The sequence below is a fragment of the Aurantiacibacter xanthus genome, from assembly GCF_003584015.1.
GTDB classification, from domain to species: Bacteria; Pseudomonadota; Alphaproteobacteria; order Sphingomonadales; family Sphingomonadaceae; genus Alteraurantiacibacter; species Alteraurantiacibacter xanthus.
Genome location: NZ_QXFM01000073.1, coordinates 1 through 83,504, shown reverse-complemented (window position 1 = coordinate 83,504; position 83,504 = coordinate 1). Strand labels below are relative to the sequence as shown.

Below are 83,504 nucleotides of genomic sequence, written 5' to 3'. Positions count from 1 at the left end.
TAGCACTACTTTGGCAGAAATCTGATTTTTGGGATTCCCAAGGTGGGATTCCAGTGATTCATAGGGAGCCAGCTTTTCGAAGGGGCTGGCGATGGATACGGATTGGCGTGGCGAACTGGACGAGTGGTTGGCACCGTTTGTAGCGGCGTTGCGACACAAGACGCGTGGCCGGATGTGTCCGGCGTATATCGCGGGACTGATCGGCCCGGGGGATCGCAAAAGCATACAGCCGATGGCCGCCCGGACAGATGATGTCAGCTACGATCGGCTGCATCATTTCATCGCCAGCGGCGTGTGGGACGAAGCACCGCTGGAGGCAGCTCTGCTCGCCGAGGCCGACCGGCAGGTAGGCGGCGAGAAGGCCTGGCTGATCATCGACGACACGGCGCTGCCCAAGAAGGGGCGCCATTCCGTCGGCGTGGCGCCGCAATATGCGTCGGCACTGGGCAAGAATGCCAACTGCCAGACGCTGGTGTCGGTGACGCTGGCATCTGGCGAAGTCCCCATCATGGTCGGCCTGCGCCTGTTCCTGCCCGAGAGCTGGACCGGAGACGTGGCCCGCCTGGAACGGACTGGAGTTCCTCTCGATTGCTGCCCCTACAGGACCAAGCCCGAGATCGCGCTCGCTGAGATCGATCGGGTCGGCGCTGCGGGTGTTCGTTTCGGCTGTGTCCTGGCGGATGCGGGCTATGGCATGTCCGCACCGTTCCGACAGGGGCTGAGTGAGCGCGGGCTTGCATGGGCGGTGGGCATACCTTTCAGACAGAAGGTCTACCCCGCCGATGTTGGGATGATCTTCCCGATCGCTGGAAGAGGTCGCCCTCGCAAGAACGCCATCCCCGACGCAAAATCGATATCCGCCAAGGCAATGCTGGAGATGGCAAGGTGGCGCAAGGTGAGTTGGCGGCGCGGGACCAAAGGGCCACTCTCGGCGCGGTTCGCTGCCGTTCGCGTGCGTGTCGCCGATGGTCCGCCCCAGCGCATCCGGGACATGGGTGCGCAACATCTGCCCGGCGAGGAGGTGTGGTTGGTCGGGGAGCATCGCTCGACTGGCGAGCGCAAATACTACCTCTCCAACCTGCCTGCCAGCACGCCAATCAGGCAGCTTGCCGGCGCCATCAAGGCCCGCTGGGTCTGTGAGCAGGGGCATCAGCAACTCAAGGAAGAACTCGGCCTCGATCACTTCGAGGGTAGATCATGGAAGGGGCTGCACCGACACGCGCTGATGTCCATGATCGCCCTGGCCTTCTTGCAGACCCAGCGCCTCAAGCAGGCCAAGGGGGAAAAAAAGGACTGCCGGTCCGCCTCCACAGCCGAGCTTACCAGCGATCAGACAGGCCATCATTGACCGCTTCTCCAAGCCACCGGATCGGCCATGCCCGCACTGCGGTCGCTGCATATCTGACCCGACACCAGAAAATCTGCCAAAGTAGTGCTAGCTGGCGGCTCCGTAGCTATCATCACAAATGCCCTGGTCGCCGGGGTTGGCTCGCGGACCGCCAGAGACAGTTCGAAAGCGGCTTCCGGCGCGGCTATTGCGCGATATGTAATGCGATCCGGCCGAAAGTCCGCCATGCTCTCGGGGACTATGGACACGCCTGCGCCCACCGCGACAAGCGACAGGACAGCATGCATGCCATGCGCCTCCTGCATGATCCTCGGCGCAAAACCGGCGTCAGCGCACAAGCGGATCACCTGAAGATGAAAGCCACGCCCCTCGATCATCGGCCATAGAATGAATGCCTCATCCGCAAGGTCTGCAAGCGTCAGCCTGTCTTGCCTCGACAGAGGATGGTCAATCGGCAGGGCCATGCAAAGCCGGTCGTGATCGAAGCCGTGCAGTTCGATCCCCTCCGCATCGGTCAGCGGGGGAATGATGATCGCGGCATCCAGGGTACCGTTCAGAAGACCGACGATCTGGGTTGCCGTGGTCGCCTCTCGCAATTCCAGGCGCACATCAGGCCGCGCCTGACGAAACGCTCTTACCGTATCGGGCAATCGTCCATAGAGCGCGCTGCCGACATAGCCCAGCCGGACAAGGCCGGTGAGGCCGGCTGCGGTCTCCTGCGCCATGCGGATCGCGTAATGCGCCTGACGAAGCGTCTCACGCGCTTCACGGAGAAAGGCATGACCTGCGGCGGTCAGGCCCAGAATCCGGTTGCCGCCACGCTCGATCAGACCGACGCCCAGATCCTCTTCCAACCGTTTGATCGCAACCGTCAACGGCGGCTGGGACATGCCGAGGCGGTGAGCCGCCCGATGAAAATGCCGCTCCTCCGCGACGGCGACGAACTGCTCCATCTTGCGCAGGTCGATCATACCGCGGCCCGACGCAAGCGGCGCTCGTGATATATTATACATATCGTAATCCTATTTATTCACTATTGGACGTATCGTAGCGCTTTGGCCATCCTCCGCGCAACGAAGGAGGCCATGATGAGCCAAGTGGATTTTCGCGGACGCACTGTCCTCATAACCGGAGCGGGCCGGGGCTTGGGCCTCGCCTATGCGAGAGCGGTCGGAAAGCTCGGCGCGACTGTTCTGCTGCACGATGTCGGCGCGGATACGGATGGAACCGGCACCGAGCCGGCGATTGCGGAAAACGCCGCCGCAAGCCTTTCCTTGGAAGGGATCACCGCGCACCCCTTCCACACCCCCATAAACACGCGCGATGATTGCCATACGCTGGTGCGCAATTGCCTGACCGTAAGCGGATGCCTTGATGCGGTGATCCATAATGCCGGCTGGGTGGGCTACGAGCGGATCGAGGATATTCAGGATGCCTCCTTCGACCACATGATGACGGTCACGGCGAAGGCGCCGTTATGGATCGCTCAAGCCGCATGGCCCGGCATGCGTGAGGCTGGCTACGGCCGGATCGTGCTGACGACTTCCTGCCGCGCTCTTTATCCGCAATATGTCCAGAAGGGTCTTGCTTCCTACGCCGCCGCCAAGATGGCCGCCGTCGGCATCATGAACGTGCTGGCGGACGAAGGGGCTGCGCATGGCATTATCGTCAATGCGGTTTCTCCGGTTGCGAAGACCCGGATGTGGGGCGTGGAGGGCGAACCGGACGAACTGAAGCCCGAAGCCGTCGCGCCGGGTGTAGCCTTCCTTGCCTCCGCCGCATGTTCAGAAGGAGGCTGGATACTGCGGGCCGCGAACGGGCAGTTCCATGCAACTCGCTTGGTTGAGGCCGAGGGGATGGATTATCCGCGCGACCTGCGCGCGGTCCATGCCGGCACTCCAGCCGAAGTGGCTACGGCATGGGATCAGATTGCCGTCCTTGCGCAGGAGCCGCGATCATGACCGCCGCCCCCGATTTCAAGATTGCAGTCAGAACGAACGCGATCATTGGCGAAAGTCCCATCTGGAGCGCGCGGCGCAACCGGTTGCTGTGGGTCGACATAATGGGCAGGCAGGTCCACAGCTACGACCCGGCAACCGGGCATGATGACATCATCGACGTTCCGGGCGATGTCGGCCTGCTGGCAGAGAGCGCCACGGGCCAGATCGTTCTGGGCCTGGGCTGCGAGCTGGCAAGCCTTGGAGCGGATGGCCGCATCGAACGCTTCGCACGCGCCCCAAATGCCGATCAGGCATTCCGGTTCAACGACGGGAAATATGATCGCCAGGGTCGCCTGTGGACCGGGCTAATGAACAAGGAAGGACAGAAGGGCGTCGGTATCCTTTACCGGTTCGATCCGGATGGAACGTGGCATATAGCCGATACCGGCTTCGATCTGCCCAATGGCCTGGAATGGAGCCGGGATGGCCAGACACTCTATTACACGGACTCGCACAAGGGGGAGATCTACGCCTACGACTTCGATCCGGCCACAGGCGAAATCAGCAACCGCCGCCTGTTCTTCGGCATGGACCCCAAGGAGGGAAAGCCCGATGGCTTGACGATGGACAGTACCGGCCATCTTCTCAGTGTTCTGTTCGACGGATCGGCCATCGCCCGCATTGCTCCTGACGGCTCTCTTGAGCGTCTGATCCCTCTCCCTGTGCCGCGCCCGACGAGTTGCTCTTTTGGCGGAGATGGCCGGACTTTGTTCGTAACCACGGCCCGGATCGGTCTGACAGACGAACGCATTGCCTGCGCTCCGGCCTCAGGGGCGCTTCTGGAAGTCGACTATGAGGAGGCGGTATGATGAAGGACGACCATCTGTCTCGCCACGATGAAAGTAGCGAAACCCGATGCAAATGTCAGCTTGGCCACGACAGTTGCCGAAAAGCCTTCAGCAGCAGAATGGACGCAAGCCCATTCTTCAGTTTCGGAGGGCTATAGCGTATCTGTAGTTCTCTGAGCCGTCGGATTCGGCTCACAATAACCAGCCGAGCGGAACGAAGAGCTGGGTCTGTCGGGTGCGAAAAATGGCAACCGCCGGGACTTTGGACTCGGCAGCGCGAAGACGATATCACTGAAGCTGGCGCGAGAGCGCGCGCATGAAATCCGCACCCGGGTCGAGATGGGCCTCGATCCTGTCTTCGAGCGGCGCAAGGCTGCCGGCATTCCGACTTTTCGCGAGGCGGCGGCCAAGGTGCTCGCGCAGCACCGCAAGACCTGGCGCAATGCGAAGCACGAGCATCAGTGGCTGCGGACGCTTGAGACGTATGTCTTCCCGCACATCGGCAATCAGCAGGTGAACGACATCACCGGGCCGATGATGCGCAATGTCCTTGCCCAGATCTGGCTCAGCAAGCCCGAGAGCTGCTGTTCTACCTCAACCGCGCCCCAAGCACCCATCCGCGCAGCGGTTCGTGCTCCGACCAGCTTAAGCCGTTCCGTCACAGGCAAGTGAACGACCGATTGCAGTTAAACCGGACACGACGTGTTCCACCCGACCTCTAAACACTCATCTTGGCTCGTTTGATCGAGGCATCAGATCTACCATTCAATCGCCGCCGACGGTGCAAGGCCGACAAGATATCCGATCACCAGCACGCCGACGAAAGTCAGGAGCGCCAAGGCGGGATAGGCCCATGGCCCCATCCCCTGAAGCCAGACCCGGCCCAGGCCCGAAGAGCTATCCTGTCGGCCTGCGCAAGCTTCCCGATGCAGGCGCAGGCTGGACACTATGATGCCCGCGACAGAAAGACCGGTCAGCATCAGCCCGAAACAGAACCAGAGCAGCTTCGTACTCAACCCGCCCCATGTGCCGAAATGCAGCGGATCCGCCATTTCGGAAATGCGTTGATGGACCGAAAGGTCTTCGCCGCGGATCGAATCCAGCACGCGATTGCTGGCCGGATCGATCCACACGGTGTTAGCCCGGTCGCGAACCAGAATAGCGTCGGCCTGCCCCATGATCGCGACGGGCGCCCCGGCGCGGCCCGGCAGCCGGATCTCACGAATCTCGAGCAACGGATTATGCGCTTTGGCCGCCGCAACCTGCGCATCAAGCTGGGAAAAACCCTGCATCTGCGCAACGGCCTTGCCTGTGTAAGAAGCGGCGGGAGCATCAGCGCCCAAGGATTCGATGAGATACCAAAAGCCGGTCATCGCGATCAGCGCTACGAACCATAGCGACCACAATCCAAGCAGGCGGTGAACATCGCCGAGCAACTGTCGGTTGTTCCCTCGCCTGCGTTTGGGCCATCTAAAGAAGCCCCGCCAGAAGCGCCGGTAGGAGACCAGCCCTGTCACCACCAAGACCGTCAGCAAAAGCGAAAATGCGCTGACCAGCCTGATCCCGATGAAATTGGGAAGCAGAAGGCGGCGGTGAATCTCGCAGAGCATGACCTGGATGTTCGTCCACGGGCCTATGCCTTGCACCCGCGCGTTATAGGGGTTCAACCATATGCGCATGAGCTCGCCATCGGGCTGCTCCACCCATGCTTCGGCCGCGAACCGGCTATTGGGCGGAGCTACGATTGAACGGATCGTGCTCTCTGGCAGGGCAGATTGCGCGGACATGGCGAGTTGGCCCCATGATGCGTGTGGGGTCGATGCTGGCGCCACACGCATTGCGGGCGTGGCCAGCCAGTCCAGTTCCGTGGAGATGGTGGCGAAGGTTCCGGTTGCCAGAATGGCGGCCAGAAGCAGGCTGAGCTTGAGGCCCGCCCACGCATGAATACGCCACCAGATTGATCGCCCCTTCGCCTTGCTCATGGTTGGTTAGAAATACCTGCGCACTTCAACGAAGGCGGTTCTTGGTCGCCCAGGGAAAGCACCGTTGGCAAGTCCAAAACCGGACACGGCATAGTATTTGTCGAAGATATTCTCCACCCGCAGCATGATGTCGACAAACGCCAACTTCTTGGTGATCGAACCATCAAACACGGTGAAAGGCTTCACCCGTTCGCCATCGAAGCCCAGCTGTTCCGATACATATTGCCCACCAAAGGCGAAGGATGTGTCGATCGCGCGGACATTATAGCGGGTCCAGAAACCGGCCTGATGGCGGGGCGCATTGACAAAGCGATTGCCCACCGCATTGCTGATCGATTGGCCCGGTGCCGTGCCGGTGATTTTGGTATCGTTGTAGCCGTAGTTCGCCAGTGCAACCCAGTCCGGGGTTATGTCCGCCGATATGCTGAACTCGAAGCCCTTGCTGGTCACTTCGCCAAGCGGAGCGAGCTGATCCTCACCGCTCACCTGGGGCAGCGATGTGTCGACCTGGAGCACGTTCTCGCGCACGATCTGGTAGACAGCAAAGTCGGTCTGGATCTTGCCGTCCAGCAAGGCGGTCTTCACGCCACCCTCAATTTGGGCACCGGTAACAGGGGCGAAAGGTCCGCCAACAATGGCGCGCTGATTGCCCGCACTCTGCGGTTCGAACGTATCGGACCAATTCACATAGACGGAGATGTCGGGACGCGGTTTGTATATCGCCCCGGCCCGCCATGTGGTGGCGTCCCCGCTTGCGGCTTCATTGCCCGGATAATTGCTATCCTTGAACCAGTCGTGGCGGACGCCGCCGACCAGGATGAACCGGTCCGCAATGACAATCTGGTCTTGCGCATAGAGGCCGTAACGGGTCCCACGCACACTGCTCAGATCATAGGATAGCGATGCCCGGCCATAATCCGCGGGCCCGGTCAGGCCATAGACGGGGTTCCGCAGCGACAAGCCCGGCACCGGGCCGCCAAGCTCCTCCGGATTGATTCGCAAGTCCTCGTAATCCGTGGTTTGCCGATTCCAGTCACCGCCGATCAGGATAGTATGCGCCATGCCCGCCAGTTCAGCCCGCCCGACCAGATTGCCGGCGAAGGAAAGACCCGTGATATCCATCGTATTATCGCGATACTGGCGGATCACCTTGTCGACGACATTATCCCCGTCGCTGTCATAGGGTGCGCCGGTCTGATGATAATTCTGATGCTCGTTGTATTGGAACCACCGGCTGGACACATTGGCCGAGATGGCATCGCTCAACTCTGTTTCCAACTGCGCCTGATAGACCTGGGCATTCAGCTTGACGAAATCAGTCGGCTCGTTGTGATTCCAGTTGATACTGGCAAGAAAATTGCCGGCCATGTCTGTGGGTATGCCCCGCAGCAACGCGCCTGGCAGGTCCTGATCATAGTAGGTCGCCTGCGCTGTCAGCTTGCTGCGTTCCCCCAGTTTGAACGTCAGCCCCCCATCCGCGACGAACGTCTTGCTTTCGGCGTGGTCCCGGAACTCATCGTAATGTTCGTAAAACAGGCTAGCCCGACCAGCGATGCCGCCATCGCTGGTCAGAGACCCTGTTATATCCCCGGATGCGCCGTAGCGATCATAGTTGCCGACGATGCCCCGGAGGTTGGCAGAGAATGTCTCGCTCGGTTTCTTGGTCACATAGTTGATCGTTCCGCCCGGTGCACCGGGGCCATAAAGCATCCCTGCCGGACCCTTCAGAAACTCGACACGCTCGACATTGAACAGTTGGGGCGCAGAAAAGCCGGAGAAGACGTCTCCCCTCAATCCGTCGTAATAGGCCCCGCCAATCTGGCGGAAGCCACGGAAGGTCACGCCTGCATAGGAAAAGTTACTCACACCTGCGACGTTGCGATAGAGCTCGGTGATCTGCCGCGCGCCCTGATCCTCGATCAGTTCCGCGTTCACGATGGTCACTGTCTGCGGGATGTTGAGAGGGTCGGCGGGTACTTTGCCGATCATTGTTTCCCGCACGCGATAATAGTTCTGCGCCCTACCAAGAACGACGATATCCGCGTCTGTCGTGTCAGCCTCTGCGCCTACGGAAGCGTCCTGTGCGCTCTCAGCGTAAACGACTGACGGCATCGTCATCAGGACGCCGCCTGCCAATAACTTCGATAAATGGCCACGAACCGCGCGTTCAATCCCACCCCATTGTCGCCGCATTCCATACTCCTTCACCGACGCGCCCCATTATGCTATTGCAAACATTTCGCAATAGCATAATTAACGAGATTGGTAATGCAACATGAAAGAAAGATGGCGCTCGCTTTTTCACGGTAAGCCCGTGAATCCCAAAAAATCTTCGCCCACCTTGTGGAAGGCCGACGATCCTCCTGACGTAAGTATCGGTGACGAAGGCGGCGTAGGTGAAGTCCGACAGCCACTGCATGTTCGGCGCTGGCGCATAGAACGGGCGGTTGACGTGATCGAGCGGACACGGTGCGGCCTTGTCGCTGATCGTCGTGCGTACTGGCTTGCCCCGGATCACCCCAAGCAACCCCACCTCGCGCATCAGCCGCGCGACCGTACAATGCGCAACCTCGGTCGGGACACCAGCACGCTTGCCGCTGTCGACCTCGGTTTTCTTTACTCACTCATACAATGTCTGCGGTGCGCAGCCAATCTTCTCCGCGATCGACACCACCGTGGCCCAGCGGGAAGGATAATCGCGCTCGTGATCGCTCACCATCCGCACAGCACGATCGCGGACCTCCGGTGCAAACTTGTTCGTTGTCGCGCCCATACTGGCCCCACCTTCTCAGGAGTTCGAGCCTCCGGCAAACCCGGCGCGGTTCATTCCTTTCCCGCAAAGGATCACGGGGCAAATTGGCCGATTCCACAAGCTTATCGAGTTCACTCGTCGTTACGGCATGGATCTCATCAAACGGTCGAAGAAACGGTGAAGGGATCATCACTGAAAAGAGCGGTTCTTCGCCGCACGCCTGTGGATCGCAGCTGGTGATTCTACCGCCCGGTCAGTGCCGCGCGACCACTTTGAGAGCCGGACGCGCGACCGATGACACGACCTCTTCGTCCGGTATGTCGACCTCGCACCGGTCGCGGCCAGCCGCCTTGGCGCGGTACAACGCGCGGTCGGCGCGGCGCAGAAGCTCGCTTGTCGTTTCACCTTTCTCCATCGTCGCCATGCCAATGCTCACGGTGATGGCATCAGTGTCCTTGTAAGCGAGCTGAGCAATTGCCAGGCGTATGCTCTCGACCACGAGAAGGGCCATACACCGCTCCAGCCGCAACAGCAGGACGAATTCCTCGCCGCCCAGACGCGCTGCACGGCCCGCAGAGGGCCGGTGGCGCTCGATACAGGCGGCGACTTCGCGTAGCACCTCGTCGCCGACGGCGTGGCCGAACCGGTCGTTGAAACGCTTGAAATGATCGACGTCGATGATCGCGACACTGAGCGGAAGCTGCATGTCGTCATCCTGTGCCGCGTCCAGCCACCGATCGAACGCCCGGCGATTGGGCAGGCCGGTGAGCGGATCCGACAATGCCTCGGTCTGGGTGGCCCTGACGACAGAATGCAGGAAACTGGCGACGACCAGCAGGCCGGCGGCAATCATCAACAGACCGCTGCTGGTCTGCGAGATGACGGCATAGATCGTGCCTGCAAAGTCCTCTTCGGTCGCGCCCGTTCCGAGCGTGATGGCAAAGGCCGCCTTCGCCCAGAAATGCAGGGCCGTTACGATGAACACCGCTACAAGACATCGATTGAGCAGTGATGGCGGCGCATGCCGTCGCAACGCCGCGGCACACAGTGCCGAACCAAGTGCAAACCAGCTCTGAAAGGATAGCTGGTACCAGATGGCATCGCGCGGCGCATCGATCGTCGCGATACGCCAGATGCAACCGCTGACCAGAATCGCGATCGCGATCGCCCACATCGGTCGACGCCGATGATAATGCGACAAGGCCAGCGCCATCGTGACCAACGCGGCCAGAAAGCCGATGAAGCCGACGGCTTGCATGACCGCGACGTTTCCGCCAAGCCAGATGCCAAGGTTCGCCAGCGGATCAAGCACGCCAAACGTATAGGAGAGTGCGAACCAGCGAGCGCGCCGGACCATCGGATAGGTTTGCGCGATGACCAGGAAGGCCCCGATGAACATCACGGCGACCAGCATATTGGTCAGGATAGGCAGAATGGCCTGAGGCATATGTGCGATGATGGTCCCGTCGGAAGAGGCCGCTTTGGGCGCGGCTGGCTCCGGAACCATCTTGCGCAGAGATACTTACGTTCGCGTAAACCTCTGCCTCTCAAGATACACTGCTCTGCGAACGGATTTCCAATTCAATCGCGCTGCGTTTCGATCATGCCTGAATGCCGGTCACCGCCGCGAGGTTTGGCAACGGCCTGACCATGTACAAAGGCAGGGTGCCGCCCTCGGATCGCGCGCGATAGGCTAACCCGAAATGAGCCGCCGCAACGCGGCAGCTCATCCCTCCATCAATCGTGGCGACAGCCCGGCCCTGCAGGTCTGCTCGCCCTGCGAACTGCGCGTAAAGACAGCCTCAGAATTCCGCAGAAACCTGCAGATACCAGTTCTGCGGCCGAGCGTAGATCTTCTCCGCATAGCCGAGAGTGCCGAGCGAAGCATTGCCCTGGATCATGTACTCCTTGTCGAACAGGTTGATGACGCCGGCCTGCAACCCAAAGCGATCGTTGATCTTCAGCCGTACAGATGCGTTGGCCACGAAGTAGCCCTCCTGCTCGATTTCCGGCACGCTGCCGGTGATGAACACCACGTCAGATGTGTACGACCCGTCAAACTGCGGCGTGAGCACGAAACCATTTCCGATCTCGATGTCGTAACCGATGGCGACGTTGCCCTGGAAGGACGGGGTCAGCGGCAATTCGTCTCCCGGCTGGACCGTCGCCGTCGCACCGGGCACCTCGGTAATCGACAGTATCTCGTCATCGAGAATGCTGATGCCAGCGTCGATGAACACGCCGCTTTCGAACGGGCGATAGCTTGCCTCGGCCTCGAACCCGCGAATGCGCGCCTCACCGGCATTGAACAGCAGCGGTACGACGCCCTGTCGGAAAACCAGCTGAATGTTGCCGTAGTCCGCCTGGAATGCGGCCATGTTGAGACGGAAGTCGCCCACCTCGATCTTGGCCCCGATTTCATAGCTGTCGACCGTTTCTTCATCGAACGGCACGGGCTCGAAGCCCGGCGGCGGCGCGTTGTAGCGCGTGTTGAACCCGCCCGACTTGAAACTGCGCGCGTAGGAAAGATAGGTGTTGAGCCAGGGTGCGACCTTGTAGGCCAGACTGGCCGAGCCAGTGAGGGCGTTGAATGTCTCCTGATTGGGCGTGGGGTAGATGAACAATGGCCCACCGTCGGGGATCGCCGTGTCAGGCAACGGGTCGGGATCGGGCAGCGTCGCCGGGAACAGGTTAAGCACCGTGCCCCGGAAGGTCTTGCGGTCTTCCGTGTAGCGCAGGCCGCCGCTCAACTCGAGAGCATCCGTAATCTCGTAGGATGCTTCCCCGAACACCGCCCATGAACGCGTTTCGAGGTCGGATAGTTGCAGGTCGCGCGATCCCGGCCCGCCGTTGAGGAGGGAAGTGATGACCGGCTCAGTCGGTGGGAACGACAACGGGACCGTGGCGCGTTCAAACGTATCCTCGTCGAAATAGTAGGCCCCGAGAATGGCATTGAGCGGTCCGCCGTCGTACTGCACCTGCAGTTCCTGGCTGAACTGTTTGGAATCTCCGGCCACGTCGGTGGTGATCAGCAAGAGCGGCGTGTTGTCCGCATCACGGATGCCGCGCGACTGGGTTGAACGATAGGCCGTAATACTCTTGAGGAGCACACTGTCCGAGACGTTGAGCGTGGCGGTGCCGGAAACACCCCAGACCTCGGACGTACTCAGAACGTCAGCCGTGCCGCCGTTGATGAAATTGCCGCGGTTCTGGAAGTCGTTGGCACAGCGTGCATCGTCGATCAGGGGAACGTTCGGCGCCCCGAAACGCGGATCGCCGGGTTGCAGCGGCGCAAACGGGATCGTGGCACCCGGACAACCCGCAGCAACGCTGACGATGGCCGCAACCGGCGCTTTCTCGTTGATGCCAGCGAATACGAACGGCGCGCCGTTTTCATCCCGCTTGGTGTAGTCTGCCCTTAACTGCAGCTCGAAGTCCGGCGTAGGCTCGAAGCGGAGCGCCCCGTTGACGGTCACGCTGTCTTCGTTGCCGAGATCAAGCCCATCGAATGCGCGGATCACGTACCCGTCGCGTTGGCGGAACCCGCCGGAGACGCGTGCAGCAACAGTGTCGGAAATCGGCAGGTTGAAGGCCGCAAAGCCTTCCGCCAGGTTATATTCTCCGATCCGGAACCTGCCGCGAGCCGACAGTTCGTTGAACCTGGGTTCGCGCGTCTTGACGAGGATCGCACCGCCGATCGTATTGCGACCGAAGAGTGTGCCTTGCGGGCCGCGCAGCACTTCGACACTTTCGATATCGCCGAAGTCAATCGTACCGCCAACAGCGCGGCCGACATAGACTTCGTCGATGTAGATACCGACGCCGGGATCAACCGCTGCCGTGGGATCGAGCTGACCGACACCGCGAATGAAAACCACCGAGGAAGCACTGTTGCCCGACAGCTGGCCCGCAGGCTTGAATTGCAGGCTGGGCGTAATGCGTTCGAGATCGGACGTCTGCTGAATCTGGCGATCCTGCAACGTTTCGGCGGAGAAGGCCGAGATCGCGACCGGCGCTTCCTGCAACGATTCCTCGCGTCGGCGAGCGGTCACAACGATCATGGCCTCGGGCGCCGGAGCCGCACCCGCCCGCGCTTCACCTTCGCTTTCCACACCCTGAGCCATCGCCGGTCCCGCAAAGCCAGCAGCAGCAGCCGACAGAGCCAGCATGGCTGCGCCAGACAGGAAATCTATCTTTGTCCAGGTACCCATCATCGTGATCCTCTGCAGCGGTTGAATCTCTCGCTCAAATCGCGATGTCGTTGACTGCAAGAAAGTATGCTTATCGTCAATAACTACTTTTTTGGGTATCGATGGCGGGCGTACTGGCAAAATCGCCAAAACTGCGTGAAGGAAAGCAACTGAAAATGGAGGAGCGGCCTTTGGCGACACGGTCTGATACCAAAATTACACTTTTCGATCGCACCTTCGACTACGGGCAGCTCCCCGAGTTGATGGGCTTTCACCTGCGCCGGGCAAGCATTGTCGATTTCAGCACCTTTTCAGAAGAGATCGGGGACCGCGCGATCACCCCGTTGCGCTATTCGGCACTCGAAGTGATCGGAGCAAACCCTGGTCTGCGGCAGACGCAGCTCGCCGCCATCCTGGGGCTGAGCAAACCCGCCGCCACCTTGGCCATCGATTTCTGGGAGGCGCGAGATTGCCTTGCCCGTCGCCGGATACCCGAAGATGGCCGGGCGCGAGGCATCCACCTGACGCCGGAGGGGCAACGAACACTGGGTGAACTGCGCAGGCAGGTTGCGCTCCATGATCAAGCGCTGACCGCATCACTTTCGGAACCCGAGCTTCGTGCGCTCCACAGTGCGCTCAGGAAAATCATCGAGAGTGGCGGCGGCGCCATGTGACGGGCATGTAAGCCCGAACGGAAGAGCTTGATCGAAGACTCTGCGCGCATCGACACGCGCCGGCATAGCGGCCGTTCATTCCGCTTTTGCAATTCTGGCGCGTGAAAGCAGACGAACAGCAAATGGCCCAGCTTCCGCCGCCAATCCCAGGTTTCCGCACGGAGATACTGACAACTCCAGGGGAGGGGCATGCCCCTCCCCTCGATACGGCTAAAAGCGCTTGGTCGCTGTCACTGACCATTCACGCGGGCGGCCAGGCTGGCCAGCCACCGATCCCTGCCCGAGGGACTGATCGAACGAAGTCACCAGATGATACTTGTCGAAAATATTGGTGACCGCGAGGGAAATGTCCAGATCGCCTTCCCCGTTGCGCCAGGTGAGGCGAGCCGTGGCAAGGGTATAAGAAGGGATGAAGTTGCTCGGGGCGTTGTTGGCGGCCGTGTAAAGGCCTGATTGATAGGTCACGTCAAACCGCGGCGTGAGCGATGAACCACCCGGCAGCATCGCCTCGTACTGTGCGCCGATGCTCCATTTCCATTCGCTGGTGAAGGGCGCAACATCACCCAGCTTGACACCCTGCGGCCCACTCGCCGCAGCCGCAATGCTGGTATACTCGAAATCAATATAACTCAGCGATCCATCGATCAGCATGCCGGCAAGCGGGCGGATCGTGGTTTCCGCCTCGAAACCTTTAACATCGGCATCGCCCGCATTGGCGGTCATCGAACAAGGTGCCACCGCATTGCCGGGCGTGAAGGCCGGGCAGGAAGTCAACACCATTTGAATGTCACGGTAGCGATTGTAATAGGCTGAAAGATTGAGCCGGACCGCACGGTCGAGAAAGTCGCTCTTCAGGCCGATTTCATAGGCATTGATGCTTTCCGAACTGAACGGCTGTACCTGGCTTGCGAAATAAGGTCGGGGATTGATCCCGCCCCCCTTGTAACCCGTCGAGAATTGAACATAGGTCATCAGGCTGGGCGTCCATTCGTATTGAAGGTTGGCCCGGTAATCCCAGCGATTTTCGCTATACTCGCCCGTCAGGCCATCGAGCGGACCCACCACCGGCTGACCAACCGAACCATCGGCAAAACGGCGCGAGAAGGTGTAATCCTTGTTCTCATGCGTGCGGCGCACACCGGCATTGACCGTGAGACCATACAGCACTTCCCAGGATGCATGGGCGAAGAATGCCAGCGATTCGGCGGGTACGTCATCGCCAAGACTGGCAAATTGCAGCCTAGCGTAGCGGATGTCCTGCACGTTCGCGAAGCTGGTCTTCATGTGGCTGTAGTAGCCGCCAACGGTATAGTCGATCGCATCGTTGGCCAGAGTACCACTAAGGCGCAGTTCCTGACTGAAAAAGTCGGTGGAAATGTCAGTCGAAGAGCCGTTCACCGGCAAAGGCGAAAGATCGGCATCCGCACCGTAAGAACTGTCGAACGACCGATAACCGGTGATCGATTTCAGCTGGAGATTGTCAGTCAGCGCAAGATCGATCGTGCCAGACAGGCCATAGCCCTCGTATTTGGTGGTCACCGGTTGCTGCGTGGCATAGGCAATCCCGTTGACCGCATCTGCGGGCATCAAGTCCGTAGCATAGTTGCAATAAGGCCCGCAGATGAACCGGGAATCGAAGGGTACATTGTAGTAGTCCCCGCGCAGGGCTCCGGGCGCTGCATTGTCCGCGGATACAAGCACCGATCCAGCCTGGGCCCGGTTGTCTGACACATAATCGGCCGAAAGATTGATATCGAGCGTGTCGCTCGGATTGTAGCGCAACTGGCCGCGCGCGGCCTGATAGTTCACGTCGCCCATCGTTCCGGTCTGGCAATCGCCGCTCGGTCTGATGGCGGGAATGCCGCCTTGTGCGGGATTGTTCGCAGTGCCTACAGGGTTCACGCACCCGTAATCATAGACTTTGACATAGCCGTCCTGCCGCTTGGCGGCGGCGGAAATACGGGCGCTGATGGCATTGGTCAGCGCGAAGTCGGCCGAGCCGCGCAAGTCGAGGCGGTTTCGGCTGCCATAGGTGGCCTGAACCATGCCCGATCCATCGCCCTGCGGCTTCTTCGAATAGAGCTTGATTGCACCGCCAATCGAGTTGCGCCCCGCCAGCGTCCCTTGTGGGCCGCGCAGGATCTCGACCCGATCGAGATCGAGCAGATCGAACACGCCGCCGGTCAGGGACGGGTAATAGACATCGTCGACGTAGAGACCGACACCCGGCTCCACGGCTGGGCTGGGATCGTATTGCCCAACCCCCCGGATCGAGGCAGCCATTGAGGGGCCGAAATTGGCATTGTTAGGCTGCAGGTTGAGCCCCGGCGCCTGACCTGCAACCTGCGAAATGTCGGTCTGGCTGCGGGCGTCGAGCATATCCGCAGAGACCGCGGTAATGGCAATTGGCGTGTCTTGCAGGTTTTGCGCACGGAACTGGGCGGTGACGATAATCTCGTCAGGATTGGCCGGTCCCGTGCCAGCAGCATCTTGCGCGAAAGATGGCGGCGCAATGGCAATCGCTGCCACCGCCGCACAGGACATAAGACTCGTCTTGAAAAGGCTCACTCTTGCTCTCCTCTCATCTCTGGCTGACACCAAGGCATCTTCGCACCGTCGGGCAGAAGCAGATTGTTTTTCGGATCGGCGGATTGCTCACACTCGGTAAGCACGCCGGTGAGAGGCCTGTAAGGAGAGCTGCGCCATGTCTCTTGCATGACAGCGCCTGTTTCGGACTCATTGCGCCTCTGACGTTTGTCTCGCGCAGTCGGCGCGCTCGGCCAGCGCGCCGCGCTATTGCCGCCAGCGCGCTGCCCACAGCATATGCAGGCCGCTCCAGATATAGAACGCGCCGAAACAGGCGATGGCATAGCGGATGCCCGTGGCGGCAGCGCTCGCACAAGCAGACCCGGGAACCTGGCCCGCAGAACCCGCACAGGCCACGCCAAAGTCATTGCCCGTATAGACCCAGGCCGACACCAGATCGCTGACAAAGCCCGCTATCGGCGGGCCAAGCCCCTGCCCGGTCAGATGCATGATAAGCAGGAAGATGGCCGATCCGGTCGCACGGCTGCGGGAATCCAGCAGACCATGCAACGCCGCAATCGCTGGCCCCATGGCCGTGTAAAAGAACAGCGAACCTAGCAACATGAGGCTGAAAGCGAGCGGCAGGCTGTCTTGCATCAGACCGGCTATGAAGATCGGCGCGCCGACAATCGCGCCCAATCCGGGAACGGCGACCAGCCAACGCGGATCACGCCGCGCGAGCCATTCGCTGCCATATCCCCCGGCAATGGTGCCCACGGCCGAGGCCACCCCGGTCAGCAGGCCAAACAGCGTGCCCGCCTCACCGATATCGAGCCCATAATTGCGGGTGAAGAACGAGGGAAGGAACGTGTTCATCCCGAACGCGCCCAAGCTGATGATCGACACACCGAGCAAGATGTGCCGCATGCAGCGATCACCCACCATCACCCCGAAAACGGTCTGGATGCCCGGCGCAGTGCCATTGTCGGGCTTTGCGGCACCGTCGATCTTGCCCCGCCCCGGCTCACGAAGAAGCATCATCGAGATGAAGGAGACGAGCAGCCCCATCCCACCGATGACATAGAAGGTCGCCCGCCAGCCATAGGCGGCCGCCACTGTGCCCCCGACCATCGAGCCGACGAAGGCGGCAACCGGCACGCCAAGCATGAACAGCGACATCGCCGAGGCGCGCTTTTCCGGGCCATACATGTCCGAGATCATCGAGTGCGGCGGTGCCTCGGTACCAGCACCGCCGGCGGCCATTCCCAGACGCGCGAGCACCATGTGAAAAAAGCTCGTCGCAAAGCCGAAAAGACCGGCAAAGACAGACGCTATCAGCAGCGAGACGGAGGCGATCCATTTGCGCGGATAGCGCTCGGCCAGCCGGGCCAGAGGCAAGGCAGCCACGGTATTCACCACCGCAAAGGCCGTGCCGCCGAGCAAACCGATCTGGAAATCGGAAATACCGAAATCGGCCTTGATGTCCTGTGCCACCAGCGCGATGACGATCCGGTCGATGAACCCAAAACCGTATATCACGGTTAGCAGGAACAGAGTTGTTCGGCGTGCTGCAGGGGTCATCGCGGCGATCTCACATGAACTCAATCGCCGCCGATCTAGGGCAGACCGCTCCGTCGCTGCTTGGACAGGAGCGCCTTTATTTGGTTGCCAGCGCCACCGGCCTCGCTTCACACGCAGGCGCGGACAGCCGGACAAGATCGAAAGAGATCTGTCCGGTCAGTGCACCAGGTTGCGATTGCGGTAATCGCGCGGCGATGCGCCAAAACGCATCTTGAATGCGCGGCTGAAATGCTGGGAGTCGCTGAAGCCCCAGTCATGCGCGATTTCCGTGATCGAACAGCGTGACTGGGCAGGGTCGAGCAAGGCCTTCCGGCAATGATCGAGCCGTCGGTTCCAGATCAGACGATTGAGAGTTGTCGCTTCATCGGCAAACAACTTGTGCAAGGTACGCTTCGAATAGCCCAGAGCCTCTGAAATCCAGGCAATCGAAAGATCGGGATCGGCGAGGTTCCGCTCGATGAAATCGAGCACGACAAGGCGCCGCGCGCGATGTGTTCTGGCTCCCGAGATCTGCGGATCGGCCTGCCAGACCATATTGAGCATCTGCACCAGCACGTCGCCAAGCCGGGCGCGGTCACGCCGCCCCATAACGGTGGCCGCGCTGATCGCAGCAGCAGCGCTTTCATGCAGAACGTTGCCAGCGCCGTTAAGAAAGCACTCGGCCATGGTGAACTGACGGGCCGAGCCGCTCCATGCTTCGAGGCGTCTTTTGGGAATGGCGAGGGCAAGCTGCCGCGTGGCTTCCTGCGCTTCGGTCCGGAACGGTAAGGTCTTGTCGAGTGCGCACCATTGTCCGGCAGACAGCGACACCGAGCGGCCATTCTGTTCGATCAGGCACTCGCCTTCTTCGAGAAACACAAATTTGATGAGACCGGCATCCGGCTCGTGCAAGGAGGTGCGTTCGTTTTCGAGGCGATGCTTGCCCATCGCAACCGAGCACAGGCGCAACTCTCCCAGATCGCAACCGCGGATCGACGCTTCACGATCGTCCCCCAGTTCGGCCGAGGGCGCGCGCGTGATCATCTGCCACTGGGCCGACCGCTCCTGCCGGGTCGTGGCCCTGGTCGAAAAGCTGAGATAATCCACTCCACCTCTCCCAATTACCCCATTACTTTTTGTTTTCTTTATTTTATTTGACGGCTTGCGAAATCTGCAACCCTCACCGCGGAAGACCGCCGATGCGTGACAGATAGCGTTCCTTGCCGATCTGTCCACTTTAGCCCCTGCGGCTATCCTGCTCTGTCGCACTTAATCAATGCACGTCGAAGCAAGTTTTGCGCTTCCGGCCAGGTTAGCAATGACGGCAAGCATCATCCGGATGAGGTCCGGAGAACCAACAGATTCAGAATACGAAAAGAGGACTATGAACGCTACAATCATGCGCCGTGCCCCCGCACTGTATATCGGCGGCGAGTGGCTGGAGGCACAAAGCGGCGAGGTCATCGATGTCGTGGACCCGGCTACGGAAGAGCGTGTGGGCGAAGTCGCGGCCGCCTCAAGCGGTGATATCGACCGGGCCGTTGCGGCGGCATCGGCCGCGCTGAAGGCGGCTCCGCGCCAGGGCTGGACCCCGGCGAGGAGGCAGGATGCTCTGCTGGCACTGGCGGACAGGATCGACCAGCATGCCGAGGAGCTGACTGAGCTGGAAATGCTCGATACCGGCAAGCCGATCACCAATGTGCGCAATCTCGACGTGCGCCAGTCGGCGGCGGGTTTGCGCTACTTTGCCGGCTGGGCCACCAAGCTTGCCGGCGAAACGATGGAACTGTCGGTCCCCGGCGACTGGTATGCCGCCACCCTGCGCGAACCGGTCGGCGTAGTGGGGCAGATTATCCCCTGGAACTACCCGCTGATGGGGGCAGCGATGAAGATCGGACCGGCGCTGGCAGCCGGGTGCGCGGTGGTGCTCAAGCCAGCGGAGCAAACTTCGGTGTCAGCCTTGCGCCTTGCCGAACTGATCGACGAATGCGGCTTTCCCGCAGGGATGATCAACATCGTTCCGGGGCTTGGTGCCGAAGCGGGCGCGGCTCTCGTCGCGCACCGCGATGTAGCGAAGATATCTTTCACCGGCTCCACTGCCACCGGCCGGACCGTGCTGCGCGATGCAGCGGCCCATGTGAAGCGCGTAACCGTCGAACTTGGCGGCAAATCGCCGGTGATTGTGCTGCCCGACGCCGATCTCGATGCAGCTGCGCGCGGCATTGCCATGGGGATTTTCTTCAATTCCGGCCAGACCTGCTCGGCCGGTTCGCGGCTGCTGGTGCACAGCGCCGTGATCGACGAGGTGACCGCGAAGGTCGCAGACCTCGCGCGCGGCCTTGCCATGGGGCAACCGAGCGATCCGGCAACCACGCTCGGCCCGGTCATCAGCGAGGCGCAGCGCGACAAGATCTTCGGCTACATCGATCAGGCCCGTGCCGATGGCGCCCGCTGCGCCATCGGCGGCGAGCGCCCGGGCGGCAAGGGCTACTTCGTGCCGCCAACCGTGCTGACCGGCCTCGACCCGAGTGCGCAGGCGGTGCGCGAGGAGATTTTCGGGCCGGTGCTGGTCACCATGCCCTTCGACACGCTCGATCTCGACGAAATCGCCGATCTCGCCAACGACAGCGACTATGGGCTCGCCGCCTATGTCTGGACCCGCAATGTCAGCGATGCGCTGGGCCTGACCAAGCGCCTGCGGGCGGGCACCGTCAGGGTGAATACGGCGGGCGGGAACGACTTTGTCCTGCCCTCGGGCGGCGTGGGTCAGTCGGGCAGCGGGCGCGAGAATGGCCGGGCCGGTATCGAAGCCTATACCGAGCTCAAAGCCGTGACCGTGGCGATCTAGGACAAGGGCACCATCATGCAACACGATCACGAAGACATGCCCTCGCCCGGTCTGGAGCTCGCTTTTCACCTCGAGCAACAGTTTGGCGAGCCGATGGAACTGGGGCGGCTGGCAACCGGCGGGCTGCGTTCGATGCGCACTGTAACGGGAGGCACCATCTCCGGCGCGCGCCTCAACGGGCGCGTCGTTTCCGGCAGCGAGACCTGCCTCACCCGCATGGATCAGGTGACCACGATCGAGACGGTCTATGTGATCCGCAGCGATGACGGTGCGATCATCCGCATCATCGGCACCGGCAATGCCTGCGCAAAGAACGCCTTCGACGGCATTCGCCTCACTCTCGTGTTCGAAGCGGATGAGGCCAGCCCTCATGCCTGGCTTGCGACCCGAGCCTTTGTCGCCGAGCGCGAGCGTGGCTCTGATGTCTTGTCCATTGCCCAGATCGTTTGAGGGCCTTTAGTTATGAAACTCGAATTTGCTCTGGAAATCCGTGTCTCGCTCGGTGCGCGCATGCATATGCATATCGCCGAGGACTATACCCGCGGTGCGGTGCTTATCGAAGGCGGCACCTTTGCCGGGATCGATGGCCTGTCGGGCATCATCGTGCCCAAGAGCGGTGGCGATTTCCCGCTGGTGCGCGCCGATGGCGGGGGCCGGTTCGAATCGCAATATCTGCTGCAGACCGATGACGGCACTACAATCCTCAAGCGCAGCGCAGGCGTGCGCCATGCCCCGCCCGAAGTGGTGCGGCAATTGCTGGCAGGAGAACAGGTCGATCCGCACAGCTACTACATGCGCATGACGCCCCGCTTCGAAGCGCCCGAGGGCCCCTATGACTGGCTCAACCGGACGATCTTCGTCGGGGTCGGGCGACGCAATCCCACCGGGTCCGTCTTCCGCTACTGGAAAGTCGTATGAGCATGGATAGCGAACATTTCGATTTTATCGTGGTCGGCGCGGGTTCGGCGGGCTGTGTGCTGGCCAACCGGCTGAGCGAAGACGGCACGTCGCGCGTGCTGCTGCTAGAAGCGGGCGGCGATGGCGAGCGGGTCGACGTGGCGATGCCGCTGGCCGTTTCGAAGCTGTGGCCAAATCCCGAGATAACCTGGGGCTTCCTGTCCGAGCCTGAGCCGGAGCTTAATGGGCGGCAGTTGCAGGTTGCGCGTGGCAAGATGCTTGGCGGAACCTCCTCGCTCAACGGCATGATGGCCATTCGCGGCCAGCCCAGCGACTATGACCGGTGGCGCGATCAGGGGCTGCCAGGCTGGGGCTACGACGATGTGTTGCCGTTTTTCCGCAAGCTGGAAAGCCACTGGCGCGGCGAGAGCGCGCTGCATGGAGGCAATGGGCCGGTCTCGGTACAACCGCACCCGGCGCCCAGCCCACTGTTTGCCAGAGCCACGGCGGCAGCCCGGTCGATGGGCTTTCCCATCACTGACGACTTCAATGGCGAGCAGCCCGATGGCTTCGGCATGCCCGATTTCACGATCACCCGCCGTGGTCGCCGGGCAAGCGCAGCGCTCGCCTATCTGAAGCCGGCCATGAATCGCACCAACCTGACGGTGAGAATCCGGGCTGAAGTGCAGAAAGTCCTTATCGAAGGGGGAGAGGCCAAAGGCGTCGTCTATCGGCACGATGGGCAGGAGCGGCGCTGCTATGCCGATGGTGAGGTGATCCTGTCGAGCGGAGCGATCAATTCACCCCAGTTGCTGATGCTGTCAGGGGTCGGCGCGGGGCGGGATTTGCAGGCGCTCGGCATCGAAACGCTGGTGGACAGTCCGCAGGTCGGCGCCAATCTACAAGACCATCCCGGTGCGGCGATGGAATTCGCCCTCGACCGGCGCTGGGCCTTCGAGGAAGAGGTCCGGGCTGACCGTCTCGCGCGTTCGCTGCTGAACTGGAGCGTGCGCGGAAAGGGCATTGTCGGCGCTCCGCCGCTGGCCATTTCCGCCAATGTCGCCAGCCATGCGGGCAACCCGGAAGTGAACCTGCACTTCCTGCTGGTGCCGCTGGCGATGGAAACGCAGGTGTGGTTTCCGGGCGTGAAGAAGCGTTTTGGCGCGCGGCTCGGCGCGATGTGGTCGCTGAATTATCCGCGCAGCCGGGGGAAGCTGAGCCTCAAGACGCCGCATGCCGCCGACCACCCGGCCATCGCGTTCAACCTGCTGTCCGATCCGCATGACCGGGCCGAGATGATCCACGGGTATCGCACCTTGCGCGAGCTGGTCCGCCAGCCGGCTCTGGCCGAGGTCACCGGCGCGATGACGCGGCCTGAGGAGCCCGAAAGCGACGAGGCCATTCTCGACCACGTGCGCAACACCGGGGCCACCGCCTATCACCCATCGGGCACCTGCCGGATGGGGAGCGACAGCCAGGCGGTTGTGGATGGTGCGCTGAAGGTCCGGGGCGTGCGCGGCCTCAGAGTCATCGATGCCTCGGTCTTTCCGCTGCTTCCCGGCGGAAATACGAACTTGCCCGTCATGATGGTGGCGGAAAAGGCGGCGGACCTCATTCGCAAGAGAACGTGACGACAACGCGGGGATCGCACCGATATCGCTGGCCAACCGCAAAAAGGCGGAGTCAGCCAGAACAATGCAGTCGACAGAACACAGGAGGATGTAATGGGTAGATCTGGCAAATATGGCAAGAAAGGCCTAAGAGGAACGGCGATGACCGCAATCGCGGTTGCCGCGGCGGCACTGGCCAGTCCAGCATCCTATGCTCAGAACCAGTCTGCGCAGGAGCCGCCTGTCGCCGAGAACGGACAGTGGCAACACTATCCGGCACGCCCGGAAGCACCGGAAGGTGCGCCCAACATCCTGGTGGTGATGACCGACGACGTGGGCTATTCGGCGGCAGCATCCTTTGGCGGACCGGTGGCCATGCCGAACTTTGACCGGCTGGCGCGAGAAGGTCTCCAGTACACCCAGTTGCACACCACGGCGATGTGCTCGCCCAGCCGCGCAGCGCTGCTCACCGGGCGCAACCATCACGCGGTCGGGAACGGCTCAATCAGCAATGTCTCGATCGATGCCCCCGGCTATACCTCGGTCATTCCGAAGAGCGCAGCCACGCTGGGGCGGGTCTTGCGCGACAATGGCTATGACACCGGCTTCTTCGGCAAGAACCACAACACACCCGACTGGGACCTGGGGCCGATGGGGTCGTTCGAAAACTGGCCGATCGGGTGGGGCTTCAACTACTTCTATGGCTTCAACGCCGCCGGGACCGACCAGTTCAATCCGCCGCTGCTCGAAAACATCAATTTCGTGCGGCGCGATCCCAACGATGAGGACTATATCTTCGACCGCGATCTGGTCGATCACATGCTCGGCTGGCTCAGTGCCCAGCACGGGACCGCGCCCGACAAGCCGTTCTTCATGTACTACGCGCCCGGCACGGTGCACGGCCCGCAGCAGGCCCCGCGCGAATGGATCGACAAGTTTGCAGGCCAGTTCGACATGGGCTGGGATGAACTGCAACGGCAGATATTCGCCCGGCAAAAGGAAATGGGGCTGATCCCGCAGACGGCGCAAATGCCCGAAATGACCGAGGACGTTCCGCGCTGGAACACACTCACCAGCGACCAGAAGCGCCTTTACGCGCGGATGATGGAAGTGGCCGCCGGCCAGCTCGCCTTCATGGACTATCAGTTCGGACGCGTGCTCGACCGGCTGAAGGAAATCGGCGAACTCGATAACACTCTGATTATCTATGTGCAGGGCGACAACGGCGCGGCGCTGCACGATCTGCATGGCAGCACCAACACCTATTCCCAGTTTGCCGGTGTTGTCATGACGGAAGAGGAGATGCTCGCCCAGTTCGATGAGCTGGGCGGGGAAGACACGTTCGGCGACTATCCAGTGGGCTGGGGCCTGGCGCTCAACACCCCGTTCCCGTGGGGCAAGACAGTGGCCTCGAAGCTCGGCGGTCAGCTTGATGGCATGGTGGTTTCCTGGCCCGACCGGATCACGGATGGCGGCACGCTGCGCACCCAGTTCACCCATGTTATCGACATCGCGCCCACCATCTACGAAGCCATCGGCATCACCCCGCCGGAAGAGGTGGACGGTGTTGCCCAACAGCCGATTGACGGCATTTCGTTCGCCTATACCTTTGACGATGCAGATGCTCCGGCCCGGCATCGCGAGCAGTATTTCGAGATGCTCGGCAGCCGTGCCTACTACAAGGACGGCTGGCTCGCTTCGACAAGCGTCAACTGGAAGCCGTGGGAGGCCAACAAGACCGACCCGTACCAGACACCCTGGGAGCTTTATAACCTCAATGAGGACTACACCCAGGTGCGCGACGTTTCGAGCCAGTATCCGGAAAAGCTCGAAGAGTTGCAGCTCGACTTCGACAGTGCCGCGGAGCGGTACAACATCTACCCGCTGTCGGCGGACTTCTTCGGACGCATCGATCCCAAGTACCGTCCCACAGGGGTGCAGCAGGGCGCGTCGCACACCTATTACCCAAGCGACTTCCGCTACCCCGCACGAGCATTCCCCATCATGACCAACACCTGGCAGGCCGATGCCGAAATCACGGTCGGCGGCCAAGGTGACAGCGGGCCGATTGCGGTTCAGGGGGGCAAGTTCTCCGGCTGGGCGTTGTCGCTTGAGGACGGCTTCCCGCAGTTCATCTACAACCCCAGCGGCCGCGCCCAGGAACGGCGTATCCTGCGTAGCCCGGTTGCCCTACCTGCCGGGACGCACCGCATCGCGGTCGGCTTTACCCCGCAGGCCCAAGGCGTGTTGCTGTCGATGACGGTCGATGGTGAACAGGTCGATGAAGTGGTCATCGATCGGGTGGTCGGCAGTCTGGCCGGCGAAGCGCTGATCGGTCGCCCGCAGGTTGACGACCGCAACGGCCCCCGGCGCTGCGACTGCACGGTCGGCCCCGTGACCTTCACCAACTGATTGCAACAAGTCGCGATAACAGAAACGGAGCCCCAGCATCTGGCGGCTCCGTTTCATTTCCGTCCCGATGACAGGTCGGCGAGGCAGTTACCTATGCCGGGATAAGGTCGCTCTCGATGTCCAGCTCTCGCGCCAGGCCGGTGTGCAGATCATAGACCAGACCATGCAGCGCAATGTCTTCGCCGCGCTCGAAGGCGGCACGCAGGATGCGCATCCGGGCAAGCTGCCGCACCTGATGCCGGACATTGAGCTCCACCAGACGATCCAGCCGCTCCTCCTGATCGGAGATGGCAGCCAACTCCTCCGCGTGCCGCAGGCTGACTTCGCGCACCGAACCGAGCCAGCGGTCGATTGCGCCAGTGGTCTCGCCCGAAACCGACGCTTCCACCACGCCGCAGCCGCGGTGGCCGCAGATCACGATGTGGCTGACCTTCAGTTCCTCGACCGCGAACTGCAGCACCGATCCGAAGTTGTCGTCATCCTCGCTCACCACGTTGGCGACGTTGCGGTGGATGAACAGCTCGCCCGGCCGGGTCTGGGTGATCTGCTCGGGGCTGACGCGGCTGTCCGAACACCCGATCCACAGGATATCGGGGTTCTGCCCCCGCATCTGCTGGCCGAAGAAATCCGGTTTGCGCTCGCGCATTTCGTGCGACCAGGCCTTGTTGGCGAGCAGGAGTTCGCGAAACTTCTTCATGAGTAGGCAACCTTTCTCAGCGGCGCGCGCAGCCCGCTGCCTTCCAGATGTTCGAGATCGTGGCGAACGCTCACCTCGATGTCCTTGAACTCGGCATTCCTGACGAAGGCGTTGATGATCTCGATATTGTCGGGATCGACGAATTCGGAGCGGTCGAGGTCGATCACCACCTGCGAGCCGGAGGGGATCGACTGCAGCGACTGCTGCAACTCGTACTTGTGAATGAAGTAGAGGTTGCGGCGGCTCTTCACGAGGTAGAACGCGCCTTCGTTGGCCACGGTGATGGCCTTGCGGAAGTTGCGCGCCACCACGAAGACGAAACCGATGGCGAGACCGATCACGATGCCCATCAACAGGTCCGTCAGCAGGATTGCCGCCACCGTGGCGAAGAACGGCACGAACTGGTGCCAGCCCTGCTTCCAGCGCCGCACGAACATCTGCGGGGTGGTGAGCTTGTATCCGGTGTGGATCAGGATCGCGGCCAGAGCGGCAAGCGGGATCAGGTTCAGCAGGGTCGGGATCAGGACGACACTGGCCAGCAGCCAGAAGCCGTGCAGGATCGCCGACATCTTGGTCACGGCACCGGCCGAGACGTTGGCGCTCGAACGCACGATCACCGAGGTCAGCGGCAGGCCGCCGATCAGGCCCGAGACGAAGTTGCCGCCACCCTGCGCCAGCAGTTCGTGGTTCTTGTCAGAGGTGCGGCGGCGCGGGTCGATCTCGTCCACGGCCTTCACGCACAGCAGCGATTCAAGGCTCGCCACGATGGCCAGCGTCACCGCCACGATCCACACGTCGGGCAGACCGATCAGCGAGAAGTCCGGAGTGGAAAAGTTGGAGAAGAAGCCATCCAGCGTTTCGGCCACGGGCACCTGCACGAGGTGCGTGGTATCGATGGCGAGCGAGGGCGCGAACAGCTTGAAGCCTTCGTTGGCAAGCACGCCGAACAGCACCACCACCAGCGGTCCGGGCAGCAGACGGATGGGCCCCTCCTTGGGCCGCTTCACATCCCACCAGAACAGAAACGCGATCGAGACCGCCGCAATCACCATCGGGCCGAACAGCAGGTAGTCCCAGAACGAATAGAACAGCGTGGTGATCGTGTTCAGACCATCGGGCTGCAGGAAGCTGAGGCTGCCCTCGAAATCGCCGTCATAGCCAAGCGCATGCGGGATCTGCTTGAGGATGAGGATCAGGCCGATCGCCGCCAGCATGCCGGTGATGACCGAACTGGGCACGAATTCGGACAGCGTGCCCGAGCGGGTGAAATAGAGCGCAATCTGCATCAGGCCGGCCAGCATGGTCGCCAGCAGAAAGGCCTCCCAGCTGGGCAAGGTGGCCAGCGCGCCGAGCACGATCACGGTAAGGCCGGCGGCCGGACCGCTGACCGAGAGCTGCGACTTCGACAGCACGCCAACGACGACGCCACCGACGATGCCGGAAATCAGGCCCGAAAACAGCGGCGCGCCCGAAGCGAGCGCGATGCCAAGGCAGAGTGGCAGCGCAACCAGCGCCACGACAACCGAGGCGGGAACATCGCGCCCGAGATTGGCAAAGAGAGATTCGTTGTCAGTCATAAGCCACCTTCCATGGGTGGCGGCTCCTGCAGCGGGGCAATCGAGGAATCCCGGCAGGAGCCGCCTGACTTGTGAGTGGGAGGGGAAATGGAGGGCCCAGGGGTGGGGCTCAGCCCACTCGCAAGGTTTCGCGGCCGAAATCGGCCACCGCGTAGGCACCATCGGCGCCCAGCGGAATGTACGTGCCCGAAGCGCCATCGAGCGCGCGGATGACACCGGTTTCGATATCGAACACCCAGCCGTGCAGACGCAGCTTGCCCGCCGCCAGACCCGAGGCCACGCAAGGGTGCGAGCGCAGGTGCGTCAGCTGGATCTTGACGTTCTCCTCGATCAGGCTTTCCAGCCGCTCGCCGGCTTCCATCGCGCCGCAGCAGGCCTCGACCGTCGCGTTGGCGGCTTCGGCATGGCTCAGCCATTCCTTGACGCTGGGCATCTTGTCGAGCGCGCCGGGAGCGGCGGAGAAGGCCTTCATCGCGCCGCAATCGGCATGGCCGCAGATCACGATATCGGTGACGCCCAGCGCAACCACGGCATATTCGATCGTGCTGGTGACACCGCCATTGGTGCGCTGCCACGGCGGCACGATGTTGCCCGCATTGCGGATCACGAACAGTTCGCCCGGCTCCGACTGGGTAATCAGTTCGGGCACCACGCGGCTGTCCGAGCAGCTGATCATCAGAGTAGTGGGGCTCTGGCCTTCGCGGGCCAGTTCGCGGAAGCGCTCACTCTTGGTGGGGAAAACGTTTCCGATAAAGCGGTCAACGCCGTCGATCAGAGTGTTCATGACATGCTCCTTCGCAAATCCAGTCAATTGGAATGCAGGAGCTAGCGAGCCAATGTTTCCCCGCAGGCCGAGAAATGTAACAAAGTGTTTCTAGGCACTCGGCTCGTCGCAAACCGGCAGTTCGATGGTGGCGGCAAGGCCATTCGGCTCGCGGTTGCGGAGCACCAGCCGGCCACCGTGCAGCTCGGCAACGCGCGCCGTAATGGCAAGGCCGAGACCGATCCCGCCATTGGCTTCGCCGCGCGCCTTGTCCATCCGCTCGAACGGACGCATCAGTCGCTGGAATTCCTCCTCGGGTATGCCAGGACCGTTATCGGCGACCGTGATGCGGATCATGTCGTCATCCGCCCGCAAGACGATCCCCCGGCTGGTGCCATGGTCGACGGCGTTATCGACCAGATTCTCGATCGCCCGGCGCAAGCCGACGTGGTGAACCTGCGCGATCAATCGGTCCGGCCCGGAGTAGCCGACCGGATTGCCCAGATCCTCGAACCCGTCGCAGATCGTCCGGCACAGGCTGGCAAGGTCGGTTCGGGTCCGCGGGGCCGGATCATCGGTGTCGAAATATTCGAGCAGCTCCTGCAGCATGTGCCCCATGATCTCGACATCGTGCTCGGCCGCCTCGCGCTCGACCCTGTCCTCGATGCGCGCGATCCGCAGCCGGATCCGCGCCAGCGGGGTGCGCATATCGTGCCCCACCGCTGCGAGGGCGCGCGTGCGTTGTAGCAGCACGTCATCGACCCGGTCCTGCATCGCATTGAGAGCCTCCGACACCCGCCGCAGTTCGCGCGGGCCGGTTTTCTCGTCGAAGTGAATGCGGGCGTCGGTGCCGATCAGGCTGGCGCTTTCGGCCAGCCGCACGAGAGGCCGGTTAAGCGTGCGCACCAGCACCGCCGCCGTGCCGAAGATCACGATCGCAACCAGCCCGACCCGCAGCAAGGTAAAGGCCGCCCAGCGCCAGTTCGTCACCGGCTCCCGCGTCCGAAAGGCGAGCCAGCTGCCATCGCCGATCTCGACCGATCCGGTGAGATAGCTGTCGAGACTCAGCTCCTTGCGGTCTTCGAGAGCGATCCACAGCCCGGCCTCCTGCAAGGACGGTTCCCAGGCGAAGATATCCGCTTCGAGGTACCGGAGCATCTCCGATTGGCGTCCCGCCGCGCGCGATACCGGCTCATCGACCAGCCTGAATTCAAGATGCTGCGTCGACAGCGCCTGCGCCAGTTCGCGTCGCTGGCCGGAGGGGACACTTTCGATCAGACGTTCGGCCACGGTTACCTGCTCGGCAATCCGCCGCCCGATGTCTTCGCGCTGAATTTTGGATTCGTCGCCACTGATCAGCAGCCCGGCCACGAGAAACTGTGCGGTCATCACCAGCACCAGAACCAGCACGAGCCGGCTGGTCAGCCCCTGCGGCCATACCGACCAGCCAAGGCTCACCGCGTGACTTCGGGCACAAAGACATATCCGAGGCCGCGCACGGTGCGGATCATGTCCGCGCCATTGGATGCGCTGCCGAGCTTCTGGCGCAGACGGCTGATCAGCACATCGACGCTGCGATCCCCCTGCCCCGATTGCCGACCGCGCGAGTTTTCGAGCAACAAGGCCCGGCTGACCACGCGCTGCGGCATGCTGGCGAGGGTCACCAGCAGATCGAATTCGGCTTCCGAAACCGAGATACGCTCTCCCTCAGGCGCGAACAGTTCGCGCCGCCGCGGATCGAGCCGCCAGCCATCGAAATAGAGCATGGCCCCGGCCGGTTCGCTGTCTTGCCCGGCATGGCCATCGGCCCGGCGCAGCACGGCGCGTATTCTGGCGATGAGTTCATCGGGATCGACCGGTTTGACCAGATAGTCGTCGGCGCCGATTTCCAGCCCCACGATGCGATCGGTCTGCGATGCGCGCGCGCTGATGAAGATAATCGGGATCTTGCTGGTCTGGCGGATCTTGCGGCACACATCGATCCCGTTCGAGCCGGGCAGCATGATGTCGAGAATGATGAGGTCGAGATGAGTGAGATCGGCAAGGCTTGAAGCGGCAAACTCGGCAGCGCTGCAAAAGCTTGCCACTTCAAAGCCATTTTCCCGGATGCACCTGGCCAGCAGCATCCGAAGTGGACCATCGTCCTCGATTAACGCCAGTCTTTGGCCGCGGGCGGGAAGTTCCATGAGAGCGCGCCATAAAGGAAGCGCCCGCCGGTTGATAGTCCGAGTTCGCGCCCTGTCGCATTGGCTGGCGCTCTTGCCGAGGAACGGCCTGCGACCATGCCCGCGCCGATAGCGCTCATGCGTCCGGTGCAAACCAGCGGAATCGCGTTGCCGCCAACCGAGCCTTGTCCGAACGATGATGCCATAAATGACCCATTCAATGGTAAGGATTATTCAGTAATATCGGTACTGATTTTCACGTCGGATTATGCCACTAGTCCGGCGAATCTCTTTGCAGACGGGGGCGTCGAATGAAGTCGGGAATTCTCACCAGGACGGCGATGGCCGCCATCCTGTGCGCGGGGCTTGCCGCGCCGGCTGCGGCACAAAGCACGATCAACTCGACCGGCGAGCTGCGCTCAGGCGATGAAGAGCTGCCCTCGGGCGAATTCTACGACCTCTTCTCTTTCGACGGACGCGCGGGCGAAGAGATCGATGTCACGCTGACCAGCAACGACTTCGACCCCTATCTGATGCTCCGCAGCGAGGGCGATTTCTCGGTCGAGAACGACGACGCCGATGAAGGCAATGGCACCCATTCGCGCATCATCACCACGCTGCCCGAAGATGGCCGCTATCGCTTCGTCATCACCAGCTATGCCGCAGGAGAAACCGGCGCCTACCGGTTGCAGGGCACGCGAAGCGGCAGCTCCGCAGGCCGCAGCACAGGTGGCAACAGCGGACTGGCCGACAGCACTGCGGGCACGCTTTCGACGAGCGATGCCACCCTCGACGATGGCTCCTACTACGACAGCTATACGTTCGACGGGCGCAGCGGGCAGCATGTCACCATCCTGATGAACTCGACCGATTTCGACACCTACCTGCGCGTCGAAAGTCCGAGCGGGGAAATGTTCAGCGACGATGACGGCCAGGAGGGCTCGACCAATTCGCGCCTCGACCTCGACCTCACCGAGAACGGCCAGTACCGGATCACCGCCAACAGCCTCGCCCAGGGGGAGACGGGCAGCTACCTGCTGAGCATAAACGGCGCGCGGTTCGGTGCCGGTGGCACCTCGGGCGGCAGGGCTTCGGGCTCGGGCAGTTCGGGCGGAACAAGCGGCTCGACCACTGCGCTCACGCCTGGCACCCCCACACGCGGCCAGCTCGCAGCAGGCGACGCGAGGCTCGATTCCGGCGAGTATTACGATACCTACACGCTGCGCGGCAATCCCGGCGCGCGGATGGCCGTGACCATGCAAAGCCCGGACTTCGACGCCTATCTCGCCGCGGTGGGTAGTGACAATTACTCGGTCGAGAACGACGACGATCCGAGCGGGGGCGGCACCAACAGCCGGCTCGACGTGACAATCCCTTCCGACGGCACGCTTACCATCGCCGCCACCAGCTATGCCGCGGCGGAAACCGGCAGCTACACGATCCGCGCCGACCTGTCGGGCGCCTCCGCGCGCGCGGCCAGCGGCGAGCGGCTCGAACTGGGGCGCAGCGTCACCGGCACGCTCACCTCATCCGACCCGCGCGGTGAGCACTCGGTCGAGGACATCTACCTGATCGAGGCCGATGCCGGGCAGAGCCTGCGCCTTGCCCTCGCTTCCGACGAGTTCGACACCCTGCTGCGCGTGGAAGGACCGGGCGGCTTCTCGGTCGAAAACGACGACGACCCTGCGGGCAGCACGCTCAACAGTCTGGTCGAGACGACGCTGCCGCAGGCGGGCACCTACCGGGTGGTGGTGGCCAGCTATTCCGAAAGCGGGCTCGGCAGCTACCGGCTCGACAGCAGCGGCGCGGCCAGCTCAGCGAGCGGCGGCTTCACCCGGCTTACGCTTGGCCGCACGGTCAACGGTTCGCTCGCCAGCGGTGACGAGACGATCTCCTCGGGCGAATATGTCGACGCCTACACCTTCGACGGCCAGCGCGGCCAGCGCGTGACCTTCGACATGACCTCCTCCGAGTTCGACACCTACCTCTCGCTGCTGATGCCCGGTGGCGGCAGCGAGGCAAACGATGACCGCGCCGGCGGCGATGGCGAGACCAACTCGCGCCTCACCGTCACCCTGCCCGAAACCGGCGCCTACACGCTGGTGGCGACCAGCTATCAGGGCGGCGAGACCGGCCGTTATACCATCAGCTCCACCGTCAGCGCGGGCGGCGGCGCTGCGCCGGTGGTGGCCGGACGCAGCGGGGGCCGCATCTTCGCACTGAGCGTGGGCGTGGCCGATTACGGCGGGCGTGCCAGCAACCTCTCGATGACCGATCAGGACGCCACCAAGCTCACCCAGACGCTGCAACACACCGGCATGCTCGCCCCGCAAAGCGCCACGCTGATCAACCGGCAGGCGACGCGGGCGAACTTCATCGAAGCGATCGCCGATATCGCCGGGACGATCGGGCCGGACGATCTGTTCCTGCTGTTCTACTCGGGCCATGGCTCCAAGCAGCCGGTGGAGAGCTTCATGGAGCGCGACGGCACCAGCGAAACCATCGAACTGTTCGATGCCGCCGTGACCGACTACGAACTGGGGCAAATGCTCGAACCGATTCACGCGCGCACGCTGCTGGTGCTCGATTCGTGCTTCTCGGGCGGGTTCGACGATGTGGTCAACCGCCAGACCGGGCGGATGGGCGTGTTCAGCTCCGACAGCGACCTCACCAGTCTGGTGGCGCAGAAGTTCGCGGCGGGCGGCTATATCTCGCACATTCTCCAGCAGGCGATGGAAGGCAGCGCCGATGCCAACGGCGATGGCGCGATCACGGCGGGCGAACTGTCGGAGTTCATGCGCACCACCTTCTATCGCATCGCGCTCGACGAGCCGTTGCAGACCGACGCCTATGGTGCGAGCGGCTCACGTTCGCAGGGCTATCAGCACATCGTCGTCAATCGTGGCGGCGACGGTATGCCCTATGACGAGGTGCTGGTGACGCTCGCCTCACGGTAGTTTTCCCTGATCGCGACCGCGCCAAACGCGGCGTGCAGTTTTGTCATAGCACGGTCATTTCCAGCTTGCAGGAGTTCCCCATCCAATTGGGGAATGACTGGATGGAACACGTCACCATCTTCGCCACCAGCGAGGAAGCGGCCGGCTATGACCGGTTCGATCACGGCGATGCACAATTCGTGTTCGAGCGACTGGCAGCCGCCGGGCCGAACAAGCTTGTCGAAGGCAGCGTCTGGGCCTTTGTCGACTGGGTGCTCGACGATTTGTCGGGCCTCGAAATGTGCCGCCGCCTGCGCGCCGATCCGCGCACCCGCGATGCCCATATCACGATGGTGCTCGATGAGGACGACCCCGAAGACCGCCGCCGGGCGATCAAGGCCGGGGCTGACGACTATGCGATCGGCCCGCTCGACCGCAAGGCGATGCTCGACCGGGTGCTGGCGCTCTATGCCACCGAAGGGCGGCAGAGCGTGCCGCAGGTGCTCGATCTGGGCGCGCTGCAAATCAACGTCGCGGGCGAGCAGGCGCGCTGGAAGGGCCAGCAGATCACGCTGCGCCCGAACGAGTTCCGCGTGCTGCGCTTTCTGGCCGAAAACCCCAACCGGGTGCTGAGCCGGCAGGAGCTGGTCGATGCGCTCGGCAAGGCTGGCGATCCGGGCTACCTGCGCACGGTCGACGTGTGGATCAAGCGGCTGCGCTTCGGGCTGCGCAGCGCAGGCGCAGGGCACCTGCTGCGCACCGTCCATTCCAAAGGCTACGTGCTCGACCTGCCCTGACGCGGGGGCAAGCACCAGCGCTCTCCCCCCCTTCCCAACACCATAACGAAAAAGGCCTCCCGTTCGCACGGGAGGCCTTCTTTGTCGTCGCCAGTGTGGCGGGCGGTTAGAAGGTCACCGACAGACCGGCCGAGAACGACTGGCCAACGTCATAGGTGTTGACGTTGATGTAGTCGGTGCCGTTGTCCTGGAACTCCTGATGGCGCGTGCCGAGCAGGTTGCGCGCTTCCAGCTTGAGTTCAGCATCGGTGCCGCCGATCCGGAAACCTTCACGCCAGACGAAGTCGATCCGCACACCCGGCTTCTCGACGATGTCGGGCTGGCCCACGAGGCCGCGGCTGACCACGCGGTTGCTGGCATAGGACACCAGAATGGTCTGCTGCGACAGGCGGTCGAGATCCTCAAGCCCGAACTGCAGGTTGACCAGATGGTCCGACTGCCCGGTGAGCGGCGCGCCGTCGCGGAAGTAGATCGAAGCCGGGCTGCCGAGCGCGCCGAACACGTTCACCAGATCGTCGTCCGACACCTTCAGTTCGGACTTGGTGTAGGTGTAGTTGGCGAGCACCACGGCCTGACGGCTGGAGAACAGGCCGCCCATGCTTTCGAGATCGAAGTATTTGGTAACGTCGAACTCGGCACCGTACAGCGAGGCTTCGGGCGCATTGGCGAACGAGGTCAGCAGGTCGGTGCTGCCGACCACGAAGGTCTCGATCGGCTTGTCGATCTTCTTGTAGAACCCGGCCAGCGAGATGCGCTGTCCACGCGCGAAGTACCACTCGAAGCGGGCCTCGGCGTTGTACAGCTCGCTGTCCTGCAGATAGGGGTTGCCGCGGAAGGCACGGTTGCTGTCGGGATCGTAGAAGGGCTGCGCGATCAGTTCGCGGAACTGCGGGCGGGCGATGGTCTTCGAACCGTTGAGGCGGATCTGCATCCCGTCGTCGAGGTCGAAGGTGACCGTAAGCGCCGGCAGGAAGTAGTCGTTGCTGAGATTGGTCGGATCGACCGTCGAATTGGCGACCGCCGGAGAGACCGACAGGTCGGCCTTCTCGTAGCGCACGCCCGCGTCGATGGTGATCATGTCGTTCAGCAGCAGATCGGCCTTGGCATAGCCTGCCCAGTTTTCGAGCCCGGCATTGAAGGCGTTGGTGCCCGGATCGGAGTCGATCAGGGTGATACCCAGCGCGTTGACCATTTCGGGCGAGAAATAGAGGTCGGGCCGCAGGGTCGCCAGTGCGAAAGCGAAATCCGGATTGCTCACGGTCACGCCGTCCTTGGTGATCGTGCCGGTCGCGGGAATCGAAAACAGGAACTCGCGGCGCAGGCTGAAGCGCTTCGAATCCGACCAGGCACCGCCCACCGTCAGGTTGAAGGTGTCGGTGATCGGATAGGTGAGGTCGAGACCCGCCGAGTAGAGATCCTCATTCAGCTTCGAGTAGGTGTACGACGGACGGTCACCGCTGTTCGAGAACATGGTGTAGATCGTCTCGCCCTGCAGCAGCGTCTCCCGGTAAGGGAACATCAGTTCGCCCGGCGCGTCGCGCTTGGTGTTGGCATAGCTGCCACGCAGGTCGAGGCTGAGATCGCCGAACTTGAATTCGCCCACCAGCTGGGTGTCGATCAGCTGACGCGCGTAGAAGCCGGTGCGCTGGTTGACGAAACGGGTGTCGCCGTTCTGCGCGGGCTTCGTGCCTTCCGACAAACTGGCGCGCTTGAGCGTGTCGTGGATGTAGACGTTGGTCCAGCGGATCACGTGCTCGCCCAGTTCCAGACCGAACCCGAGCATGCCGTTGACCAGCACGTTCTGGTTGGTCGCGACCTGGCGGAAGTCGTTTTCGATCGAGTTCAGGCTGCCCGAAGAGGCCGACTGCTGGATGGTGTCGCGGGTCGACCAGTTGTTCGAATAGCTGGCCGCGGCGACGATGCCGAGCTGACCATCGGGCATCTGGATCGCAGTCCCGCCGCTCAGCGACAGGCCGAGGTTGGGTTGCACATCGCCGATCTGCTGGATCACCGCCTGCTGCGATGTCACCAGTTGGGCCGCGATCGGCGTCGTCTCTGCACCGACCGGCAACGTCGCAGGGGTCGAGACATATTGCAGCGCGTTACCGCCGGGCTGGCGCGCGCCGTTGTCGTAGCCGAGCCAGTCGCGCGAGCTGCCGTAGTAGCTCAGGCCGTTCTGGAACGTCGTCTCGACATCGCCGCCGATGCTGCCGCCGATGGTGAGGAAAGGCTCGTCGGGCGTGGTGCGGGTGGTGAGGTTGATCACACCGCCGCCGAACTCGCCGGGGAAGTTGACCGAGTAGCTCTTCTGCACCAGCGAGGAGGAGACCACGCTGGTCGGGAACAGGTCGAGCGGGACCACGCGCTTGAGCGGCTCCGGGCTCGGCAATGGCGAGCCGTTGAGCAGCGCCAGCGAGTAGCGATCGCCAAGGCCGCGCACATAGACGAAGCCGTTGCCGACCACGCTCAGGCCAGTCACGCGCGACAGGGCGCCGGCGATGTCACCTTCGCCGGTACGGGCGATGTCTTCGGTGGACAGGACGCTCGTCACCTGGGCCGAGGTCTGGGCCGGATCGCGGTTCACGCGGCCGGTCACGACGATGACCGAGCTGCCGCCCGGAACCGAAACGTCGACCGGGTCGCTCTCGTCGGTGGTGGAGGTGCCCGGCACGGGGCTTTCCTGCGCAGAGGCGAGCGATGGAAGGGTCAGAGCTGTGGTGACGATGAGCGCACCGACCAGCCGCGAAGAGATGGACATCCGAGGTCTCCTGAAATCAATAGTGCATTGGATGCATGAACGGGGGCAGCCGGCAGAGCGGCTGCCCCCGCAGTATTCACGTCAGGCAGCCGCTCAGGTCGTCGGCAGCGAGGTGCAAGCCGTCGAGGAAGCCCCGAAGTTCGCGATGCTGCTGTTGCAGGTCCAGCCCTTGTACCAGTCGGCATTGCCGGTCCAGGCCGCACCGATGTGGTTGGGGCTGAGCTCCACGAAGAAGGACGACAGGCCCGTTGCGCTGGTGACTGCGACGCCATCTTCGTTAGAACCGTTGAAGAAGGTGCCGGTCAGCGTGTTGGTGAAGTCTTCCTTGTTCGAAGCATCGCCGGTGATGAAGCCGCGCACCTGAGCGGCGGTGAAGGCATCGCCCGAACCGTCGCCGATGTACTTGGCATCGCCGGTGCCCGAGCACTGCAGGGCAACCGAGCGCGCGGTCAGCGTGGCACGGTTGGCAGCGGTGGTGTTCGCCGTCATGCGGATGCACTCGTTCTGCGGTGCGATGATCGCACCGTTGTAGAGCGTCACATCCGCGTTGCCGCGGAACAGCACTGCGGCCTTGTCGTTGCCTTCGTTGTTCGAACTGGTCTGCGGCTGATACGCGAGGAAGTTCACGACCTGGAGGTTGGTGCGCGGAGTGTTACCTTCGTTGCCGTTGGAGTCGATTTCCATCAGCGCATCGCCTTGGCCCGGGACCGGCAGCAGCAGCGCGTACTGCACGTTCAGACGGGCTCCGGTGTCGACGTCGAGGCTATCGTCATCAGCGCCGGTGGCGATGTAGTAGCTCATGTTGACCTTGCCGCCGAAGAATTCGGCACCATCGTCCGACGAACGGTGCGACTGAATGTGGCTGAGCGTGGTGCCGGTGCCGACGCCCGAGGGGGTCAGCGCCTGCAGTTCCTTATTGGTGGAAAGCGCGAAGCCCGAATAGCGGAGCTGCACATATTCCATGCTGCCAGCATTGTAGGTGTCGTCATTGCCGCCGAACTGCGCTGGGTCTGTCGAGCCTTCCGTGCTGCGCTGGCATGCACCAGCGCCGGTTCCGCCGACCGTACCGAGTTCGCAATCGGTAATGGTCGCACGGCCGAGCAGCACAACACCACCCCACTGACTGCCGCCCGTGTTTTCGTTGTTCACACCAGCTACGTTTTCGAAGCTGGTGAAGATGATCGGCTTGCTCGGCGTACCCACGGCGTGGATCTTGTTACCGCGGTTTACGGCGAGCCAGGACGCACCCTTCTCACCATAGAGAATCACGCCGGGTTCGATCGTGAGCGTGACGTTGGTATCGGCGTTCAGCGGAGTGCTACATCCGACAGTCGTCGAGGTGTAATTGGTCGGAGCGACCGGGCCACCGTCGCAGCCGACATTTACGCGACCGTTCATGCGATAGAGCACGCCCGAGAGCTTCGGCAGGGTCACCGACTTGGTGATCAGGCCCGGCAGGGTGCAGACACGGTAGGAGCCGGTCGGGCCGGATACGGTACCGTCGTTGGTTAGGGCAACCGAACCGTCGGCAGTCAGGGTCGGGCAATCGCCTGCGGCAACGACGGGCGAGGAGCTCGGGGTCGGCGTCGGGTTGGTCACCGAGTTGTCGGTATAGTCGATATTGACGGAGCCGGTGCCCGGCGAAGCAATTTGTTCAGGACCGCAAGCGGCCAGAGCCAGCACGCTGGTGCCGATGATGAGCGAGCGAGAAAGGTTAGTCACAGCGAACGGTCCCCTCAAAAAACCGAGAATCAGGAGTGCGAATTAAGTCGCGGCTCGCTCGCTAGGAGCGTCGCGTGACAGTTTGTTTGCAAAGGGCTCGATTAAATTGTGATCGTCAGACGACAGCCAGGTGACAGGCCCGTCATGCAGCCGGCGAACCGCAGAAATGCGCCAGAAATGCCGCCGCAAAACCGAAGGTTTCATATTTGTGACAAAATGACAGTTTCATTGCATTTCTGCCGGGCGAATCGCATTCTTCGGTCATTCACAGTTTGGGAGATTGAGAATGATCGTATTGCAAGCAGCCGTCGCGCTGATGATGGCACAGGCCGCCCCCGCCGCCATGATGGCCGGTATGAACACCGACCAACACCGCGACGCCGCCTACGAGGAGCTGACGCAGGGCGAGACCGATGCCGCCATCGCCCGCCTCGAAGCGAACCTCGCGCAGAACCCGGAAGACCCGGCTCTACTGATCAACCTCGGCTCGGCCTGGGCCGTGCGCGGCGACAAGGACAAGGCCGCCGGCTACTATCGCGCCGCCGCCCGCTCCGATGTGCGTTACCAGCTCGAACTGGCCGACGGCGAGTGGATCGATTCGCGCGCTGCCGCACGCCTCGCGCTGCGTACGCTCGAACAGTCCGCCGTGGCGATGAACTAAGCCGCTATTGTATAATACCGTATCGACGCCCGCCCTGGCGGAGTTGTCGGCCGGACTTCAAAAGCCCCGCCGTGCCATGGTGCCCGGCGGGGCTTTTCGATGCATTTACCGCAGGGGCCTTTACTGTGTCACGCGGTTGTCATCTATTGTAAGCATTGGGGGCGCTTCGGAGGGTACGGATGATTCTGCGCGCGCTGACTTTGTCGGCAACTGCCTTGGTGATCGCGGTCGGTGCAGCGCCGGCCCATGCCGACGTCCTCGAAGTGGGCGCAGCGGGCGAAGCGCGTTGGGTTGCCGGGCCTGCCATGGCCGTGGCCGCTTCGCAGGATCTATCCGCGAGCTACGCGATGGTTCCCGCCCCCGTGCAGGTTCCTGCAGAGATTTCCGCCCTCGTGCCCGAAAGCGCGGTCGCAGACCCGGCGCTGCACGACGATGACGTGCCGCTGGCCTATGCCGCCAAGGTCGCCGAACTGGCCGCCCGTTTCGACCTTTCCCCAGCCCTCATCGAGGCGCTGGTGTGGCAGGAGAGCCGCTGGCGCGCCAATGCCCGCAGCCCCGTCGGCGCGCAGGGCCTTGCCCAGTTGATGCCCGGCACCGCGCGCTATCTCGGCGTCGATGCGGGCGATCCCTTTGCCAACCTCGAAGGCGGCGCGCGCTATCTGCGCGAACAGCTCGACCGCTTCGACGGCAATCTCGAAAAGGCGCTCGCCGCTTACAATGCCGGACCGGGGCGTGTGATGCGCGCGGGCGGCATTCCGCGCATTCGCGAAACGCAGCAATATGTGGCCGCCATCATGGGCCGCCTCGCCAACCATTCCCGGAGTTCTGAGTAACCATGTCGTTCATTGCCCGTATCGCCGCGCTTGCCACCCTGCTTGTTCCTTCGGCTGCCTTTGCGCAGGACCCGGCCGGCTCCTCGCCGATCAACAACGCGTTTTCTTGGATGCAGCAGACCATGCTCGGCACGGTCGCGACCACGGTGGCGGTGATGGCCGTGGCGGCAGTCGGCTTCATGATGCTGACGGGCCGGATGAACTGGCGCTTCGGCGCGACCGTGATCATCGGCGTGTTCATCATCTTCGGCGCGGGCTCGATCGTGGCCGGTATTCAGGGCGCGGCAGGCTGATGCAGCTCGCCCGCTCCCGCGTTCACCGCGCGCTGACCCGGCCGCAGATGTTTGCGGGCGTGACGCTGAACTTCTTCGTGATCAACGCGCTGGTTACCACCGAGGCGTTCCTGATCCTCAAGAGCTTCTGGATCCTGCCGATCCCGCTGATCATGCACGCAATCGGCTATTTCGCGTGCCTGCGCGAGCCGCGCATTTTCGACCTCTGGCTGACCAAGGTTTCGAAGTGTCCGCGGGTCAAGAACTACAAGCGCTGGGGCTGCAATTCCTACGCAGCCTGAGCGCGCCTTAGCCCGCCAGCAAGTGGCGGCATGGAGCGACGACGAATGAGCAAATGGCTGGGAGCCGCGGCATGGAGCGCGAAGGAAGCGCAGGCGGGAGACCGCCTGCCCTATGCGCGCCTCGTCGACGCGGGCACACTGCTGCTGCGCGACGGTTCGCTGATGGCCGCGCTGCAGGTGCCCGGCCTGCTGTTCGAGACCGAGGACACAGACGCGCTTAACGCCCATTCCGCCACGCGCGAGGTGATGCTGCGCTCGAACCTCGATGCGCGGTTTGTGCTCTATCACCACGTGATCCGCCGGAGGGTGAGCGTGGAGCTGGAGGCGCGGTTCCCCGATCCGCTCTCGGCGCATATCGACAAGGCGTGGCGCGAGAAGCTGTCGTCCGGCTCGCTGTTCGTGAACGACCAGTTCATCACCCTCGTGCGTCGTCCCGCGCGCGGCAAGGCGGGTCTCGCCGAGCGGGTCAGCAAAATGCTCAAGGGCCGTAAGGGCGAAGCCGAGGCGGTCGATCCGAAAGACCTGCGCAGCTTGCGCGCGGCGGTGCAGGCGCTGGCCGCCTCGCTGGGTGATTACGGCGCGCAGCCGCTCGGCGACTATGTCGGCCACAGCGGGGCCACCAACAACGAACTGCTCGAACTTCTCTCAGCGCTTTACAATGGCGAGATGCGCCCGGTGCGCCGCCCCGAGGACGACACCGATGTGGGCAATATGCTGCCCTATCGCCGCGCCTCCTTCGGGCTCGACGCGATGGAACTGCGCGGCGCGCAGGGGGCCGATTTCTCGTCGATCCTCAGCCTCAAGGACTATCCCGAGGCGACCAGCCCCGGCCTGCTCGACGCCATGTTGCGACTGCCGTTCGAGATGGTCGTGACCGAAAGCTTCGCCCCGCAGGAGCGGCAGACCGCGCGCGAGAAGATCGACCTTGCGATCCGCCGTCTGCGCTCGGCGGACGAGGAGGCGCAGGCAGAACGCCTGGACATGATGGCCGCGCGCGACGAACTGGGCGCAGGCTCGGTCGGGTTCGGCGATCATCACCTCACCGTGCTGGTGCGCGAACGCGACCTCGCCCGGCTCGACGACGCCAGTGCCTCGGTCGCCGCCGCGCTGGCCGACACTGGCGCGATTGCCGTGCGCGAGGATACCAATCTCGAACCCGCCTTCTGGGGCCAGTTCCCCGGCAACGAAGGATACCTCGTGCGCCGCGCGCTGATCTCCACCGCCAATATGGCGGGCTTCGGCTCGTTCCACGGCTTCGCGCTCGGGCAGGCCGAGGGCAACCACTGGGGCGAGGCGGTCACGCTGCTGCAAACCACCAGCGCCACGCCGTTCTTCTTCAACTTCCATCACGGCGACCTCGGCAATTTCTCGGTCATCGGGCCGTCGGGTTCGGGCAAGACCGTGGTGATGAACTTCCTCGCTGCACAGGCGCAGAAGTTCGCCCCGCGCACGATCCTGTTCGACAAGGATCGCGGTGCCGAGCTGTTCATTCGCGGCATCGGCGGCTCTTACGAGCGCATCCACGCGGGCGAACCCACGGGCTTCAATCCGCTGGCCATGCCCGACACGCCGGCAAACCGCGCCTTCCTGCGCGACTGGCTTGCAGTGCTGCTCAAGGCCGACGGGCCGGAGGAAAACGGCCTGATCGCCGCCGCCGTCGATGCCGCCTATGGCAATGCCCCGAGCCTACGCCGTCTGCGCTATTTCCGCGAGCTGCTGAGCGGCAGCCGCCGTCCGCAGCCGGGCGATCTGGCCGACCGCCTCTCGGCCTGGATCGAGGACGGCGAATTCGCCTGGCTGTTCGACAACGCCGCCGACAAGCTCGACCTTTCCACGCGGGTGATGGGCTTCGACATGACCGCGCTGCTCGACAACCCGCGCCTGCGCACGCCCACGATGATGTACCTGTTCCAGCGCATCGACGAGCGGCTCGACGGCAAGCCAACGATGATCCTGATCGACGAGGGCTGGAAGGCGCTCGACGACGAGATCTTCGCCGCGCGCATCCGCGACTGGCTGAAGACGCTGCGCAAACGCAACGCGCTGGTCGGTTTCGCCACGCAGTCGGCGCGCGATGCGCTCGACAGCAAGATCAGCACCGCGCTGGTCGAGCAGACCGCGACCATGGTGTTCATGCCCAACAGCCGCGCGCGGCCCGAGGACTATTGCGAGGGCTTCGGCCTCACCGAGCACGAGCTGGCGCTGATCCGCAGCCTGCCCGCGCACTCGCGCTGCTTCCTCGTGCGCCAGCCCGATGCCAGCGTGGTGGTGCGGCTCGATCTGTCGGGTGCGCCCGAGGTCATCGCCATGCTGTCGGGCCGCGAAAGCACCGTGCGGCGGCTCGATCTGCTGCGCGAGGCGGTCGGCAACGATCCGGCGCAGTGGTATCCGGCGCTCACCAACCGCCCGTGGCCCGGCTCGGCTGACTACCGCGCCGAGGCGAGCGAGGCCGAAAGCCTGAGCTGGGAAGCCGCCGAATGAGCGCCGCCTTCGCCATCTCCGCCGCCAGCGTGAGCACCGAATGCATGCGCGCCATGGACGGCGTGGGTGCAGGCATCGGCGCGAGCCTGCGGGGCGTCGACTGCGCGGCATCGAGCATGGCGCAGGCCGCCTTCAACCGCCTGTTCAGCGCCGAGGGCACGCTCGGCCCGGTGCTGACGGCGATGCTGACGATCTGGATCGCCTTCCTCGGCTTCGCGCTGATTACCGGGCGCACGCGGCTTGGCCTGTCCTCGCTGACCCCGCGCATGGTGACGCTGGTGCTGGTGATCACCTTCGCCACCAGCTGGGTCGCGTTCCAGAGCGTGTTCTGGAACCTCGCGGTCGGCGCGCCCGACGAGATCGCCACGCTGCTGATGGGCACCCACGGCTCGGCCAGCACCATCTTCGCCGACAAGCTCGACTCGGTCATGCTCGCGCTGATGGACATCTCGGGCGGCGATGCGATGGCGAACGACACCTCGATCTTCTCGCCGCCGGGGCTGTTGTGGAGCGGCGGCACCATGCTGCTGCTCGGCACGGTGGGCGTGCTCGCCACCTGCAAGATCGCGCTGGCGATCCTGATGGGGCTGGGGCCGATCTTCATCGTGATGGCGCTGTTCACCGGCACGCGCGGGCTGTTCGTGGGCTGGCTCAAGGGCGTGGTGCTGATGGCGCTGGCCCCGCTGTTCGCCGTGCTCGGCGGCTCGCTGATGCTGGAGCTGGCGGTGCCGGTGCTCTCCGCGTTGCAACAGACACCGGGCAAGATCGACGTGCGTCCGGCCATGGCCTTCTTCATGATCGGCGCGGTGCATCTGGCGCTGATGGCGATGATCCTCAAGGTCACCTCGACCATGGTGGCAGGCTGGACCGTGTTCGGCTTCGCCACCAGCGACAAGGCCGACGAAGGTGCGCGCGGCACATCCGCCCCCGCGCAAAGCCCGCTTAACCCGGCGCTCGCCACCTCTGCCGCCGACCGGGCTGCGGCCACTGCCGCCACCACCGCGCAGGCGCGCGATATCCGGGTCAGCACAGCCGCGGCCATGCCGCTTGCCGCCAACGACACCGGCACCAGTTCCACCCATACCCGCGAGACCCGCGTGGTGACGCAAGGCGCGCAGGTCTCGCCTTTTGCCGCGGGTCAGTCAGGCACGAGCAACCGTGCGCGCGGTATCGGCAGCCGCTTCAAGTCTGCCCCCATTCGCTCAACGGAGAATAAGTGATGATGCCCCGCGCGACGATCGCCGCGGCCCTGTTGGCCTCCAGTCTCGTCGCCCTGCCCGCGCAGGCCGATCCGCGCCTCGTGGAGCGCTTTTACAACGAGAGCGAAGTCGTCACGATCAATGGTCGCGTAAACGTGCAGTCGACCATCCAGTTCGGTGATGACGAGGCGATCGAGAACGTCGCCATCGGCAATTCGCAGAGCTGGCAGGTCACCCCCAACCGGCGCGCGAACCTGCTGTTCGTCAAACCGCTCGAACCGCGCGCGGCGACCAACATGACGGTGGTCACCAACAAGCGCACCTATCTATTCGACCTCGTGGCGAGCCCCACCACGCGCACGCCGGTCTATGTCCTCAAGTTTACCTACCCGGTGGAGGAAACACCTGAGCAGACGCAGCTGGCCGACGGCGCGCCGCGCGACCCGTCGCGGATGCCCAATGCGCTCGAAGTCGCCGCCGCGCATGACCAGCTCGCCGTGGTCGACCCCGCCGCGCTCAATTTCGACTGGACCAGCGACGGGGTCGAGCGATTGTTGCCCGAACAGGTTTACGACGACGGCACGGCGACCTTCCTCGCCTGGCCCTCGGGCGCACCGATGCCTGCGATCCTCGTGAAAGACCGCGATGGCATGGAAGGCCCGGTGAACTTCGCCGTGCGCGGCGATACGGTGGTGCTCGACGGGGTGCCGCGCGAGATCATCCTGCGTTCGGGTGACGATGTGGCCACCTTGATCAACACGGGCAGCAATGCCCCGGCGCCCGGCGCCTGATACCTTTGCAGCGGAGCGACGTTCAATGAAACTTGCCATGCGCCTTCCCGAAAAGACCAAGGGTGTCGCCAACGACGCCGACCCGCGCGAGACCGCGTCCGCCGAGGTGATCGACCTCGCCAGCCGCACCGCCTATCCCGCCGTGGCGGCGCGCAATGGCGGCTCCGACGCGCTCGGCCTGATCGCCGGGATCGGCTTTGTCGCGCTGATCGGCGGGGCCACGCTGTGGGGCCTCAACGCCAGCCGCATGGATGACAGCGCGCAGGCCCCGCAGGATGTCGCGCCCGCGCCGCAACCTGCACAACCGCCGGTCGTGCTTCAGCCCGAGCCTGCCGAGGCCGCGATGGTCGCGCCCGCTCCGCAGGCGGACCCGGCCCCCGCTCCGGTGATGTCGCAGCAGGTGCAGCAAGAGCCTGCGGTCAACCGCTACAACTCGCCCGCCATGGTGTTCGACAGCAGCCCGGCGGCCAATGCGGCGGTGAGCGCCGGTGCAATCACCACCGCTTCGCCCGATGGTTCGGTGGTGCCGGGTGCGGGCGGCGGCGCGGCGAACGACTTTGCCTCCCGCATCGGCGGCGTGGGGGGCGGCCCGGCCACCGCGCGGCAGGATATCAACCCCGCCACCACCGTGGCGCAGGGCACGATGATCCCGGCGATCCTGGAAACCGCCATCAACACCGATGTGCCCGGCTATGTCCGCGCCGTGGTGAGCCAGGACGTGAAGAGCTACGACGGCAGCCGCGTGCTGGTCCCGCGCTCGAGCCGCCTCGTCGGTCAGTACCAGTCGGGCCTGCAAGCCGGGCAGACCCGCGCCTATGTGGTCTGGACCCGGCTGATCCGCCCCGACGGCGTGTCGGTCGCGCTGCAATCGCCGAGCACCACCTTCGACGGCACCACTGGCCTCGAAGGCAAGGTCAACTCGCACTTCTTCAGCCGGTTCGGCTCGGCCATGCTGCTTTCCGTGATCGGCGGGCTGACCACCATCGCCAGCGGCGGCACCTCGGTGATCCTTGGCGGCGGGCAGAGCGCGGCTTCCACCGCCTTGCAGCAGGACGGCCAGCGCCCGCCCACCGTGCGCGTGCGCATGGGCGAGCCGGTGCGCGTCTACACCGCACGCGATCTCGACTTCGGTCAGGTGAACTAAGCCGCGATGAGCGCCGAAATCCACCAGCTCGGCGGCGAGCCTCTGCCCTCGCTGGCAGGCCCTGCGCCCGAGGCCCCGGTGATCCCCGGCGGCTCGGTCTATCTCGACGCCTATCTCGCGCCGCTGCGCCAGTGGCTTGACCGCGACACCGTGACCGAGATCCTCGTCAACCGTCCCGGCGAGGTCTGGATCGAGGACGCAGCGCATCCCGGCATGCAGCGCATCGAAGTACCCGAAGTGACCGACAAGCTGGTGCAGCGCCTCGCCGAGCAGGTCGCCCGCATCAGCCATCAGGGCATCAACCGCGAGCACCCGCTGCTCGGCGCGACGCTGCCCGCCGAGGGCTATGGCGGTGCGCGCGTGCAGTTCTGCGGCCCTCCCGCCACGCGCAAGCACTGGGCGCTGTCGATCCGCCGTCACCGCCAGCTCGATCTCCCGCTCGACGCCTACGACCACGGCCCGCTGCGCGCTCCCGCCGAAGAGGACATGCCCGATCCGGCCGAGGAGCCGATTGCCTTCCTGCGCGCCGCGATCAAGGCGCGCAAAACCATCCTCGTCTCGGGCGGCACCTCGACCGGCAAGACCACCTTCCTCAACGCCATGCTCGGCGAAATCCCGCGCGAGGAGCGCGTCGTGCTGGTGGAAGACACCCCCGAACTGAAGTTCCCCGGCGCCAATGCCGTCGGGCTGGTGGCGGTGAAGGGCGAGCTGGGCGAAGCGAAAGTCACCGCCAACGAGCTGCTGCAATCGGCCCTGCGCCTCAGGCCCGACCGGATCGTGCTGGGCGAATTGCGCGGGGCGGAGAGCGTCTCGTTCCTGCGCGCAATCAACACCGGGCACCCCGGCTCGTTCTCGACCATCCACGCGAACTCCCTGCGCGGCGCGCTCGAACAGCTTTCGCTGATGGTGATGCAGACCGGCATCGGCCTCACCCGTTCGGACACCCTCGCCTATGCCGCGGGCGTGATCGACGTGATCGTCCAGCTGGGCCGCTCGGAGGGCAAGCGCGGCATCACGGCCATCGCGAGGGCCGCCGATATCGCGTGATTTTCCCTATTTCGTGACATGGGCCTGTGCACTGTTTTCAGGCATGATAGCTTTGCCTAAGACCCCGCCAACCTGTCCGGCCACCCCTCAGGCCTTGCATGAGAGCGAGCACAGATGAGCACCGCGCCTACCAGTCCCGACGCCGCCCCCGACCCCTCGTTGCTCACCGCAGAGGAGCGCTATTTCAACCGCGAGCTGTCGTGGCTCGAATTCAACGAGCGGGTGCTGGCCGAGGCGACCAACCCGGCCTATCCGCTGCTCGAACGGCTGCGCTTCCTCTCGATCTGCGGCAGCAACCTCGACGAGTTCACGATGATCCGCCTCGCCGGCCTTGTGGGGCAGGTGCGCACGGGCATTTCGGAAACCTCGATCGACGGGCGGACCGCCAGCCAGCAGCTTGCCGCCATCACCGAAAAGATGCGCGCCATCGAAGGCCGCCAGCAGGTCGCGCTGCGGGAACTGCGTCCGCTGCTCGCCGCGCAGGGCATCCACATCCGCGGCGGCGACCTCGCCAGCGACAAGGCCGAGCAATGGCTCGAACGCTATTTCATCGAGCACATCATCCCCGTGCTTACCCCGCAGGCGATTGACCCGGCGCACCCGTTCCCCTTCGTTTCAAACCTCGGCATCGGCGCACTGTTCAACCTCGAACGCACCATCGACGGCAGCCAGCTGATCGAGATGGTGCTGATCCCCGCCGCGCTGCCGCGCTTCGTCCGCGTGGACGACGAGGCGGCGGATGGCGAAGCGGTCTACGTCGCCATCGAGCGTCTGGTGCTGCGCTTTGCCCACCTCCTGTTCCCCGGCTTCACCATCAAGGGCCAAGGCGCGTTTCGCCTGCTGCGCGACAGCGACATCGAGATCGAGGAAGAGGCCGAAGACCTAGTGCGCTACTACCGCAGCGCGATCCAGCGGCGGCGGCGCGGGCAGGTCATTGCCATCGAGCTGGACGAGAACTTCGACCGCGAGGCCGAGGAGATGCTGCGCGACAAGCTCGGCCTCAAGCAGGCCTTCGTCACCAAGACCCTCGGGATGCTCGGCATTTCGGGGCTGTCGAACGTGGTGGGCGAGGACCGGCCCGACCTCAAGTTCACCCCCTATTCGCCGCGCTATCCCGAACGCGTGATGGAGCACGACGGCGACGTCTTCACCGCCATCGGCGAGAAGGACATCATCATCCACCACCCCTACGAGAGCTTCGAGGTGGTGGTCGATTTCCTGCGGCAGGCGGCGCGCGACCCCAAGGTCATCTCGATCAAACAGGCGCTTTACCGCGCAGGCCAGCAGTCGCCCGTGATCAACGCGCTGATCGAGGCGGCGGAGAACGGCAAGTCGGTCACCGCCGTGGTCGAGTTGAAGGCACGCTTCGACGAGGAGCAGAACCTCAAGTGGGCGAACGAGCTGGAACGCGCGGGCGTGCAGGTGATCTACGGCTTCGTCGACTGGAAGACCCACGCCAAGATCTCGATGGTCGTGCGCGCGGAAGACAACGGCTACCGCACCTACTGCCACTTCGGCACCGGCAACTATCACCCGATCACGACCAAGATCTACACCGACCTCTCCTACTTCACCGCCGACCCGGCGCTGGGGCGCGATGCGGCCAAGCTGTTCAACTTCATCACCGGCTATGTCGAGCCGCAGGCGATGGAGAAGCTGGCAATCTCGCCGCTGAACCTGCGCGAGAAGCTCAACCAGTGCATCGACCGCGAGATCGAATTTGCCCAGGCTGGCAAGCCCGCCACGATCTGGGCCAAGATGAACTCGATCACCGAGCAGGGCATCATCGACCGGCTTTACGAGGCGAGCCAGGCGGGCGTGCAGATCGTGCTGGTGGTGCGCGGCATCTGCTGCCTGCGTCCCGGCGTTCCGGGCCTGTCGGACAATATCACGGTCAAGTCGATCATCGGCCGGTTCCTCGAACACAGCCGCATCTGGGCCTTCGGCAACGGCGAGCCGCTGCCCTCGAACAAGGCGCTGGTGTACATCTCCAGCGCCGATGCGATGGACCGCAACCTCAACCGCCGGGTCGAAACGCTGGTGCCGATTGCGAACCCCACGGTGCACGATCAGGTGCTCGATCAGGTGCTGCTCGCCAACCTGCTCGACACCGAACAAAGCTGGCTGCTCGATGGCGAAACCGGGGAATACGAGCGCGTGCAGATTGACGCGGACACCGAGGATACCGACGGAAACGGTGTGCCCGGCTTCAACTGCCACGCCTATTTCATGACCAACCCCTCGCTGTCGGGCCGTGGGGGAGCATTGAAGGAAAGCCTCGTGCCCAAGCTGACCCTGCGCAAGGGAGCCTTATGATTTCTGCTACGAAGCGCGGCTCGGGTGCCACCGCACCGGGGCCGGAACGCGCCGTGATCGATATCGGCTCGAACACGGTGCGACTGGTGATTTACGGCGGACCGCGACGGGCGCCGATGATCTGGCTGAACGAGAAGGTGACCGCCCGGCTCGGCCGCGATCTCGCCGAAACGGGCCGCATGCCCGATAAGGCGGTCGACCTTGCGCTAGGCGGGCTGGCCCGCTTTGCCGCCATCCTCGAAGACATCGGCGTGACCAAGGTCGATGCCGTGGCCACCGCCGCCGTGCGCGATGCGGCGAACGGGCCGGAATTCGTAGAACAGGTGCGTGCGCTGGGGCTCGATGTGCGGGTAATTTCGGGCGAGGAAGAGGCCCGCACCGCCGCCATGGGCGTGATCGGAGCCTTCCCGCAGGCCAGGGGCGTGGTCGCCGATCTGGGCGGCGGCAGCCTTGAACTGATCGCCATTGCCGATGGCGAGTGTTCGCACGGCGTCTCGCTGCCGCTGGGGACGCTGCGCCTGCCAGCCCTGCGCGAGCAAGGCGGGGCGGCCTTCCGCAAGGCCGTGGAAGAGGAACTGGCCAAGGCCCATTGGGCCGAAGAGCACAGGGGCCCGCTCTATCTCGTCGGCGGCACCTGGCGCGCGCTCGCCAAATTCGCGATGAACGCGCAGGACTATCCGCTGTCCGACCCCCACGCCTATACGCTCTCGCCGGAAGAGGCCGAGCATTTCGCCAAGCAGGCCGCGCAGATGAGCGCCGAAGAGCTGGCCGCCATTCCCGGCGTGTCGTCGTCGCGCGCGGCAGGGCTGGCCGATGCCTGCGCCATGCTGCGCTCGCTGACCGCGCAATTGAAGCCGCAGGCGCTGGTGTTCTCGTCCTGGGGCCTGCGCGAGGGCCTGGTCTACAACCAGCTCGACGAACTCGAACGCGCGAAAGACCCGCTGCTGTCGGGGGTGGAACACTTCACCCGCCCGCGCGGCGTCACCGCCACGCAGGCAACACTGATCGCGGGCTGGACCGCCGCCGTGGCTCGCGGCGGCGTCAACGACGACGAACGCCTGCGCATGGCGGCCACCATGCTGGCGCTGGCCGCCGCGCAGATCGAGCCGAACATGCGGCTCGCCCACTGCACCGACTGGGCCTTGCACAAGCGCTGGCTCGGGCTCGACCATCGCGGGCGGGCGCTGATCGCCTCCGCGCTGCGCGGAGCCTGCGGCAAGCCCGAGCCGACCGCGCTGCTGAAGGAGCTGGCCAGCAGCGAAGACCTGCGCCGCGCCGCCGGGTGGGGCCTCGCGATCCGGCTGTGCCGCCGCCTGGGCGCTGGCTCGCGGCTGTCGCTGCTTACCAGCAAGCTCACCCGCGAAAACGATGCGCTGACGCTGTGGATCGACCCGGCGCGCGAGCAGCTGCGCTCGGGCACCGTCGAGAGCGACCTCAAGGCGCTGGCGCGCTGGCTCGATCTCGAATGGCACATGGAATAGCCGTTCTTGACACTTTAGTGACAATCGGACGGCTAGGCTTGCCCTGATCGCTGCGCCCGGTGCACGGTGCGCGCAAGAGATTGGAGGCGAGCCCGACCATGGTCGCGAAGCAAGCACTGGCCGCGCAGGAAGCGGCAAACGAAAACGGCACTGTCGATCAGGATGCGCTTGGATTGACGGCGCTGGCCGAAGGCGTGCTGGCGCGCGACTTCCGCCCGCGGGTATCAACCGTACGGCGGCTGGCCGAGGCGGTTCTGGCGCTGCACGGCGATGTCGCCGAACTGAAGAAGGCCGGCAGCAAGTCAGCCAAGGCGAGCAGCAGCAAGTCGCCCAAGAAGGGCGGCAAGAAGAAGAAGCGCAAACTGGCCAAGATCCCCGGCCAGAAGAAGTAGCCGCTCACTGGACTCTGATGACATTACCCTGATCCACCTTGCTCCCCTCCCCTTGGGGAGGGGCTGGGGGTGGGGGCTCGACGCTGGCTGGGTGCCCTCATCCCAACCCTTCCCCGCAGGGGAAGGGCTTTGCGAGTGGATGCTATGTCATCCCGCTCTAGAACGGATCGCCGGTCTGCTCGTCGAACGGGCGCGTGTCAGCCGGCGGGCTGCGATAGGGCGGGCGCTGGCGCATGGAGAGGTCGCCCTTCCACGGCACCTGATCGACCTCGGTCCAGGCGTTGACGTGCAGGCGATAGAACTTCCAGCGCCCATTGCGCTTCACCAGCCGGTCGTCGCGCGTGCCGATGCCGAACACGAAGTTGGTGCGATAGTCGGCGTTCCACTGGATGATCTGGAAGAAGCACCGCACCCGCGCGCCTTCGGGCTTCGGGTCCATGATGAAGTGGTTCATCAGGTGCTGGCGCCCGAACCACCAGTGCTGGCGGTCGTTCCACAGGCTGCGCAGGTTGGCGCGGATCGCCTCGTGGCCCTGCACCTTGCCCTGCCACAGGTGGTCGAACTCGGCATCCTCGGCGAAGGTGGCGATGGCCTGTTCCTCGTCGGCCAGGTCGATCCCCCAGGCATAGCGGGCGAACAGTTCCTCGATCTCGGCGCGGTCGGCCACCGGCATGATTTCCGGCACCCCATCGGGCCAGCAGGTCTCGGTCATTCGTTCGTCTCCCGTCATTCAATGCTTGAAAAATGCTTCTGCAGGGTAATTGTAGCGGGAACAGCGAAAAGCCCAAGTGGGAGACGATACGGTGCCGGAAATATTCCATCTCTACGACAGCTTCGGACTTCAGAAGCGGCCGACCATGCGGTTCGAAGCCGACGTGTTCGAATGCGAGGTCGAGGGGGAAATCCCGGCGGAGCTGGAGGGCAGCTATGTCCGCACCGGGGGCGACCGGCAGTATCCGAGCCTGGAGGACGACATCATCCTCAACGGCGACGGGCTGGTGTCGAGCTTCCGGTTCGAGAACGGCCACGTCAGCTTCCGCAGCCGCTATGTCCAGACCGAGCGGTTGCAGGCCGAGCGCGCGGCGCGGCGGCGGCTCTATGGTCACTATCGCAACCCCCACACCGACGATCCGACCGTCTCGAACCTCCCCCAGCGCGACAACACCGGCAACACCTATGCCTTCGCGCACCATGGCGAGCTGTTCATGCTGCGCGAGGATTCGCGGCCCTACCGGGTCGATCCCGAAACGCTCGAAACGCTTGGCGAGGGCCAGTGGGGCGACCTCAGGAGCACGGCGCTCACAGCGCACCCGAAGATCGATCCGGTCACGGGCGAATGGTGGAGCTACGGCGTCTTCGCCGGCGGCGAGCCGACCACCGATGCCTCGCTCCATGTGTTCGACAAGCACGGTAAGCTGGTGCGCGAGCAGTGGTTCCACACCCCCTTCCCCGGCCTCAGCCACGACTGGGGCGTGACCCGCGAACACCTCGTGTTCCCGATCATGCCGCTCACCGCCAGCGAGGCGCGGCTGCGCGAAGGCGGGCAGTACTACCAGTACGACCCCGATCTCCCTTCGGCCTGGGGGATCATGCCGCGCAATGGCGATCCTGCGACAGACATGCGTTGGTTCCACGTGCCAGGCCTCGTGCTCGGCCACATCATGAATGCCTATACCGATGGCGACAAGGTGGTGGTCGACACCCCCTGTTCGCCGGGCAACTGCTTCAGCTTCTTCAAGGACAAGCACGGCAACCAGCCGACCATGCCGGAGACCATCACCCAGCTCACCCGCATCACCTTCGATCTTTCCAAGTCCGCTGACGAAGCGGTGACGCTGGAGCCGGTGACCGGGGCGCTCGGCGACATGCCCCGGATCGACGACCGCTTTGCCATGAGCAAGTATCGGACCGGCTATTTCTCTCTGCGCGCCTTCCCCGAGATGGGTGTGGGCCAGATCGACTGGGACACCGGCGACCTCACAGTCCACTCGCTCACCGGCGCTGCCGCGCAGGAGCCGCTGTTCGTGCCCCGCAGCGCCGACAGCGCGGAAGGCGACGGCTTCATCCTCACCGTGGTCGACCGCTTCGAGGAACGCCGTGCCGAGCTGTTGATCCTCGACGCACGCGATGTCAGCCGTCCGCCGCTGGCCACCGTGAAGCTGCCGTTCGGGCTGCCGATGGCCTTCCACGGGAGCTGGATTCCGGCTTGAGCCGAAGGCCAATACCGCAACTCCCGCTCACCCCTTGAGGCGAGCGGGATCGCGATCGGCGTCAGTTCGGGCCGGGGGCGCCCGCGTCGGCCTCATCGACCTCGACCGTCGGTACTTCGACGGTCTTTTCTTCCATCTTCACGTCCACATCGGGCGTATCGACGTCGTATTCAGGCAGGCTGCCTTCCTTCACGTCGACATCCACCTCGGGCATGTCGCCTTCCTTGGTCTGTTCAACGTCGCAGGCGGCAAGGCCCATGGCCGCGGTGCCCACCAGGGCGAAGCTCATCAGTTTACGCATCGATCACTCCTTTGTTATCGTGCATTAACAAGGCCAAGCCCCGAATGGTTCCCAAAGCCGTGTCAGCCCGTCACCCGCGCCACGAACGCCGCCAGCATCCGCTCGACCTCGGTCTGGTCGCTGCCGACCGATAGCGCCGGGCTGAGGTGGTTGTGCCCGGCGAGGTAGTGAATCTCGGGATAGCGCCCGCGCGCTCCATACCATTGCTCGACCAACTGGGCGGCCTGCTGCTGGAAGTCGTCGGGATCGAACTCGGCGACCGAGAATTGCACCGGCACCGGCGTCTTGAGCAGGCCCGGCATGCACGACGCCGCCCCCCATTGCCGCCGGTCGGTGCCGTAGTAGGCCTCGGCCGAGGCGTTGGGCGCGCAGGTGTGGGTGTCGTAGATGCCGCTCATCAGGCAGGCCCCGGCGATTCCCTCGGCACGGTCGGCGCGGTGCGCGAGATAGCCCGCCACGTGAACCGCCCCGGCAGACTGGCCCGAGAGCACGATCTTCGCCGGATCGCCGCCGTGCTCTGCCACGTTCGCGCGCAGCCAGTCGACTGCCATGGCCATGTCGTCGGGACCGGAGGGGAAGCGATGCTCGGGCGCGAGGCGGTAGGTCAGCGTGACGCCGATCATACCGTGCCGCGCGGCGAAGTCGCCCATGTTCGAGTAGAACGGCGAACCTTCGGTGTGCTTGTCACCCATCAGGAAGCCGCCGCCGTGGACGAACACGAAGACCGGTGCGCCCTCGGCGGCGCTCTCCCGGAACAGGTCCAGCCGGTGGCGCGGATCGGGGCCATAGGCGATGTCGCGCTGGACCTGCGTGTCAGGCGACAGCCCCCGGTTCATGCCCTTGAGCAGTTCAAGCGAACCGCCCAGCATCTCGGGCGAGAGGTCGTTGCCGAGCGCGGCCAGCCTGGCGCGGATTGCGGGGGTCATGCGGCATTCTCCATCAACAGGACCGGCTTGATCACCGTGCCCGCATGGGCATCGGCGAAGGCGCGGTCAATCTCGGCGAAGGGGTAGAAGGTGATCATCCGGTCGAACGGCAGGCGGCCCTGCTGCCAGTAGTCGGCCAGCAAGGGCAAGAAGGTCTGCGGGTTGGCATCGCCGCCGAGCACACCGCGCAGCTGTTTGCCGCCCGCCAGCATGCCGAACATGCCGGGATCGAAGCCCCCGAGCGGCGCGGCAACGAAGCCAGCCGTGCCGTTCATCGCCAGCACCTCCAGCGCGAGCCGGTGGATCGCCACGGCGTTGGTGGTGTTGAAGGTGAAGTCCATGCCCCGCCCGGTGATCGCGCGCAGCCTGGCGGCAAGGTCAGGTTCGTCGCCGCGCAGGGTGTCGGTCGCGCCGAACGCGCGCGCCAGTTCGAGCCGCTCGTCGGAGAGGTCGACCGCCACGATCCGCCGTGCGCCTACCAGCTTTGCCGCCATCACGGCGGAGAGGCCCACCGCCCCGGTGCCGAGCACGGCGATGCTATCGCCAAAGCCCACCTTCAGCGCCTCGATCACCCCGCCCGCGCCGGTCACAACCCCGCAGCCGAGCGGGCCGAGCATCTCCAGCGGCAAGTCCTTGGGCATCTTCACCGCTGTTCGTTGCGGTACGATCGCGTGGCTGGCGAAGCTCGATTGACCGAAGAAGTGCGAGTGGATCGCCCCCTCGTCGCCGCATAGGGCCGTGCTGCCGTCGAGCCGCTTGCCGCCGAAGCACAGCGGCATGGCGAGATCGCAATAGGTCGGCCTGCCCGCGAGGCAACTCGGGCACTTGCCGCAGGAGCTGCCCGAGAGGACCACGTGGTCGCCCACCGCGAAGCCGCTCACGCCCTCGCCCAGTTCCTCGACCACGCCCGCGCCCTCGTGGCCGAGCACGATCGGCTGCGGCGAGTGCCTGCCGGGATGCTCGTGCAGGTCGGTGTGGCAGATGCCGGTCGCGACGAGGCGGATGCGCATCTCGCCAGCGCGCGGGGCCTCCTGATCGAGCTGGACCAGCCGGGGCGCTTCGCCTCCGTGGCCGGACAGGGCGGCGGTGATCTTCATGGGGCTACCTTCGGGTTAGGGGCCAAGGTGTGACAGGTGTGACACTGTCCTGAGGGGGAAATTCTGTGGGGTGATCGGGGCGGAGTCATAAGCACGGCATGGCGCATGAGGGGCGGCGTAGGAAACTCCCATCGTCGCCATAAGCCCTGCCCCTTGAGGGGGAGGGTTGGGTGGGGGTGCTCCGCCCTCGCGGACGTTCCAGCCCCCACCCCCAGCCCCTCCCCAGGGGGAGGGGAGTCATGGCGCGCCTTCCCCCAAGTGATGATCGTTGCGAATATCGGCCACCTCGCCGGTCTGCGTCAGCAGGCTTTTGCGGCGCAGAAACCGGCGCAGGCTTTCCGGCCCTATCCGCGGTGCACCATAGCCCGACCAGCCGAAACTGTCGGTGCCGAAGGTCCGCATCTTGGCGAAGGTGAGGAAGGTATCCTGCAGGAAGATCCCTCCGGCGTTCAGCCGCCGCCCGATGCGCTCGGCCTCCTCGGCAGTCCCGGCGATCACGCTCGCCGTCAGCCCAAAGCGCGTATCGTTGGCGAGACGCACCGCCTCGTCCTCCTCGTCGTAGGCCATCACCGGCAGGCAGGGGCCGAAGGTCTCTTCCTGCATGATCAGCATCGTGTGATCGACATTGGTGAGGATGGTCGGGCGCAGGTAGAGCCCGCCGCCAATATCCTCCACCGTGCCGCCACTGCGCAGCACGGCGCCCTTGCGCACGGCATCGTTGATATGACGTGCTACAATCGCCCCCTGCGGCGGGTGGGTGAACGGCCCGATATGCCCGGCGCGGGGGTTGTCGGCATTGAGCCGCACCTCGGCCGCCTTCTCCACCAGCAGCGCAACGAAATCGTCGTGCACCGAGCGGTGGACATAGACGCGCTCGACCGAATAGCAGACCTGCCCCGTGGCATAGACCGCCCCGCGCAGCACCGCCGTCGCCGCGCGTTCGAGATCGGCGCTGGCGGTGACCACGCAGGGGTCTTTCCCGCCCAATTCGAGGTTGCACGGGATCAGTCGCTCGGCGCAGGCGACCGCGACCTTGCGCCCCGTCGGCACCGAGCCGGTGAAGCAGATCGTGTCGGCCTCCTCGATCACCGCCTGCCCGACCTCGCCCGGACCGGTCACGTAGGCGAACACCCCGGCCAGCTCGGGCACCTGCCGCACGGTTTCGAACAGCGCCTCGATCACGCGCGGGGTCACTTCGCTCGGCTTGAGCAGCACGGCGGAACCGGCAAACAGCGCGGGCACCGCATCGAGCAAGGCCAGCATCAGCGGCGCGTTCCACGGCGAGATCACGCCCGTAAGCGGATAGGCCACCACCTGCGACTGCACCCGCACGCTGGGCATGGCGGTGCTCATCGCGTCATAGTCGAGCGCGGCGAAGGCACGCGGGGCATCCTCCAGCCAGCCGCCGATATTGCCCATGGTGATAAAGCCTTGCAGGTAGCTGGTGTGGCATCCGCCGGTGTCCTGCGCATCGGCCTCGCCGATGGCCATGGCCTGCGCCTTCACCGCGCCGAGCCAGCGTGCCATGACCGCGCAGCGCCCTTCGACGCCCAATGCCTCCCATGCGGGCTGGTTCGCGCGCAGCGTGGCGGCTTTCTCGGCCACCTCCGCGCGCGAAGATACTGCGATCTTGTGATCGACCTTGCCGCTGCGCGGATTGCGCACGGCAAGCATCTGCTGAGTTGTTGCCATCTGTCTCTCCCATTGGCGCCGCCAAGCTAGCGCCGCCGCACAGGATCACAACAGCAATCGCATGCTAAAAATTACATTGCGAAATTAATTCCGAGCCACACGGTCAGCGGTGTTCCAAGGTCCATCGAGCCGCCCTGATTGCGGGTGATGATGGTCTCGTCGAACAGGTTTTCCACGCGGGCCACGGCGGACAGACCGCGCGTTACCGGCATTCGGGCATAGAGGTCGACCGTGGTCGCGGCGGGCAGCACGTCGCCTTCCTGATCGTCCTCGTACTGGTTGCCGACATGGCGCAGCGTGGCCGAGAGCAGTGCGCCTTCCACCGGACGCCAGCCAAGCGTGGCGCTGGCGGCGAATTCGGGCACCTGTGCCGGGCGGTTGCCATCGAGTTCCAGCGCCGCGCCGGTGCCCACAACCTTGGCGTCGGTCAGCACCAGCGTGCCGTCGAAGCTGAACGCGCCGGTTTCGGCGCGCGCGGCGAACTCCAGCCCGCGCGCCTCGAGCGAATCGAGGTTGCGGCGCTGGCGGGTGTTGGTGCCCACGGTGACGTTGGCGATGGCGTCCTTGACCGTGTTCTCGAACCAGGTTGCCTGCAAGGTCACACCCGGTGCGGGCATCAGGTCGATCCCCGCTTCCAGCCCTTCGAGCCGCTCGGGCAGCAGCGCGGCATTGGCGTTGGTGGTGACGAGGAAGACCACGAAGGGGCGGTAAAGCTCGTTCAGCGTCGGCAGGCGGAAGCCGGTGTAGACGGCAGCACGCAGGCGCGCGCCTTCGGCCACGTCGAACAGCGCGCCCGCGCGCCAGGTCACTTCCCAGTCCGACCGGCTGGCGTAATTGGTGTCTTCAGTGAGCGCGCCCGCCGGGCTGTAACGCTGGAAGTAGCCATCGGTGATCGTATAGCGGTCGGCACGCAGGCCGCCGGTAAGGGTCAGCGCGCCCAGCTCCCAGTCGTCCTCGACATAGGCTCCGAACTGGCGGTTCTCGCCGCCCGCGCGGCGGGTCTGCGTGAGCGCGCCGGTGCCCGCGTTATAGGCGTCTTCCACCAGGTCGCCCGCCGAACGGCGCGCATCGACGCCCAGCCGCAGCGTGTGTCCGCCGCCCACCGGGGGGCGCACCTCGATCTTGCCGCCCTGCCCCTCAGCGGGAGTATCGCGCTGGTCGAGCGTGAGGTTGAACGTGTTCGACGACATCACCTTGTTGGAGAAGTTGCGCCACTGGCCATAGGCCACCGCATCGACCTGCCACGGCCCCCGACTGACCAGACGCAGCGACACGTCCTGCCCCTCGATCGCGCTGTCGGCCCCGGCAAAGCGCAAGGTGCGGTTGTCCTCGAAGGCGAGCGCGCGCAGCTGCACCTCGACATCGCCGAGCTTCTGCACCACGCGGCCGCCGGCGGTCCAGCTGTCGTAGGCCGCGGGCACGCTGGCCGCGACGCGCTGGCTTTCCGGCGTGGTGTCGAAGCCGTCGCCCCGGTCCCACCGGCCCGAGATCACCGCGTAACCGCTGCCGAACTCGGGCGCGAGCGTGGCCGAGAGGCTGGTCTCCTCGCGGTCGTTTACAAAGGCGGCGGCGTTGACCAGCCCCAGTTCGCGCGCCGAGGCGCTTTCGAGCGCAATCGTGCCCGCCAGCGCGCCCGCGCCGAACGGGCCGGAGCCGCCGCCGCGCGTCACCTGAATGCGCGACAGCGTTTCGGGCGCAACGGCGCTGAACGGTACATAGCCGAAGAACGGATCGACCATCGGCACCCCGTCGAGCACCACCAGCGCGCGGCTCGACGCATTGCCGCCGAGCGCGCGCAGGGTCGCCCCCTGCGCGGTGGGGTTCGACGAGCGGCTGTCCGAGCGGCGGAACTGCTGGAACCCCGCCACATTGCCCAGCGCATCCTCCAGCCGGCCCGAACCGGTGGTGGTGATCGCCTCGCGGTCGAGCGTGATGGTCGAATAGGCAGGCGTAGCCGGGGTATCGGGCAGGCCCTTGCCAAGCACGAGGATCACGTCGTCATCGGCCTCCTGCGCGGCGGCGGAGGTGGCGACAACGGCGAGGAGAGCAGCGCTGGCGCGGAGCAAGGTTTTCATGGGGCAGAAACTCGTCAGATTGATTTTGTCCGAAACGCCCCTTAGCCTCTCGGACTTGCCGCGTCACCCCGTCAATGGCAGGATAGCGGGCAAGGGAGAGAATAATGCGAAACGTGCTTATCGCCAGCACCGCCGCGCTGGTGGCTGTCAGTGCCACGGCCCATGCGCAAGAGCCCACCGAACAAGCGGAGACCTCTGTGACCACCATCGTTCCGGCCGTCGCCGAAGACCACGCAAAGCTGCTCGCCAGCGACGATCCGCGGCTGGCAGCGAACAAGCGGCTGGTTTACGACATGTACCGGATCGTGCTGCAAGGCGGCTATGCGGGCCGCGCGGGCGAGTTCATCCGCGAGGACTATATCCAGCACAACCCCAATGCCGCGCAGGGGCTGGCGGGGATCATGGACTATGTGCGTGCAACCCGGCCCGAGCGCCCACTCGAAGACCGTATCGAGCTGCCGCTGATCAACCTCGTGGCCGAGGGTGACTATGTCATCACCTCGTTCGTGCGCAGCGAAGTCGATGCCGAGGGGCAGACCTATTACACGACATGGTTCGACATGTTCCGCATCGAGGATGGCAAGATCGCCGAGCACTGGGATCCGATGACCCGCAACGACGCAAAGATCGATCCCAACTCGCAGCGGATTGCCGACTGACGCGTGAGGTGATGAGCGGCGACATCGTCGCCCTTCGCCCCCTCCGCTCAGCCTGAGCGGACTTGGGGCTGTTTGTAAGGGAGGCGGCAGCCGAAAGGTCTCTTTCGACTGCTCGTGGAAATCCGCCTAGTCGATCATCTCCGCCACCAGTCGGCGCAGTTCGCGCGAAGTCAGCTGGGCGGAGCGGGTGAAGGGAATAACGGCCTGCGACAGATCGGCAGGCAGGAAATCAAAGCGCGACCAAGGGGCCACGCGGGTATTCGTAATATGCATTAAAATCCTTGTGCGGGCGGCGCCACCATGGCGCCTGCCCGATTGCCGCCTACCTGCGGAACTGCCTGCCGCGCGGTCCGCCCGGGCCTTGCCCCGGCGTGCGTTCGCGGAAGGTGATGCGACCCTTGGAGAGGTCATAGGGCGTCATTTCGACGTGAACCCGGTCCCCTGCCACCGTACGGATACGGTAACGGCGCATCTTGCCTGCAGTGTAAGCGATGAGGCGATGATCGTTGTCGAGGAGAACACGGAACCTACCGTCGGGCAAAACCTCTTCGATTTCCCCTTCAAAGGTGAGCAGTTCTTCCTTCGCCAAATCGAGCCTCGCTTTCGATAAAATATGGGCCTGCCGCACGCCACTATGACGCAAAAAACAGGCGGTGATGTGCAAAATGGAAATGATGGCGCGATAAAGGTTCGCAAGCCATTTCCGGCCACCCGATGAAAGACAGGCGACGTTTGAACGAGGCCTATATAGATCAAGCGCCCGCATTTTACAATGCGAGCGCTTGAAATAATATTATTCCGTCCAACGCCCCTCCCCTTGGGGAGGGGCCGGGGGTGCGGGTTTGACGCCCGATCCCCCATCCCGACCCTTCCCCGAGGGGAAGGGCTTTTGGGGGATCACACCGTTACGCTGGCGTCGGTGAGGATGGTCTTGGTTTCGAGGTAGCCCCACAGGCCCTCTTCCCCGCCCTCGCGGCCAATGCCCGAGGACTTGAACCCGCCGAACGGCGCGGTCCACTCCATCCGCATGCCGTTCTGGCCCACCACCCCGGTGCGGACCTGCCGCGCAATGTCGTAGGCGGCCTGCGCGTCGTTGGTGAAGACCGAGCCGTTGAGGCCATATTCGCTGTCGTTGGCGATGCGGATCATGTCCTCCTCGTCCTCCGCCGGGATCAGGCACAGCACGGGGCCGAAGATCTCCTCCTGCGCGATGCGCGAGGAATTATCGACATTGGCGAACAGCGTCGGCTCGATGAAATAGCCCTTGTTCATGTGCGAGGGGCGGTTGCCGCCGGTCACGAGGTCGGCGGTCTTCCTGCCTTCCTCGATATACATCTCGATCCGATCGAGCTGGCGCTTCATCGCCACAGGGCCAAGCTGGGTTTCGGGATCGTTCGGATCGCCGATTTTCACGCCTTTCATCACGCCCGCAATCGCCTCGGCCAGCTCGTCGTGCCGCGCCTTGGGGACGATGGCGCGCGAAAGCATCGCGCAGACCTGCCCGCTCATCACGGTTATGGTGTTGCCGAGGATCTGCGCGACCGCTTCGGTGGGGAAGTCGTCGCGAATGATCGCCGCCGACTTGCCGCCCAGTTCGAAGGTGGCGCGGGTCATGTTGCCACCCGCCACGCTGGCGATGTGCTTGCCCGCCGCCGAGGAGCCGGTGAAGGTGATCTTGTCGAGCTTGGTCGAGTGGATCAGGTGATCGGCCGCCTCGCGGTCGGACGGCACGAGGTTCACGGTGCCGGCCGGCATGCCGCAGGCCTCGGCGCATTCGGCGATGATATAGGCTTCGAGCGGGGTTTCGGGCGATGGCTTCATGATCACGGTGCAGCCCGCGATCAGCGCGTAGAACACCTTGTTGGCCATGATCGCAAACGGCCCGTTCCACGGCGCAATGGCGGCGACCACGCCGACCGGCTCGCGCGCCATGACCACGGTATCGACCAGCTGGCCCTTGCGCTGGCTGGTCCATTCGAAGCTCTCGCCCAGCGCCGCAATCCCGCGCAGGCCAGCGACAGCGCCGCCGTGCATCGGGCCTGCCGCCGTGGCGAGGCCGCCGATCTGCGCGGTCCAGGCCGTGGCGAGTTCGGGCACGCGCTTTTCCAGCTCGTCGCAGAACTGCATCAGCTTGGCCATGCGTTCCTTGGGCGAGAGGCGCGGCCAGGGGCCGTGGTCGAAGGCCTCGCGGGCGGCATCGACCGCCTTGTCCATATCGGCGTTGCTGGCATGGGCGACGCGGCCCACGACCTCTTCGCTGAACGGGTTGATCAGTTCGATCTCGGCGCCGCTGGTCGCAGCGACCCATGCGCCGCCGATGAACAGCTTATCGGGATGTTGGATGGTTACGCCTGCGGGGGTCATGAAAGTCTCCTCAGTAACTGGAAAGAATGGTCAGCGAGCGGCTGTCGAGCGGTTTGCCCTCAGCCTGCAATTGCAGCTCGCGCGCGCGCAGCTTGCCTTGGGTATCGATAAGCCAGGCGTGGATGGCCTTCACCTGGGAAGCGTCGAGCCGGTCGGCAAACGAGGGCATGCCGTTCATCTTGAACAGCCCGCCCAGCACCACCTGCTCGAACCCGGCATGCACATTGGGCGCGATCCGCCGCAGGTCGGGCAGAGGCGCGCGCGGCTGGTTCGAGTGGCACATCGCGCAGTTGGCGGTGAACAGCGCATTGCCCATGGCGATCATCTCGGGCGTGGCATCTGGATACTGCGCGGGCGGTTCGGGTGCGGGTTCGAGCGGCGGCAGATCCGCCGGTTGCGGGGTCGGCCCGCCGCCGACTTTGTAGACCAGCAGACGGTTGGCATTGCCCTTGCGGTAGGCCGCGGCATAGCCGGGCATAAAGCCCCAGCCGCCGCCGCCCCAGCCGGTCTGCACCGCGACATATTGCACGCCGTTCACCCGGTAGGTCATTGGCGCGGCCATGATCGAGGAGCCGGTGTCGACGCTCCACAGTTCCTTGCCCGTCTCGCTGTCGCGCGCGGTCAGCTTGCCGGTGACGCTGCCGTGGAACACCAGACCGCTGGCCGTGGCGAGCACGCCCTGCCGGTCCTGCCAGCCCGCGCTCGGCACCGCCCACTTGGTCTTGCCGGTGAGCGGGTCCATCGCGCGCAGCTCGCTGGAAAAGGGCTCGTCCTTCACCCATTGCCATGCCTCGCTCGCCTCCACCTGCTCCCGGATCGGGGCAGGCAGCGTGGGCGCGGCAGCTTCGAGATCGGGGGTGAAGATGATCGCCGCATCGGCGTTCATGAACTTCTTCTCGTGCTTCACAGCAGCCGGATCACCGGTGAGGAACATCAGGTTGCCCATATCAAGCACGTGGGCGAAATAGGTGTTCCGCGTGGGATCGAAGGCCGCCGGATACCAGTTGCGCGCGCCCGGGGAGCCGGGAAACACCACTTTCGGGCCCTCGGTGTAGTCGGCCAGATCCATCCGCATATTGGGCTTGCCGGTGTCGAGGTTCCAGCCGTCGGCCCAGTTGGTGCGCACGATGGCATTGGCGGCAAGCGGCTTGCCGTTCTCGCGGTCGACCACGAAGAAGAAGCCGTTTTTGGGCGTGTGCAGGATCACCGGACGGCTCGCGCCGTTCACCTCCATCTGCGCCAGCACCATCGGCTGGGTGGCGGTGAGATCCCAGTTGTCCTGCGGGGTCTCCTGAAAGTGCCACTTCATCGCGCCGGTCTTGCGGTCGATGGCGACGAGCGAATTCAGGTACAGGTTGTCGCCCCCGCCCGGCGAGCGGATCGCCTGCGGATAGGGGCCGCCGTTGCCAGTGCCGACGATGACCTGATCGAACTCGGGATCGTAGGTGATCGCATCCCATGCGGTGCCGCCGCCGCCGATGTCCCAGCGGGTGTCCTTGCTCCAGGTTTTCAGCGCGGCTTCCAGCTCGGGGCTTTCCTGCGGGCCTTCGGCGGGGTCGTGCGGGATGGTCCAGAAGCGCCATGCCTCGGAGCCATCGGAAATCCTGTAGGCGGTGACATAGCCGCGCGTGTCGAACTCGGCCCCGGCATTGCCGATCACCACCAGATCGCCCGCCACTTCGGGCGCACCGGTGATGGTGTAGCCGCGATCCTTGTCGACGAAGGTGTCGGCGCTCCAGACCACGGCACCGGTTGCGGCGTCGAGCGCGTAGAGCTTGCCGTCGAGCGCGGCGGTGATCACCTTTCCATCGGCCACGGCGAGCCCGCGGTTGGCCCAGTCGCAGCAGGCCGAGCGGGCGATCTGCATGTCCATCTCGGGGGTGAAGGTCCACTTCTGCGCGCCGGTGGCCGCATCGAGCGCATAGACGCGGCCAAGGTTGCCCGAGGCATACATGACCCCGTCGATCACCACGGGGGTCGATTCCTGCACGCGCTTGGTGCCGAGGTCATATTCCCACGCGAGGCCCAGTTCGCCGACGTTTTGCGGGGTAATGTCGCCGAGGCGCGAGAAGTGGCTTGAGGCCCAGTCGCCGCCGGGGTTGTCCCAGTTGTCGCCCGCGCCGTAGACCGAGGTGTCGACCTCAGGCGCGCTGTCGGAACAGGCGGCGAGCGCGAGGGCGGCGGCGAATAGCGCCACAAAACTCCCCTCCCGCTGGCGGGAGGGGTTGGGGGTGGGCTTGCGACGCTGAATGAACCGTCCGAGGCCCACCCCGCTGCGACTAGGCTCACCTGCGGTTCGCCAAGTCTCACTGCCCCTCCCGCGAGCGGGAGGGGAGATTAGGGCCTTGAGCAGCCCGATCATTGCGGCCAGCTTCCCTTGTTCGCCTCCAGCACCGACTTGAGGCTCTGCGGCTTCCTGCCCGTGACCTTCTCGACCACATCGGACACCACATCCATAAACCCCTCGCGGATCGACTGGCCGAAGGTCACCATGCCCTCGCTCGCCCACGGAATCGGTCCATCCGGCTTGATGTCGGACGCCTTGCGCGTCACGCCGAGCGAGTCGAAATACCGGTACATGCCCTCGTCATCGACATCCTCGACCACGATGGGCTTGCCCGCCATCTCGGCAATCATGCCGACCGCCTGATGGATCGTCATCGCTTCGGGGCCGGTCACGTCATAGGCCTTGTTCGCATGGCCATCCTGCGTGAGCACGCCCACAGCCACGTTCACGCAGTCGTCGCGCGCGACCATCGCCACCTTGCCGTCGCCGCCGTTCTCGGGCTTGTGGCCCGAGGCCAGCGCCGGGATCGCCATCGCGGTCGCCACGGCATCGGCGTAGAGGCTGTTGCGCAGGTGGGTGTAGGCGAGGCCGGATTCTTCGATCAGCCGCTCGGTATCGTAGTGGTCGGTCTGCTCGACGCCGGGATGATCCTTGATCCCGCCGCCGACGATCGAGGTATAGACAATGTGCTTCACCCCGTTGGCCTTGGCCGCCTTCACCGCGTTGCGGTGCTGTTCGACTCGCGTGCCCACGCGCAGGGTGGAGATGAGCAACAGCTTCTCGCCGCCCGCCATCGCCCTGGTCAGGCCTTCGAGATCGTCGAAATCGGCCGCGCGCACTTCCGCGCCGCGTTCGGCGAGGTCGGCCACTTTATCGGGGGAGCGGGTGAGCGCGATAACCTCGCAGCCCATGTCCAGAAGCTTGCTGGCCGCCGCATGGCCGAACCCACCCGACGCGCCCGAGACGATGATCTTGCCCAATTGTCCTCTCCTTTGTTGGACACGATCATAACGGATGTTAGTGTTGGTTCAACAGGAGAACGCGCCCGCGAAGGAATCGCGTCGGCTGATACAAATGGCGACTTTTCAGGCGGCGCGCTTGCGCTAGTCTGGTCGTCAAAACGGGAGGGATTGACGATGCACACCAAGACCATGCTGGCGCTTGCCAGCGCGACCTTTGCCTTTGCCGCGCCTGCGCATGCGGCCTGCGGCGATCTTGTCGGGCTCGATCTGGGCGCGGGCGAAGTGACCGCCGCGACCGAGGTGGCCAAGGGCGCCTTCACTCCCCCCGCCAACGGCATGGGCCCGCCGCCGGGTGTCGCCGCCAGCCCCTTTGCCGATGTGCCCGCCTTCTGCCGGGTGGAGATGACGCTCACGCCGAGCAGCGATTCGGACATCAGGAGCGAGGTCTGGCTGCCGCTGTCGGGCTGGAACGGCAAATATGTCGGCATCGGCAACGGCATCTGGGCGGGCTCGATCTCCTATGCCGAGATGGGCCGCGCGCTGGCCCGCGGCTACGCCACCGCCGCCACCGACACCGGCCATGTCGGCAGCGGGATGGACGCACGCTGGGCCGTGGGCCACCCGGAGAAGCTGGTCGATTTCGGCTATCGCGCGGTGCACGTCACGACCGAGGCGGCCAAGCGCATCGTGGCCGCGCTCTATGGCAGCGCCCCGCGCAAGTCCTACTGGAACTCGTGCTCCACCGGCGGTCGGCAGGGGCTGATGGCGGCCTACCGCTATCCCGAGGATTTCGACGCGATCAGCGCCATGGCCCCGGCCAACCCGATGACCGATCTGATGACGCAGAGCATGTGGCAGGGCTTCCAGCCGGTGCGCTTCGGCGTGGAGCTTACGCCCGATGTGCTTGGGCTGGTCCACTCGGAAGTGCTGCGCGCCTGCGACGGGATCGACGGCGTGACCGACGGGATCGTGTCCTCGCCGCTGCAATGCCGGCCCGACCTTGCGAAGCTGCAATGCCGCGCGGGGCAGGAGGGCGGCTGTCTATCAACGGGCCAGTATCACGCGGTGAGCAACCTGTTCAGCGGCACCCGCGCCAATGACGGCAGCCTGCTGCTGCCCGGCTGGCCCTATGGCTCGGAAATGCAGATGGCGATGCTGGTGATGGGCGAGGAGCCCTTCCCCGTCGCGATGAGCTACTTCCGCGATCTCGTCTATGGCGGAAAGTCCGATTGGGATTGGAAATCAACCGACTACCGCACCTATGAACGCGATGGCTACGCCTACGGCAACGACATTCTCAACGTGCCAAGCGACGGCCTTGGCGCCTTCTTCCAGCGCGGCGGCAAGCTGCTGCTTTCGCACGGCTGGTCCGACGGGCTGATCCCGGCGACCAACACGCTGGCCTTCCACTATGGCCTGTTCAACAGTCTGCCCGCCGCCCAGCGCGACAGCCAGCTCAGGCTATTCATGGCGCCGGGGATGGACCACTGCTCGGGCGGTTCCGGCCCGAGCGAGATCGACACCCTCGGCATTATCGACGCATGGGCCAATGGCGGCGAGGCCCCCAACCGCATTCTCGCCAACCGCCCGACGGTAGCGCCCACCTTCCCCGGACAGCCCCCGGCCCCGCCGCGCGAGCCGATGCAGCGCCCGCTCTGCGCCTGGCCGTGGGTGGCGAAGTATGACGGCACGGGCGACCCGAATGTCGCCGCGAGCTTCTCCTGCGCGATGCCGTAGACTGGAGGCAATTTCCGGTAATCCGTTCGTGGTGAGGAGGGGGCGAGGTCGAAGACCGAGTCCCCGTCTCGAACCACAGCCGCAGGGCGCGAATCCCGTCCTTCGAGACGGGCGCTCAGCCTGCGGCTTCGTGCCCTCCTCAGGACGAACGGATGAAAGCGAGCGGGTAACTTAGCGGCGCAGCTGCGGCATCAGCACCCACTTCATCGCCTGCCCCTCGCGGGCAAGCGAGACGCGTTCGTAGCCCGCCTCGCGCGCGACCTCTTCGAGCATCAGCGCATCGGCGTGCAGGCTCACGCCCTGTACGATGGCCGGACGGCGCGCGAACAGCTCACGCCCGAAGCGCACGCGGTCGCCCTCGATGGCGATCACCGCGCGGTTCCAGGCCGAACCGGCATCGGCAAAGGCGCGCCCCTCGGCGAGCGCGGGGTCGAACAGCAGCACGGTCTCGTGCCCGTCCTTCCAGCCGATCTCGGCGGCGGAAGCGGCAGTGGGCAGCGCGACGGCAGCCGCAGCGACGAACGAGCGACGGGTCAGCTTCACCGGTCACCCCCATGCGGGCCCGCCGCGAGATAGTCGGCGATTTCCTGCAACTGTTCGTCCGAGACTTCGCCGCGCGGGATCGCGGGCATGTTGCCGATGCCGTTGCGTGCGGCCAGCACCACGAAAGCGGCGGCGAGGTCGCCGCGCTTCTCCAGCTCGGCATGCGAGCGGCCCCGGCGTTCGAGCAGCCCCGTACCCATGCCCACCGGGCCATGACACATGATGCACTTGTCGACATAGAGCGCCTCGCCGCCGGTCGCACCGGGGCGGTCCGCCAGCGTGATCGGCTGCGGCATTCCGGGCGGAGGGGCAGGTTGCGCGGGGGCGCTGTCGATGGCCGCGGCCGTCTCGCTACGCTCCTGCGCCGCTGCCATACCCACGCATCCGGCCACTGCCAGCGCACCAGCCAGCGTGATCGCCAGCGTTGTCTTTCCGGGCTGCCTGATCATTGTCCGCGCTCCTGTGCAAAGCCCTTGGGCCAGATGCCGCTCTTGCCCGGCGCGATGATCCCGTTGGGGTCGAGCGCGTTCTTCACCGTCTCGTTCATGCGCAGCAAGGCGTTGTTATTGTAGTCGTATGTGTCGGCCACCAGGTCCATGTAGTCGAGGTGGGTCCGGTATTCGCCATAACCCTGCTCCTTCGCGTCAGCCACCAGCGAGCGGAAGAACGGGTCGATCTTGGCCATGAATGCCGGGTCATCCTTGTTGAACACCATCGCATTGACGTTGGTGAGGTGGCGCTCGCCAAAGGCGAAGCTGCCCTGATAGTCGACGCCATATTCCTGATAGCGGGCATAGGTGCGGCGGAACTGCGCCAGCGCCTTATCGCCGTTCTGCTCGATGATCGGCGAGAAGCCGATATGTCCGCCGCGCCCGCCATACCAGTTCACGTTCTGCATCGGGAAGGTCATCGGAGTGCCGGTCCAGCCGGTATATTCCATCGGCTGGCCCTTGACCCAGCTGGTCGGCTTGATCGACATCGGCCCGGCGTTGCCCATCGCCTCTTCCAGCACCTTGTAGGCCGCCTTGTTGACGTCCTCGCGGCCATAGAGGCGCAGGCTCACGCCCCACCAGCCGATGTTGAAGCGCTTGCGGATCGCGTCGATCACGCTGTCGTCGAGCGCGCCGGGCTTGTCGGTCCACTCGTTGCGGGTGGTGAGTATGGCGGCGGCGCGCATCCAGTTGCCGATCGAGGGGCTCTGGGTCAGCAGCCGTTCGCGGCGCAGCGGGGCGATGGTGTCAACCATCACCTTCAGGTCTTCCTTCTTGTCGAACTCGACATCCATGCCCATCAGGCTTTCGGGCTCGGGCATCAGCCACATGCCCATCTTGGTGACGATCCCGAAGTTCGACTGGACGAACATCTGGTCCCAGCCGGGGCCGAAGCCGAACGGATAGGCCTGCCATGTGGGCGCGTTGGAGAACGCGCCCATGCCGGTGCGCACCACCTCGCCATTGGCCAGCACCACTTCGAGGCCGCAGATGTTCTTGGTGTGCTCGCCATAGGGCGTGTAGCCGACGCCGCGATCGAGCGCGTTGCCCATGACCGAGCCCCACGAGTTGCCGGGGGTCGAAAGCCAGTAGGGCAGGTTGTTCTGCCGGATGTAGTCGTAAAGGTCGTAAAAGCCGACGCCCGGTTCGAGCAGCACGGTGCCGAGTTCGGGATCGAACTCGATCTTCTTCATCCGCGACAGGTCCATCACCACGCTGCCGGCGAGCGTGGGGGCGGTGCCGCCATAGCCGAGGTTCTTGCCGCGCGCGATCGGGAACACCGGCAGGCGATACTGGTTCGCCACCCGCAGCACGGCCTGGATTTCCTCCACGCTCTCGGGCGCGACCGCGCCGGAGGCGTGATGGCCCGCATCGTTGACCGCGAACTTGTCCTTGTAGGTGATCCGGTCGAGATCCTCGAAGAAGACCTTCGACGAACCAAGCAGCGTTTCAAGCTCGGCGCGGGCCTGATCCATCTTCATGGCGGTGAAGCCGGGCGGAAGGGGTATGTCTGCCATGTTAAAGCGTCCTTACTGGCCTGAGGCCCATTGAGTGCGGGCAGGCGGACGAGCACCGCCATCGAGCCGCAGCACCTCGCCGTTGACCAGCGGGGTGCGGATGAGAAATTCGACGGCGGCGGCGAAGTCTTCGCCGGTCCCGGCACGCTTGGGGAACTCGACGTCGCGCAGCAGTTCGTCGACCAGCTCGGGCGGCAGCATGGCCACCAGCGGGGTCGCCATGAAGCCCGGCGCGACGGCGTTCACCCGAATCGCATGGCGCGCGAGGTCGCGCGCCCAGACCAGCGTCAGCTCCTTCAGCGCGGCCTTGGCGGCGGTGTAGGCGCCCATGCCTTCCTGCCCCTCGAAGCTGGCGATGGAGCAGGTGTTCACAATCACCCCGCGTTCGCCATCGGGGCCGCTCGGCTGGTTGGCGATCATGGCGTGGCCGACGTGCGCCGCCACATGCGCCGCGCCCATCAGGTTGATCCCGATCACGCGGGCGAAATCGGCCATGTTGCCCGGCCCCTCAGGCGTGGCGATGGGGCCAAGGCCGCCCACGCCCGCATTGTTGCAGCAGATGTCGATCCGGCCATGCCGCGCCATCACCGCGGCGACGGCAGCCTTTACGCTCGCTTCGTCGGACACGTCGCAGGAGAGGAACTCCACACCTTCGGGCGCCTGGCCCGCCACATCGCAGCTCACCACCGTTGCGCCCAGCGCAACCAGCCGCTCGGCCGCGCCCGCGCCAAGGCCTGAGTTGCCGCCGGTGACAAGCGCCACCTTACCTGCCGGATCCATAGTTCTCTCCCCGTCGCTCAGTTCGCGACTTTAACGAGCGTTACTTTTCCTCTAGAGGGGCATCGAGTCAAGAGAGGGAGAGGAACTTGACCGACAGAACCGACCTTTACGCCGTGCTCGATGTCTATCTCACCGCGCTCGAAGCGCGCGACCCGGCGCGTGCACCGTTTGCGAGCGAAGTGTTCAACACCGAAAACAACGTGGCGCTCGCCGTGGGTGACGGGCTGTGGAACACGATCACGGCGCGCAATCCCTATCAGTTGCGCATGGCCGATCCGGCAGCTGGGCAGGTCGCCGTGTTCACCGCAGTCGAGGAATCGGATGCGCTGAACCCGTGTTGCATCAGGCTGGAAGTGGCCGGGGGCCGAATCACCGGCGTTGAAACGGCGGTCGCGCGCAACAAGGACGAGGGCTTTGCCTTCGGGCCACAGTTTTTCGAAGACAAACCCGAGATGGCCCTGCCCGCCTCGCCAGCCTCGCGCGCCGAACTGATCGCTTTGGCCAACGGCTATTTCGAGACCATCGAGCGCAACGACGGGACGATCCGCACCCGCTTCCACCCCGATTGCAACCGGGTCGAGAACGGGGTGCAGACCACCAACAACGCCGATTTCCCGCTCCCCATCGCACGGCTCGGCTGCGAGGAGCAGTTCGCGCTCGGCTGGTATCGCTATGACGATGACCTGCGCGCGCGGCGCTTTCCGCTGATCGATGAAGAGCAGGGGCTGGTGCTGGCCTATGGCTTTATCGACCATTCGGGCCGCATCGGCGACTACACGCTCACCGACGGCACGCCCGCGCGAAGCCCGGTGCGGCGACCGCATTCGTATTATCTGGCCGAGGCGTTCAAGATCGTCGACGGGGCGATCCGGCAGATCGAGGCCGATTTTCTGACGGTGCCCTACCGGATGCCGAGCCCGTGGGACAACAACGGGTAGAGCCCGATTTCCGCTCGCCCTGAGCTTGTCGAAGGGCCGTCTTTCCATCAAGCTTCACACACAACAAGACAGCACGATCCTTCGACAAGCTCAGGATGAGCGGGTGGGACGTTTGGAGAGAGAATAAATGACCAGCCGCCGTATAATCGCCCTTGTCTTGCTGGCAGGCGTGTTCATCATGGAAGGCTTCGACATCGCCGCCATGAGCCTTGCCGTGCCGCGCCTCGAAGTCTCGCTGGGGCTCGATCCCGCCGGCTTCGGCTGGGTCTTCACCGCGTTGCTGGTCGGGCTGGGGCTTGGCGGCGCCCTGATCGCGCCCTTGGGTGACCGCTTCGGCAGACGCACGCTGATCGTGCTCGGCTGCCTCGGCACCGGGCTGGCAACGCTCGGCACCGCGAGTTCGAGCGATATCGAACACTTCCTGTTCTGGCGCACCGTTACCGGCCTCGCGCTGGGGGCCTGCCTGCCCAACGTCAGCGCGCTCTCCTCCGAACTTGCGCCCGAGAAGATGCGCGCCACGCTGATGGCGGTGGTCTCGGCGGGCATCCCGGTGGGCCTTGCGCTGGCCGGACTGCTCGCGCCCGAGCTGATCGCCGTGCTCGGCTGGCAGGGGCTGTTCCTCGTGCCCGGCGGCTTTGCCGTGGTGCTGGCCGGAACGCTGTTCCTCGCGCTCGAAGGCGGCGCGCCCGCGCGCGAACCCGCTGACGCCGCCGCGCCCAAGGCGAAGCTGCCACAGCTGGTGCTGTTCAGCGCGCCGTGGCTGTTCCCCTTCGCGGTGTTCGCCGCGATGCTCGCGTTCAACGCGCTCAACCTCTATCTGCTCAACTCGTGGCTGCCGACCGTGCTGCCGGGCGCTGGCCTCAGCCTCGACGATGCGGCGCGGGTGGCGGGCGTGGCCAATCTGGCGGGCCTCGGCATCGGCATCGGCGCGAGCCTGCTGCTCGACCGCTGGCACAAGGGGCTGACGCTGGCGCTGTTGTTCGGCTCCATGGCCGCAAGCTTTGCCATGATCGCGCTGACCGCGCCCGACCAGACCCGCTGGACGCTGTTGCTGATGGTGGGCGTGGGCGGGGCCAATGCCGGCGGCATGGTGCTGCCGGGCCTGTGCGCCTACCTGTTCCCCGCCCGCCTGCTGTCAAGCGCGGTGGGCATGGGCGTGCTGGTGGCGCGGCTCGGGGCCTTTGCCGGGCCGCCGCTGGGCGGCGCGATGATCGCCGCCAAGGTGCCCGCCCAGACCTTCCTCGGCGTAGCCGCGATCCCGGCACTGGTCTGTGTGCTGGTGGCGCTGCTGGTGAGCCGCGCGCTGCTGGTGCGCCAGCGGGTGGAGCCGGCGGCGGTTACGGCCTGAAGTCGAGCCCGCCGACCCGCTCGGCAAAGCGCCAGCCGTCTTCGCCGAGCACGCAGAGATCGTCATAGGTTCCGATCAAGGGGCTGTTGGCCGCCTGCACCGGCAGGCCGCCATCGTCGGCCTCGTCGCCCATGTAGAGCACGATCACGCTTTTCGCCCGCGCCGTGGCGGGGCCTTCGACATCGACCAGCACATTGGCGATCGCATGACGCTGCGCTCGCGGCTTGCGGGCGAGAAAGCTCTCCAGAATCGCCGCGCGGCCGATCACCGGATCGCCTCCGCTGGGGCGGCGGAACACCGCATCCTCGGTGTAAAGCCTGGCGCAGGCATCCCAGTCCTGCGCGTCGTTGGCCCAGGTATATTCGTGAATCAGCCGGGTGACGTCCGCTTCGACAGCGCGGCGGCTGCCTTCATCCATGCCATAGGGTGTGTGTGTCATAGGCAGCGGCTTATCCGCCCCGGCTCTCCGGGTCTAGCTTTCCACCGGCGGCTTGGTGCTTTCGAGGAACACCGAGTTGCCGTGCTCATCGGTCGCATCGAGCCGTTCGATCAGCTTCTCGACGATATCCCCGAAGGCTGCCAGTTCTGACGGGCTGATCGCATCGAACAGATAGTGCGCGACCAGTTCGCTCTGCGGCTTCATCAGCCTGTAGAGCCGCTCGCCCTCTTCGGTCAGGCTCAGCCACTTGCGCCGCCGGTTCGCCTCATCGACGAGAACGGTGATACGCCCGTTCCGCTGCAGCGTGGCCACCGCGCGCGAGATGCTCATCGCGTTCACGCCGGTGAGTTCGGCAACCTCGTGGCTGGCGGTACGCTTGAGCGCGCCGATGGTCATCAGCACCCGGAACTCGTTGAGACTGATGCGATAGCGGTGCGACAGATGCGTGCTGAACGGCGCCATCAGCCGGTTGGTGAGCTTGAGCAACCGGTGCAGCATCGCCGCAGCATCGCTTTCAGCGACATAGCCGCGCTCCATCTCGTCTGCTGCCCCTTGCCTGTAGATTACCAACGCGCTTCCCTTCTTGGCTCGATTTTTCCTTGGCCCGCCGGGCAGAGGGGCCTTTCCCTCCACCGTAACAGTCGTTAGCGTTGCCGCCAAGAATCAGCACAATCAGTCCTGGGAGTAACGACGTGGCGAGCTATCCGCAAACGATCCATTTCATTGGCACCAACACCCCGCGACGGGTAGAGATGTCGCTGCGCAATCTCGAAGTCGAGGGCGACATCCCCGCCGAGATCGAAGGTGCGTTCTTCCGCGCGGTGCCCGACAATGCGCATGCCCCGATGTTCGAAGACGATATCGCCCTCAATCACGATGGCATGATCGCGCGCTTCAACTTTGAGGGCGGCGCGGTGGATTTCGACATCCGCTATGTCGAGACCGAGCGCTACAAGCTGGAAAAGAAGGCCCGCCGCGCGCTGTTCGGGCGCTATCGCAATCCGTTCACCGACGATCCCAGCGTCGAGGGCGCCGACCGTACGGTCGCCAACACCACCCCGGTGTGGCACGCGGGCCGCCTGTTCATGACCAAGGAGGACGGGCGCGGCTACGAGGTCAACCCGCACAGCCTGGAGACCGTCGGCCGCTGGGACTACGAGGGCAAGCTGCGCAGCCAGACCTTCACCGCCCACCCGCGCATCGACCCGGTGACGGGCGAAATGTTCTTCTTCGGCTACGAAGCGGGCGGCCTATGCGACCCCAACGTCGCCTATTGCATCGCCGACAAGGACGGCAACCTGGTGAAGGAGCAGTGGTTCGAGCAGCCCTATATCTCGTCGATCCACGATTTCGTTATCACCGAGAAATATGCGATCTTCCCGATCTTCCCCACGCTGACCGATCTCGACCGGCTGAAGGCGGGCGGCCATCACTGGGCGCACGATCAGTCGAAGCCGAGCTATATCGGGATCATGCCGCGCTATGGCGACGTGTCGGAAATGGTGTGGGTTGAAGGCCCGGTCGGCGTCTCGTGCTTCCACGAGGTCAATGCCTATGACGATGGTGATCTGGTCCATATCGACCTGTGCCTGAGCGACACCAATGCGTTCAGCTTCATGCGCGAGGCGGGCGGCATCCAGCGCGACCAGCAGGACATCAAGGGCGCGCTCACCCGCTGGACACTCGACATGAGCAAGGACCAGCCCGAACTGTCGGAGCGCCCGCTCGGCCCTCCGGGCGACCTGTGCCGTCTGGCCGACAAGGATCAGGGCCGCCCCTATAACCACGCCTGGTATCTGAGCATGAACCCTGAGGCGAAAGGCCCGCCCATGCTCGGCGGACCGGTGGGCGCGAACTTCAACGCCCTCTTGCGCGTCGAGGTGGGCAATGGCCGGGTGTCGATGATGGAAGTGCCCCCCGGCTGCGCGATCAGCGAGCCGGCGCACGTGCCGTCAAGCGAGGAAGGCCACGGCGGCTGGCTGCTGACCGTGATCGACATTCCCAACGGCCCTCCCGGCGGCAACCCGGCGGACTATGCAAGCGAGGTCTGGGTGGTCGAGGCCGATGCGGTCGAGAAGGGCCCCGTGGCCAAGGTGAAGACCGGGCTGGCCCTGCGCAGCCAGGTCCACGGCACCTGGGTCAGCCGCGCGAAGCTTGACGCTTCGAAGGTCAGGTAAGCCGCGCATTTTGTGGTGGCGCAATGCGGGCTATAAGCCGCTGCGCATAGGGCTCGCACTGGCCTGCGAGCCCACCCTACAAGCGGACAAAGCGATACAATGACGACTGTTCCCGACGACCTGCCCGACGAGCTTCCGGGGCCGACGATGAAGTGGATCTACCACCTCAGCCGCATCATCTTTGGCGGGTGGTGGGTCTATTCGGGCCTGATGCCCTTCCTCGATCCGGGCTGGCAGCCGCTGGGGCAGGAACAGGCCGCGATCGACTTCACGCTGGCGCTGATCGCTTCAGGGCTGATGGCGTGGATCAAGGTCGCTGAGATCATGTTCGGCCTGCTGATCCTGGCCAACCGGATGATGCCGCTGGCCGCAGCGGCCATCGTGCCGATCAACTTTGTGATCCTCTACTGGAACTTCGTGCTCGAAGTGGGGATGGTCGAATATACCTTCGGCGCGCTGACGCTGCTGTTCAACGCGATCCTGCTGTGGCCCTGGCGCCGTTATTACTGGCCGCTGCTGGTGTGGAACGGGCGGCCCGACTTTTCCAGCCGGGCCGGGATTCAGGACTGATCGGGGCCAGAAAGCCTGGATTTCGACGACGCTACGCTGATCCACCATACTCCCCTCCCCTCGGGGAGGGGCCGGGGGTGGGGGTTGGCTAGCGTGGCCCCCCCATCCCAACCCTTCCCCAAGGGGAAGGGCATTATGTCATCCTGTTCTGGCGGCCTCAGGTCAGCGCGTAGTAGCGCAGGCAGTTGCCGTCGCTCTTGCGCTCGCCCACGCCGATGAAGACGTGCTTGGTCAGCCAGTCGTGCTTGCCGACCGGGCATTCGAACGTGGGGTTGCCGCGCAGGTAGTATTCGGGATGTGGCACCGGCGCGCCGTCGTTGAAGGCCCAGTCGCGCAGGCGCTGCATCGTGTCGGGCTGGCGGCCCCACAGGAAGCCCTTGTTGTTGAGCAGGATGATCGTGCCGTCGTCCTCCTCCAGCAGATAGCGGGCATCGAACACGGCGACATCGTCGGGGCGGAAATAGGCATAGTCACCGCCCGATCCGGGCACGGCGCGGCCCTTGATCTGCGGGCCTTCGAAGGTGCCGCCCTTGACCAGCACCGCGCTGCGCATCCCGCCGTTGGGGTGCGGGGCCATGGTGTAGACCTCGGGGAACGTCAGCCGCACCTCCATCACGAATTCGAGCCGGGGGTTGTCCAGCTCGCTGAAGGGGGCGGTGAAAGGGGTGGTGTCGGAAAAGGTGGTCATGGTTAAACTCCGGTTTCCGTTCGTGTCGAGCGAAGTCGAGACACGAACGGAAGGTGGGGGCGATCACCCCAGTTCGATAAGGCCGCCGTCGACCAGCAGGTCGGCGCCGGTGATGAAACTTGCGTCGTCGCTGGCGAGGAACAGCACGGCCTTGGCGACCTCGTCGCTGGTGCCCATGCGGTGCATCGGGATGTTCTGGATCATCATCTCCTTGAGCTTCTCCACATCCTCCGGTCCCATGCCGGGGTTGCGGTGGAGCAGCGGAGTGTCGATCGGGCCGGGCGAGACCATGTTCAGGCGGATCTTGCGGGGCAGCAGCTCTTTCGCAAAGACCTTCATCGCCATCGCAAGCCCCGCCTTGGCCGCGGCATAGGTGCCGTTGCCTTCCAGCGGACCATGCGCGCCGATCGAGCCGGTGACCACCACCGCCCCGCCCTCGCCCATGATCCGCACCGCCTTCTGCAAGGCGAAGACACAACCGCGCAGGTTGATCGCATGGACGAAGTCCCAGTCCTGCTCGGTGATCGCTTCGAGCGGGGCGAACCCGCCCACGCCCGCGTTGATATAGAGCACGTCGATGCGGCCGTCTGTTTGTTCGACCTGCTGTACCACGCGTTCGGTGGCGGCGGGGTCGGCGATGTCGGCGGCATAGCCCGTGCTGCCGGGGATCGCAGCGACGGCCGCGTCGATGGTCTGCTGGTTGCGACCTGTGAGGTGGACCCGCGCGCCTTCGGCTGCAAAGGCCTGCGCCGAGGCGAGGCCCATGCCAGAATTGCCACCGAGAACCAGAACGACCTTGTCCTTAAATCGCATCACTCACCTCTCCTCCGCTCATGCTGAGCTTGTCGAAGCATCGTTTTTACTTCCCGCCCCGCGCTTAAGGAAAGCAGTCCTTCGACAAGCTCAGGACGAGCGGGGGTTGGTTGTTTGGGCCTAGAACGGCCCGTTCGGATTGGGGCCGCCTTCGGTCACGTCCTGCAACACGTCCCAGTGCTCGGCGATCTTGCCGTCTTCCACGCGGAAAATGTCGATCACCGCCCAGCCGAGATCACCCGGCCAACGCCGCACGTGGTAGTGCACGGTCACATGGTCGCCATCGACAAAGGCGCGCTTCACGTCGTGCACGGCCTCGGGCGTCTGCTCACGGATCATGTCGAGAAAGGCCTTCAGCGCATCGCGTCCCGGCGGGGCGAGCTGGCTGTGCTGGATATAGTCCGCCGCGACGAACTCATCGACGCGGGCGGAATCCATCGGCCCCAGCACATGCTCGAACAGGCCCATCACCAGCGCAAGGTTGGCCTCCTCCTGCGGGGTGCGGCTCATGCCGCTTCGGCCTGCCTGGGCAGATCAGCCGGAGCCAGCACGCTGCCCTTGATATGGTCGGCGGCCTTTTCGGCCAGCATCATCACCGGGATATTGGTGTTGCCGCCCGGCACCGTCGGCATGACCGAGCAGTCGACCACCCGCAGCCCTTCCACGCCCAGCACCCGGCAATCGGCATCTACCACGCTGCGTTCACCCATGCCCATCGCGCAGGTGCTGGTCGGGTGCATCGCGACATAGCAGGTGGCGCGGATCAGCGCGTTCAGCTCGTCATCGGTCTCCGCGCCTGCCGAGGGCGCGCGTTCGGCCCCGACCAGCTGCGCCATCGGCTCCGAATTGTAGATCCGGCGCGCGGCGCGGATCGCGCGGCGCATCTGCGCGAGGTCGGCCTCTTCGGTCATGATGTTGAGGGTGACGGCGGCGCTGTCCATCGGGTCGGCGCTCTTGAGTTCGACCCAACCCCGGCTTTCGGGGTGCAGCTGGACCACGCCGGCCCAGAACACGTGCTCCTGCTCGGGCTTCAATAGTGGGAACCAGGTCTGCGCATCGAACCGGATCGGGTTGACCATGATCTGCATGTCGGGCCGTTCGAGGTGGTCGGCGGTGCGCACCACCACGTTGCAGCTGTTGAGCTGGCTGGCCATCGTTCCGGTGCCCGTCAGCGCCCATTTCACCGCGTTGAAGGCAAGCCGGTCCCAGCGCAGCTGCCTGAGGAAGGTGACCTTCTGCCTGGCCGCCCATTCGAGGCTGGTGGTCGGGTGCTCCTGCAGGTTGCGGCCCACGCCGGGGCTGTCGTGCAGCACGGTGATGCCATGCTCGCGCAGATGCTCGGCGGGGCCGATCCCTGAGAGCATCAACAGATGCGGCGAGTTGTAGGTGCCGCCGCTCAGGATCACCTCGCGCCGCGCGCGCAGCACCCTGGTGCCCTCACCCGCCTGCACTTCCACGCCCACCGCGCGCTTGCCCTCGAACACCACGCGGCGCACCTGCATACCGGTGCGCACGTCGAGGTTCTGCCGTCCGAGCGCGGGCTTGATATAGGCGCTCGCGCCCGAGACCCGCCGCCCGCGCGCATCGACCGACTGTTCGCCGCGCGCAAAGCCTTCGGGCCTGGTCCCGCTGAGATCCTCGGTGGTGGAGAAGCCCGCGTTCTCGGCGGTCTCCATCATCACCTCGTGCAGCACGTGCGGCGAATCGATCGGGCGGATCGTCACGGGGCCGCCGACGCCGTGATAGTCGTCCTCACCGCGCCACGAGTTCTCCATCTTGCGGAAATAGGGCAGGCAATCGGCATAGGACCATCCGCGCGCGCCCATCTGCGCCCACTGGTCATAGTCCGCCGGGTGGCCGCGCATCGCGAACATCCCGTTGATCGAGCCCGATCCGCCCATCACCTTGCCGCGCGGCAGCGGCATCTGCCGTCCGTCGAGGCCCGGCTCGGGCTCGGTCATATAAGTCCAGTTGAGGCTGGGCATGATCATCGCCCGCAGGAAGCCCAGCGGCATCTGGATGAACGGATGGCTGTCCTCGCCGCCCGCCTCCAGCAGCATGACGCTGGTCTTCGGGTCTTCGCTCAGCCGCGCGGCAATCACGCAGCCCGCGCTGCCACCGCCCACGACGATATAGTCGGTATCCGCTTCGTGCATCACTCTCTCCTTGCCTTCACTTGCTAACGTTCGTTACGGTTGGACGCAAGAAGGGGAGAGCGAATGACACGCGAAGACTACGAGAGATATGCCGCGGCCTTCAACGCGCGCGACTACGATGCGGTGTTCGATTTCTACACCGACACCCCGAAGATGGCCTTCTTCGGGATCACGATCACCACCCGCGAGCAGCTGCGCACATTCTACAGCTTCCTGCACTCCTACGTGCGCGAGACGATAGCCATCGAGAAGTTCGCCAGCAGCGACGAGCTGGCGGCGGTGGAAGGCCTGATCCGCATCGAGTGCTTCCGCGACCTCACCCGCGAAGATCTCGACGCCAACGGGATGGAGCAGTTCTTCCCGATCAAGGCAGGCGAGGTGCAGGAGATGCGGCAGTACATCCACTATCATCTCGATCACGGCAAGATCGCCAGCGTGGGCTGCGCGCTGGTGTAATTCTCGGGCTGAGGGGGCGGATTGGCTGTTGCCTGCGCGCCGCCCCCGAGCCATGAGGCAGAAACTGCCCAAGCTATTGACCTAGGCGCTCTTTCATACTTGCGACCTTTTCGCATATATGAAATACGTCTTGCATGATCAAAACCTCTCATGTCGGCAGCCTTCCGCGCGGCCCTGAACTTGTCCCGCTGCTGCTCGCCCGCGACCATGGCGAGCCCTACGATGCCGAGGAATTCGACCGGCTGGTGCTCGCCGCCGTGACCGAGGCCGTGCGCCAGCAGGTTGCCGCCGGGGTCTCGGTGGTGTCCGATGGCGAGATCGGCAAGGTCGGCTACTCGACCTACATTATCGAGCGGCTCTCGGGCTTCGGCGGGCACACCCCGCGCAAGCCTGCGCGGGACCTCGCCGAAGTGCCCGAGCTGACGAAGAAACTGAGCGCGATCATGGGCGCGCAGGAGTTCACCCGCGCCAGCGCCATTGCCAAGGTCGAGCTGGTCAACCTTGAGCCGCTGCACGACGATATCCGCCGCTTCCGCGCCGCGCTCGATGCGGCGGGAGAGGGCGTGGAGGCCTTCATGAACTCGGCCTCGCCGGGGCTGATCACCGCCTTCCAGCCCAACCAGTTCTATCCCAGCCACGAGGCCTATCTGGCCGACCTCGCCACGGCGATGCAGCCCGAATACGAGGCGATCGTCGATGCGGGCTTCCAGCTTCAGCTCGACTGCCCCGACCTCGCGATGAGCCGCCACACCGGCTATCAGGATATGAGCGAAGCCGAATTCCTCAAGGCGATCACCGCCAATGTGGAAGCGCTCAACAGCGCGACCGCCAACATCGCGCCCGAGAAGATGCGCATGCACGTGTGCTGGGGCAACTACGAAGGCCCGCACACGCACGACATTCCGCTCGAAAAGATCATGGACATCGTGCTCTCGGCGCGCCCCGCCACGATCCTGTTCGAGGCCGCCAACCCGCGCCACGAGCATGAGTGGGAAGTCTGGGCCCAGGCCGACCTGCCGGAGGAGAAGGTACTCGCCCCCGGTCTCGTCGACACCTGTTCGAACTATGTCGAGACGCCCGAGCTGATCGCGCAGCGGATCATGCGGTTTGCCGATATCGTCGGCAAGGACCGGGTGATCGCCAGCACCGACTGCGGCTTCGGCACCTTCGCCGGCTATGGCAAGATCGACCCCAAGGTGGCCTGGGCCAAGCTCGCCGCGCTGCGCGCCGGGGCCGACCTCGCCGAGAAGCGGATCGGCTGACCATGGCCGAACCCTCGCCCCCAGCTCAGATTGGCCCGGCGCAGAACAGCCAGGTCAAATCGGCCACGCGCACGCTCGACATCATCGAGTATGTCGTCGCGCACAACCGGCCGCTGGTGGCGCAGGAAATCGCGACGGCGCTCGGCATTCCGGTGTCGAGCCTGTCGTACCTGCTGGCGACGCTGGTCGAGCGCGGCTATCTGATCCGTGAGGGGCGGCGCTATCTGGCAGGGCCGGGGCTGGCGCGGCTGCAATCGTCGAGCGGCGGGTTCTCGCTGGCCGACCGGGCCGCGCCGCTGGTCCGCTCACTGAGGGTGCAGCTGAACGAGACCACCAGCTTCTTCGTCCGCTACGACTGGGAAATCGAGGCCATCGTCACCGAGAGTTCGGAGCAGGCGCTGCGCTATTCGGTGCCGCAGGGCCGCCGTCTGCCGATGCATGCGCTGGCGGCGGGCAAGGTGATGCTGGCGGCGCTCTCGCCCGATGAGCTCGACCGCTATTTCGCCGAGGTCGAGCGCGAGAAGTTCACCCCCAGAACCGTGATCGACGAGGCCGAACTGCGCGGGCAACTGGAAGAGGCGCGCAAGACCGGCTTTGCCACCACCGATCAGGAATACTCGCAAGGGATCGAGGGCATTGCCCGGCTGATCACGATCGACGGCGAGCCGGTCGGGTCACTGTCGGTGGCGGTGCCGAAGGTGCGCTTCGACAAGGACATGGCCGCACGTGTATGCGACCAGCTCGAACGCACGGCGAGCCTGCTCGAAGCGAGCTAGAGCGGGATGCCATAGCATCGACTCGCAAAGCCCTTCCGTCGGGGAAGGGTTGGGATGGGGGTTCCACGCCAAGGTCGAGCCCCCACCCCCAGCCCCTCCCCAAGGGGAGGGGAGCAAGGTGGCTCAGGGCACTAGATACCGTCCAGAAAGTCCGCGCCGAGGCGGCTGTCTGGCTTGGCGGGCGCTGCTTCGGGCTCTGCGACTGGCGCAGGCGATCCGTTGAGCGCTGCCGCGCGTGCCGCAATCGCTGCGCTCACCGATGGATCGGGTTGCCATGCCTCTGCCTGAGGCGCCTCTGGAGCGGGCGGCGGTGCGGCCA

72 protein-coding genes and 3 pseudogenes are annotated in these 83,504 nt (G+C 64.6%); 35 read left to right on the top strand and 40 right to left on the bottom strand.

What is annotated here, in order from left to right; genetic code table 11:
* The first annotated feature begins 91 nt into the window (after nt 1–91).
* A complete protein-coding gene (locus tag D2V17_RS08265) occupies nt 92–1,348 on the top strand; it encodes an IS701 family transposase (protein WP_119592595.1) in 1,257 nt (418 codons plus the stop codon).
* Here the strand turns inward: D2V17_RS08265 and D2V17_RS08260 are convergent.
* Nucleotides 1,342–2,319, bottom strand: coding sequence for a LysR family transcriptional regulator (locus D2V17_RS08260; RefSeq protein ID WP_119592594.1), 978 nt, complete (start codon nt 2,317–2,319; stop codon nt 1,342–1,344). The genes D2V17_RS08265 and D2V17_RS08260 overlap by 7 nt on opposite strands.
* Before the next feature lie 117 nt (nt 2,320–2,436).
* Here D2V17_RS08260 and D2V17_RS08255 point away from each other — a divergent pair, with 117 nt between their 5' ends.
* From D2V17_RS08255 to D2V17_RS21715, 4 genes and pseudogenes are all read left to right on the top strand, one after another.
* Nucleotides 2,437–3,309 (top strand): SDR family NAD(P)-dependent oxidoreductase, encoded by an 873-nt coding sequence (locus D2V17_RS08255; protein WP_119592593.1) that lies wholly within the window; start codon nt 2,437–2,439, stop codon nt 3,307–3,309.
* Nucleotides 3,306–4,157: an SMP-30/gluconolactonase/LRE family protein gene (locus D2V17_RS08250; RefSeq protein ID WP_119592592.1), complete on the top strand. Its 852-nt coding sequence runs from the start codon at nt 3,306–3,308 to the stop codon at nt 4,155–4,157. The genes D2V17_RS08255 and D2V17_RS08250 overlap by 4 nt, the downstream gene beginning before the upstream one ends.
* Nucleotides 4,158–4,358: 201 nt before the next feature.
* A pseudogene (locus tag D2V17_RS21955) lies at nt 4,359–4,451 on the top strand (hypothetical protein); the annotation flags it as partial.
* A gap of 24 nt (nt 4,452–4,475) precedes the next feature.
* On the top strand, nt 4,476–4,808 hold the full coding sequence (locus D2V17_RS21715; RefSeq protein ID WP_245978637.1) for a phage integrase central domain-containing protein: 333 nt from the start codon (nt 4,476–4,478) through the stop codon (nt 4,806–4,808).
* Between the two features lie 86 nt (nt 4,809–4,894).
* Here D2V17_RS21715 and D2V17_RS08240 read toward each other — a convergent pair whose 3' ends face one another.
* From D2V17_RS08240 to D2V17_RS08220, 5 genes and pseudogenes are all read right to left on the bottom strand, one after another.
* Nucleotides 4,895–6,118 (bottom strand): PepSY-associated TM helix domain-containing protein, encoded by a 1,224-nt coding sequence (locus tag D2V17_RS08240; protein WP_119592591.1) that lies wholly within the window; start codon nt 6,116–6,118, stop codon nt 4,895–4,897.
* Between the two features lie 6 nt (nt 6,119–6,124).
* Nucleotides 6,125–8,311 carry a TonB-dependent siderophore receptor gene (locus D2V17_RS08235; RefSeq protein WP_119592590.1) on the bottom strand — a complete coding sequence of 729 codons (2,187 nt, stop codon included), beginning with the start codon at nt 8,309–8,311 and terminating at the stop codon, nt 6,125–6,127.
* A gap of 157 nt (nt 8,312–8,468) precedes the next feature.
* Nucleotides 8,469–8,891 (bottom strand): annotated as a pseudogene (locus D2V17_RS08230) (hypothetical protein); the annotation flags it as partial.
* Nucleotides 8,892–9,123: 232 nt separating this feature from the next.
* Nucleotides 9,124–10,317: a GGDEF domain-containing protein gene (locus D2V17_RS08225; protein WP_191229125.1), complete on the bottom strand. Its 1,194-nt coding sequence runs from the start codon at nt 10,315–10,317 to the stop codon at nt 9,124–9,126.
* A 355-nt stretch (nt 10,318–10,672) separates the two neighbouring features.
* Nucleotides 10,673–13,201, bottom strand: coding sequence for a TonB-dependent receptor (locus tag D2V17_RS08220; RefSeq protein ID WP_245978636.1), 2,529 nt, complete (start codon nt 13,199–13,201; stop codon nt 10,673–10,675).
* Between D2V17_RS08220 and D2V17_RS08215 the strand changes: the two genes are divergently transcribed.
* Nucleotides 13,183–13,734, top strand: coding sequence for a MarR family winged helix-turn-helix transcriptional regulator (locus tag D2V17_RS08215; protein ID WP_119592587.1), 552 nt, complete (start codon nt 13,183–13,185; stop codon nt 13,732–13,734). The genes D2V17_RS08220 and D2V17_RS08215 overlap by 19 nt on opposite strands.
* Nucleotides 13,735–13,944: 210 nt before the next feature.
* Here the strand turns inward: D2V17_RS08215 and D2V17_RS08210 are convergent, their stop codons facing one another.
* The 3 genes from D2V17_RS08210 to D2V17_RS08200 form a co-directional block, all read right to left on the bottom strand.
* Nucleotides 13,945–16,302, bottom strand: coding sequence for a TonB-dependent receptor (locus D2V17_RS08210; protein ID WP_147367299.1), 2,358 nt, complete (start codon nt 16,300–16,302; stop codon nt 13,945–13,947).
* Between the two features lie 225 nt (nt 16,303–16,527).
* Entirely contained in the window at nt 16,528–17,841 is a 1,314-nt protein-coding gene (locus D2V17_RS08205) for a spinster family MFS transporter (RefSeq protein ID WP_119592585.1), read from the bottom strand.
* A gap of 156 nt (nt 17,842–17,997) precedes the next feature.
* Nucleotides 17,998–19,056 carry a helix-turn-helix domain-containing protein gene (locus D2V17_RS08200; RefSeq protein WP_245978635.1) on the bottom strand — a complete coding sequence of 353 codons (1,059 nt, stop codon included), beginning with the start codon at nt 19,054–19,056 and terminating at the stop codon, nt 17,998–18,000.
* Nucleotides 19,057–19,204: 148 nt separating this feature from the next.
* Here D2V17_RS08200 and D2V17_RS08195 point away from each other — a divergent pair, with 148 nt between their 5' ends.
* The 5 genes from D2V17_RS08195 to D2V17_RS08175 all read left to right on the top strand — a co-directional run bounded on the left by D2V17_RS08195 (nt 19,205) and on the right by D2V17_RS08175 (nt 25,587).
* Nucleotides 19,205–20,668, top strand: a complete 1,464-nt coding sequence (locus D2V17_RS08195) for an aldehyde dehydrogenase family protein (protein WP_119592583.1) — start codon at nt 19,205–19,207, stop codon at nt 20,666–20,668.
* Nucleotides 20,669–20,683: 15 nt separating this feature from the next.
* Nucleotides 20,684–21,118 (top strand): DUF3237 family protein, encoded by a 435-nt coding sequence (locus D2V17_RS08190; protein ID WP_119592582.1) that lies wholly within the window; start codon nt 20,684–20,686, stop codon nt 21,116–21,118.
* 12 nt (nt 21,119–21,130) lie between these two features.
* Nucleotides 21,131–21,586: a DUF3237 domain-containing protein gene (locus D2V17_RS08185; protein WP_119592581.1), complete on the top strand. Its 456-nt coding sequence runs from the start codon at nt 21,131–21,133 to the stop codon at nt 21,584–21,586.
* A gap of 2 nt (nt 21,587–21,588) precedes the next feature.
* The gene (locus D2V17_RS08180) at nt 21,589–23,196 is read left to right on the top strand and encodes a GMC family oxidoreductase (protein WP_119592580.1); all 1,608 of its coding nucleotides are present in this window, start codon (nt 21,589–21,591) and stop codon (nt 23,194–23,196) included.
* A gap of 141 nt (nt 23,197–23,337) precedes the next feature.
* Nucleotides 23,338–25,587, top strand: coding sequence for an arylsulfatase (locus D2V17_RS08175; protein WP_245978634.1), 2,250 nt, complete (start codon nt 23,338–23,340; stop codon nt 25,585–25,587).
* Between the two features lie 91 nt (nt 25,588–25,678).
* Here D2V17_RS08175 and D2V17_RS08170 read toward each other — a convergent pair whose 3' ends face one another.
* The 6 genes from D2V17_RS08170 to D2V17_RS20940 form a co-directional block, all read right to left on the bottom strand.
* Complete coding sequence (locus D2V17_RS08170) at nt 25,679–26,284, bottom strand: carbonic anhydrase (protein WP_119592578.1); 606 nt, start codon at nt 26,282–26,284, stop codon at nt 25,679–25,681.
* Nucleotides 26,281–27,861, bottom strand: coding sequence for a SulP family inorganic anion transporter (locus D2V17_RS08165; RefSeq protein ID WP_119592577.1), 1,581 nt, complete (start codon nt 27,859–27,861; stop codon nt 26,281–26,283). The genes D2V17_RS08170 and D2V17_RS08165 overlap by 4 nt, the downstream gene beginning before the upstream one ends.
* Nucleotides 27,862–27,970: 109 nt before the next feature.
* Complete coding sequence (locus tag D2V17_RS08160; RefSeq protein ID WP_119592576.1) at nt 27,971–28,645, bottom strand: carbonic anhydrase; 675 nt, start codon at nt 28,643–28,645, stop codon at nt 27,971–27,973.
* 90 nt (nt 28,646–28,735) lie between these two features.
* Nucleotides 28,736–30,082, bottom strand: a complete 1,347-nt coding sequence (locus tag D2V17_RS08155; RefSeq protein ID WP_119592575.1) for a sensor histidine kinase — start codon at nt 30,080–30,082, stop codon at nt 28,736–28,738.
* Nucleotides 30,079–30,810 carry a response regulator transcription factor gene (locus D2V17_RS08150; protein ID WP_119592574.1) on the bottom strand — a complete coding sequence of 244 codons (732 nt, stop codon included), beginning with the start codon at nt 30,808–30,810 and terminating at the stop codon, nt 30,079–30,081. Before D2V17_RS08150 ends, D2V17_RS08155 begins: the two co-directional genes overlap by 4 nt.
* On the bottom strand, nt 30,774–30,995 hold the full coding sequence (locus D2V17_RS20940) for a hypothetical protein (RefSeq protein WP_147367297.1): 222 nt from the start codon (nt 30,993–30,995) through the stop codon (nt 30,774–30,776). Before D2V17_RS20940 ends, D2V17_RS08150 begins: the two co-directional genes overlap by 37 nt.
* A gap of 105 nt (nt 30,996–31,100) precedes the next feature.
* Here D2V17_RS20940 and D2V17_RS08145 point away from each other — a divergent pair, with 105 nt between their 5' ends.
* Both D2V17_RS08145 and D2V17_RS08140 read left to right on the top strand, forming a co-directional pair.
* Nucleotides 31,101–33,746: a pre-peptidase C-terminal domain-containing protein gene (locus tag D2V17_RS08145; RefSeq protein ID WP_147367295.1), complete on the top strand. Its 2,646-nt coding sequence runs from the start codon at nt 31,101–31,103 to the stop codon at nt 33,744–33,746.
* Nucleotides 33,747–33,847: 101 nt separating this feature from the next.
* Nucleotides 33,848–34,522, top strand: a complete 675-nt coding sequence (locus D2V17_RS08140; protein WP_119592572.1) for a response regulator transcription factor — start codon at nt 33,848–33,850, stop codon at nt 34,520–34,522.
* Nucleotides 34,523–34,628: 106 nt separating this feature from the next.
* On the opposite strand, the gene D2V17_RS08135 is transcribed toward D2V17_RS08140, so the two are convergent.
* The 3 genes from D2V17_RS08135 to D2V17_RS21910 all read right to left on the bottom strand — a co-directional run bounded on the left by D2V17_RS08135 (nt 34,629) and on the right by D2V17_RS21910 (nt 39,267).
* Nucleotides 34,629–37,280 carry a TonB-dependent receptor domain-containing protein gene (locus tag D2V17_RS08135; RefSeq protein ID WP_119592571.1) on the bottom strand — a complete coding sequence of 884 codons (2,652 nt, stop codon included), beginning with the start codon at nt 37,278–37,280 and terminating at the stop codon, nt 34,629–34,631.
* 93 nt (nt 37,281–37,373) lie between these two features.
* Nucleotides 37,374–39,002: a hypothetical protein gene (locus tag D2V17_RS08130; protein WP_119592570.1), complete on the bottom strand. Its 1,629-nt coding sequence runs from the start codon at nt 39,000–39,002 to the stop codon at nt 37,374–37,376.
* A gap of 142 nt (nt 39,003–39,144) precedes the next feature.
* Nucleotides 39,145–39,267, bottom strand: coding sequence for a hypothetical protein (locus D2V17_RS21910; protein ID WP_281270557.1), 123 nt, complete (start codon nt 39,265–39,267; stop codon nt 39,145–39,147).
* 21 nt (nt 39,268–39,288) lie between these two features.
* Here D2V17_RS21910 and D2V17_RS08125 point away from each other — a divergent pair, with 21 nt between their 5' ends.
* From D2V17_RS08125 to D2V17_RS08070, 12 genes are all read left to right on the top strand, one after another.
* Nucleotides 39,289–39,663 (top strand): tetratricopeptide repeat protein, encoded by a 375-nt coding sequence (locus D2V17_RS08125; RefSeq protein ID WP_245978633.1) that lies wholly within the window; start codon nt 39,289–39,291, stop codon nt 39,661–39,663.
* A gap of 179 nt (nt 39,664–39,842) precedes the next feature.
* Nucleotides 39,843–40,496, top strand: coding sequence for a lytic transglycosylase domain-containing protein (locus D2V17_RS08120; RefSeq protein ID WP_119592569.1), 654 nt, complete (start codon nt 39,843–39,845; stop codon nt 40,494–40,496).
* A 2-nt stretch (nt 40,497–40,498) separates the two neighbouring features.
* The gene (locus tag D2V17_RS08115; RefSeq protein ID WP_119592568.1) at nt 40,499–40,789 is read left to right on the top strand and encodes a TrbC/VirB2 family protein; all 291 of its coding nucleotides are present in this window, start codon (nt 40,499–40,501) and stop codon (nt 40,787–40,789) included.
* Nucleotides 40,789–41,070 (top strand): VirB3 family type IV secretion system protein, encoded by a 282-nt coding sequence (locus D2V17_RS08110; RefSeq protein WP_119592567.1) that lies wholly within the window; start codon nt 40,789–40,791, stop codon nt 41,068–41,070. Before D2V17_RS08115 ends, D2V17_RS08110 begins: the two co-directional genes overlap by 1 nt.
* 45 nt (nt 41,071–41,115) lie before the next feature.
* The gene (locus tag D2V17_RS08105; RefSeq protein WP_119592566.1) at nt 41,116–43,551 is read left to right on the top strand and encodes a VirB4 family type IV secretion/conjugal transfer ATPase; all 2,436 of its coding nucleotides are present in this window, start codon (nt 41,116–41,118) and stop codon (nt 43,549–43,551) included.
* Nucleotides 43,548–44,771, top strand: coding sequence for a TrbL/VirB6 family protein (locus tag D2V17_RS08100; RefSeq protein ID WP_245978632.1), 1,224 nt, complete (start codon nt 43,548–43,550; stop codon nt 44,769–44,771). The genes D2V17_RS08105 and D2V17_RS08100 overlap by 4 nt, the downstream gene beginning before the upstream one ends.
* Complete coding sequence (locus D2V17_RS08095) at nt 44,771–45,541, top strand: TrbG/VirB9 family P-type conjugative transfer protein (RefSeq protein WP_245978631.1); 771 nt, start codon at nt 44,771–44,773, stop codon at nt 45,539–45,541. The genes D2V17_RS08100 and D2V17_RS08095 overlap by 1 nt, the downstream gene beginning before the upstream one ends.
* 25 nt (nt 45,542–45,566) lie before the next feature.
* The gene (locus D2V17_RS08090; protein WP_245978630.1) at nt 45,567–46,685 is read left to right on the top strand and encodes a TrbI/VirB10 family protein; all 1,119 of its coding nucleotides are present in this window, start codon (nt 45,567–45,569) and stop codon (nt 46,683–46,685) included.
* 6 nt (nt 46,686–46,691) lie between these two features.
* A complete protein-coding gene (gene virB11 / locus D2V17_RS08085) occupies nt 46,692–47,732 on the top strand; it encodes a P-type DNA transfer ATPase VirB11 (RefSeq protein ID WP_119592564.1) in 1,041 nt (346 codons plus the stop codon).
* A 114-nt stretch (nt 47,733–47,846) separates the two neighbouring features.
* Nucleotides 47,847–50,048 carry an RNA degradosome polyphosphate kinase gene (locus D2V17_RS08080; RefSeq protein ID WP_119592563.1) on the top strand — a complete coding sequence of 734 codons (2,202 nt, stop codon included), beginning with the start codon at nt 47,847–47,849 and terminating at the stop codon, nt 50,046–50,048.
* Entirely contained in the window at nt 50,045–51,529 is a 1,485-nt protein-coding gene (locus D2V17_RS08075; RefSeq protein ID WP_119592562.1) for a Ppx/GppA family phosphatase, read from the top strand. Before D2V17_RS08080 ends, D2V17_RS08075 begins: the two co-directional genes overlap by 4 nt.
* Nucleotides 51,530–51,627: 98 nt before the next feature.
* Nucleotides 51,628–51,921 carry a hypothetical protein gene (locus tag D2V17_RS08070; protein WP_119592561.1) on the top strand — a complete coding sequence of 98 codons (294 nt, stop codon included), beginning with the start codon at nt 51,628–51,630 and terminating at the stop codon, nt 51,919–51,921.
* 157 nt (nt 51,922–52,078) lie between these two features.
* Here the strand turns inward: D2V17_RS08070 and D2V17_RS08065 are convergent, their stop codons facing one another.
* Nucleotides 52,079–52,633 carry a nuclear transport factor 2 family protein gene (locus tag D2V17_RS08065; protein ID WP_191229124.1) on the bottom strand — a complete coding sequence of 185 codons (555 nt, stop codon included), beginning with the start codon at nt 52,631–52,633 and terminating at the stop codon, nt 52,079–52,081.
* Nucleotides 52,634–52,724: 91 nt separating this feature from the next.
* On the opposite strand from D2V17_RS08065, the gene D2V17_RS08060 reads away from it, so the two are divergent.
* Nucleotides 52,725–54,131, top strand: coding sequence for a carotenoid oxygenase family protein (locus D2V17_RS08060; protein WP_119592559.1), 1,407 nt, complete (start codon nt 52,725–52,727; stop codon nt 54,129–54,131).
* Nucleotides 54,132–54,192: 61 nt separating this feature from the next.
* Here the strand turns inward: D2V17_RS08060 and D2V17_RS08055 are convergent, their stop codons facing one another.
* The 5 genes from D2V17_RS08055 to D2V17_RS08035 all read right to left on the bottom strand — a co-directional run bounded on the left by D2V17_RS08055 (nt 54,193) and on the right by D2V17_RS08035 (nt 60,222).
* Nucleotides 54,193–54,432 (bottom strand): hypothetical protein, encoded by a 240-nt coding sequence (locus D2V17_RS08055; protein WP_119592558.1) that lies wholly within the window; start codon nt 54,430–54,432, stop codon nt 54,193–54,195.
* 62 nt (nt 54,433–54,494) lie between these two features.
* Nucleotides 54,495–55,358, bottom strand: coding sequence for an alpha/beta hydrolase (locus D2V17_RS08050; protein ID WP_119592557.1), 864 nt, complete (start codon nt 55,356–55,358; stop codon nt 54,495–54,497).
* Nucleotides 55,355–56,455: an NAD(P)-dependent alcohol dehydrogenase gene (locus D2V17_RS08045; protein WP_119592556.1), complete on the bottom strand. Its 1,101-nt coding sequence runs from the start codon at nt 56,453–56,455 to the stop codon at nt 55,355–55,357. Before D2V17_RS08045 ends, D2V17_RS08050 begins: the two co-directional genes overlap by 4 nt.
* Before the next feature lie 237 nt (nt 56,456–56,692).
* Complete coding sequence (locus tag D2V17_RS08040; RefSeq protein WP_119592555.1) at nt 56,693–58,147, bottom strand: aldehyde dehydrogenase family protein; 1,455 nt, start codon at nt 58,145–58,147, stop codon at nt 56,693–56,695.
* 71 nt (nt 58,148–58,218) lie between these two features.
* Nucleotides 58,219–60,222, bottom strand: a complete 2,004-nt coding sequence (locus tag D2V17_RS08035; RefSeq protein ID WP_119592554.1) for a TonB-dependent receptor — start codon at nt 60,220–60,222, stop codon at nt 58,219–58,221.
* 104 nt (nt 60,223–60,326) lie between these two features.
* Here D2V17_RS08035 and D2V17_RS08030 point away from each other — a divergent pair, with 104 nt between their 5' ends.
* A complete protein-coding gene (locus tag D2V17_RS08030) occupies nt 60,327–60,881 on the top strand; it encodes a nuclear transport factor 2 family protein (RefSeq protein ID WP_119592553.1) in 555 nt (184 codons plus the stop codon).
* A gap of 126 nt (nt 60,882–61,007) precedes the next feature.
* Here the strand turns inward: D2V17_RS08030 and D2V17_RS21290 are convergent, their stop codons facing one another.
* The 5 genes from D2V17_RS21290 to D2V17_RS08010 form a co-directional block, all read right to left on the bottom strand.
* Nucleotides 61,008–61,154 (bottom strand): hypothetical protein, encoded by a 147-nt coding sequence (locus tag D2V17_RS21290; protein ID WP_191229123.1) that lies wholly within the window; start codon nt 61,152–61,154, stop codon nt 61,008–61,010.
* Nucleotides 61,155–61,203: 49 nt separating this feature from the next.
* Nucleotides 61,204–61,470, bottom strand: coding sequence for a translation initiation factor IF-1 (gene infA / locus D2V17_RS08025; protein ID WP_119592552.1), 267 nt, complete (start codon nt 61,468–61,470; stop codon nt 61,204–61,206).
* 308 nt (nt 61,471–61,778) lie between these two features.
* On the bottom strand, nt 61,779–63,245 hold the full coding sequence (locus D2V17_RS08020; RefSeq protein ID WP_119592551.1) for an aldehyde dehydrogenase: 1,467 nt from the start codon (nt 63,243–63,245) through the stop codon (nt 61,779–61,781).
* 10 nt (nt 63,246–63,255) lie between these two features.
* Complete coding sequence (locus D2V17_RS08015; RefSeq protein ID WP_245978629.1) at nt 63,256–65,442, bottom strand: PQQ-dependent dehydrogenase, methanol/ethanol family; 2,187 nt, start codon at nt 65,440–65,442, stop codon at nt 63,256–63,258.
* 161 nt (nt 65,443–65,603) lie between these two features.
* A complete protein-coding gene (locus D2V17_RS08010; RefSeq protein ID WP_119592549.1) occupies nt 65,604–66,512 on the bottom strand; it encodes an SDR family oxidoreductase in 909 nt (302 codons plus the stop codon).
* A gap of 156 nt (nt 66,513–66,668) precedes the next feature.
* Here D2V17_RS08010 and D2V17_RS08005 point away from each other — a divergent pair, with 156 nt between their 5' ends.
* A complete protein-coding gene (locus D2V17_RS08005) occupies nt 66,669–68,231 on the top strand; it encodes a tannase/feruloyl esterase family alpha/beta hydrolase (RefSeq protein WP_191229122.1) in 1,563 nt (520 codons plus the stop codon).
* 171 nt (nt 68,232–68,402) lie between these two features.
* Here the strand turns inward: D2V17_RS08005 and D2V17_RS08000 are convergent, their stop codons facing one another.
* Genes D2V17_RS08000 through D2V17_RS07985 form a run of 4 tightly spaced genes read right to left on the bottom strand, consistent with a single transcriptional unit; the run spans nt 68,403 to nt 71,562 of the window.
* On the bottom strand, nt 68,403–68,774 hold the full coding sequence (locus D2V17_RS08000) for a hypothetical protein (protein ID WP_119592547.1): 372 nt from the start codon (nt 68,772–68,774) through the stop codon (nt 68,403–68,405).
* Nucleotides 68,771–69,223, bottom strand: coding sequence for a c-type cytochrome (locus D2V17_RS07995; protein WP_119592546.1), 453 nt, complete (start codon nt 69,221–69,223; stop codon nt 68,771–68,773). The genes D2V17_RS08000 and D2V17_RS07995 overlap by 4 nt, the downstream gene beginning before the upstream one ends.
* Nucleotides 69,220–70,782, bottom strand: a complete 1,563-nt coding sequence (locus D2V17_RS07990; RefSeq protein WP_245978628.1) for an FAD-binding oxidoreductase — start codon at nt 70,780–70,782, stop codon at nt 69,220–69,222. The genes D2V17_RS07995 and D2V17_RS07990 overlap by 4 nt, the downstream gene beginning before the upstream one ends.
* A 12-nt stretch (nt 70,783–70,794) precedes the next feature.
* Nucleotides 70,795–71,562, bottom strand: a complete 768-nt coding sequence (locus tag D2V17_RS07985; RefSeq protein WP_119592544.1) for an SDR family NAD(P)-dependent oxidoreductase — start codon at nt 71,560–71,562, stop codon at nt 70,795–70,797.
* An 86-nt stretch (nt 71,563–71,648) separates the two neighbouring features.
* Between D2V17_RS07985 and D2V17_RS07980 the strand changes: the two genes are divergently transcribed.
* Together D2V17_RS07980 and D2V17_RS07975 are read left to right on the top strand one after the other, a co-directional pair.
* Nucleotides 71,649–72,500, top strand: coding sequence for a DUF8021 domain-containing protein (locus D2V17_RS07980; RefSeq protein WP_119592543.1), 852 nt, complete (start codon nt 71,649–71,651; stop codon nt 72,498–72,500).
* A gap of 127 nt (nt 72,501–72,627) precedes the next feature.
* The gene (locus tag D2V17_RS07975) at nt 72,628–73,848 is read left to right on the top strand and encodes an MFS transporter (RefSeq protein WP_119592542.1); all 1,221 of its coding nucleotides are present in this window, start codon (nt 72,628–72,630) and stop codon (nt 73,846–73,848) included.
* On the opposite strand, the gene D2V17_RS07970 is transcribed toward D2V17_RS07975, so the two are convergent.
* Both D2V17_RS07970 and D2V17_RS07965 read right to left on the bottom strand, forming a co-directional pair.
* Nucleotides 73,838–74,287: a nuclear transport factor 2 family protein gene (locus D2V17_RS07970; RefSeq protein WP_245978627.1), complete on the bottom strand. Its 450-nt coding sequence runs from the start codon at nt 74,285–74,287 to the stop codon at nt 73,838–73,840. The genes D2V17_RS07975 and D2V17_RS07970 overlap by 11 nt on opposite strands.
* Nucleotides 74,288–74,320: 33 nt before the next feature.
* On the bottom strand, nt 74,321–74,857 hold the full coding sequence (locus D2V17_RS07965) for a MarR family winged helix-turn-helix transcriptional regulator (RefSeq protein ID WP_245978626.1): 537 nt from the start codon (nt 74,855–74,857) through the stop codon (nt 74,321–74,323).
* A 122-nt stretch (nt 74,858–74,979) separates the two neighbouring features.
* On the opposite strand from D2V17_RS07965, the gene nov2 reads away from it, so the two are divergent.
* Together nov2 and D2V17_RS07955 are read left to right on the top strand one after the other, a co-directional pair.
* Nucleotides 74,980–76,464 (top strand): lignostilbene-alpha,beta-dioxygenase NOV2, encoded by a 1,485-nt coding sequence (nov2, locus tag D2V17_RS07960; protein ID WP_119592540.1) that lies wholly within the window; start codon nt 74,980–74,982, stop codon nt 76,462–76,464.
* Nucleotides 76,465–76,563: 99 nt separating this feature from the next.
* Nucleotides 76,564–77,034 (top strand): hypothetical protein, encoded by a 471-nt coding sequence (locus tag D2V17_RS07955; protein WP_220474085.1) that lies wholly within the window; start codon nt 76,564–76,566, stop codon nt 77,032–77,034.
* A 157-nt stretch (nt 77,035–77,191) separates the two neighbouring features.
* On the opposite strand, the gene D2V17_RS07950 is transcribed toward D2V17_RS07955, so the two are convergent.
* From D2V17_RS07950 to D2V17_RS07935, 4 genes are all read right to left on the bottom strand, one after another.
* Nucleotides 77,192–77,722, bottom strand: coding sequence for a DUF3237 domain-containing protein (locus D2V17_RS07950; protein ID WP_119592539.1), 531 nt, complete (start codon nt 77,720–77,722; stop codon nt 77,192–77,194).
* A gap of 63 nt (nt 77,723–77,785) precedes the next feature.
* Nucleotides 77,786–78,535, bottom strand: coding sequence for an SDR family NAD(P)-dependent oxidoreductase (locus tag D2V17_RS07945; RefSeq protein ID WP_119592538.1), 750 nt, complete (start codon nt 78,533–78,535; stop codon nt 77,786–77,788).
* A gap of 120 nt (nt 78,536–78,655) precedes the next feature.
* Nucleotides 78,656–79,045 carry a nuclear transport factor 2 family protein gene (locus D2V17_RS07940; RefSeq protein WP_119592537.1) on the bottom strand — a complete coding sequence of 130 codons (390 nt, stop codon included), beginning with the start codon at nt 79,043–79,045 and terminating at the stop codon, nt 78,656–78,658.
* Nucleotides 79,042–80,691 carry a GMC family oxidoreductase gene (locus D2V17_RS07935; protein ID WP_119592536.1) on the bottom strand — a complete coding sequence of 550 codons (1,650 nt, stop codon included), beginning with the start codon at nt 80,689–80,691 and terminating at the stop codon, nt 79,042–79,044. The genes D2V17_RS07940 and D2V17_RS07935 overlap by 4 nt, the downstream gene beginning before the upstream one ends.
* Before the next feature lie 63 nt (nt 80,692–80,754).
* Between D2V17_RS07935 and D2V17_RS07930 the strand changes: the two genes are divergently transcribed.
* The 3 genes from D2V17_RS07930 to D2V17_RS07920 all read left to right on the top strand — a co-directional run bounded on the left by D2V17_RS07930 (nt 80,755) and on the right by D2V17_RS07920 (nt 83,185).
* Nucleotides 80,755–81,147 carry a nuclear transport factor 2 family protein gene (locus D2V17_RS07930; RefSeq protein ID WP_119592535.1) on the top strand — a complete coding sequence of 131 codons (393 nt, stop codon included), beginning with the start codon at nt 80,755–80,757 and terminating at the stop codon, nt 81,145–81,147.
* Between the two features lie 134 nt (nt 81,148–81,281).
* Entirely contained in the window at nt 81,282–82,409 is a 1,128-nt protein-coding gene (locus D2V17_RS07925) for a cobalamin-independent methionine synthase II family protein (RefSeq protein WP_119592534.1), read from the top strand.
* Nucleotides 82,410–82,411: 2 nt separating this feature from the next.
* Complete coding sequence (locus D2V17_RS07920; RefSeq protein ID WP_119592533.1) at nt 82,412–83,185, top strand: IclR family transcriptional regulator; 774 nt, start codon at nt 82,412–82,414, stop codon at nt 83,183–83,185.
* 131 nt (nt 83,186–83,316) lie between these two features.
* On the opposite strand, the pseudogene D2V17_RS21530 reads toward D2V17_RS07920, so the two are convergent.
* A pseudogene (locus D2V17_RS21530) lies at nt 83,317–83,504 on the bottom strand (hypothetical protein); the annotation flags it as partial.

What these genes read in the sequence shown, in the direction of transcription:
- D2V17_RS08135 (WP_119592571.1), bottom strand. Translation starts at nt 37,280, where the DNA reads ATGTCCATCTCTTCGCGGCTGGTCGGTGCGCTCATCGTCACCACAGCT.
- D2V17_RS21290 (WP_191229123.1), bottom strand. Translation starts at nt 61,154, where the DNA reads ATGCATATTACGAATACCCGCGTGGCCCCTTGGTCGCGCTTTGATTTC.
- D2V17_RS07985 (WP_119592544.1), bottom strand. Translation starts at nt 71,562, where the DNA reads ATGGATCCGGCAGGTAAGGTGGCGCTTGTCACCGGCGGCAACTCAGGC.
- D2V17_RS08055 (WP_119592558.1), bottom strand. Translation starts at nt 54,432, where the DNA reads ATGCGTAAACTGATGAGCTTCGCCCTGGTGGGCACCGCGGCCATGGGC.
- D2V17_RS08080 (WP_119592563.1), top strand. Translation starts at nt 47,847, where the DNA reads ATGAGCACCGCGCCTACCAGTCCCGACGCCGCCCCCGACCCCTCGTTG.
- D2V17_RS07970 (WP_245978627.1), bottom strand. Translation starts at nt 74,287, where the DNA reads ATGACACACACACCCTATGGCATGGATGAAGGCAGCCGCCGCGCTGTC.
- D2V17_RS08070 (WP_119592561.1), top strand. Translation starts at nt 51,628, where the DNA reads ATGGTCGCGAAGCAAGCACTGGCCGCGCAGGAAGCGGCAAACGAAAAC.
- D2V17_RS08185 (WP_119592581.1), top strand. Translation starts at nt 21,131, where the DNA reads ATGAAACTCGAATTTGCTCTGGAAATCCGTGTCTCGCTCGGTGCGCGC.
- D2V17_RS08195 (WP_119592583.1), top strand. Translation starts at nt 19,205, where the DNA reads ATGAACGCTACAATCATGCGCCGTGCCCCCGCACTGTATATCGGCGGC.
- D2V17_RS07940 (WP_119592537.1), bottom strand. Translation starts at nt 79,045, where the DNA reads ATGAGCCGCACCCCGCAGGAGGAGGCCAACCTTGCGCTGGTGATGGGC.
- D2V17_RS08240 (WP_119592591.1), bottom strand. Translation starts at nt 6,118, where the DNA reads ATGAGCAAGGCGAAGGGGCGATCAATCTGGTGGCGTATTCATGCGTGG.
- D2V17_RS21715 (WP_245978637.1), top strand. Translation starts at nt 4,476, where the DNA reads ATGGGCCTCGATCCTGTCTTCGAGCGGCGCAAGGCTGCCGGCATTCCG.
- D2V17_RS08045 (WP_119592556.1), bottom strand. Translation starts at nt 56,455, where the DNA reads ATGAAGATCACCGCCGCCCTGTCCGGCCACGGAGGCGAAGCGCCCCGG.
- D2V17_RS21910 (WP_281270557.1), bottom strand. Translation starts at nt 39,267, where the DNA reads ATGACCGAAGAATGCGATTCGCCCGGCAGAAATGCAATGAAACTGTCA.
- D2V17_RS07945 (WP_119592538.1), bottom strand. Translation starts at nt 78,535, where the DNA reads ATGCGATTTAAGGACAAGGTCGTTCTGGTTCTCGGTGGCAATTCTGGC.
- D2V17_RS08075 (WP_119592562.1), top strand. Translation starts at nt 50,045, where the DNA reads ATGATTTCTGCTACGAAGCGCGGCTCGGGTGCCACCGCACCGGGGCCG.
- D2V17_RS08105 (WP_119592566.1), top strand. Translation starts at nt 41,116, where the DNA reads ATGAGCAAATGGCTGGGAGCCGCGGCATGGAGCGCGAAGGAAGCGCAG.
- D2V17_RS08125 (WP_245978633.1), top strand. Translation starts at nt 39,289, where the DNA reads ATGATCGTATTGCAAGCAGCCGTCGCGCTGATGATGGCACAGGCCGCC.
- D2V17_RS08095 (WP_245978631.1), top strand. Translation starts at nt 44,771, where the DNA reads ATGATGCCCCGCGCGACGATCGCCGCGGCCCTGTTGGCCTCCAGTCTC.
- D2V17_RS20940 (WP_147367297.1), bottom strand. Translation starts at nt 30,995, where the DNA reads ATGGCATCATCGTTCGGACAAGGCTCGGTTGGCGGCAACGCGATTCCG.
- D2V17_RS07935 (WP_119592536.1), bottom strand. Translation starts at nt 80,691, where the DNA reads ATGCACGAAGCGGATACCGACTATATCGTCGTGGGCGGTGGCAGCGCG.
- D2V17_RS08120 (WP_119592569.1), top strand. Translation starts at nt 39,843, where the DNA reads ATGATTCTGCGCGCGCTGACTTTGTCGGCAACTGCCTTGGTGATCGCG.
- D2V17_RS08265 (WP_119592595.1), top strand. Translation starts at nt 92, where the DNA reads ATGGATACGGATTGGCGTGGCGAACTGGACGAGTGGTTGGCACCGTTT.
- D2V17_RS07955 (WP_220474085.1), top strand. Translation starts at nt 76,564, where the DNA reads ATGACGACTGTTCCCGACGACCTGCCCGACGAGCTTCCGGGGCCGACG.
- D2V17_RS07990 (WP_245978628.1), bottom strand. Translation starts at nt 70,782, where the DNA reads ATGGCAGACATACCCCTTCCGCCCGGCTTCACCGCCATGAAGATGGAT.
- D2V17_RS08190 (WP_119592582.1), top strand. Translation starts at nt 20,684, where the DNA reads ATGCAACACGATCACGAAGACATGCCCTCGCCCGGTCTGGAGCTCGCT.
- D2V17_RS08255 (WP_119592593.1), top strand. Translation starts at nt 2,437, where the DNA reads ATGAGCCAAGTGGATTTTCGCGGACGCACTGTCCTCATAACCGGAGCG.
- D2V17_RS08065 (WP_191229124.1), bottom strand. Translation starts at nt 52,633, where the DNA reads ATGACCGAGACCTGCTGGCCCGATGGGGTGCCGGAAATCATGCCGGTG.
- D2V17_RS08050 (WP_119592557.1), bottom strand. Translation starts at nt 55,358, where the DNA reads ATGACCCCCGCAATCCGCGCCAGGCTGGCCGCGCTCGGCAACGACCTC.
- D2V17_RS07950 (WP_119592539.1), bottom strand. Translation starts at nt 77,722, where the DNA reads ATGACCACCTTTTCCGACACCACCCCTTTCACCGCCCCCTTCAGCGAG.
- D2V17_RS08160 (WP_119592576.1), bottom strand. Translation starts at nt 28,645, where the DNA reads ATGAACACTCTGATCGACGGCGTTGACCGCTTTATCGGAAACGTTTTC.
- D2V17_RS08205 (WP_119592585.1), bottom strand. Translation starts at nt 17,841, where the DNA reads ATGACCCCTGCAGCACGCCGAACAACTCTGTTCCTGCTAACCGTGATA.
- D2V17_RS08145 (WP_147367295.1), top strand. Translation starts at nt 31,101, where the DNA reads ATGAAGTCGGGAATTCTCACCAGGACGGCGATGGCCGCCATCCTGTGC.
- D2V17_RS08170 (WP_119592578.1), bottom strand. Translation starts at nt 26,284, where the DNA reads ATGAAGAAGTTTCGCGAACTCCTGCTCGCCAACAAGGCCTGGTCGCAC.
- D2V17_RS08150 (WP_119592574.1), bottom strand. Translation starts at nt 30,810, where the DNA reads ATGGAACTTCCCGCCCGCGGCCAAAGACTGGCGTTAATCGAGGACGAT.
- D2V17_RS08165 (WP_119592577.1), bottom strand. Translation starts at nt 27,861, where the DNA reads ATGACTGACAACGAATCTCTCTTTGCCAATCTCGGGCGCGATGTTCCC.
- D2V17_RS08225 (WP_191229125.1), bottom strand. Translation starts at nt 10,317, where the DNA reads ATGCCTCAGGCCATTCTGCCTATCCTGACCAATATGCTGGTCGCCGTG.
- D2V17_RS08175 (WP_245978634.1), top strand. Translation starts at nt 23,338, where the DNA reads ATGACCGCAATCGCGGTTGCCGCGGCGGCACTGGCCAGTCCAGCATCC.
- D2V17_RS08235 (WP_119592590.1), bottom strand. Translation starts at nt 8,311, where the DNA reads ATGCGGCGACAATGGGGTGGGATTGAACGCGCGGTTCGTGGCCATTTA.
- virB11 (WP_119592564.1), top strand. Translation starts at nt 46,692, where the DNA reads ATGAGCGCCGAAATCCACCAGCTCGGCGGCGAGCCTCTGCCCTCGCTG.
- D2V17_RS08020 (WP_119592551.1), bottom strand. Translation starts at nt 63,245, where the DNA reads ATGACCCCCGCAGGCGTAACCATCCAACATCCCGATAAGCTGTTCATC.
- D2V17_RS08140 (WP_119592572.1), top strand. Translation starts at nt 33,848, where the DNA reads ATGGAACACGTCACCATCTTCGCCACCAGCGAGGAAGCGGCCGGCTAT.
- D2V17_RS07920 (WP_119592533.1), top strand. Translation starts at nt 82,412, where the DNA reads ATGGCCGAACCCTCGCCCCCAGCTCAGATTGGCCCGGCGCAGAACAGC.
- D2V17_RS08215 (WP_119592587.1), top strand. Translation starts at nt 13,183, where the DNA reads ATGGCGGGCGTACTGGCAAAATCGCCAAAACTGCGTGAAGGAAAGCAA.
- D2V17_RS08180 (WP_119592580.1), top strand. Translation starts at nt 21,589, where the DNA reads ATGGATAGCGAACATTTCGATTTTATCGTGGTCGGCGCGGGTTCGGCG.
- D2V17_RS08090 (WP_245978630.1), top strand. Translation starts at nt 45,567, where the DNA reads ATGAAACTTGCCATGCGCCTTCCCGAAAAGACCAAGGGTGTCGCCAAC.
- D2V17_RS08110 (WP_119592567.1), top strand. Translation starts at nt 40,789, where the DNA reads ATGCAGCTCGCCCGCTCCCGCGTTCACCGCGCGCTGACCCGGCCGCAG.
- D2V17_RS08100 (WP_245978632.1), top strand. Translation starts at nt 43,548, where the DNA reads ATGAGCGCCGCCTTCGCCATCTCCGCCGCCAGCGTGAGCACCGAATGC.
- D2V17_RS07930 (WP_119592535.1), top strand. Translation starts at nt 80,755, where the DNA reads ATGACACGCGAAGACTACGAGAGATATGCCGCGGCCTTCAACGCGCGC.
- D2V17_RS08035 (WP_119592554.1), bottom strand. Translation starts at nt 60,222, where the DNA reads ATGAAAACCTTGCTCCGCGCCAGCGCTGCTCTCCTCGCCGTTGTCGCC.
- D2V17_RS08030 (WP_119592553.1), top strand. Translation starts at nt 60,327, where the DNA reads ATGCGAAACGTGCTTATCGCCAGCACCGCCGCGCTGGTGGCTGTCAGT.
- D2V17_RS08005 (WP_191229122.1), top strand. Translation starts at nt 66,669, where the DNA reads ATGCACACCAAGACCATGCTGGCGCTTGCCAGCGCGACCTTTGCCTTT.
- D2V17_RS08040 (WP_119592555.1), bottom strand. Translation starts at nt 58,147, where the DNA reads ATGGCAACAACTCAGCAGATGCTTGCCGTGCGCAATCCGCGCAGCGGC.
- D2V17_RS07975 (WP_119592542.1), top strand. Translation starts at nt 72,628, where the DNA reads ATGACCAGCCGCCGTATAATCGCCCTTGTCTTGCTGGCAGGCGTGTTC.
- D2V17_RS07925 (WP_119592534.1), top strand. Translation starts at nt 81,282, where the DNA reads ATGATCAAAACCTCTCATGTCGGCAGCCTTCCGCGCGGCCCTGAACTT.
- D2V17_RS07995 (WP_119592546.1), bottom strand. Translation starts at nt 69,223, where the DNA reads ATGATCAGGCAGCCCGGAAAGACAACGCTGGCGATCACGCTGGCTGGT.
- D2V17_RS08115 (WP_119592568.1), top strand. Translation starts at nt 40,499, where the DNA reads ATGTCGTTCATTGCCCGTATCGCCGCGCTTGCCACCCTGCTTGTTCCT.
- D2V17_RS08260 (WP_119592594.1), bottom strand. Translation starts at nt 2,319, where the DNA reads ATGATCGACCTGCGCAAGATGGAGCAGTTCGTCGCCGTCGCGGAGGAG.
- D2V17_RS08250 (WP_119592592.1), top strand. Translation starts at nt 3,306, where the DNA reads ATGACCGCCGCCCCCGATTTCAAGATTGCAGTCAGAACGAACGCGATC.